The organism is Microvirga sp. BSC39 (genome assembly GCF_000739015.1).
Lineage (GTDB): Bacteria > Pseudomonadota > Alphaproteobacteria > Rhizobiales > Beijerinckiaceae > Microvirga.
In genome coordinates this window covers 50,812-162,099 of sequence record NZ_JPUG01000064.1, presented here as the reverse complement: position 1 = coordinate 162,099, position 111,288 = coordinate 50,812, and the positions used below count along the sequence as shown (strand labels likewise).

Below are 111,288 nucleotides of genomic sequence, written 5' to 3'. Positions count from 1 at the left end.
GCGCATCGGGCCGCGGGCGCACCGTGCCCCTCAAGCCTTCGGGCAGAGGCGGCGGCAACTGGCGCGGCTCCCGCCACTCGTCCGGGTCGAGAGCCGGCGACAGCACCTGCGCGGCAAGCGGAGCGGACGCCGGTCCCACCGAGAGGAGCGCGGCCACCATGAGCCACGCTCCGAATGTCCGCTCGAGCCGCATTACTTCGCGTCGGCAGCGAGCTGCATCTTCACGATCTTGTCGGGGTTCGACACCATGCCGTTGGCAGCGGAGTCTCCCTTCTTGATCTTGTCGACCACGTCCATGCCGGACACGACCTCGCCGAAGAGCGTATATTGCCCGGTGAGCGGACCGCAGCCCTCGTAGCAGATGAAGAACTGGCTATTGGCGGAGTTCGGGCTCTGGGAGCGGGCCATGCCGACGGACCCGCGCTTGTACTGGGTCTGGGTGAACTCGGCCGGAATGTTCGGCAGGTCGGACTTGCCGGTGCCGGTGCCGGTCGGGTCGCCCGTCTGGGCCATGAAGCCGTCGATCACCCGGTGGAAGACGACCCCGTTATAGAAGCCGCGATTCGTCAGGGCCTTGATCTGCTCCACATGCTTGGGAGCAAGGTCGGGGCGCAGGCGGATGGTGATGCGGCCGTCCTTCGTATCGAGAAAGACCGTGTTCTGCGGGTCGGCGGCCTGCTGGGCGGCGGCGGGAACGAGGCCGGCGAACACGAGCGCTCCGACTGCGAGCAAACGCTTCATGGGTGGATGTCTCCCTGTGGATGAAAAACTTATGGCCGCCTGAATTTGGCGGCCAAGTGCTCGGCGACAAGCCCTGGCACGAAGGCCGAGACATCGCCGCCCATCCCGGCGATCTGCCGCACAAGCGTGGCGGTGATGGGGCGGACAGTGGCCGAGGCCGGGAAGAAGAGGGTCTGGACCTCTGGCGCCATCGCGGCGTTCATGGAGGCCATCTGGATCTCGTAGTCGAAGTCCGTTCCGTCGCGCAGGCCGCGTACGATGAGCGTCGCCCCATGCCGGCGGGCAGCCTCGACGGCCAGATCGTTGAAGGTCACAACCTCAAGCGCGACGCCCCTCGCCTGCAGAATCGGCCCACAGACGGCTTTAAGCATCTCGGCCCGCTCCTCGGCCGGAAAGACCGGCGCCTTGGAGGAATGGACCCCGATGGCGACCACGATCCTGTCCGCCACGCTGCAGGCCTGGCGCAGGACGTCCAAGTGCCCGTTGGTGACGGGGTCGAAGCTGCCGGTATAGAGGGCGGTGCGTGTCATGAGGCCAAGGCGTAGCCGGATTGAAGCCGCCCGGCAAGCCGTGCGTTGGCACACGGCGGCCCGAACGGGTGCGTGGAATATTCCACCTAACCTAAAGTCAAGATTTCAGGAGAGCCCTATGATCTTCCGCCTTTGCATTGTCTTCGCTACCGCCGTTGCCGTGCTGAGCCCGGCTGCTCTGGCGAGCTTGGCCGTCTGAAGCTTCTAAGGAGAGTCTCAGCGAGACTCGCCAGCGCGCTCTATCCCCTATAACTTAGTTACAAACAGGGGAGCTGCAATGCTGAAGTCTCTGCGTATGTCTGTCGTCCTCGGCGGATGCATTATCACTGCTTTGCTTGTAGCAGCGGTTCTTCCGGCCCAAGCGCAACCCGTCCGTAGCGCAATCGCCCCTGCCATTTCAGTGGCGGAGATCGAGGGCTTCCCCTTTCCCAAGACTCTCGGCAACTTCACCCACCAGTCGAAGGTGGACTACAACACGCCAGGCCTAGGCTTCAGCGTGACCTATCTGGCCCCCAGTGGCGCCTGGGCCGACATCTATGTTTATGACAAGCAGCTCAAGCTGCCGACCGGGCCCGCGCTGCCACAGGCTAAACGAGAATTGGATATCGCGATCAGCGATGTCGGCAGCGCCTTGAAAAGCGGCGCCTACCAGAATGCCGAGCTTCTCGATAGCTCCACATCGGGCTCCTTCGCCATGGCGTACATGAAAATCACGCAACGCGGGACGGAGCGTGACTCCTACATCTTTGTCACCCTCCACAAAGGCATGTTCGTTAAAATCCGGGTTACGGCGGATCCCGGCGCAGGTGCGCGCCGGATGGCACAGGACTTAGCGGCGGACTACGAGCGCGTTCTCGAAAAGCGATAAAAAGAAAGGGCGCCAAATAGCGCCCTCTCCGTTTGATACGTTGGATAAATCCCTTACTCCTCGCCGCCCTCAGTCGCGGCATCGTCGATGCCCTCGACATCCTCGGCGTCTTCGCCCTCGATGTGCTCCACCGAGACCACCTTCTCCTTGTCGCGGGTGGAGAAGACGGTGACGCCCTGGGAGTTGCGGCCGACGACGCGGATGCCTTCCACCGGCACGCGGATCAGCTGGCCGCCATCGGTGACGAGCATGATCTGGTCCGAAGCCTCGACGGGGAACGAGGCCACCAGCTTGCCGTTGCGGCTGTTCACCGCCATGGCCGTGATGCCTTTGCCGCCGCGTCCGGTGATCCGGTACTCGTAGGAGAGCGTGCGCTTGCCGTAGCCTTTTTCGGACAGGGTCAGGATGCACTGCTCCTGCGCGCTCATCTCGGCATAACGCTCCTGCGAGAGCGAGACGTTCTCGGCTGAAGCCTCCTCCGCCTCGTCAGAGGCATCGGCATCCGAGCCCATCTGCTCGCCGGTGACCGCGCGGCGCATCTTGAGATAGGCCGCCCGCTCCTCGCCGGTCGCTTCCACGTGGCGCAGGATCGCCATGGAGATGATGTCGTCTCCCTCGGCAAGGTTGATGCCGCGAACGCCCATGGAATCGCGGCCCTTGAACACGCGCACATCCGTCACGGGGAAGCGGATGCATTGGCCCTTGGCCGTGGTGAGCAGCACGTCGTCGTTCTCCGAGCAGATCTGCACGTCGACGATATGCTCGCCCTCGCCCAGCTTCATGGCGATCTTGCCGCCGCGATTGACCTGGACGAAGTCGGACAGCTTGTTGCGGCGAACGGTGCCGCGGGAGGTGGCGAACATCACGTCCAGCTTGTCCCAGGACGCTTCCTCCTCCGGCAGCGGCATGATGGTGGTGATGCGCTCGCCCTGCTTGATGGGCAGCATGTTCACCAGGGCCTTGCCCTTGGCGTTGGGAGCCGCCAGCGGCAGGCGCCACACCTTCTCCTTGTAGGCCTGTCCTTCGGAGGAGAAGAAGATGACAGGCGTGTGGGTGTTGGCCACGAACAGGCGGGTGACGAAATCCTCGTCGCGCGTGGTCATGGCGGAGCGGCCCTTGCCGCCGCGGCGCTGCGCCCGGTAGGTCGAGAGCGGCACGCGCTTGATGTAGCCGGCATGGGACACGGTCACGACCATGTCCTCGCGGGCGATCAGGTCCTCGTCGTCGAGGTCCGATTCCCAATCCACGATCTGCGTCTTGCGCGGATTCGCGAAGGTGTTGCGGACATCCGTGAGCTCGCCCTTGATGATGCCCATGATGCGCTCGCGCGAGCGCAGGATGTCGAGGTAGTCCGAGATCTCGGCCGCGAGCTTCGACAGCTCGTCGCCGATCTCGTCCCGGCCCAGAGCCGTGAGGCGCTGCAGGCGCAGGTCGAGAATGGCGCGGGCCTGCGTCTCCGACAGGCGGTACGTGCCGTCCTCGTTGATCTTGTGGCGCGGGTCGTCCACGAGCGCGATCAGCGGCGCGATATCGTGCGCCGGCCAGTCGCGGCCCATGAGGGACTCGCGGGCGGCGTTCGGATCCGGCGCGGTGCGGATGAGGCGGATCACCTCGTCGATATTGGCCACCGCGATAGCCAGGCCGCACAGCACGTGGGCGCGCTCGCGGGCCTTGTTGAGCAGGAACTTGGTCCGGCGCGACACGACCTCCTCGCGGAAGTCGACGAAGGCCTGGATCAGGTCCTTGAGCGTCATCAGCTCGGGACGGCCGCCGTTGAGCGCGACCATGTTGCAGCCGAAGCTCGTCTGCAGCGGGGTGTAGCGGTAGAGCTGGTTGAGCACCACGTCGGCCATCGCGTCGCGCTTGATCTCGACCACGATGCGCATGCCGTCGCGGTCGGATTCGTCGCGAAGATCCGCAATACCCTCGATCTTCTTCTCGCGCACGAGCTCGGCGATCTTCTCGATCAGCGAGGCCTTGTTCACCTGATACGGGATCTCGGTGAAGATGATCGCCTCACGGTCCTTCCGGACCTCCTCGATCTCGGACTTGGCCCGCATGATCACGGAACCGCGGCCCGTGGTGTAGGCCGAGCGCGCGCCGGAGCGGCCGAGGATCAGGGCGCCGGTCGGGAAGTCCGGCCCGGGAATGATCTCGATCAGCTCCTCGGCGGAGATGCCGGGATTGTCGATGAAAGCCAGGCAGCCGTCGATGACCTCGCCCAGATTGTGGGGAGGCATGTTGGTGGCCATGCCGACCGCGATGCCGCCGGCGCCGTTGACGAGCAGGTTCGGGAAGCGCGCCGGCAGCACCGACGGCTCGTCCTTGGACTCGTCGTAGTTGGGCGTGAAGTCGACCGTGTCCTTGTCGATGTCGTCGAGGAGCGGCATCGCCGCCTTGGCGAGGCGGGACTCGGTGTAGCGCATGGCTGCCGGCGGATCGCCGTCCACGGAGCCGAAGTTGCCCTGCCCGTCCACGAGCATGAGGCGCAGCGAGAAGTCCTGCGCCATGCGCACCAAGGCGTCATAGATCGCACTGTCGCCGTGCGGGTGGTACTGACCCATCACGTCGCCGACGATACGGGCGGACTTCACGTATTTCTTGTCGGGCGTGTAGCCGTTCTCGTGCATCGAGTAGAGGATGCGCCGGTGCACGGGCTTGAGGCCGTCGCGCGCATCGGGCAGAGCGCGGCTCACGATCACGCTCATGGCGTAATCGAGATAGGAGCGCTTCATCTCGTCGACGATGGAAATCATCTTGATGTCGCTGGCCGGCTGGTCCCCGCCGGGGCCGCCGGAGCGGATATCGTTCGGATCGGTCAAGGTTGGTCTTTCTTAAAACGGTCTGCCCTTTCGCGAGAGGCGGCTTATCGGTGCCGCTTCGTCAAGCCATCCGGCAGGCCCGCGAATCCAATTGAAATCAGGCTCTTACATGGGGGAGAACGCGGCGTTTTTCAAGCTTTTTGACGGGTTTTCCAGAGGCAAGGCGAGAGGCAAAATCCGTTTACGTTTCAGCAACTTATTGTCAGGCCGACCAGGGTCGGGATGGGTTGCCGCCTGTGGCACATTCGCAAGAGGGAACGGAAGATGATGCGCTGGCTCAAGGAGGCTTCGCAAGTAGCTGACGTTGCTCAGTTTTTGCCCGCTCGCTCCGCCGATGCCTTTTAGCCCGGACCCTATAGGCGATACGGGAACGTCACCCGATGGAGCGCCAGAGAAGAAGAGGAGACCGGGATAGGTCCCAGTGCGTGGTGTAGCTCGACGGGAGCCCAGCGGTTGGCCCGCGCGCCCTCAGTCGCGCCGTAGCGGGCCGGGCGCTGGGCGGGTGGTCATCGGCGATTTCCGGTTAGGGTTGGGTTGCGACATCCACCTGCAACCGAGAGAACCCCCGATGACCAACCCCATGATGGACCTCAAGAGCCTCGTCGAGAAGACCCCGGACGCCGACCTGCTGCGCGAGATGATCAGCTTCGCGGCCGAACGCCTGATGGAGCTGGAGGTCGGCGCCCTCGCGGGCGCCGCCTATGGCGAGAAGAGCCCGGAGCGCCTGGCCCAGCGCAACGGCTACCGCGAACGCGATTGGCACACCCGCGCCGGCACGGTCGAACTGCGCATCCCAAAGCTGCGCACCGGCTCCTACTTTCCGGGCTTTCTCGAGCCGCGCCGCATGGCCGAGAAGGCGCTGACCGCCGTGATCCAGGAGGCCGACATCCAGGGCATCTCCACCCGCTCGGTCGATGATCTCGTCAAGGCTTTGGGCATGACCGGCATCTCCAAGAGCCAGGTGAGCCGCTTGTGCGAGGAGATCGACGAGCGGGTCAACGCCTTCCTGGAGCGGCCGATCGAGGGCGAGTGGCCCTACCTGTGGGTCGACGCCACCTACGTGAAGGTGCGCCAGAACGGGCGCATCGTCTCGGTGGCGGTGATTGTGGCGGTGGGCGTCAACAGCGACGGCCGGCGCGAGGTGCTGGGCCTGGACATCGGCCCATCGGAGGCCGAGCCGTTCTGGACCGCGTTTCTGCGCCAGCTCACCCGGCGGGGCTTGCGCGGCGTGAAGCTGGTGATCTCGGACGCGCATGAGGGGATCAAGGCCGCCGTGTCCAAGGGGCTGAGCGCGACCTGGCAGAGGTGTCGGGTGCACTTCATGAGGAATGCCCTGGCGCACGCCGGCAAGAATGGCCGGCGGGTGGTGTCGGCCTTCATGGCCACGGCCTTTGCCCAGAATACGCCGGAAGCCGCCCGGCAGCAGTGGCGGCAAGTCGCCGACCAACTCCGTCCCAAGCTGCCGAAGCTGTCAGCCCTGATGGATGAGGCCGAGACAGATGTGCTGGCCTATATGAGCTTTCCGGCTCCGCACCGGACCAAGCTGCATTCGACCAACCCGCTCGAGCGGCTCAACGGCGAGATCAAGCGCCGGACGGATGTGGTGGGCATCTTCCCGAACGAGGCGGCGATCCGGCGGCTGGTCGGCGCGATCCTGCTGGAGCAGAACGATGAGTGGGCGGTGCAGCGCGCTCGCTATCTGACACTGGAAACCATGGCGCCGATGAGCGATGATCTCTTGGTCAGCTTGCCTGCCGTGGCAATCTGATCATCCCGGCTCTGGCCGGTGATCGTGGTGACCCGCCGTCAGTTACACCACCCCAAGGGACACGATCCCAGACCGTCCCTGGTGTCATCCCCGCGCAGGCGGGGATCTATAAACACAACGCTTTGAGAAAGGTGGGCAGCGTTACGCTTCGTTCTGCCTCGTCAGCGGTTATGGATCCCGGGCTCCGCTCACGCGACCCCGGGATGACGGTGCTTTACTCGTCTTACGATCCCGGATCGGCTGCGCCGTCCGGAATGACGCTGGTGGGTTGTCAAAGAGCCAGCGCCTTGTGGCCCGCAGCGTGAGCTGCGAGCCTGAAGGTCAGTCGAGGGTGGCGCGTTGTGCAGCCCGGCTCGATGTATGGTGTGGAAGGTGAGAGCCAGACTGCTCGTCACGCGCGGTTTGTTTCAGCGGACCTGGATCGTGCCAGGATCGGCCACCTGCGATCACAGGCTTGCGAGGCCTGCGGCAGGACCGCTCCTCACCCCGCATCTGCGACGCCTCGCGAGCGCGCCCCTCGTCGGGCGAGGATGTCCATAGCTATAGCCCAGCTTAGGACCAAAGTCAAGAACAAAATGAGAACAAACCCTCACTCTCTCCGTGATGGCCGGGCTCGTCCCGGCCATCCACGTCTTGAAAACCGCAGCGCATCAAAGACGTAGATCCCCGGAACAAGTTCGGGGATGACGGAGAGGTTGTCAAAATTGGAGGGTGTTATTCCCGGCGAGCGCAGCGGAGGGGACGGGAATCCACTCAGACGCTTAGCGCTATGGATCCCCTTCCCGGCCTCACGGCCGCCGGGGATGACACCCGCTCGTCATGGGGCGCCAATTGCGCGGGGGATTGAGCTACGCCCTCAGCAACATCGCCGTCGTGTCGTCGCTCAGCTTGAAGCGCGGATAGAGCCTCCCGTCCGGGTCGCGCTCGGTCTCGATCTCCCTCGCGAGTCTTGCCAAGGGCTCCAGGCCGGTGGCCAGGGCTGCTTCCATCAGCGCGGCGGCATCCATGGCCCGGTAGAGGTCGACCAGGGCCGAGAAGCCGTCGGAGGCCAGCAGGATTGTCGTGCCGTCCGCGCAGGGCGCCGTCTCGTGCCGCAGCCTTTCGGCGGCGTCCGGGTTGAGGCTCAGGAGGGCGGCCGGAATGCCGCTTTTGCGCTGGCGCTCGCGGCGCTCCCCGAGCCAAGCGAGGAACACGGGCTCGTCGAGAATGGCGGTAGGCCGGGAGCCTGCCTGCCGCATCAGCTCGGCGGCCTTGGCGGATTCGAAGTCCCGCAGGCCGGGCGCATCCCCGAGAACCTGGACCGCCCCATCGAGCTGGTGGAGATAGGCCGTGGTGTCGCCGAAGGTCCAGGCATCGAGCACCCTGCCCCGGCGGCACACCAGGGTCATGGCCCCGAGCGGCCAGGCGACGAAATCCTCATGCCGATCCACAGGCGCGACGGCCCGGTAGGCGATCCGGGCCTCCTCCATGACATGGCGCAGGAGGGCGGCGCCGTCCTGCGCCTGCGGCGCAAGGTTCGAGAGCCGCTCGTCCGCGAAGGCCGCGAGCCACGCGGCATCGCTGGCCTCGTGCACGACCGGCGTCGTGCCGGGGAAGATCGAGGTGTCGATCACCCACGCCCAATCTCCGCAAGCGCCGCAGATGTCCTCGTTGGGCTTGTCCGGATGCCCCGGCCAGCTGATCCGATCCAAAATCGTGAACATCGTTGCCCCGCCCCTCGCCAAACGCCGCCGGGGACGCCATAACGCAAAGCTTGCGATAAGGTCCAGCCGATGCTCTTCGACTATATCTCCGCCGCCCTCGTCACGCTGCTCGTCACCCTCGACCCGCCGGCGCTTGCCCCGATCTTCGTGTCGCTGACCCGGGGCATGAACGCGTCGGAGCGGCGCCGGGTGGCGTTGAGGGCGAGCCTGATCGCCTTCGGCATCCTGGCCTTCTTCGGCCTCGGCGGCGAGGTGCTGCTGCGCCTCCTCGGCGTCGGCATTCCGGCCTTCCGCATCTCGGGCGGCCTGCTGCTGTTCTGGATCGCCTTCGAGATGGTGTTCGAGCGCCGCAACGAGCGCAAGCAGCACACGGCCGACATCGCCATCACCGAGGACCATATCCGCAACGTGGCGGCCTTCCCGCTCGCCATTCCGCTCATGGCGGGCCCCGGGGCGATCACCGCGACGATCCTTCTTGCGGGCCGGGCGGACGGCAACCCGGTCTATCTCGGCTTCCTCATCGCCCTCATCGCCCTCGGGGTCGCCAGCTGCTTTGCCGTGTTCATGGCGGCCGATCGCGTCTCGCGCTGGCTCGGCGTGACCGGCAACATCGTGCTGAGCCGTCTATTGGGCGTGATCCTGGCGGGACTTGCCGTGCAGTTCATCATCAACGGCATCCTGGCGCTGCTGCAGCCGGCGCCGCTGTAGGCGTCTTCAGACGTCAGCGAACGCCCGGAATTCCCGCGCGACGTGCTCGTAGACAGCGCGCTTGAAAGGCACCACGAGGACGGCAAGGCGGTCCAGCGCCTCCCAGCGCCATTCGCTGAACTCGGGTTCCATGCCGCCGCGGGACTGCGTCACCTCGATCTCGGCCTCGCTGCCCTCGAAGCGGAACGCGACCCATCGTTGCCGCTGCCCGCGAAAGGGCGACAGCCGGTGCGGCGGCCCGTCATAGGGCGGGAAGTCATAGGCCACCCAGACGGCAGTCTCCGCGAGATAGGACGCACTCGTGACGTTCGTCTCCTCCCAGAGCTCCCGCCGCGCGGCTGCCACCAGATCCTCGCCTTGATCCACCCCGCCCTGGGGCATCTGCCATTCATGCCCCGGAAGAACGATCTCGGGTCCGTCGTCGCGCAGGCGCCGCGCGATCAGCACCCGCCCCTCGCGGTTGAAGAGGGCGATGCCGACATTCGGCCGGTAGAGAGGCTCAGTCATGGTTGTCCTTGGACAGAATGAACATCCCGTCCTCGGTCTGCTCGATGACGGACCACCCGAGCCCTGCGTAATAGGAGCGCCGGTGGGAGCCCGCGAGCAGGTAGACGCGCTTCGCGCCCGTTCCGAAGGCGAACTCGACAGCCTTGTCGACGAGCGCCGCGCCGATCCGCTGTCGCCGGTGTTCCGGCTCTACCCAAAGCGCCGCAACCCAGGGCGTGTAATGCGGCCTCGTCTCCTCGTCACAGGCGATGATCGAGACGGTGCCGATGAACCAGTCGCCCTCATGGGCCACGAGAGCGGTTGGAATGGGACCCGGTCCGAAATTCTCCTGCACGAGCCCCGTCAGCAGACTCAAAGGATGCCCCTTGTCCTTCCAGAAGGCGCGCCAGACGCGATCCGCGGCCGTGTCGGTAAAGTCCGGCCGGTCGCGCAGGTCGCTGATCGTGACGCTGCTCAGCGCAGGGTCTCCAGCAGGCGCGTCATGAGCTTCCGGCGCGGTGCGATGGAGGAGACGAGGCCGTATTCCTGGAGCGTATGGGCGCCGTCGCCGTCGATGCCGAGGCCGTCGAGGGTGGGGATGCCGAGCGCTGCCGTGAAGTTGCCGTCCGAGCCGCCGCCGACACGGGGCGCGGAGACAAGATCGAAGCCGATCTCGGCCGCAAGCGACTTGGCGTGGTCGAAGAGTTTTGACGTCGGCTCGGTCCGCTCATAAGGCGGCCGGTTCATGCCGCCGGTCACGGTGACCTTGAAGTCCGGGTCGGCAGGCTTCAGCCCAAGGATCGCCCGCGTCACGGCCTCTCCGTCCGCCACGGTCTCGACCCGCAGGTCCACCGGAAAGCGGCAATGCTGCGGAATGGTGTTCATCGCTGTGCCGCCGGACACCATGCCCACCGTCGTGGTGATGCCGCGCGCATAGTCCGTCATGGCCTCGATGGCGAGGATGTGGCGCGCCGCCTCATAGATGGCATTGCGGCCGTCCTTGTGGCGCGAGCCCGCATGGGCGGGCCGGCCCTCCACATGCACGTCGAAGCGCCCCACCCCTTTGCGGGCGGTGACGATCTGGCCGCCGTCGCGGGCGGGCTCCGTCACGAGGGCATAGGCCGAGCGGCGGCCGAGCGCCTCGATGATGGGGCGCGTGATCGGCGAGCCGATTTCCTCGTCGGGCGTGACCAGGAAGGTGATGGGCCGCGCCGCCGTGCCCCGGCGCGCCACATCCTTGAAGGCCTCCAGGCAGAACCAGGCGCCGCCCTTCATGTCGTAGATGCCCGGCCCATAGAGCCGGTCGCCCTCGACCCGCATGGGCAGGTCGCGCTCGATGGTGCCGATGGGGTGGACCGTGTCGAGATGCGACATGACCAGGATGCCGGGTTCGCCCGTCTGGGGACCGGCCCGCAGCACCAGCACGTCGCCCAGGCCGTCCGTGCCCGGAATGCGCTCGACCGCCACCGGCGCGTCCTGCATCTGCGCGACCACGAGATCCATCATCAGGTTGACGCCGGCCCGGTCGGAGGTCGGGCTCTCGGTGCGGATCCAGGTGAAAAGCGTGTCGAGGGATGCGGCTGTCATGACAGTTCAGGGCTCTCCAAACTCACGAAAAAGGCGGCCTTGCGCCGCCCTCACCCCTCATAACCCTCCTCCAACCCGGTGTCACCCGTTCAAAGCATAGACCTCGGGAGGGCCTTTTGCAGCACAGCCAACGGCGGGCGGCATGGAGGCTTGTTGCGCATCAATGCTGCGCCGAATCCAAAGGGATCGACAGCAGAACTCTGCCCGAGGCGTCGGTGACCTCCAAGTGCCATCCGCGCCAGTCGACCTCGTCAGGCTCGCCTTCATCGCGGAGTTCCTGGATCGCCTTGATGGCCTGATAATGGGCTGCTTCCAGATCCGAGACTTCAATGCCCGTCTCATCGAGGATCCGTTCATGCCTGTGCACGAGATGAAAGAAGCAATGCACTCAAAAGCAGCCTTGGGAAAACGCGTCAATCACCGGACTTATGCCACTCCGGAGCCTACCTCTAAATGAGCAGCTTCCGTGCATTGACGCAAGGTAAGTTTTCCAATTTGCCTTAACATTTACGGGCCGTGAAAGGCCGCCCTGTGGCGGCCTCTCCGGATGCTCGGTCGCAGGCGCCTCGAACGGCGAGGTCCTAGAAGGGAATGTCGTCGTCGAGGTCATTGTAGCGGGAGCCCCCGCCTCCACCGCTGCTGCCCCCGCCCATGGAGGGTGCCGGGCGCCGCTCCTGGGAGGACGAGCGTCCTCCGAAGTCACCGCCGCGGGAGACCTGTCCGGGCTCCTCGTCGCTGCCGAACTCGGACCCGCCGCCGCCGCGGCTGTCCAGGATCGTCAGCTCACCGCGGAAGCGCTGCAGCACCACCTCGGTGGAGTACTTCTCCACCCCCTGCTGGTCGGTCCACTTGCGGGTCTGCAGCTGACCCTCCAGGTACACCTTCGAGCCCTTCTTCAGGTACTGCTCGGCCACCCGCGCCAGGTTCTCGTTGAAGATCACCACCGAGTGCCACTCGGTCTTCTCCTTGCGCTCGCCAGAAGCCTTGTCCTTCCAGGTCTCGGAGGTCGCAATCCGCAGGTTCACCACCGGATCGCCGCTGCCCAGACGGCGGACCTCAGGGTCGCGCCCCAGATTGCCCACCAGAATTACCTTGTTCACGCTGCCCGCCATCGGAGCCACTCCTCATTCCCAAGTGGTTGTTCTGGGGCCGGCGGGAGCCTGGGGCAAGCTGAGGGGCCACTTCTGCACAGGCCTGTCCCCAGTTATCGGCCGCTGCGACCATGCTACCTAATGGCAGGGCGCGCCCCGCCTGGACTGGAAGAACCTTTCACCTACGCAAGCACCGGTTGTTTTATACGTGATAACGTGTCAATATTCCAAAGGCTCAGGAGGAAGAAATGACAACTTATCGCATCACGACGAAGAGGAAGGCACTGAAGGGAAGCACGTCGGACGACTTCTTCTTCGGATCGAAGTTCAAGGACATTTTCGACGGCCGCGCCGGCGACGACTATATCTCCGGGGCCGACGGTACGGACAGCCTGACCGGAGGCGACGGCAACGACAGCATCTATGGCGGCCTCGGATCGGACAAAGCCCTCGGTGGCTTGGGCAGAGACTTCCTTGATGGTGGCCTCGGTAACGACAAGCTCAATGGCGGCGAGGGCAGAGACTCTCTTTATGGTGACGGAGGCAACGACAGCCTCTATGGCGACGCAGGTCGGGACGACCTCTCCGGCGGCGATGGCAACGACAAGCTCTACGGGGGCGAGGACGACGATTCTCTGTATGGAGGCGAGGGCAATGACCGACTCGACGGCGGCAGGGGCGACGACCACCTGTTGGGCGGGGCCGGCAAGGACATTCTGTCAGGCGGAGCCGGCGACGACTACATCGACGGTCGCGATCCCACCCCCAGCACGGATCCTACAACACCGCCCGTACCGAGCGGGGATAAACTGCTGGGAGGCGACGGCAACGACACGGTCGCGGTCGATGCCGGAGACAACGCCCTGGGTGGCAAAGGCGTGGATACGCTCGAGATCTCGATCAGGAGTAGCTCGTCCAGCAACGTCGTGTACGCGATCAACTTCTCCAAGGTGACCGGAAAGAGCGCCGCCGATATCGGTCACCTTGGCATCAAGGCCGGACAGTTCGAGAAGGTCTCGGCCACAATCGAAAACATGGATGTTGGGAGCGTTATCACAGGCTCGAAAGGCAACGATACACTCCGTTGCTCCGGCAAGTCGGGCATCGTCAACGGCGGTTCGGGCAACGACAAACTTTCCGCATACGGAAGCAACTTCAACAATCCGGCCAATGGGATCGTCGTCAACGGCGGCGCAGGCGATGACAGGCTCGTGGGCTTCGGAGACGTGACACTTGTTGGAGGCAAGGGTGATGACCGATTTCTCCTGCGAGAGGGTTCAGAAAGCACGATTGCGGACTTTTCGGGCAAGGACTTCTTCATCATCGATGCCGACAGCTTCGATGAGCAGTACGATCCGATTCTGAAGAAAGACGTGCCTCTCGCCTTCGATCAGGCCAATCTTCTCGTCGTAGGAGCCGACCCGAAAGCCACCTCGACCCTGGCGCAATTTCTCTACGACACCGACGACGGTAAGCTTTACTACGACCGCAATGGAATTGGGACTGAATACGATCTTAGTCTCGTCACGACCCTCGCCAACAAGGCTGCCATCAAAGCGTCCGACTTCATCTTTGTGATTTAGGGTGTATCGCGAACCGAAGGCCCGCCACCGGCGGGCCTTTCTCTTTACTGAAACTCCTCAAGGCTCCGCTTGCCCTTCGTACCCTCTTTGTTCTAGGATCCTGCTCCTGGAATCATCCGCCGCATTGCGCCGGCTGGTGAGGCATCACATATGCGGGAGCCGGCCTGACGAGGCCGAACCTCCCTATTCAAGGCTTAGCGGGCAATGGCTAAACTCGACGACCTGTTCAACCGCGCCAAGGCGGGCGATCCGAATGCGCGCGTGATCTCCGTGCGCGGGGCGCGGGAGCACAACCTCAAGAACGTCGACCTTATGGTCCCGCGGGACCAGCTCGTGGTGTTCACCGGGTTGTCCGGCTCCGGCAAGTCGTCGCTGGCCTTCGACACGATCTATGCCGAGGGGCAGCGCCGCTACGTCGAGTCCCTGTCGGCCTATGCCCGCCAGTTCCTGGAGATGATGCAGAAGCCGGACGTGGACCAGATCGACGGCCTCTCGCCCGCCATTTCCATCGAGCAGAAGACCACGTCCAAGAACCCGCGCTCGACGGTGGGCACCGTCACGGAGATCTACGACTACATGCGCCTGCTCTGGGCGCGCGTCGGCATTCCCTATTCCCCCGCCACCGGCCTGCCCATCGAAAGCCAGACCGTTTCCCAGATGGTTGACCGGGTGCTGGAGCTGCCGGAGAAGACCCGCCTGTTCCTGCTGGCCCCCGTGGTGCGCGGCCGCAAGGGCGAGTACCGCAAGGAGATCGCCGAGTTCCAGAAGAAGGGCTTTCAGCGCCTGAAGATCGACGGCGAATACTACGCCATCGACGAGGCCCCTGCCCTCGACAAGAAGTTCAAGCACGACATCGACGTGGTGGTGGACCGCATCGTGGTGCGGGCCGACATCGCCGCGCGCCTGGCGGATTCCTTCGAGACCGCGCTCGAACTCACCGACGGCATCGCCGTGATCGAGTATGCCGACGAGAAGGACGAGAAGGGGCAGGCCAAGCGCATCGTCTTCTCGTCCAAGTTTGCCTGCCCGGTGTCCGGCTTCACGATCCCCGAGATCGAGCCGCGCCTGTTCTCATTCAACAACCCCTTCGGCGCCTGCCCCACCTGCGGCGGCATCGGCCACGAGATGCGCATCGACGAGGCCCTGGTCGTCGACGAGACCCTGTCGCTCAAGCGCGGCGCCATCATGCCCTGGGCCAAATCCACCTCGCCCTATTACGGCCAGACGCTCGAGGCGATCACCCGGCATTTCAAGGCCTCCATGACGAAGCCGTGGAGCGAGCTGCCGGAGAACGTGCGCGACACGATCCTTTACGGCTCGGATGGCGAGAACATCCGCATGGCCTATGACGATGGCCTGCGCGCCTACGAGGTGAAGAAGCCGTTCGAGGGCGTGATCCCCAATCTCGAGCGCCGCTACAAGGAAACCGAGAGCGACTGGGCGCGCGAGGAAATCGGCCGCTTCATGAGCGAGACGCCCTGCGAGGCCTGCGGCGGCAAGCGTTTGAAGCCCGAAGCCTTGGCGGTGAAGATCGCCGGCTCCGACATCGGCGATGCCACGGCGCTGTCCGTCAAGGACGCGCAGATCTGGTTCGCGGAGCTCTCGGAGAAGCTCACCAAGAAGCAGAACGAGATCGCCGGCCGCATCCTCAAGGAGATCCGCGAGCGCCTCACCTTCCTGGTCGATGTGGGCCTGGAATACCTGACGCTGGCCCGCGCCTCGGGCACCCTGTCGGGCGGCGAGAGCCAGCGCATCCGCCTCGCGTCCCAGATCGGCTCCGGCCTCACGGGCGTTCTCTACGTGCTCGACGAGCCCTCCATCGGTCTGCACCAGCGCGACAACGAGCGCCTGCTCGGCACGCTCAAGCGCCTGCGCGATCTCGGCAACACCGTGATCGTGGTGGAGCACGACGAGGACGCCATCCTCCAGGCCGATTACGTGTTCGACATCGGCCCGGGTGCAGGCATCCACGGCGGCCAGATCGTGGCGGAAGGCACGCCCGACGAGGTCATGAAGAACCCGAAGTCGCTCACGGGCAAGTACCTGACGGGCGAGATGTCCGTGAAGGTACCGGAGAAGCGCCGCAAGCGCGATCCCAAGCGCATGCTGAAGGTGGTGGGCGCCAAGGGCAACAACCTGAAGAACGTGACGGCGGACATCCCGCTCGGCACCTTCACCTGCATCACCGGCGTGTCCGGCGGCGGCAAGTCCACTCTGGTTATCGACACGCTCTACAAGGCCGTGGCGCGCAAGCTCAACAACGCCCTGGAGCACCCTGCCCCGCACGAGCGCATCGACGGGCTGGAGAACCTCGACAAGGTCATCGACATCGACCAGTCGCCCATCGGCCGCACCCCGCGCTCGAACCCGGCCACCTATGTGGGCGCCTTCACGCCCATCCGTGAATGGTTCGCAGGCCTTCCGGAGGCCAAGGCACGCGGCTACCAGCCGGGCCGCTTCTCCTTCAACGTGAAGGGCGGCCGCTGCGAAGCCTGCACCGGCGACGGTGTCATCAAGATCGAGATGCACTTCCTGCCCGACGTCTACGTCACCTGCGACGTGTGCAAGGGCAAGCGCTACGACCGCGAGACCCTGGAAGTGAAGTACCGCGAGAACTCCATCGCCGACGTGCTCGACATGACGGTGGAGGAGGCCCGCGAGCTGTTCAAGGCCGTGCCGTCGATCCGCGAGAAGATGCAGACGCTGGCCCGCGTCGGCCTCGACTACGTGCATGTGGGCCAGCAGGCCACCACGCTCTCCGGCGGCGAGGCGCAGCGCGTGAAGCTCTCCAAGGAGCTCTCCAAGCGCGCCACCGGCCGCACCCTCTACATCCTTGACGAGCCCACCACCGGCCTCCACTTCCACGACGTGGCGAAGCTGCTGGAGGTGCTGCACGAGCTCGTGGACCAGGGCAACAGCGTGGTGGTGATCGAACACAACCTCGAGGTCATCAAGACCGCCGACTGGGTGATCGACATGGGCCCCGAAGGCGGCAGCGGCGGCGGCCGCATCGTCGCCCAGGGCACGCCCGAGGACATCGCCGCATCCGAGGAGAGCCACACCGGGCGCTTCCTCAAGGAGGTTCTGGAGCGCAGGCCGTTGAAGAAGGTGGCGGCTCCGAAGAAGGAGACGGCGAAGAAAGAGGCGCCCAAGAAGGACAAGAAGGTGACGCGTCAGGCGGCGGAATAAAGTTCGATCCGGGTCGAGCGATGCCTTCACGAAATGGGACGACCTCTCCATGACAGCCAGCAACCGCGTCGTCCTCTCCAGCGACCGCGCAGCCATTCAGCTCCGACAGGCCATTGCCGCACATATCGCGGCGCATGGCTGGGAGCCGGTGGACATCGGACCGTCCATGGCGGAGAGCACACCCTATCCTCATCACGGCGAAGCGGCGGCGCGGCTCGTCGCCTCCGGCGATTGCCAGTTCGGCATCATCCTATGCGGCACCGGCCAGGGCATTATGATGGCGGCGAACAAGGTCAAGGGCATTCGCTGCGGCGTCTGCAGCGACACATTCTCGGCCCGCATGATCCGCCAGCACAACGATGCCAACATGCTGTCGTTGGGTGCGCGCGTGGTGGGCGAAGGGCTGGCGCTGGATATCGTCGATGCTTTCCTGACCGCCCGGTTCGAGGGCGGCAGGCATGCGACACGGGTGGAGATGATCGACGCGCTGGAGGGGTAGCGCCGTTCGTTCCTCAACAGTCGAACCGACGATCGCCGGAAACGCCCTTGAGCAGGCTCGTCGCCAGCGGGCTCATATCCGCAGTTCACAATGGAGTTCCGCCACTCCGCGGACCAAGGCGCCTTTCCACCAGCACGCATGATAGGTAAACCATTCTGCTAGGCCCGGACCACGATTCGGTCGAATGCCACCATCCCGTACGCCGCCGGATCACACCCACACATGCAATCAGAACCGCCCTGCTCCCGATTGACGCCGCTCGCCCCACCTGTTAGAAAAATCTTACATATGTAAATCTGCTATTTGCGAGGGCAGTTTGAAGAGCCAGGGAGACCGGTTGCTGGACATGCTGGCCGCCTTGGCCAATCCGCATCGTTTGCGGATCATCCAGGCGCTCCACGGCAGTGGCCGGACCTATGTAAGCCAGCTCGCCCGCGAGATCGGCATCAGCCGCCCGCTTCTCCACCTTCATCTGCGGAAGCTCGAGGAGGCCGGGCTCGTCACGAGTCAGCTTGAGCTGTCCAGCGACGGGAAGGCGCTCAATTACTTCCAAGTCGCGCCCTTCGAGTTCGTGCTCACGCCCTCAGGCATCGCGGATGCGGCGCGTTCGTTGAGCCCAGCCTCCAAATCATCAGACCCCTGAAAGGACCCGCCATGGCCGATCGCGCCTTCATGTTTCCGCTCGTCACGATCCTCGTGCTCCTCGTCGTCCTGCTGATCTTCGCGATGAAATATTTCACCGGCGCGCGCACGGCCCGACTGAGGATGACGAGCGAAGATGCCTATCGCGATCTGGCGGCACGTGCGGTGAAATCCCAGGAGGAGAGTGCCGCTGCGCTCTCCAGCCTGCGGGGCAGCGTTTCGGAGATCGAAGCCCGTCTCGCACGGGTCGAAAAGGTCCTCAAGGAGGTCGAGTGATGATCTCGGCTCTCCATCGCGAAGAGCTTTCCCAACTGCGCAGGATGCGCGCCGTGTCGCTCCTGGAAGGGGTCACCCTCCTGCTGCTCGTCTGCGTCGCCGTACCGTTGAAGCATCTCGCGGGCTTTCCGATCGCGACCTCCATCATGGGGCCGATTCACGGCATGGCGTTCGTTCTCTACGTCTGGATGCTCGTTCAGACCGTCTCAATGGGCGGATGGACGAAGGGTCAGGCGGCCGGGATGGCTCTTGCAGCCTTCATCCCCTTCGGGGCCTTCGTGAACGAGCGGGTGCTGGCGCGCCGGCAGGCATCGCTCGCGAAGCCCGTCTGAGGGAACACGGGATGGATTATCTCTGGCTGAAAGCCCTGCACATCGTCGCCGTCATCACCTGGGTCGGCGGCCTGCTGGTCGTCGCTGTGGCGATCGCCGCCGTCTCCGATGCCCGAGACCAACATGCGATTGCGAGCCGCGGGGCGTTTCTCACGCGCGTGCGTCGATGGGATCGGCGCGTCACAACACCCGCAATGCTCCTCGTCTGGCTCATGGGTCTCGCGCTGGCGTCGATCGGCCAATGGTTCCCGCAGGCCTGGCTGGGCGCGAAGCTCGCCGTGGTCCTGCTGCTGTCGGCGGCGCATGGGCTCCTCTCCGGAAACCTCCGCAGGCTGTCGCTCAGCCAGGAACCGGGATCACCCGCTGGCCTCCCTCACGCCGCGGCAGCGGTCGTGGTCGCGGTCCTCATCATCGTCATCCTCGTCGTCGTCAAACCATTCTAGCGCCGACATCGCGATAGCCCGGGCGTCAGGTCTCCCGATTCCGCTCAGGTGCAGTGATGATCTTGCGCCTGCCCGACCTATCTAGACGGAGGAGAGCCGTGGGCAGAGCCCTTCCGGCAAGAAAGCCGCACAGATGCCGAGCGAAGACGTCACCTACCCTCCCCTCGACGTGCTCAAGCCCGTCGCCGAGAACCTCTGGATCGTCGACAGCGGACCGCAAGAAGCGATGGGATTGAGCCTGCCGGTGCGGATGACGGTGATCCGCCTCGGCAACGGCGATGTCTGGCTCCATTCCCCGACGCGCTACAACGCGGAGCTGCGGCGCGAGATCGAGACGCTCGGGTCCATCCGCCATCTGGTTGCACCCAACATCGCGCACTGGACCCACCTCAAGGGCTGGCAGGGCGGCTGCCCGGCCGCCAAGACATCGGCCGCGACCAACCTTCGGCAGCGGCCGCAGGTGCGCAAGGCAGGTATCCGGCTCGATCGCGACCTGACGGATTCACCGCCCGATGACTGGGGCGGCGAGATCGAGCAAGCTGTCATTCCGGGCGGCGCGGGCTTTCGCGAGGTCGCATTCCTGCACCGGCCCACGCGCACCGTGATCCTGACGGACCTGATCCAGAACCTGGAGCCGGAGAAGCTGCCGCTGGGAACGCGCCTCTTCGCCCGGCTCACCGGTGTCGATGCCCCCGACGGCAAGGCCCCGGCTTACTTACGCTTCGTCGTCCGCCTTCGCCGCAAGGAGGCGCAGGAGGCCGTCTCGCGGATCATCGCGTGGAACCCGGAGCGGGTCATCTTCAGCCACGGCCGCTGGTTCGACCAGGACGGCGCGGCAAGCCTGACGCGGGCCTTCGCTTGGCTGCTGGAATAGCCCTCTGCCCCTTCTGCGCCATTGCCCCTCCGTCTCCCAGGGACGATCATCCCGGCTTTCCAGGGGAGGAGGCGATGAGCGCCACCGATGCAGCCTTCAAAGGCGCCATTCCGACCGTATACGAACAATATCTCGGTCCGCTGCTCTTCGAGCCCTTCGGCCAGGACCTGGCGGAGCGGCTGACGGATATCACCCAGGGTCGCATTCTCGAGACGGCGGCTGGAACGGGGATCGTCACCCGTGCCATGACGAAGGCCCTGCCGCGGCAGGTGGAGATCACCGCGACCGACCTCAACCAGGCCATGCTCGACCATGCGCAATCCAGGCTGCAGGCTCCGAACGTGCGGTGGCTCCAGGCCGATGCTCAAGCCTTGCCCTTCGAGAACGGCAGCTTCGACGCGGTCGTGTGCCAGTTCGGCGTGATGTTCTTCCCTGAAAAGCTCTCAGGCTACCGGGAGGCCCTGCGCGTACTGAAGCCGGGCGGGCGCTTCCTGTTCAATGTCTGGAACGCCCTCGACCTCAATCCCGTCAGCCGCATCGTGTCCGAAACCGTCGCGAAAGCCTTCCCCGACGACCCGCCCCGTTTCATCGAGCGGGTGCCCTTCGGCTACTTCGACCCCGATCGTATCCGCGGCGAGGTTCAGCAGGCGGGTTTCGAGAATGTCGACATCGAGGTGGTCGACAAGACCAAGCAGGCGCCCTCCCCGCGCGAGCCTGCCGTGGGGCTCTGCCAGGGCACTCCCCTGCGGGCCGAGATCGAAGCCCGGGCCCCTGACCGGCTTGAGGAAATCACCACCAGGGCTACGGAAGCGCTCGCCGGCCATTTCGGCGCGTCATCCGTCGAGAACCGCATGAGCGCCCTGGTCGTGATGGCCTGGAGATAAGCCGACCGCATCCAACTCCCGGGTTTGACGTCGATCGCCGCCCTTGACACTCCTTTGCACTACTATATCTGCCCAGCCAGGCTTCCTGTGCAGCGGCAGGGAAACCCGAGATTTGACTTCCCAAGCCAGACGGACGCTCAAGTTCGAGAGACTCTCGCAAAGCCATGCAAGGAAGGTCTTCGTTTGTGGGTCGCGTAACGCCGAAGAGCCGCACCGTTCTATGGCCCTTGCAGCTGCTGGTGTTCGCAAGCCTGCTCGGCCCTGCCCTGTTCTTCGCCTATACCGCCTGGGACGATTACCGCCGCATCCGTGAACACGCAGATGAGCGGATCGAGCGCGCTCTGGACGTGGTTCAGGAGCACAGCCTCAAGGCGTTTCAGACCATCGAGCGCACGATGGCTGAGACGAACGAGGTGCTGCGGGGCCTCACGCCGGAGCAGATCCTGGCCGAGGAGGTCCGCCTCCAGAGCCGACTGCGGCGCACCCAGGATGCCCTCCCGCAGATCGAGTCGATCTGGGTCTTCGACCGGGCCGGGCACCCGCTCGTATCGAGCACCGTCCAGCCCGTGCCCCGCGATCTCGACAACTCCGATCGCGACTACTTCGCCGCGCAGGCCGAGCAGGATGCCGGCACCTATATCGGCAAAACGATCACGTCGAAGATCGGCGACATCCGGTTCTTCGTGGTCAGTCAGCGGCGCCCGAGCCCGGACGGGGCCTTCGACGGCATTGTGGCCGTCTCCGTTCGGCCCGGGCATTTCCGGGAATTCTATGGCCGGATAGCGAGGGGCATCGCCGACTCCGTCGGCTTGATCCGGGCCGACGGCGAGTTCCTGGCGCGTTTCCCATCCCGCGGGAACGAGCCGATGCGCCTCAGCCCCCAGAGCGGCTTTGTCAGGGCGATCCAGCAGAATCCGGAAACCGGGCGCTTCATCGCGGTCTCCCAGATCGACGGGATTGAACGGCGGATCGGATATCGCAAAGTCCCCGGCTACCCCATCTACGTGCAGGTCGGGATGGAAACGGCCGCGGCCTGGCGGGAGCTCTGGTCACAGATGAGCTGGCTCCTGGCTTTTGGCCTGCCGGCGACCCTGGGCCTGTTCGCCATCAGCCTCCTCGCCCTGAGGCGCACCCGCAGCTTTCATGCGGAGGTGGAACGGCGCGAGATGGCGGAGGCCGCCCTCAAGCAGGCGCAAAGGCTCGAGGCGGTGGGCCATCTCACCGGAGGCGTTGCCCATGACTTCAACAATCTGCTGATGGTCGTCAAAGGCAGTGTAGACCGGCTGCGGCGCTACCCCATGGAGGAGCGGCAGAAGCGGTCCCTCGATGCCATCGACACGGCGGCCGGACGCGGAGCAAGTCTCGTGCGTCAACTCCTGTCCTTCTCCCGGCAGCAGACGCATGAGCCTGAGGTCGTCAACCTGTCGCAATACCTGCTCGACCTGCAGGACATGCTTCGCTCGTCCCTGCGCGGCGACATCGCCATCGACATGCGGCTGCCGCCCGGCCTGTGGAACACCAAGGTCGACCTGAACGAACTCGAACTCGCCATCCTCAACATCGCCGTCAATGCCCGCGATGCCATGCCCGGTGGCGGACGGCTGCTGATCGAAGCCTGGAACCTGAACCTGCGCGACCCGGATGTCGTAGGTCTTCAGGGCGATTTCGTCGCGTTCAGCCTCACGGATACAGGCTGCGGCATCCCCGAGGACGTGCTGCCTCACGTGTTCGAGCCGTTCTACACCACCAAGGATATCGGCAAGGGAACCGGCCTAGGGCTGAGCCAGGTCTATGGTTTCGCCAAACAATCGGGAGGCACGGCAACCGTCCTTGCCGAGGCTGGACGCGGCACCACGATCACGCTCTACCTGCCGCGCACCAACGAGGCTGCGACCGACGCAAGCGCACCGGCGCCCGAACTTCCGGTTCGCAACGGCCATGGCCATATCCTCCTAGTGGAGGACAACCCCGACATTGCGGAGGTTACCCGCGCCAGCCTCGAGGAGATCGGATTTCAGGTCACGTATGCGGCCGATGCCCGTGCGGCCCTCACGGTCCTCCGGTCGGGCACGCGTATCGACCTTGTGTTCAGCGACATCGTGATGCCCGGCGAACTCAACGGCGTCGATCTGGCGCGCATTGTCCGCAGCGAGCAGCCTTCCCTGCCGGTCCTGCTCGCCACCGGCTACAGCAATGTCGCTCAAGCGGCCATGGATGACGGGTTCACGATCCTTCGCAAGCCTTATGACTCGGCGGAACTGAGCGCCTGCATCGATCGAATACTTGGATTCGTTCCGCTCAAAGTGAGTGCATAGGGGGTCACTGGCCCCGGGAGACCGTCAGCGGTCAATGCACCGTTGGGATGAGCTGCATGGAGTGGAGAAGGGTCCCAACAGGGCAGACGATATCAAGCCGCCACCCTGACCAATCATCCGCCTCGATGCCGATTTCCGCCCTCAGCTCCTCGATGGCAAGGAGTGCCTGTGCCTTCGCGCTCTCAAGGTCCTGAACCTCGATGCCGGCGTTATCGACTATCTCGTCATGAATGCTTACGAGGTGGAAGAAGCAACGCATGTCAGACCATCCACCCACTCGGAAAGGATGGAAACTGCTAGCGGGTTTTGCCGGCGAAGTGAAGAGACCTTGCGGTCCTTCCCCTTATTTGCCTTCCGCAGCAGCTTCCGCTCCGATGGGTTGAAGGTTGTCCAGCGACACCCATCCGATATCCGGCCGGGGCACAGGCACCAGATAGGCGCGGTCCGCCTCGATGCGTTCGACCCGGCAGGTGATGGCCCTCTGGTCGCCAGGGGGGCGGTAAACCACGGTGCCTCCGACCTGAACCTGGTCCGGATGATGCGAAGCAGCCGAGGCCTGGGTCGGCGGCGCCTCTGCGGTTGAATCGTGTCCGGCCCTGACCCGGTCGAGCGCTGCAATCGCCAGCTTCGCCCGATCCCGGTACCGTTCGCTGACTGGCCTCAGGAGCGCGCCGCGTGTCCGTCCGGGATACCACGAGACGCCGCCCGCCTTGGCCAGTTCCTCTGCAACGGCTTCAATTTCTTCGTCTGTCACACGTCCCCCCGTGATGGTTAGCCCAACAAACCGTCTCACAGTTTGATCGAAAAGACCTTAACGCAGGGTAATAAACAAGTTCTATTTCTCCACCTAAGATTTTCTTCAATCACATCTTCGCTCGTGAAGAAGCGCAGCCTCCGATTACCTCGGCAGCACACCAGCCGCAGGCCGAATCGACAAACGCATCTCTCGAGAGAAAAGAGCAGTGTGTGGTCGGGTCAGACCGTACCGCTGTCGTGCCGGTGGGCAACGCCAAGCGAAGTGAGGCCGGTGGCAAGGAATGCGACAGTAGTTCCGTGATCATACACGCTGCGGGATCCGGCAACACAATCCTAGTGTCGCCTCGTCTCGGTCAATGCACCTGATGGGTACCCCTAAATCTATCGCATGCTCAAAAATATCCTCTCTCAACTGTGCCAAACGCATTTAAGCATGCCGGCTCCTGTTTCTGATTAAGGATGTTCAGCATGGCTCCTGTCATCAACGCCTCGAATTTCGGCGCCAACGGCAACGATAGCATTGATGATACCGCCGCAATCAATGCAGCCGTGAAAGCTGCGCATGCGGAATATCTCAAGAACCCGTCCGCAGGCCGGGTTACCGTCATCCTGCCCACTGGGACTCTGCTCGTCAAAGGAAGCGGCGATAAGAGCGATGGCGCCGTCTCCATGCTCAGCGGCACGGCGCTTCAGGGCGCCGGCATGGGCCGGACGATCCTCAAGGTGGCCGACGGATGGGCCGGCGACATCACCGGCGTGGTGCGCACTCCCTTCAACAAAGTCACCTACGACGTCGGGATCTTCGATCTCTCGATCGACGGCAATCGCGATGCCACGACCGGCAAGATCGACGGCTTCTATACGGGCGTGAGGCCCGGAAGCACCGAGCAGGACAGGGACATCCATGTGTCCCGCGTGGAGATCCTGGATTGCTCGGGCTATGGCTTCGACCCCCATGAGCAGACCCTGCGCCTGATCATCGAGAACAGCGTGTCCCATGGCAACGGGCTGGACGGTTTCGTGGCTGACTACATCGTCAACGGCATCTACCGGAACAACATCGCCTACAACAACGACCGACACGGCTTCAACGTCACGACGACGACCACCGGGCTGCTGCTCCAGAACAACATCGCCTATGGCAACGGCTCCACCGGCGTGGTGGTGCAGCGGGGATCGGAGAACATACCGTGGCCCAGCGACATCCAAATCGTCGGCGGCCAATACTACGGCAATCAGAAGGAAGGCATCCTTCTCAACATGGCCGATAACGTCACCATCAACGGCGCCACGATCTATGGGAACTTGAGCAACGGCGTGCGGATCGAGGGCTCCACCGACAGCGTCGTGCAGAACAGCCGCATCTTCAACAACGCCCAGGGCGGCGACAACCAGTTCGACGAGGTCAGCATCCGCATGCGGGTGGATGCGACCACGGGGCAAACCTATTACTCGGTGAACACCCAGATCCTCAACAACACGATCTATTCCGACGGCGCCATCGATGCCCGCTACGGCATCCGGGAGGAGCGGACGAACACTGCCGGCGGCCCGACTTATATCTCTCTTTTCGGCAACACCATCTCCGGAATGGACTCGGGAGCGATCTTCACCCTGGTCCAGAAATGGATCGGCACGGCCGGACCCAATGTATTCCGCGGCACCTCATTTGACGAAGACCTGAGCGGGCGGTCCGGCAACGACACGATCCGGGGAATGGGCGGGAACGATTACGTCTTGGGTGATGGAGGCCACGACCGGCTCTATGGCGACGATGGACGAGACTGGATCTTCGGCGGCAACGGAAACGATCGCCTGTATGGCGGGCGCGGGAACGACACCCTGTTCGGCGATGCAGGACGCGACGTTTTCGTGTTCAACACCCGGCTCGGAACATCGACCACTGATCGAAAGGTCAATTTCGACACCGTAGCCCAATATAGAGCGAAGGACGACTCGATCTGGCTCGACAACGCCATCTTCCGAAAGCTCGGCCCCGGCAGCGCCAGCAAGCCGCAGAAGCTCGACGTCGACTTCTTCAACGCAGGCAACAGGCCCAAGGACGCGGACGACTACATCAACTACAACAAGAAGACCGGCATCCTGTCTTACGACTCAGACGGCTCCGGATCTGCAAAGCCCGTGGAGTTCGCCAAATTCAAGAAGGGACTCGCTCTGACCCACAACGAGTTCTTCATCGTCTGACCGACAGGCGGCGGTCTTTCGAAGGAACCGCAGGAGGAGATAGCCCCTCTCCTTCATGCTCAAGCTGAAACCCTCAGGTCCCCCTCCCGTTGAGCCTTCTTGGAAATATGGAGCGCTCAAATGGGTCTACTTGATCAGGTACTCGGCAATGTTCTTGGGGGACGCGGCGGCAGCCTCGGCGGCGGGATCGGCGGCCAGTCGAGCCGCGGTGGCATGTCGCCCATCATGATGGCCGTCATGGCCCTGCTGGCGCAGAGGGCCATGGGCGGCCGCGGCTCGTCCGGTGGCGGTCTTGGTGATCTCCTTGGCGGCGGCGGGCTCGGAGGGATGCTGGGCGGCGGATCGGGCGGCGGCCTGGGAGGGCTGCTCGGGGGCTCCGGCGGCGGCCTCAATGGCGGTATGCTGGCTGGGGGACTCGGGGGGCTTCTCGACAGCTTCAACCGCTCCGGCCACGGTGACATCGCCGACTCCTGGGTCGGCACCGGCGAGAATCGATCGATTGCCCCCAACCAGCTCGCGGACGCACTCGGACCGGATACCGTCGACGAGCTGTCTCAGCACACCGGCATGCCCCAGCAGGATCTCCTCTCGGAACTGTCCCATGTGTTGCCGGGCGTCGTCGACCAGCTGACGCCGCACGGACGTCTGCCGCAGGAGCATGAGCTGGACCGCTATTAACGGGGCTCAGGCGGCCACGACGATGTTGCGGCCGCTTTCCTTCGCGCGGTAGAGGGCATGATCGGCCCGTCGGAGCAGATCCTCGGTCCTCGCCTGGGGAATGGTCGCGCACCCGATGCTCACGGTGACGTCCTCATCGCCCCCCAGAGCCGCCTTGCCCGTGACGGAAAAGGCATGCCGGATCGTCTCGGCGACCGCAGCGGCGTCACGAGCATCGACCGGAAGAATGGCGGCGAACTCCTCTCCGCCCAGCCTGCCGAAGCTCCCCTTCGGCAGTTTTTCGGTCAGGATGCGCCCGAAAATGCTCAGGATGTGGTCACCGGCAGCATGTCCAAAACGGTCGTTGATCGCCTTGAAGTTGTCGAGGTCGAACAAGAGGCAGCTAGCTGGGCGACCATTCAGCCGATCCAAAAGTTTGGACGCGGCCTGAAGGAAGGCACGGCGGTTGGGAATTCCCGTCAGATCGTCGACGAGAGCCGCCTGCTTGTACTCGAACTTCAGGCGCTCCTTGGCCATGGACAGGAACATGAATGCGAGCGTCGGACCGATCACCACCAGGAACAGCGCCATCTCCGGCGACCAGCGCCGGCCGAAGCTGTCGATCCAGGGTACGGAGGTCAGTGAGATGCCGAGCGACCCACGCAGGAGGTTGAAGACGGCAAGACCTGACAGGAGCACCACCGCCACGCGCTGAGACGCGAGCGCCTGCACGGCGTGGCGCCACAACTCCCAGGCGGACAATGCCGCGTAACCTCCCGTCAGGAGGGAGGCCAGGATCAGCCTGTAGCCCTGCGAGTCGTAGATGAAGGGAAAGGCTGCCGCCCATATGGCAACCCCAAGTCCACCCGGAAGGATGATGCCAGGGCGGTCGTTGAAGATGCGGCAACCGACATAAAGAGCCCCGTAGGACAGTATCCCAGAGCCGTTCGCCAGCAGAAGAACCGTATAACTTGGGGGAGCCTTGCCGAGGTTGGCCGCTCCGATCCCGATCCCGATCAGCCAGAAGGCACTTCCCCACCATGCCATGGCATTGAGTCGACGGTTCAGGGTCCACGAGAATATCAGCAACGTCCCAAGCACGGCCGACAGGAGAACAAATGCGACGGTGAGGGTGGCAGGATCAAGAACCATCGGGATTGTCGTCATCCGTTCGATCAGACCGCCGCAGGTATGACCTCCGCAGGTCATTCCCCTGCGGAACGCGGGCACGCTATCTCCCATCGCCACCCGGATGTCCAGCGCCATCTCGTGCGGCGGATCGGCTTGAGATCGGAACGAAGGCTTGGCCGGAGCATTTTTACCTCAAGCTAAGCATGAGGAGCAGTGTCATGGGTCGGTATCATCGTCATGGGGTGCAGAGCACGGCGGCTATTGCCGGACATCCGCTTCACCACATGCTCATCGTTTTTCCGGTCGCCTTCCTGATTGGCGCCCTGGGAACGGACATCGTCTTCCTGGCAACGCAGGACCTGTTCTGGGCTCAGGCTTCCTATTGGCTGCTCATTGCCGGCATCGTCACCGCCCTCGTGGCTGCGGTTCCCGGCATGATCGATTTCGTCACCATCGACCGGGTCCGCAATGTGTGGGTCTCATGGGCCCACATGGTCGCCAATCTGGTCGTCGTTGCCATTGCCCTCATCAATGTGGGCGTGCGCCTGGACGATCCGGCGGCCGGAGTTCAGGGCTGGGGCGTGTGGCTGTCCGGCATTCAGACCGCCCTGCTGCTGTTCAGCGGCTGGCTCGGCGGTGAGATGGCCTACCGCTATGGCATCGGCGCCATTCAGGATTACAGCCCCAAGGCCGAGCAGTTCCACGTGGAGGTCGACCGCCCTGACGTGGCGGAGCAGTACGGCCGCCGGAGCGGGTCGGGCGGGCTCTGAGGAATACCCGTACTGATCGCTTGCCTCGCGAGGCGGAGCCGCTAAGCTCCGCTTCATGAAGCACTCTTCGACCACTCTTGCGCTGATTGGACTGGCACTCGCGAGCCAAGCGCAGGCTGCTTCCCCCTGCCCTCCCGGCTTTGCCATGCTTCAGGCCTCGGATACCTGCGTCCGGATCAGCGGCACTGTCCGGGCCGATGCCGTTGCCGGTTCAGGGCGTCTGCGCGCATCGGACTCGTTCAGGACCCAGTCTGGCGGGCGCGTGCAGATCGATGTGAGGAAACAGACGGAATACGGCCCCTTCCGGGCCGTTATCGCCGTTGGAAACCTGCGCCGCGACAGCGGCAAAGAATAAGGGCGCCCGAGGGCGCCCTTATGTCGACGGGTCAGTAGTCGTAGCTGTCGTAGTATTCTTCACGATAGTATGTCCGCCTCGGGGCCTCGTAAGTCCTGTAGGCGGGCCGCTCATAGGTCCGATAGGCCGGGCGGGCCGTCGCAGCAAGGGCGCCGCCGAGGATGGCACCCGTCACGCCGGCTGCAATGGCAGCGTTGTTATTGTTGCGCCGCTGCACGACATAACGCTGAGCCTTGTGGTTCTTCTGGTGCCCATAAGCATGGCCCTTACCCTTTCCAGGGCGGGCATCGGCGGCACTGGCGAAAGACGTCGCGGCCAGAAGGGCTGCGCTGATGACAACAAGAACTTTCTTCATAGATCTACTCCAGAACAGTTTCGTATATAAATTTTGTCTGGGAGAACGGTTCCAAAAATCGTAATTCGGCAGAAGACTGGATTAGCTCAATCATCAAGATTGCAGCATTTATCTTCTCATTTGCCACATATGCTCTTAATCTCTTCTTTCGAAATCACGGAGGAACAGCAAAAGAGGGCCGTCAGTTCGGCCCTCTTTCTCAAACCCTGGCGACCAACTTACTCGCTGGTGCTGGTGCTGCTCCCCGACGAGGAACCGCCCTGCTGCGGACGGATGGTCGTGGAGTTGGTGCTCGAACCAGACGTATTGCTGCCCGAGTTGCTGTTCACGTCGGTGCGGCTGCGGGTCGAGACGGTGCCGGTCGTCTCCGGAGCGCTCGAACGGGTCCGGCTGGTAGAAACGTTCACGTCATTGGAACGACGCTGCTCCACGGACACGCCGACGCTCGGCGAGGTGTCCTGAGTCCGGCGGATCGTCGTGCGGCGGTTGACGGAAACGCTGGGCTCGTTGACTTCCTCGTAGCGGCGCACGGTCCGGCGACGGACCTCCACCGGCTCGTCCACGACCTGATAGCGGCGCTTCTTCATAACGACCTTGTTGGACTTCTTCGTCTTCTTTACCGCGACCTTCTTGGTGGGCTTCTTCTTGACCACCGTGCGGCGCACCTCGGTATCCGGCTCCTCGATGGTGGTCACGCTGCGGCGGCGAGTGACGGAGACGCTCGGCTCCTCGACTTCGCGCACCGTGCGGGAGCGAACGGATACACCGGACCGCTCGCGGGTCTCGATGCCGACGCCGACACGGGTGCTGCCCTCCTCGCGGGTGCGGACGCTGGTCTGCCCCGAGGTTTCGCTGCGGGTCGCGCCGGTGGTCTCGGTGCGGTTGCTGGTCCCGGACTGGTTACGCAGGAGATTGTTCGAGTCCGAAGATTGCGACTGGGAGGTCGTGCTCGTGCTCGTGTTGGTCTGGGTCGATGTCTGGGCATAGGCCGCGCTGCTCAACAAGAGAAGGGCGGCTCCAAGGGCGATTTTCTTCACGGAACCATCTCCATTACTGTAAAGGTGCGGGGTGAACGCAGACCTTTGGAGACTGTTCCAACGACCCGGAAGTAACTCCGGATATCCGTGAAGTCATGCAGCAACATGAACATTTGTTCAAAATGCCACAGAGGCGCATCTATGCTTATGGAAGCATCGGATCCTGAGTTTAGAGGGCAACCACTCCCGAAGAGCGCAGAGGGCCAGGCGCGCGGCCTTTGCTTGTCGGTCGTCAACACGGCCATGTTTCGGGTTGCCGCGGGAAAACACGCCGGGCACACGGCCTGACCGGAAGGAGCCATGTCTGATGAGCGCTCCGGTTAACCTGTCGTTAGCTCGTTATGCTACTAAAGCATAACAGCCCTACATTATTACCGCTCCTCTTCGGCACTGCACACACTTATATCCCCACTGCACACGCAAGAACAAAAGCCACCGGCCACAGGGGTCGGTCACTGATGAGGAGTTTTCCATGTTCGTGTCTTACATTCTTTCTAAAGTCCGCTCTTATATGCGTTATCGCGAAACGGTCCGCGAGCTTTCGCTCCTCTCCGACCGCGAGCTCGACGATCTCGGCATCTCCCGCTTCCAGATCGAGAACATCGCTCGCGAGCACGCTGCCGCGTAAATTTCTGCTGCATTGCAGCATAAGGCCCTCGCCCGCCCTTTTGGCGGGCGTTCGCTTGTCTGGAGACCTTCAGCGGCCGCCGGAAACCGGCACGTTGGCGCCCGTGATGTAGGCCGCGGCATCCGACATTAGAAACAGCACCGCTTCGGCAACCTCCTCCGGCTCGCCGATCCGGCCGAGCGGAATATTCGGCCTCAGCCGCTCCAGGCGCCCGGCATCCTGGGTGCTGCGCTCATGGATCTCCGTTTTGGTCATGCCGGGGGAAACCGCATTGACCCGGATGCCTTCCGGGGCCAGCTCCTTGGCCATCCCGATCGTCAGCGAGTCGATGGCACCCTTCGAGGCTGCATACCAAACATACTCGTTCGGACTGCCGAGGGAGGCTGCGACCGACGAGATGTTGACGATGGTCCTTGCACCGTCATCGGGGCTCGTCGGCAGCCGGCGAGCGGCCTCGCGGGCCACCCACAGGGCACCCAGGACATTGATGTCGATGCAGGCCCGGATCGTTTCGGCGGAGCTCTGTGCCAGCTTGCTGGACTTGCCGGTAATCCCTGCGTTGTTGACCACATGCGAGATCGGCCCCAGAGCCGCCTCGGTCTCTTCGAACAGGCGGACCACGTCGGCTTCGACGGAGACGTCGCCCTGGCAGGCCACAGCTTTCGCGCCGGCATTGTGGCAGGCGGCAAGAACCTGCTCGGCAGCCTCGCGTTCCGAGCGGAAGGTGATGGCGACATCATAGCCGCGCTCGGCCGCGAGCCGCGCCACCGCAGCCCCTATGCCGCGGCTTCCGCCGGTAACAAGAACGACCGGGCGCTGAACTGGCATATTGGATGTCCTCCTGAAGAACCGGAGCTGACTGCCCTCCCGGATCGTCAGCTGGGCCGTTATGTAACATTTCGCACAGCCTAAACCACCGGCCTGTGCATGGCCAAGCTTTGCCCGACCCAGTCCATTGAAGCGTCTATTTGCAACGTTATTTCGCTGCGATCCTCGCGGTTAAAAGGATGTTCCACGGCGAGGGCAACAACAGCAATATTCAATGGAGACGACAATGGCTTACAAGAAAATCAGCACCAAGGGCTATTCACCGTTCGGACTGAAGTTCGTTGGTGACGGGTTGATCTTCAAGGCCGATTCCGCCGACGACAGGATCTTGGGAACCAGGGCCGATGATCATCTGGGCGGCGGCGGCGGCGATGACACTCTGAACGGCGGCGCCGGAAACGATCTTATCAGCGGCGGCGCTGGGAACGACGTTCTAACGGGCGGATCCGGCGTGGATACGTTCGGGCTCGGTGGAGACCTGGGCAAGAGCATCGACCGGGTGACCGACTTCAGGAGCAAGATCGGCGAGAAGATCATCCTGAACGCCTATGTGTTCGAGGACCTTGAGGTTTCACCGAAGCAACCCGTCGACCCAGACGCCAGGGACAGCGGCCCGCTTGCCGCCTCGAATTTCTGGATCGGCAAGAGCGCTAAGGATGCGGACGATCGCCTCGTCTACGACAAAGCGACAGGCGCCCTGTATTACGACGCGGACGGCAACGGCGCCGGCGCCGCAATCCAGTTCGCGCAGTTCAAGGCGGGCACGGCTCTGTCGGCCGATTGCTTCCTGATCTTGTAAGGCGAACACTCTGACCCTCGCATGAGAGGATTGTCGGGAGGGCATGATCGCCGGGCGGTCGTGCCCTCTCGTGGCATTCGGCCTCAGAGTCAGGGCCTTTTTCCCTTTGAGATTATGGTTGATTGCCCCATCGCCGCTCGCTACTTCAGGCGCATGAGCAAACTCGACCCCATCCACGTCATCGGCGGCGGCCTCGCCGGTTCGGAAGCGGCCTGGCAGATCGCCCAGGCCGGCGTTCCGGTCGTGCTACATGAGATGCGCCCCGTTCGCGGCACCGATGCGCACAAGACCGACGGCCTCGCCGAGCTCGTCTGCTCGAACTCGTTCCGCTCGGACGACCCCGAGACGAATGCGGTCGGCCTGCTGCATCAGGAGATGCGCTCCCTCGGCTCTCTCATCATGGCCAAGGGCGACGCCAACCAGGTGCCCGCCGGCGGTGCGCTGGCTGTCGACCGCGACGGCTTCTCGGCGGCCGTGACGGCAGCCCTGGAGGCTCATCCCCTCATCACCATCGAGCGGGGCGAGATCGCAGGCCTGCCGCCGGAGGATTGGTCCTCGGTGATCGTTGCCACCGGCCCCCTCACCTCGCCGGCCTTGGCGCAGGCAATCCTCGATCTCACGGGCGAGACGTCGCTGGCCTTCTTCGACGCCATCGCGCCCATCGTCTACCGCGAGTCCATCAACATGGACATCGCCTGGTTCCAGTCGCGCTACGACAAGGTCGGGCCCGGCGGCACGGGCAAGGACTACATCAACTGCCCCATGACCCGGGAGCAGTACGAGGCCTTCATCGATGCGCTGATTGCCGGCGACAAGACCGAGTTCAAGGAATGGGAGGCCAACACCCCCTATTTCGACGGCTGCCTGCCCATCGAGGTGATGGCCGAGCGCGGCCGGGAGACCCTGCGCCATGGACCGATGAAGCCGGTCGGCCTTACCGATCCGGGCAATCCCGACAAGAAACCCTACGCCATCGTGCAGCTGCGTCAGGACAATGCGCTCGGCACCCTGTTCAACATGGTGGGTTTCCAGACCAAGCTGAAATACGGCGCCCAGAGCGCGATCCTGCGCATGATCCCGGGCCTTGAGAATGCCGAGTTCGCCCGCCTCGGCGGCATTCACCGCAACACCTATCTCAACTCGCCCAAGCTCCTCGACCCGACGCTTCGCCTGAAGGCGATGCCGCGCCTGCGCTTTGCCGGCCAGATCACCGGCTGCGAGGGCTATGTGGAGAGCGCGGCGGTGGGCCTGATGACCGGCCGCTTTGCCGCGGCCGAGCGCCTGGGCCGCCCGATCGAGCCTCTGCCCCACACCACGGCGCTGGGCGCGCTCATCAACCACATCACCGGCGGGCATATCGAGACCATCGACGAGGGGCCGCGTTCCTTCCAGCCGATGAACGTCAACTTCGGCCTCTTCCCGCCGCTGGCCCAGGCTCCGAAGGCCGAAGACGGCAAGCGCCTGCGCGGGCCGGCCAAGGCGGTTGCCCGGAAGAAGGCACTGACCGACCGGGCGCGGGCTGATCTGGCGGTATGGCTATCGGGCGGTGCGCTGCCTCAGGCTGCGGAGTAGTCACACACCGTCATCGCGGACGGTGGAGCCGATCCGGGATCGCGAGCAGGACCTGGAGCGGGAAGCTCAACGCTGTCATCCCCGCGAAGGGGGGGATCCATAAGCACGGGGTCTGAAGAAGAGGCGGTCAGCGTCGCACTCTTTCTGCATCGTCAGTGGTTATGGATTTCCACGCCTTCGGCGCGGCCCTTCGGGTCGGGCTCCGCTGCGCGGCCCCGGAATGACATTGCTACAATGGTCCAACGATCCCGGATCTTCGCTGCGCTTCGTCCGGGATGACAATGGAGAGTGGCGACTTCTAAAACGGCCCACGCCAGAGCGACCAGATCCGCCGCCATTGCGGCACTTCCACCACCGTATGGAACGGATCGTAGTCCCGCCGATCCATGGCCCTGAGATAAGGCTCCACCAGCGCAACCGGCTGGAAGGCCGGCTTGGCGGCGTTCGGGATCGTGGTGCGCAGCGCCCGCGCCTGCTCGAGATGCCTGCGGGCGACGGCGCGCAGATCGGCGAGCGCACCCTTGAGCCCAGGTCCGCCGCGCCCCGTGACGATGTCCTCCCGCACGACGCCGTGCTTCGTCAGGATATCCGCCGGCACGTACACCTGGCCTTGGCGCGCATGGATCGGGAAGGCGCGCAGCAAGCCTGCGATGGCATAGGCCACGCCGGCATGTCCGGCCGCATCGGCGGTGCCGGGATTCGTGCCGTCGGAGAGGATGAGGCTCGAGAGCTGGATCAGGCTGGAGGAGGTCTCGCCGCAATAGCCTTCCAGGTCGTTGAGGCTCGGCATCGGATCCTCGTAGAGATCGAAGATCCTCGCATCGATCAGGTCGACCAGCGACTGGCGCGGCAGGCGGAACTGGACGATGGTGTCGTCGAGCGCAGCCGCCACGGGATTGGACCGCACATCGCCCCGCGCTTCGCCCTGCAGGGCATCGCGCCACCATTGCAGGCGGATCTCGCCGACGAGCGCCTCGCGCACCGCCTCGCGGACACGGGCGATCTCGAAATTGAAGGCATAGAGCGCGTAGAGATGCGGGCGCTTCTCGGCGGGCGCGAAGAGGCTCGCCCAGTAGCGATCCGGATCGGCCTCGCGCACGAGCGCCTCGCAATGGGCGAAGTTGGAGATCGCTCCCGCCATCTCAAGCGACGGCGATCAGCGCGGCGCCAACCTTGCGGTTCTCGGCGAGCAGGACATTGTAGGTGCGCGCCGCAGCGCCGGTCTGCATCACGTCGATCCCGATCCCCGCTTCGCGAAACCGCGCCCGGAACGCAGTGGGAAGTGCTGCGATGTCGAGGCCTGTGCCGAACAGCAGGAGGTCGAGCGCATCGCCCTCGGCGAAGATCGGATCGAGCACCTCGTCGGTCAGGTCGGCCATGGAGGCGACCGGCCAAGCCCTGACTCCTGACGGCAGCGCGAGCAGAGAGCCGCGATGGGACATGTCCGCGAAGCGGAAGCCGCCATTGCCATAGGCATCGAACTGATAGCGGCCCGGCAGAAAACCATCGTAAACGCGGCCAGAGCTCATGATCCTACTCCGCGGCGGCGGCCCTGCCCTCCGGAACCTTCACGGTCTCCGATCCGCGCAGACCGATATAGATCAGCATGGGAGACGAGATGCAGATGGCCGAATACGTACAGATGACGACGCCGTAGAGCATGACCTGGGCGAAGCCCTGGATCGCCTGGCCGCCGAACAGCACCAGCGCCAGCAGCGAAAGGGCGGTCGTGGTCGCCGTCATGATCGTGCGGGACATGGTGTTGTTGATCGACAGGTTCAGCAGTTCCTCGGCGGGCATCGTCTTGTAGCGGCGCATCAGCTCGCGGGTTCGGTCGAACACCACCACGGTTTCGTTGAGCGAGTAGCCCACGATGGTCAGGATCGCGGCGATCGAGGTCATGTTGAACTCGTGGCCGGTGATCACGAAGAACCCGATGGTGAGCACGATGTCGTGGAGCGTGCCGAGAATGGACGCCATCGCCAGCTCCCGCTCGAAGCGGAACCAGAGATAGAACAGCACCGCGATGACCGAGAGCACGACGCCGATGGTGCCGGATTGCACGAGTTCGCCCGAGACGCGCGGGCCCACGGTCTCGACGCGGCGGAAGTCGTACTCGGCGCTGAACGTGTCGCGCGCCTTCTGCACCACGGCGGCCTGCGCGGCTTCGCCGCCCTCCTGGATGGGGAAGCGCAGCGAGACTTCGCCGGCCGTGCCGAACTCCTGCACCTCGACGTCGCCGAAGCCGAAGCTTTGGGCGGTCTGCCGGATCTGGCCCACATCGGCCCGGCCGGACCTGGCCTGAATTTCCATGAGCGTGCCGCCCTGGAAGTCGATGCCGAAGTTGAGGCCGCCGGCCAGGAGCATCACCGCCGTCAGGATGGAGATGACGGCCGACAGCGGGAACGAGTAGCGCCTGAAGCGCATGAAGTCGAAATGGGAGTTTTCGGGCCAGAGGCGAACGAGGCGCACGATACGCACTCCTTAAAACGGAAGAGCTTTGGGACGCATCCAGTGATACCAGAGCGCGATCATCATGCGCGTCAGGGTCACGGCGGTGAGAACCGTCGTCAGGATGCCGAGGATGAACACGACAGCGAAGCCGCGCACGGGGCCGGAGCCGAGGAAGAACAGGATCACCGCCGCGATGGCCATGGTGCTGTTGGAGTCCACGATGGTGGCAAAAGCCCGGTCGAAACCCGCCTGAATGCCCGAAACAATGGACCGGCCGGCTCGCACCTCCTCGCGGATGCGCTCGTAGATCAGCACGTTGGAATCGACCGCCGTGCCGATGGTGAGCACGATGCCGGCGATGCCCGGCAGGGTCAGCGTGGCTTCGAGCACGGACATGAGGCCGAAGATGAGGCCCACATGGACGAGAAGCGCGATGTTGGCGAAGAGACCGAAGAGGCCATAGGTGGCGAACATGAAGATGACCACGAAGATGGCCGCCACATAGGTGGCCATCTTGCCGGCCTCGATGGAGTCGCGTCCGAGGCCCGGGCCGACGGTGCGCTCCTCGACGATGGTCAGCTTCGCCGGCAGCGCGCCGGAGCGGAGCAGCACGGCAAGATTGTTCACCTGCTCGACCGTGAAGCTGCCGGAGATCTGGCCCGAACCTCCGGTGATGGGCGACTGGATCGTCGGTGCCGAGATCACTCGATTGTCGAGAACGATGGCGAGCTGACGCCCGAGGTTCTCCGTCGTCGCCTGTCCGAAACGCTGCGCGCCGCGGATGTTGAAGCGGAAATTGACGATGGGCTGGTTGGTCTGCGTATCGAAGGCCGGCTGGGCATCGGTCAGATCGCCGCCCTCGGCAATAATCCGGCGCTCGACCGGAACGCGCTGGCCGCCGGCATCCTCCATCGGCAGCATATCCACATCGGTCGCGCCCTGCTGAGCAAGCAGGCGGAACTCGAGGTTGCCGGTCTCGCCGAGCAGCGCCTTCAGCTGCTGCGGATCCTGAAGACCTGGAACCTGGACGAGCACGCGGTCGGCGCCCTGGCGCTGGATGCTGGGCTCGGTAGTGCCGGTGGAATCCACGCGGCGGCGGATGACCTCGATGGACTGGTCGACGGCGCGGCGCACGCGCTCGTTGGTGCCGACCTCCGTATAGGTCAGCGTGATCACGCCGTCCGGAGTCGTGTTGATCTCGATGGAATTGCCGCCTGTCTGGCCCAGCATGGCATTGCCGGTCGGCTGCGACAGCTCGCGCAGGCGCGGCAGGAGACGGTCGCGGTCGGCGGCCTCCGGCACGCGGATCTGCACGCCGCGCTGAACCGTCTGAATGCCGTTCTGGGACGAGACGCGGGTGTCGCGCAGGATGCGGCGGACGTCGTCGCGCAGGGTCGTGACCTGCGTGCGCATCAGGTCCTGGGCATCGACCTCGAGCAGAACGTGGGATCCGCCCTGCAGGTCGAGGCCCAGCACGATGGCGCGGGTCGGAACGAGCCAGGACGGCACCCAGCTCGGAATGGCATTCAGGTAGGCCTGACGCTGCTCGCGGGACATCATGCTCGGAATCGCCAGGAGCAGGCCGATCAGGATGATCCCCACCGTGGCGATGATCTTCGGTCTTGAGAAGCGCAGCATCGTCAGCTCAACCTTTCACACTCTTTTGCCGCAGCGCGCTGCGGCGAACCGGCCCATCCGCTCGCGGAGGGCCGGCTTCGTCCCATCAGGCCTTGACCGGCTCGCTCTTGGAGCGGACGTCGGAAATCATGGCACGGGCCACCTTCACCTTCACCCCGTCGGCAATCTCGACCTCGATGTCGGCCGCGTCCTCGGTCACCTTGGTCACCTTGCCGATGATGCCGCCGGAGGTGACGACGGTGTCGCCGCGGCGCACGTTCTTGATCATCTCCTGGTGAGCCTTCACCCGGCGCTGCTGGGGCCGGATGATCAGGAACCACATGATGACGAAAATGAGGATGAACGGGACGAATTGAAGGATCATCTCCATTCCGCCCCCCGCGGGGGCCCCTTGTGCGTAGGCAGGTGAAATGAACAAGCGGCTCTCCATGGATAAAGGCGCGTGGCAGGCACTTTTCGAGCCTACCCGCGCCGGACGGGATACAAAGCGTGGCGGACTATACCCATCGACTCCACGAAATCAATGAAGTTGGAGGCCTTTCCCAAGGCTCCTTCCATGGACGCTTTGACGCTTTCTGCGCTAAGCAATCCCCTCACCCACTCTGGATGGTCCTGTTCCCGATGCCCGCAGACCTCAATTCTCCCGAGACCCTGGCGCTTCTGACGCGCATCGCCGACACCCTGGAGCGCCTGGCTCCCGCCAGCACGGCTCACGCCGATGTGACGGCTGCGGACGCTTTCGTCTGGCACGCAGCCGGACGCAGGCTCTCCCCGGTGCCGAAGGTGAACCGGGTCGAGATGAGCCTCCTGCGGGGCATCGACCGGGTGCGCGACCAGCTGGCGGAGAACACCGGGCGCTTCGCCAAGGGGCTGCCGGCCAACAACGCCCTGCTCTGGGGTGCCCGGGGCATGGGCAAGTCGTCCCTGGTCAAAGCGGTCCATGCGGAGATCAACCACACCCGGCCCGGCGATGCCCGCCCCCTGAAGCTCATCGAAATCCACCGGGAGGACATCGAGACCCTCCCGGACCTCATGGGCCTGCTGCGGGCCGACGCGCACCGCTTCATCGTGTTCTGCGACGACCTCTCCTTCGACGCGGACGACACCTCCTACAAGTCGCTCAAGGCGGTGCTGGAGGGCGGGATCGAGGGGCGTCCCGACAACGTGATCTTCTACGCCACGTCCAACCGCCGCCATCTCCTGCCCCGCGACATGATGGAGAACGAACGCTCGACCGCCATCAATCCGGGAGAAGCCATCGAGGAGAAGGTCTCGCTCTCCGACCGTTTCGGCCTCTGGCTCGGCTTTCACAAGTGCAGCCAGGACGAATATCTCGACATGGTCTTCGGCTATGTCGACCATCTCGGGCTGCAGGCCGACCGCGATGCGATCCGCGCGGAGGCGCTTGAATGGGCGACGACCCGCGGCGCCCGCTCCGGCCGCACCGCCTGGCAGTTCATTCAGGACTTGGCAGGACGCCTGGGGCAAGCGATCTGAAAAAGATCTATCTGGACCATTTTCCTACGTGTCATTCCCGGCCGAAGCGCAGCGGAGGGGAAGGGAATCCATAGCACTGAGCGTGTGAGTGGATCCCCTTCCCTCGCTGACGCTCGCCGGGGATGACACTGGAGTCACCACGCATGAAAAAGGGACGGTGGCTGAGCCCACCGTCCCCTCATTCGACCGACCTCGAAGATGAGATCCGGCCTAAACTCTTCTCGCGATCAGCCGCCGAGATACTTCATCGGATCGACGGGCTGCGCACCCTTGCGGATCTCGAAGTGCAGCTGCGGCGAGGTCACGTTGCCGGTCTGGCCGGAGGTCGCGATCACCTGTCCGCGCTTCACCTGCTCGCCGCGCTTCACATTGAGCGAACCGTTATGGGCGTAGGCCGAGACGTAGCCGTTCTCGTGCTTGATCAGGACGAGGTTGCCATAGCCCTTCACCTCGCTGCCCGCATAGGTCACGGTGCCGGCTTCCGTTGCCTTCACCGGCGTTCCCTCGGGGACTGCGATGTTGATGCCCTCGTTGCCGCCGTTGGCGCCGAACCCGGCGATGACGCGGCCGCGGGCGGGCCAACGGAAGTCACCCGACACGCTGGCGGTTGCCTCAGGCTCCGGCGCGGGAGCCTTAGCGACCTCCGGCTGCGGGGCCGGTGCGGGAGCCGCAGGTGCAACGGTTTTCACAGGCTCGGGCTGGGTGAGAGCCGCCACCTTGGGCTGCTCCACGACCGGCTTCGGCGCGGAGACGAGCGGCTTGGGAGCCGAGACCAGAGACTCATCGACGGCCGATGCGACCTGCATCGGAGCCGACTTGGCAGGCGCCGGAGCGGCGGGGACTGGGGCCTGCGCCGTCGCAGTCATGCCGGGGCGAACACGCCTGGCGGGCTCGGCGACAGCGACGGGAGTCGTGGCGGCCGGCACCTTGGACGTGTCGACGAGGCGGAACTTGGGCTGGGAAGGCGCTTGAGCTGAAGCGGTCTGAACGGCCGGCATGGGGCGCGGCTGAGCGGACGCAGGAGCCGAGGCGATGCGGGTGGGCTGCGACAGGGGCTGGGCCTGCACCGGCGGCAGGGACTGAGCCTGGACCGAAGCGGTCGGCATCGGGGCGGCCGCGTAGGACGGGGAAGCCTGAGGCTGCGACGGAGCCGAGGCGCCGGAGTCCATGCGCTCGCTGGCCGCGAAAGGATTGGAGAAGGGGTTCTCCGCGAACCGCGCACTGTCGGTACTGCATGCCGCAGCGGCACTCCCGATCAAAGCCACCAGAGCGATCCGAGACACCGCAGCCCAATGTCCAGAACTCACACGCAAACGCATCACTCAACCCCAACCGAACGCAACTCGATGGAGCGATTAAAAGCCTGTTCAGGTTAAGCAACGGTTGATGGTGCGCGCTTTCTCGTAACCTTGTCGAAAAAATTTCGATTTGGCCGAGCATCGGACCAAAAAGTGGACTTGCACTTTTGGGATCGATCCGATGCTCATTTCTAGGCTGGCGCATCGTTGAGCGCGGAAAACCGGTCCCCACTTTTCCGCACGATGCGCTAGAGAGTCGCCGCAATGCCGGTGACGAGAGGGGAAATTCGCAAGGACGCGCCAAGGCTCTGCGTCAGTTCTCCGTCGATGCCGCGCTCGACCTTCACGAGGCGGGGCATGCCCTCAACGGTCAGCGCGCCCACGAGGCGACCTCCGGCCCCTAAAAGCGACATCAGCGCCTCGGGAAGCTCGGGACGCGCGCCGTTCAGCAGAATGCGGTCGAACCTGTCCCGCACCCGTGCGGCAAGCCCGTCGCCCACCTCAAGACGGACCTTGCCGGCCTCGACGATCTTGAGATGCTGCGCCGCCGCCGCGGCAAGGGTGTTGAAGCGTTCGACAGAGGTCACCTCCGCCCCCAAACGCGCCAGGAGCGCCGTCACATAGCCGCTGCCCGTGCCGACCTCCAGCACCCGCTGGCCGGGCTGCACGCCCAGCGCCAGCAGCATGGCGGCCACCGTCGCGGGGCCGGTCATGGTCTGGCCGCAGGGCAGCGGGAGGGCGACGTCGGTGCGGGCGAGATCGGTGAAGCGGCGCGGGGCGAAGACCTCGCGTGGCACGAGCTCCATGGCCCGCAGGAGAGCCGTGTCGCGGATGCCCTTGGCCCGTAGGGACAGGATGAAGGACGCCGCCCCGATTGCCGCCTGCTCCCCGCGGGCATCGTCCGCCTCGGGCCAGTATGGCAGATCCTGGTTCATGGCGCCCCGCTTCCTCAGCCGAAGGCCTGCGCGTAGCGGGTCAGGGTCGGCTCGTCGGTCATGTCGATGCGCAGCGGCGTGACGGCGATGCGACGGTTGGCGATGGCCCAGAGATCCGTGCCGTTGCCGGGCGTGAAGGGACGCCGCTCGAAGGCGATCCAGAAGTAGGGGTTGCCGCGCCCGTCCCGCCGCTCGTCGAGGCGCAGAAGCTCCTGCGTGCGCTGGCCCTGGTTGACGAGAGACGTGCCCTCGACTTCCTCCGGCTCGCAATCCGGGAAGTTCACGTTGACGAGGATGCCCTTGTCGATGCCGGCCTCAAGAATTCTGCGCACCACCCTGGGGCCGTGATGCTCGGCGCATTTCCAGCGCGGCGCATCGCGCGTCGTTGGTCCGTAGGCTTGGGAGAGCGCGATGGACGGAACGCCGAGGATCGTGCCCTCGATGGCGCCCGCAACCGTGCCGGAATAGGTCACGTCCTCGGCCACGTTCTGCCCGCGATTGACGCCGGAGAGCACGAGGTCGGGCTTGGCGTCCCGCATGAGGTGGCGCACGCCCATGATCACGCAATCCGTCGGCGTGCCCCTGACGGCGAAGTGCCGGCTGGAGATCTCGCGCAGGCGCAGGGGATCGTTGAGGGAGAGCGAGTGGGCGACGCCGCTCTGATCCGTCTCGGGCGCGACGACCCAGACATCGTCCGACAGTTCGCGAGCAATGGCCTCCAGGGTCTTGAGCCCCGGAGCGTGAATGCCGTCGTCGTTGGTGCAGAGAATACGCATGCTCTAGCCCTGACGCTCGATGCGGGTGAGACCGCCCATATAGGGCTGCAGAACTGAGGGGATCGTGACGCTGCCGTCCTCGTTCTGGTAGTTCTCCAGCACCGCCACCAGCGTGCGGCCGACCGCCAGCCCTGAGCCGTTGAGGGTGTGCACGAAGCGCGGCTGCTTCTCGCCAGCGGCGCGATAGCGGGCGTTCATGCGCCGCGCTTGAAAGTCGGAGCACACCGAGCAGCTCGAAATCTCGCGGTAGGCCCCCTGCCCCGGCAGCCAGACCTCGATGTCGTAGGTCTTGGTCGAGGAGAAGCCCATGTCGCCCGTGCAGAGCGTCATGGTGCGGAACGGCAGCTCCAGTTTCTTCAGCACGTTCTCGGCGCTGGTGAGCATGCGCTCGTGCTCGTCAGCGGAGGTCTCCGGCGTGGTGATCGACACGAGTTCGCACTTCACGAACTGGTGCTGGCGGATCATGCCGCGCGTGTCGCGACCGGCCGATCCCGCCTCGGCGCGGAAGCTCGGGGTGAGCGCGGTAAAGCGCAGCGGCAGCTCCTCTTCGGAGAGGATCTGCTCGCGCACCAGATTGGTGAGCGTCACCTCGGCGGTCGGGATCATGCCGTAGCGGGTATCCTTGATCATCTTGGCGACCGCGTCCTGCGGCTGACCCTCGAGGGCAGCGGCGACGACCTGCTCGAGCGAATTGCCCGGGAAGGCCCAGAACTGATCGTCCTCGAACTTCGGCAGCTGCGCGGTGCCGAACATGGCCTCGTCGCGCACCAGCAGCGGCGGGTTCACTTCGGTGTAGCCGTGCTCGGTGGTGTGAAGGTCGATCATGAACTGGCCGAGCGCCCGCTCCAGGCGCGCCAAGCCGGCTTTGAGTACGACGAAGCGCGAACCGGAGAGTTTCGCCGCCGTCTCGAAATCCATCAGGCCAAGGGCCTCGCCGATCTCGAAATGCTGCTTGGCGGCGGCTAGGTTCCTTGGGTTGCCGGAGCGGTGACGCTCCACGTTTCCATGCTCGTCGGCGCCGACCGGAACGTCAGGCTTGGGAATGTTCGGAATGGCGGCCAGGGCCTCGAACAGGGCCTTCTCGGCCACCCGCTCGGCTTCCTCCAATTCCGGCATCGTCTCCTTGATGCGGGCGACCTCGGCCATCAGTTCCTGGGCGCGCGCTTCGTCCTTCTTCGCCTTGGCCTGGCCGATCTCCTTGGACATGGCGTTGCGGCGCTCGGTGGCGGCCTGGAGGGCCGAGATGGCGCTCTTGCGCTGGTCGTCGAGGGTGATCAGGCGCGAGGACAAGGGCTCCATGCCCCGGTTCCGGAGGCCTCGGTCGAAAGCCGCGGGATTCTCGCGGATGGAACGGATGTCGTGCATGGGATGAGGACCTGCTTCATCAGGCAGCCTCGCCCCGATGACAAGACCGCCCCTTCAACGTGCGCCGAGGATGGCGGCCGGTGGGAGGACCCGCTGGCCCTACTCCTCTGCCGCGCGCGCGGCCTCGGCTTCCGCACGCTTCTTCTCGACCATGATGACGGAGAAGATGGACGCCTCGTAAAGAAGCAGGGTGGGGATCGCAAGGGCGAACTGGCTGATCACGTCAGGCGGGGTGAGAACAGCCGCAATGACGAAGACGATGACGATGGCGTAGCGCCGCTTGTCCTTCAGGAATTGCGAATCGATGATCCCGGCCCGGGCGAGCAGGGTCAGGATCACCGGCAGCTGGAAGCAGATTCCGAAGGCGAAGATCAGGGTCATGATCAGCGACAGGTACTCGCTGACCTTCGGCAGGAACTCGATGGTGGGGCCGCTCTCTGTCGCCAGCTGCTGCATGCCCACGGAGAAGCGCATGAGGAGCGGCATGGCGATGAAATAGACGCAGGCCGCCCCGATGGCGAAGAGAACGGGGGTCGCGACCAGATAGGGCACGAAGGCCCGGCGCTCGTTCTTGTAGAGGCCCGGCGCCACGAACTTGTACACCTGCATGGCGATGACCGGGAAAGCCAGGAAGCCTGCCCCGAAGGCCGCCACCTGGATCTGGGTGAACAGGTATTCGAGGCCGTGGGTGTAGACGAGATGCGCCTTCTCGGGTGAGCCGACCGCCAGGACGTAGGGCCATACCAGGGCGTTGTAGATGTACTTCGCCACGGCGAAGCAGATGAAGAACATGGCCACGAACGCGACCAGCGCCTTGATCAGGCGCGAGCGCAGCTCGGTGAGATGCTCGATCAGAGGCGCGCGCGACGACTCGACCTCGTCCTGTTCAACGGCAGTGGTCATCCGACTTTCGCGTCCGGTTTCTCTGACAATTGTGCAGCAAGAGCAGCCTGCTGCGCCTCGTATTCGGTTTCCCGCCGCAGGGACTCGGCAATCTCCGTCGCCGGGTCGACACTCGGCGGTAGCGGCAGGTCGACGAGCGGATCGGCAGGCTCCGGCGCCCGTCCCTCGACCACGGCCTGCACCGAAGCATCGGAAGGTGCCTGAACAGACGCCTGGGTTGCCTCTTGGGCAGCCTCCGGAGTGCTCTCCGGCTCGGGCGCCTTCTCGGGGGTTGCGGCAGGCGCCTCGATGGAGGTCTTCAGCTCGTCCCGGATCGTCTGGATCGGGTTGAAGCTCGTGTTGAGCGACGGAACGGCCTCGTTCACGCTCTGGAGCTGCTTCTTGACCTCGTCGAGGTCGGCTTCCCGCATGGCCTCGTTGAACTGGCCCTGGAACTCCGACGCCATGCGGCGGAGCTTGCCGGTCATCTGCCCCACGGTCCGCAGAGCCTTCGGCAGATCCTTCGGGCCGATCACGATCAGCGCAACGGCGCCGATCACCATGATCTCACCCCAGCTCATGTCCAACATGACGTGGCCTCGAACCTGCCCTTAGATACTCACGCGTACTGATACACCACACGAAGCGGCGGCTGGCGAAAGCTTAGCCGACCTTGTGGTCCGTCGTGACGGTGGTCGTGGTGGTCGTCCCGTTCTGGTGATCGATGGTCCGGACGGGCTCGGACGGCTGCACCGGCTTTGCCGGGGTGTCGTCCTCGGACATGCCCTTCTTGAAGGCCTTGATGCCCTTTGCGACGTCGCCCATCATGTCGGAGATCTTGCCGCGTCCGAACAGCAGGACGACGATCAGACCCACGACGATCCAGTGCCAAATACTCGTGCCACCCATGGCAATCCTCCTGCGCCTCGAGAGGCGCGGCGTTTCAGATTAGGAACTCGCCGCCAACCTATGCGTCGGACGCGGCGAAAACAAGGACATCCTTCGTATCGACATCGATGCCCACATCCTGTCCCTCCTTCACGTCAACGGGATCGTGAACGCGGGCCTGGAGCGGGCGGTCGACGCCCTGCACGTCGATATGGACCAGATCGACCTCCCCGAGGAACCGGCGCGAGACCACCCGCCCCGGCAGGCAGAAGCCCGCCGGCCTCAGCCTCACCCCTTGCGGGCGCACGCAGACGATGGCGGGGCCATCGGCCAAGTGCGGCGCCGGGAAAACGCCGACCGGGCAGCTCACCTGGCCATTGCGCACTGTGCCCTCAAGCTCGTTGAAGTCGCAGAAGAACCGGGCTGCAAAGAGGTTCTCCGGCCTCTGGTAGATCGCCTCGGCCTGGCCCTGCTGGATGATCCGGCCGGCTCGCATCAGCACGATCCGGTCGGCGATCCGCATGGCCTCCTCCGGGTCGTGGGTCACCACGATGGTCGTAGCGCCGGTTTCTCTCAAGATCGCGACGGTCTCGTCGCGGATCGCATCGCGCATGCGCCGGTCGAGGTTGGAGAACGGCTCGTCCATGAGCAGCACCCCGGGGCGGGGCGCGATGGAGCGCGCCAGGGCCACCCGCTGCTGCTCGCCGCCCGACAGGGTGTGGGGGTACTCGTTGGCGTAGTGCTCCAGGCCGACGCGGGACAGTGCCCGGCGGGCCGCGACGCCGGCCTCGGACGCCGAGAGATCCTTCAGGCCGAACATGATGTTCTGCAGGATCGTCATGTGCGGGAACAGGGCATAATCCTGAAACATCAACCCGATGCCGCGCTTCTCCGGCTCCACGAAGGCACGCGGTCCGCTCGCCTCCAGGCCATCCATGAGCACCCGGCCGGAGGTGGGAGCCTCCACGCCGGCCGCGATGCGCAGCAGGGTCGTCTTTCCGCAGCCGGAATGGCCGAGCAGGCAGACGATCTCGCCCGGCTCGATGGTGAGCGAGACCCCGTCGAGGGCGCGCTGGCTGCCATAGGCCTGGACGATGGTCTCGAAGGTGAGCTGGGCGGGAATCGAGGCGCCCGCCGTGCCGCGCTGGCCCCATCGGGGCAAGCGGAACCGGTCGAGGGCGAAGCCCGCTGGCCTGTCGGTCATTCCTCGCCTGCCTCGGTCTGGTGCATGTCCAGAGGCTGCAGGAGATCGTCGTCGAGGGGATCCTCATCCTCGCGCAGGGCATCGGCATCGGACGGGATCGGCACCGAGAAGTCGGAGGGAACGCGGCCTTCGATGAAGCCTGCGCCCTTCAGCTCCTCGAGGCCCGGCAGGTCCTCGATGGCGTCGAGGCCGAAATGCTCCAGGAAGGCCGGTGTGGTGCCGTAGGTGACCGGACGCCCCGGCGCCTTCCGGCGGCCGCGCAGGCGGATCCAGCCCGTCTCCAGGAGCAGGTCGATGGTGCCCTTCGACGTGGCGACGCCGCGGATCTCCTCGATCTCGGCCCGGGTCACCGGCTGGTGGTAGGCGATGATCGCCAGGGTCTCCATGGCGGCGCGGGAGAGCTTGCGCTGCTCGACCACGTCGCGGGCGAGCACGAAGGACAGGTCGCTCGCCGTGCGGAAGGTCCATTTTCCCGCAACCTTGACGAGATTGACGCCACGGAGCGCATAAAGCTCGGCCAGATCCTGCAGGATCTTCTCCACGTCGGCGCCTTCCGGCAGGCGGCCGGCCAATTCTTCGGCGCTCAGGGGCGCGGCCGAGGCGAACAGCAGCGCCTCGGCGATGCGCATGGCTTCGCCGTGGTCGGGCACATGGATGGCCTCGGGAGCCTCGTCTTCCATGGTCTCGGGGACTTCGTCCTGCATGTCGGGCAGCATCCTAAACTCCTGCCTCGGCCTGGTCCGCCACGGGCTTGACCCAGACCGGGGCGAAGGCCTCGTCCTGGCGGACCGTGAGCTTGCCTTCCCGCACCATTTCCAGGGTGGCAGAGAGGGCGGAGGCCAGAACGGTCGGGCGCATGGCGGGCTCGACCATGTATTCCACGAGATAAGTATCGAGGGTCACCCAGTCGCTCAGGTGTCCGACCAGGCGCTCCAGGGCCTCGCGGGCGTCGACCAGGGACCAGACGTTGCGCTTGTGCAGGGACACCCGGGCGTTGAACTGGATCTGCCGCTGCTGGGCATAGGCCTTGAGCAGGTCGTAGAGGCTGGCCTCGTAATGGGAATCCCGGGTGATGATCACCGGCTCCGGCGCGCCGCGGGCGAACACGTCGCGGCCGAGCCAGGAACGCTCGCCCATCCTCTTCGCCGCCTCGCGGATCGCCTCCAGGCGGCGCAGGCGCAGGGCGAGCGCAGAGGCCAGATCCTCGGCGCTCGGCTCCTCGCCTTTCGGCGGCTCGGGCAGCAGGAGGCGGGACTTGAGGTAGGCGAGCCACGCCGCCATCACGAGGTAGTCGGCCGCCAGCTCCAAGCGCATGCGCCGCGCCGCCTCGATGAAGGCGATGTACTGCTCGGCGAGCGCCAGGATCGAGATGCGGTGGAGGTCCACCTTCTGGCGGCGGGCGAGTTCGAGCAGCAGGTCGAGCGGCCCTTCGAACCCGTCCACATCGACGAGCAGAGCCGGCTCGCCCTCGGCGCGCTCGTTCAGCTCGACTTCGTCAAAAGGTAAGGGCTTTGCCATGGATGGTACTCAACTCACTCCGCGAAGCTTCACGGGCTTTAGGCGATCATCGCAAGAGCGGAATCGAGCCGGGCCCGGGCATCCACAGGATCCAGAGGCTCCGGATCGTGGGTGATGCGCGCTAACGCTGCGTTAGCGCGACGCAGGGCATCGCCCGCCAGCACGGGTGCGGCCTCGGCCACCGCGCTCATCTCCTCCATGCTGCCGTTGCAGTGGAGGCCCATGTCGCAGCCCGCCGCAAAGGCGGCCTCGGTGCGGCTCCGGAAGGATCCTGAGAGGGCATGCATGGACAGGTCGTCGGTCATCACCAGCCCGTCATACCCGATATGGCCGCGGATGATCTCCTCCATGACGATGCGGGAGGTGGTGGCGGGATGGTCGGGGTCGAGGGCCGTGTAGACCACGTGGGCCGTCATCGCGAGCGGCATGTCGGTGAGCATGCGGAAGGGCGCGAAATCGTGCCGCTCCAGCTCCTCGCGGGAGGCTTCGACCACAGGCAGCGCCAGGTGGCTGTCGGCCCCGGCCCGGCCGTGGCCCGGCATGTGCTTGACCACCGGCAGGACGCCGCCGGCCATCAGGCCCTCGGCGGCAGCCCGGCCGAGCACGGCCACCTGGGCGGGCGTCTTGCCGTAGGCCCGGTCGCCGATGATGTCGTGGGAGCCCGGCGACGGCACGTCGAGGACGGGCAGGCAATCCACCGTGATCCCGACGGACCGCAGATCGTAGGCAATCAGCCGCGCACCGAGGCGGGTGATCTCCCGCTGGACGAGCGGATCGTTGGCGTGGAGCTGTCCATAGGTGCGCCCGGCCGGGTATTTCGGCCAGTGCGGCGGTCCCATCCGCTGAACCCTGCCGCCTTCCTGATCGATGAGGATCGGGGCGTCGGCACGTCCGACCGTGTCCCTCAAGGAGGCGCAGAGCGCCCTCACCTGCTCAGGGGTGTCCACGTTGCGGCGGAACAGGATGAAGCCCCAAGGCTGCGCTTCCCGGAAGAAAGCAGCCTCGTCGGGGGTGAGCTCAAAGCCGGAGCATCCAGCAATAAAGGCGCGGGTGTTCATACCCGCGCCTTACGTCCCCTGCTCGGCAGGGTCAAGAAATCTAGAGCATCGGACCCAAAAGTGGGCACCACTTTTGGGATCAAATCGATGCTCATGTTTCGTTTTGCGCATCGTTGATGCGGAAAACCGGGACCACTTTTCCGCACGATGCGCAATCGGCCAAGCTTGTTCAGTAACAAGCTAAGTCAGTTCTTGGCCACGAAGCATTGGCCGCCCTGCCCCTGGAGCTTGGAGCAGAGGGAGGATGCCTCCTCCTTCGACATCGGCCCGACGCGCACGCGGTAGACGGTATTGCCGTTCACCTCGGCCTTGCGGATCATCGAGGGCTGGCCTTCCAGGTCCGAATACTTGCGCTGGAACGAAGCGAAGACGGACTGGGCCGCCGTCTCGGAGGTGGCAACGCCCAGCTGCACGGCAAAGCCCCCGGTCGGGGTCGTCTCCGCAGCCGCGGGAGCCGCCGGCTGAACCGAGGCCACCTGTTGCGGTGCCGGGGTGCTGGAGGGTGTCGCCGCGGCCGGCGTGGGCTTCGGGGTCGGAGCCGGGGTGGCCGGAGCCGCCACGGGTGTGCTCGCAACCGACTTGGGCTGCGCGACCGGTACGTGAGCGGAAGCCGTCTGAACCGGAGCGTGCTGGGCCTGGGGAGGCAGGGTCATGGCAGCAGGAGCGGCAGGCTGGGGAGCCGGTGCCTCGCCGGCCATGGTTCCATCCGGACGGATCGTGACCGTGCGGACCTTCTTCGGCTCGCCGAGGTTCAGGCTGGCAGTCTGCTGCGGCTTGCCCGACGCGCCGACGGTGCCGCCGGTGGCGTCCGCCACGGCGTTGCCGTTCATGCGCACGGTCTGCTGCACATCGACGGGCTGCTCCTCGCGGTTCACCACCTTGGTGGCGCCGTTCTGGTTGGCACGCTCGTAGATCTGCTTGTTCTGGTTCGGGATCTCGACCCCGCCCGGGTTCTGCGGCTGCACCTTGGTCGGCTCGTTGTCAGCCTTGATCAACGGCGGCTCGCCGCCCGTGATGGAGGAGGAACCCGACGCCATGTAGGCGCCGCCGCCGCCGAGCACGAGAGCGCCGATCACGGCCGCGATGGCAACCGGCCCCTTGCGGGAGCGGGCCTTCTCCACCGGAGGATAATCGGCGCGGTCGGCATCGTCGTAGCCCTGATCGGGGTACTGGGCGGCCTGATCCGAGTAGTAATCCTGCGCATAGGCCTCGTTGCCGTAGGAGTCCTGCTGGTCATAACCCTGGTCCTGACGGGCAGGCTGATGGCCATAAGCCGGCTCGGGGGCGCGGGCATGAGGATAGGCGTCCTGATCGTAGGACTGATGAGCCTGGCCTGCGTGAGGCGCCCGGACCGGGACCTCGCGGGCAGCAGGCGTCATAGTGTCGCGGACGGCGAAAAGGTCGTCGACCGACGCGCTCTGCTGGCGCGGGCGGGACGAGCCATCATTGGCCAAAATCTGTTGAAAAGGATCGTCTTGCCCAACAATACGGGCCAATTCCGCCAGCGGATCGTTCCGCGTGGCAGAGGCCTGATGGTTCTGCGGGGCGCCCGCCTGGGCGAGTTGCCGCTCGATCTCGTTGAGGTCGATGGCAAAACGGGGCTTCGGTGATTCGCTCATGCGCCGGATCTCCAGTTACGCGACAGGAGCACCCGTTGCTCCGCCGGCACGACGTGACAGGACCCAAGGCGAGCAACCCCTAAGCGCTTGATCCGCTTTAGGAAACACTATCGCATTTCGTCAGGTGCCGTAACGCCCAGGATTGCGAGACCAGATGCGAGCACACCCTTCAGGGCATGCACGAGAGCGAGCCTCGCTTGTGTTGACTCTTTATCAGTTAGATTAACAAAGCGTAATTGCGGCAAGTCTTTGCCCTTATTCCATAAGCTATGGAAGGCGCTGGCGAGATCGTAGAGGTAAAACGCGACCCGGTGCGGCTCGTGTGCTTCCGCCGCCGCCTCGATGACCCTCGGGAACTGGGCGATGCGGTGGATGATGTCCATTTCCGCTTCGTCACTCAGAATCGACAGATTGGCCCGTTCAAGCTGAGCGGCCGAGAAGTCCGCGCCCGGGTACGCCTCCCCGGCCTGCCGGAACACGGAGGCGCAGCGGGCATGGGCGTATTGGACGTAGAAGACCGGGTTGTCCTTGGACTGCTCGACCACCTTGGCGAGGTCGAAATCCAGGGTCGCGTCGTTCTTGCGGAAGATCATCATGAAGCGGGTGGCGTCCCGGCCCACCTCGTCGACCACCTCGCGCAGGGTCACGAAGTCGCCCGAGCGCTTGGACATCTTCACCGGCTCGCCGCCGCGCAGCAGCTTCACGAGCTGGCAGAGCTTCACGTCGAGATCGGCCCGGTTGTCGGACACCGCCTTCACGGCCGCCTGCATGCGCTTCACGTAGCCGCCGTGATCGGCCCCCCACACGTCGATCATGGAGGCGAAGCCGCGCTCGAACTTGGAGCGGTGATAGGCGATGTCGGAGGCGAAATAGGTGTAGGAGCCGTCCGACTTGAGCAGCGGACGGTCGACCTCGTCGCCGAACGCGGTGGCGCGGAACAGGAGCTGCTCGCGATCCTCCCAGTCCTCGTCCTTCTGCCCCTTGGGAGGCGGCAGGCGGCCCATATAGACGAGGTCGCGCGAACGCAGCCCCTCGATCAGTGCCTTCACCTGATCCTCGGCGCCGAGCTGCAGGGAGCGCTCGGAGAAGAACACGTCGTGGTGGATGTTGAGCACCGCGAGATCGCTGCGGATCATGTCCATCATGGCGTTGATGGAGGCCTCGCGCACGAGCGGAAGCCACTCGGCCTCCGGCCTGTCGAGCAGGCTCCGGCCATGCTCCTTGGCGAGCAGCTCGCCGACGGGCTTGAGGTAGTCGCCCGGATAGAGCCCTTCCGGGATCTCGCCGATTTCCTGGCCCAGGGCCTCCCTGTAGCGGAGATAGGCCGAGCGGGCGAGGACATCGACCTGCGCACCGGCATCGTTGATGTAGTATTCGCGGGTGACCTTGTAGCCGGCGAAGTCGAGAAGCCCGGAGAGCGCATCCCCGAACACTGCGCCACGGCAATGGCCCACATGCATCGGGCCGGTGGGGTTGGCCGAGACATATTCCACGTTCACGGGAGCGCCCGCCCCCTGATCGCTGCGGCCGAAGCCGTTGGCATCGACGACGGCAGCCCTCAGCACCTCGTGCAGCACCGCTGCGTTCAGGCGGATGTTGATGAAACCGGGACCGGCGATCTCGACCTTGGTGACGCGCGGATCGTCCTGAAGGTCTGTGACGAGCAACTCGGCCAGAGCGCGCGGATTCATGCGCGCTTCCTTGGCCAGCACCATGGCGGCATTCGTGGCGAGATCCCCGTGGGATGGATCGCGCGGCGGCTCGACCACCACGCGGCTGACGTCCAGCCCCGAGGGAATCTTGGCCCCTTCGGCCAACCGGCCAAGCGCATCCGCAACCCGCTTCTCGAACAGCCCGAAAATGTTCATGGTACTCTGTCTCTAGAGGGGCCCCTTGGCCCCGAATGATCCGGTGCGCCTAACGCAGGTCCGGCGTCACGTCAAACAGGCGCCGGTGCTCGAGGATCGCATATCGGTCCGTCATGCCGGCGATGTAATCCGCCACCCGGCGGGCGAGACGCGGCTCGTCGTCTCTCGGCAAGTCGGCCTGCCACTCTTCCGGCATGAGTTCCGGCTCGGCCTTGAAGCGGCGAAAGAGATCGCGCAGCACGTCGTCGGCCTGGGCCCGGACCCGCATCACGTCAGGATGGCGGTACATGCGGGCATAGAGGAAGCGCTTGATCGAGGCGTCGGCTTCCGTCATGGCCTTCGAGAAGCAGACCATCGTGCGCCCCGCCTGCCGGATGTCGCCGGCGTTTTTTGGCGCCAGAGCCTCGATCCTCTGCTCCCCCTCCCTCACCACGTCCTCGACGAAGCGGGTGATCACGCGCCGGGTGAGTTCGTGGATGCGCCGGGAGAGATCGAGGTTGGGATAGCGGACATCGATCTCGGCCAGGAGTTCCGCGATGAACGGCACCTCGCGCAGGTCTTCGATCCTGAACAGCCCGGCCCTGAGGCCGTCGTCGATGTCGTGGGCGTCATAGGCGATGTCGTCGGCAATGGCCGCGGCCTGCGCCTCGCCGCCGGCATGGGTGGCGAGCTCCAGGTCCTGCTGGGCATTGTATTCGAGGATCGCCAGGGGCACGCCCCGGGCAGCATAGCGCAGGGTCGGCTTGCCATCCGCATCGAGGAGCGGGCCGTTGTGCTTGACGAGCCCCTCCAGGGTCTCCCAGGTGAGGTTCAGCCCGTCATATTCCGCATAACGGCGCTCCAGGCGGGTCACGACGCGCAAGGCCTGGGCATTGTGGTCGAAGCCGCCGAAGCCCGCCATGCACTCGTCCAGCGTATCCTCGCCCGTATGGCCGAAGGGCGTGTGGCCGAGGTCGTGGGAGAGCGCCAGGGCTTCGGCCAGATCCTCATCGAGACCGAGGGAGCGGGCCAGGGCCCTGGCGATCTGGCTTACCTCGATGGTGTGGGTCAGCCGGGTCCGGAAATGGTCGCCCTCGTGATAGACGAACACCTGGGTCTTGTGCTTGAGCCGGCGGAAGGCGGAGGAATGGATGATCCGGTCCCGGTCGCGCTGGAAGTCGCTGCGGGTCGGGGAGATCGCCTCAGGGAAGAGCCGCCCACGGCTCCCATAAGGGTCGCAGGCATAGGGGGCTCGCCATCTCTCGCCAAAGGGCCGCACACACATCCCCGGGTTGAAGCCTTGTCAGGGCGCACTTACCTTGGTCATAGCATCTAGTGCAAGATTTGCGTCCTTCGATGGACTGGAAGTGCCCATGACCGGTATCACCCTGACAGAGCGCGCGGCCCGCCGCATCAACGAGATCATGGCCTCCGAGCCGGACGGTTCCCATCTGAGGATCAGCGTCAACGGCGGCGGCTGCTCGGGCTTCCAGTACGCCTTCGACGTGGACCGCACCCGGCAGGACGACGATCTCGTGATCGAGAAGGACGGCGCCACCGTGGTGGTGGACGAGGTGTCGGTCCAGTACATGGACGGCTCGGTGATCGACTTCGTGGACGACCTGATCGGCCAGTCTTTCAAGATCGAGAACCCCCACGCCACCGCCTCCTGCGGCTGCGGCACCTCGTTCTCGTTGTAAAACCGTTACGTAACCGCCTATTCTCCCATCCTGAGCGCCTTTCGGCTAAAGGATGACGGCGTCCGATTCGCCGGCTTTGGGAGAAACCATGAGACTTCGTTACCGCGCCGGCGTTGCCGCCCTCGCCCTGCTCGCGGGCTCGGCCGCCCTGTCGTTCGAGCCTGCCGTTCTGCGCGGCCTCGTGATCGAGACAGGCGGACAGCGCATTTCTGTCGGGGCCGTCAAGGTCCCGCTCTGGAGCGCCGCTTTGGCCCAATCGGCCGACAGCTTCAGCCTCGAGAACGTGACCTTCACCTTCGGGACGACGACTTACGAGACGAAGCGGATCGAGTTCTCCGGCGTGACGACACCCCGGGCCGAGATCGAGGCCCTGTTCTCGTCCGCCTCCTCTGAACTGATGGAAAATCGCCTCAGGCGGATCAACGCGAAGCAGGTCACGATCCCCGAGGCTCGCGTGAAGCAGACGTTGGGCAAGGAGACCCAGACCACAACCTACCGGAACACCGTTCTCAGCGACATCTCCCAAGGGCGGATCGCCTCGGCTGTGATCGAGACAATGGCCATGGAGTCGTCGGGCGCCAAGAGCAAGGCTGTGATCACCGGCGGCCGGACCACCATGGACGAGGTCGACCTGCCGGCCATGGCTCGGCTCTACGAGGCCAAGGCCGAGGGCCCCTCCACGCCCATGGCCAAGATCTACGGAGCGTTCTCGCTGGAGAACGTGCAACTGGTGGACAGCCAGGAAGGCATCACCTTCAAGATCGCCCGCATCGGCGGCCGCGACTTTCTTGGGCGTCCGACGAAGGATTCCTGGACTGGCACCGTCGCCCTGATGACCGAAATGTCGGATCGTACGGATCTCTCATCCGAGGATCAGGCCCGCCTCCTTCCTGCCGTCGCCGACATGATGGATGCCTTCCAGATCGGCTTCATGGAGGCTTCGGGAATCGAGATGGCCTCCAAGGCCAAGGACTCGGCGGGTCAGGCCCGCATTGCCCGCGTCGCCTATACGGGCGGCACGGATGCCCAGCCGGCGGACATGCGGTGGGAGGGCTTCGAGTTTTCCGACAAGGACAACCGTGTGAAGCTCGATTCGTTGAGCCTCACGGGCTTCTCGATGCGGCAGACGCTCGATGGCCTCAGGAACCTTCAGGGCAAGTCCTTTGACGATCTCGATGCCGCGACGGCGCGCAGCCTCGTTCCGACGTTCGGCACCCTGCACGTGTCGGGCTTCTCCATTGACGGAACGACCGAGGACGAGGGCAAGAAGGTCAAGGTTCAGGCGGCGCTGAAAGGCTTCGAGCTGACGGCCGACAAGCCGGTGAACGCGGTCCCGACAAATCTCCGGATCGGGCTGCAGAACCTGACGATGGCCCTGCCGACGAAGAGCACCGACGAAGGCATCAAGGAGCTTGTGGCGCTGGGCTACAAGAACATCGATCTCTCGCTCCTGGCCGCTGCGAGCTGGAACGAGGCAGCCAAGGAGATCACGCTCAGCGAGGTCTCCGCGCATGGGCAGGACATGGGCTCCATCGTGATCAAGGGTCTGATCGGCAATGCAGGCAAGGACCTGTTCGATGCCGACACGGCCGTTGCCACCGTGGCTTTGGCGGGGACGAAGGCCAAGGCGCTCGATATCGTGGTCGACAACAAGGGCCTGTTCGAGCGCTACATGGCCAAGGCCGCCAAAGAGCAGAAGACGACGCCGGAGGCTCTTCGGCGCACCTATGGGGCCGCAGCAGCCTTCGTCGTGCCCGCCATGATTGGAGACTCGGAGCAGGCTCAGGTTCTGAGCCAGGCCATCGCCCGTTTCATCGCCAAGCCGGGCAAGCTCACGGTCAACGCCACATCCAAAGATCCGTCCGGGTTTGGCATTGCCGAAGCGGTGGTGATGTCCGAACCCAAGGACGTGCTGAACAAGCTGAACATCAGCGCGAAGGCGGAGTAGCACTCCGCCGACGGGAGAAGCCCTCGGTGTCATCCCCGCGAAGGCGCGGATCCATAAACTCAACATCTGTAAGAAGAGCGCAGCTCTATCCGCTGCGCTTTTTTCTGCGCCGTTAGCGGTTATGGATTCCGGGCTCCGCTGCGCGGCCCCGGAATGACGGTGATGCGTTCTTAATCCCTCAAATCAGCATCGGCTGATCCTGCTCGGCCGCCTGCGCCTCGACGACCGCGATGGCCGTGAGGTTGACGATGCCGCGAGCCGTCACGGACGGCGTCAGGATATGGGCGGGCTTGGCCGGGCCGATGAGGATCGGGCCGACGGGAAGCGAATCCGCCAGGATCTTGGTGAACTGGAACGCGATGTTGGCGGCGTCCAGGTTCGGCATGATCAGCACGTTCGCCTCGCCGGTCAGGCGCGAATGCGGGTTCACCCGCTCGCGCAGCATCTCGGACAACGCCGAATCCGCCTGCATCTCGCCATCGACCTCGAGGTCCGGCGCACGCTCGGTGATGCAGGCCAGCGCCTCGCGCATCTTCACCGCCGAGCGGCTGTCGGCGGCGCCGAAATCCGAATGCGACAGCAGCGCGATCTTGGGCTCCATGCCGAAGCGGCGCACGTGGCTCGCGCAGGCGATCGTCATGTCGGCGATCTGCTCGGCGGTCGGGTCGAACTGCACATGGGTGTCGGCCAGGAAGTAGGCGCCCTTCGAGGTGATGACCAGCGACAGGGCCGCCAGTTCGTTGACGCCGGGAGCCAGGCCGATGATGTCCTTGATGTGCTTGACGCGGGACTGGAAACGGCCTTCGAGGCCGCAAATCAGCGCATCCGCATCCCCTCGCCTTACAGCCAGCGCGCCGATGACCGTGGAGTTGGTGCGCACCAGCGTCCTTGCCGCATCCGGCGTGATGCCCTTGCGGCCCGCAGCTTCCACGTAGGTGGCGACGTAGTCGCGGTAGCGAGGATCGTCCTCAGGGTTCACCAGCTCGAAATGACGGCCGATCTCCATGGAGAGGCCGAAGCGCTTCATGCGCGTCTCAATCACGCTGGGGCGTCCGATCAGGATCGGCTTGGCGATGCCCTCCTCGACGATCACCTGCACGGCGCGCAGAACGCGCTCGTCCTCGCCCTCGGCATAGATCACGCGCTTCGGCGAAGCCTTCGCCTGCGAGAACAAGGGCTTCATGATGAAGCCGGAGCGGAACACGAAGCGGCCGAGCGATTCCGCATAAGCCTCAAGGTCCGCCAGCGGCCGCGTGGCGACGCCGGAATCCATCGCGGCTTGCGCCACGGCCGGCGCGATGCGCAGGATGAGGCGCGGATCGAACGGGCTCGGGATCAGGGACTTGCGCCCGAAGGGATGCGCCTCGCCGCCATAGGCGCGCGCCACCACCTCGGACGGCGCCTCGCGGGCAAGACCCGCGATGGCCTTCACGGCCGCGGCCTTCATCTCCTCATTGATCGTGGTTGCGCCCACATCGAGGGCACCGCGGAAGATGTAGGGAAAGCACAGGACGTTGTTGACCTGGTTCGGATAGTCCGAGCGCCCGGTGCAGATCATCGCGTCGGGTCGCGCGGCCTCCGCCTCCTCGGGCATGATCTCAGGATAGGGATTGGCCAGCGCCATGATGAGCGGGCGCGGAGCCATCTGGGCGAGCAGCTCAGGCTTGAGCACGCCACCGGCCGAGAGACCGAGGAACACGTCCGCATCCGGGATCACGTCGGCCAGCGTGCGCGCATCGGTGTCCTGCGCATAGACCGACTTCCAGCGGTCCATGAGCTCGTTGCGGCCCTCGTGGACCACGCCCTTGATGTCCGTGACCCAGATGTTCTCGCGCTTTGCGCCGAGCGAGACCAGCAGGTTGAGGCAGGCGAGCGCGGCGGCGCCCGCCCCGGAGGTGACGATCTTCACCTCCTCGATACGCTTGCCGGCCAATTCCAGAGCGTTCATCACGGCGGCGCCGACGATGATGGCGGTGCCGTGCTGGTCGTCGTGAAAGACCGGGATGCCCATGCGGGCCTTCAAGCGCTCCTCGACCTCGAAGCATTCCGGGGCCTTGATGTCCTCGAGGTTGATGCCGCCGAAGGTGGGCTCCAACGCGGCGATCACCTCGACGAGCTTGTCGACGTTGTTCTCGGCCACCTCGATGTCGAACACGTCGATGCCGGAGAACTTCTTGAACAGGACCGCCTTGCCCTCCATGACTGGCTTGGAGGCGAGCGGCCCAATATCGCCGAGGCCGAGCACGGCCGTGCCGTTGGAGATCACGGCCACGAGGTTCTGGCGGGATGTCAGGTTCGCGGCCTGGGCCGGATCGGCTGCGATGGCCTCGCAGGGGGCGGCGACGCCGGGGGAATAGGCCAAGGCCAGGTCGCGCTGGTTGCCGAGGGGCTTGGTGGGCTGGATCTCGAGCTTACCGGGGCGCGGGTACTGATGGTAGAACATCGCCCCCGATTTCAGATCCTGCGAGATGTTGTCTCCCATCCCCAACGCTCCTTGCACCAACCGTGTCACTCAGGACCTTGTGAGCGCCCTGTCCCCCGGCGTCAATGTTCTTCTCTATCGGTTCGGAAAGTCGAGGGGCGCACGAGAGGATCGTTCCACCACGTCATCCCCGGACTTGTTCCGGGGATCCACGTTTTGCCTTTCCACCTCTCCAGCCTCATCCTGAGGAGCAGACGCAGTCTGCGTCTCGAAGGATTGTCCAGTGCCCTCTGGAGCCTCCTTCGAGACGGCGCTGACGCGCCTCCTCAGGATGAGGGTTGAGGGAGACGAAACGGTCTGAAGACGTGGATGGCCGGCACAAGGCCGGCCATGACGTAAAAGGGTTCACCCGGTCGAGCCACCCGGCCGGTTTCTCCGGACGGGTCTTACTTCTCCGGCAGGTTCAGCCGGATGTGCAGCTCGCGCAGCTGCTTGGGCGTCACGTCGGAGGGCGCGCCGAGCAGCAGGTCTTCCGCCTTCTGGTTCATGGGGAAGATGGTGATTTCGCGCAGGTTCTGGGCGCCGCAGAGCAGCATGACGATACGGTCCACGCCCGCCGCCATGCCGCCGTGGGGCGGGGCGCCGTACTGGAACGCGCGGTACATGCCGCCGAACTGCTCCATGACCTCCTTCTCGCCGTAGCCGGCGATCTCGAAAGCCTTCACCATCCGGTCGGGACGGTGGTTGCGGATCGAGCCCGAGGCCATCTCGTAGCCGTTGCAGACCAGGTCGTACTGGAAGGCCGTGATCTTGAGGATCGTGTCCTTGTCCGACGGGTCCAGCGCCATGAAGGCATCGTGGTCGTAGTTCGCCATGGAGAACGGGTTGTGGGAGAAGTCGATCTTCTTCTCGTCCTCGTTCCACTCGTATTGCGGGAAGTCGACGATCCAGCAGAACGCGAAGCGATCCTTGTCGGTGAGCCCGAGCTCGTCGCCGATGCGGGTACGCGCCTTGCCGGCAAGCGACGCCGCCTTGTCCTCGGCGCCGGCGGAGAAGAACACCGCGTCGCCTGCCTTGATGCCGGCCTTCTCGCGGATGACGGCCTGGGCCGCCTCCGGGATGAACTTGGCGATGGGGCCCTTGGCGACGATCTGGCCGCCCTCTTCCTCGAACACGATGTAGCCGAGGCCGGGCGCGCCTTCCGTGCGGGCCCAGTCGTTGAGCTTGTCGAAGAAGGAACGCGGCTGCGAGGCGGCGCCCGTCGCCGGAATGGCCCGCACCACGCCGCCGGACTTGATCACGTTCTTGAACGCGTTGAAGGTCACGTCCTCACGCTCGAACACCTCCGACACGTCGGCGATGATGAGCGGGTTGCGCAGATCCGGCTTGTCGTTGCCGTATTTCAGCATGGACTCGAAGTACGGGATGCGCGGGAACACGTCCGTGACGGGCTTGCCGTCCGCGAACTCCTTGAAGGTGTCGCGGATCACCGGCTCCATGGTCTGGAAGATGTCCTCCTGGGTGACGAAGCTCATCTCCACGTCGAGCTGGTAGAACTCGCCCGGCAGGCGGTCGGCGCGCGGGTCCTCGTCGCGGAAGCAGGGGGCGAGCTGGAAGTACCGGTCGAAGCCGGAGATCATGATCAGCTGCTTGAACTGCTGCGGGGCCTGCGGCAGCGCGTAGAACTTGCCGGGATGGATGCGCGACGGCACCAGGAAGTCGCGCGCGCCCTCCGGGCTCGAGGCCGTGAGAATCGGCGTCGTGAACTCGAAGAAGCCGCTCTGCTGCATGCGGGTGCGGAGGCTGTTGATGATCGCGCCGCGCTTCATGATGTTGTTGTGCAGCTTCTCGCGGCGCAGATCGAGATACCGGTAGGTGAGACGGGTCTCCTCCGGGTATTCCTGGTCGCCGAAGACCGGCATCGGCAGCTCGGCCGCAGGACCAAGCACTTCCATGTCGGTGATGTAGACCTCGATCAGGCCGGTGGGCAGCTCCGGGTTCTCGGTGCCGGCCGGTCGCTTGCGCACCTTGCCGTCCACGCGGATCACCCACTCCGACCGGGCCGTCTCGGCCATCTTGAAGGCCGGGGAATCCGGGTCGATCACGCACTGGGTCATGCCGTAATGGTCGCGCAGGTCGATGAACAGCACGCCGCCATGGTCGCGGATGCGGTGGCACCAGCCGGACAGGCGGGCGACCCCGCCGACATCGGATTCGCGGAGCGCGCCGCAGGTGTGGGAACGGTAACGGTGCATGGAGGCGGACATGGACAAAAGCCTGCTGGTTCGGTTTGAGGCGCAACATCCATGGGAGGCCGGGGAAGTCAAGGCGGAAGGCTGAAATCGAGCCTGCGCGGGAGCGTTCCCTCCCCTGGTCGGGGTGGCGGCTGCGGGCTTTGTCGTGGCTTGTCTCGTGCACTTGAAGGGAAGCGCGGGAGGCAAGGCGGCTTCGCTGCACTCCGGTGGAGCGGGCGAAGATCGGGTCGGGACGGGAGTTCCGCCCGGACGGGAAGCACCTTGGCCTCCCGCGCACGGCTTTTCGACCCTGAGCCTCGCACTCCGGCGGGATCAGGGACGAACCCTCAGACCCGCTTCACGGCGCATCGTGTGCGCAGCCCTTGATGAAGATCCTCGGGCTGGCGAGGCTTGGAAGGCCGGCCCATGGCCCTGCCCGAACAGCAGCCATGCGCCTCATCCTCCACGCAGAGCCCTGGCATGAGGGACCAGCGTCTTGTCCCGCAGCGGCCAGAACCGCATCCCGCCTCCACAACCGACGCCTCGGGCGCGTCCCTCGCGAGGCAGGACGGCACCAGTTATAGCCAAGGTTAGGACGATTGTCAAGAACAAATGAAGAACAAAAATTTACAGCTGCTGACCGGAGTTCAAGCGCAGAATTCCGCGAGACCTCTACTCTGAGTTCGGCGCCGTGCTCTCTCTGTCTTGCTTTGAGATCGGGAGGACGAGGCATTCGGTGTTCTATAACGTGCTGCCAACGACCACTTTCGTCATGCTATAACCGCTGATAACTAGCGTTCAGCGCTGAAGTCGATCCAGGATCTCACCAATGAAGTGCCCACACTGCACGATCGCTTTCTATGATAACTGGGTCGTTGGGGCCATGAACCGAGGCGCCGTGCGATTAGGATGGGTGTACCGTTCAGCCCTCTGCCCCGAGTGCACGGATCTCGTGATCGAGGTATCACCGAGCGCTAAGGATGCTCCTTGGCAGATGCTTTACCCAGCTGGGGCAAATCGTGGGCCAGTCCCCAGCCAAGTACCAGCAAATATTGTTGGCGATTATGTTGAAACATGCAATGTGCTGCCAGTCAGCGCCAAAGCATCAGCCGCTCTCTCTCGGCGTTGCCTACAAGCTATGCTCCGAGCTCACGGCTATAGGGGGCGTGACTTGGCCGCCGAAATCCAGCTTCTTCTCGATGAGTCAGACCCAGCTAAAGCCATTCCTTCGACGCTTCGGATGACGATAGATGGCATCAGGAACTTCGGGAACTTCTCCGCACATCCCATCACAGATGTGACGACTTTACAGATTATAGATGTCGAAGATCACGAGGCTGAATGGTGCCTTGAGATTTTGGAGGAAATGTTTCAGCACTTCTATGTCCGTCCGGCAGAAGCAGCCGCTCGCAAGTTGGCACTTGACGCAAAGCTGGCGGCGGCAGGCAAGCCTCCGTCGAAGGGCTAATCTCACCTCAACAGCCCTAGCCTCTCGGCGATGCTCTCTTCAACGTAGAGGTTGGGTGAGAGCCTGACATGCAGGCCTGGCGAAGGCACGTCACCCTCGCCAGGCCATTCGATCACTGAGAGCGGCAGCGGCCGGTCTTGGTTGTCTCGCGGTCGCCGTCGTCATAGTTGATGCCGATGGTCTCGCCGCCCAGTGACGCGATCTTCCCGGGATACCACTTTCCGGCGCCCTTGAAGTTGCACTCCACTCGACCGCCGATAACCCAATTGTACGGCCTTACGGCACTGACCGAGAGGGTCTCCCGATCACCGTCGTCGTAAGCCACGGTGATGTTCTCACCGGATACTGCTTGGATGACGCCAGGATACCAGTAGCCACCGCCCTTGTACTTGGCGAGAACCCAGTCGCCCTTGGATTGAGCGTGAGCCGAGCCCATGCCGGCGATCAGGCCCAGCGCGATGAGCCCGAGCTTATAAGAAGTCTTCATTGTATACTGCCCCCAGCAAGGCCGCAGGAACGCGGCCAAGCCCTGGGGTATATCTACCTAACCTGAATATCAATGACGTTAAGGAAGATAAGCGGCTTATCCTGTCTGATACTTAACGTATCAAGTACAGTTCAGCGTTCGCCTTACTCTGATCTGACGTTCATCCAGAAGCCTTTGAGACTAGGCATGGCACCCGATAGACTTGCCCTCCGAGGAAGCAACGCCCTCTCGAACGGCAGGCGCAAGGCGAGGCCTGCCAGGATGGAGGCGCGGAACCCTACCCCACCAGCTTCCGGTACAGATGCCATGTGGTATGCCCGAGCACCGGCAGGATCACGACGAGGCCGAGGAAGGCCGGCAGCGTCGCCGTGAACAGCATGAGCACGACGCAGAGCGCCCAGCCCAGCATGGCGGCCGGGTTGCTCACCACGGCCCGCACGCTCGTGATCATGGCGGTGATGAAATCCACCTCCCGGTCGAGCAGCAGCGGGAAGGACACGACCGTGAGCGAGAACGTGACGGCGGCCAGCACCGCCCCGACCACATGGCCGACCGCCAGGAAGGCCAAGCCCTCGGGCGTGGTGAAGAGAACGCCCGGGAAGGCTCCTGCGGGCATCCCGTGGAGCCCGAAGAACAGGGCGACCAGCAGCCTGACCTGATACATCCAGATGATGAACAGGAAGATGGTCACGAAGGCCATCCAGGAGATCTCCTTGCCCCCTTGCGTCCAGATCGCCCCGAACACGCCGGACAGGGTCGGAACCTGCCCCCGCTCCCGCAGCCGGCTGACCTCGTAGAGCCCGACCGCCACGAAGGGCCCGATCAGCACGAAGCCGGCGGCGAGCGGATAGACCAGATAGAGCAGATCCCACAGGAACGCGCAGCCCAGGATGACCACCCCGCCGAGGGCATAGACGCTGCCGAAGAACAGCCCGAAGGCCGGGTAGGCCTGGAAATCCCGCAGGCCCGCCGACAGGGCATCGACGATGTCCGAGCGCCCGATCCGGCGGATCGCCGGCTCCTTGCGAGCCAGGGGTGCGGTGGTGCGGATGTCCTCGCTCATGCGGCGTCCCTTCCTGATCCGGCCTTCGGCGCCCCTGGGCTATGCCCGACCCGGCCAAATCGGCATTCCGGCATCATAGTTTCAGCGGGCGTCGGCCGTCGACTCAGGAAGAGCCCCTAGAACGTCCGGCACTCAGCTCCACCGCTTGGCCATCCAGATCCGGTCGTGGCCAGGCGGGCGGTCCTTCAGGCGCCCGATCTCCACATAGCCCTGCTTTTCATAGAACCCCTCCGCCTGGAAGGTCGACGTGGTCAGCTGCGCGCCGATGGCCCCATGCATCCGGGCGGCCTCCTCGGCCATGTCCAGCAGGCGTGAGCCGTAGCCCTGCCCGCGCAGGGCCTCGTCGACCCAGAAATGGTCGACCTGCAGCCAGCACAGGGCAATGACGCCCCGAATGCCGCCGCGCACCCGGTTGTCACCGTCCCGCAGGAGCAGGGTCAGGGGGATCAGGGGCAGTGGGCCGGTCTTCTCGATGACATGAGCCCGCAGGCCAGCCGTCACGTCATCCGCGCCGGGCGGATTGGCTTCTTCGAGAACCTCGATGTGCATGGAGTTGCCTCGAATTTGACGCCACCAGTGCAGTGCCGTCTCATGAGCATTATGCAATAATGATGCCTAAACCAAGGGCGCTCAAGGGCTCACCCAACCGGACAGTGAGGTTGAATGTCATCCAGGAGAGACCTGTTGGAGCAAGTCGCCCGCGAGATCGCCTCTCTCGGGAAGCGTGCGACCATCGCGGTGGATGGGGTGGACGGGTCGGGCAAGACCAGCTTTGCGGATGAACTTGCACCAATGATCGAGCGGCATGGACGACCTGTCATCCGAGCAAGCGTCGATGGTTTTCATAACCCGAGGGAAATCCGCTACCGGCGCGGCAAAGATGATCCTGAAGGCTTCTTCCGCGATTCCTACGACTACGACAGCTTGCGGCGGCATCTCCTCGATCCATTCGGTCGAGGTGCAGCGTGGGTGGACGTCGCACGCTTCGACCACAGGGCCGACCGTGAAGCTGTTTCGACCCGCAAGGCAGAGCCTTCGGCAGTGCTGCTGCTGGATGGTATCTCTCTTCATCGGGACGAGCTGCGCGATCACTGGGATTACAGCATTTTCCTCGCCGTGCCGTTCGCGGTGTCCTATGCGCGAATGGCTCAGAGAGACGGCTCCAATCCCGATCCGTCGGCACCGGAAAACCGCCGCTACTATGAAGGCCAGATCATCTACTTTCAGACCTGCCAGCCGCAAAAGCGGGCAACGGTAATCATCGACAATTCCTGCCTGGAAGCGCCCCGTCTCGTGAACGTCCTATAAGGGCAGTGCTGGTTTATTCTCCTTGTGGTTCCAAGCTCTTTCTGGCTTTCGGCAGCCCCAAAATGCCTGCTGCACAAAGCGTGAGTTCCCATACTCTGCCTACAGCTACGACCCCTGCAACACCCCTATTGGGGCTGGCCGGCAACCGATCCTAGTCCTGCAGGGGATATCCTCATGTTCCGAAGCGCGAAAAGACTGCAACCGTTGCAGGCCTTTCCCGGCGTTGATAAGCCAGCCGAATGCGTGCGCCCATCTTCCAAGTCGATGCTTTCACCAGCCGCCGGTTCAGCGGGAATCCGGCTGCGGTCATCGTGTTGGACCGGTTCCCGCCCGAGGACGTGCTGCAGGCTGTTGCGGCGGAAAACAACCTTCCCGAGACCGCCTTTGTGGTTGCCGACAATGGCGACTACAGAATTCGCTGGTTTACGCCGACGGTCGAGGTTCCGCTCTGCGGCCACGCAACGCTTGCGAGCGCGGCGGTCGTCATGGAGAGGGTTGAGCACGCGCGCGAGGTGGTCGTATTCCATTCCGCGAGCGGCCCGCTCACGGTCCGCCGGTCGGCGACTGGTTATGTCATGGATTTTCCGAGACGAACCCTGGAGCCCGTGGCGATGCCGCCGGAGCTGCCGTCGGCCCTCGGCGCCACGCCGGTCGAGGTGGTCTGGGACGGCTCCAACTTCCTGGCGCGGCTTGCCACGGCCGAGATCGTTCGCAGCCTCAATCCCGATCTGGCGGCGATTGAGAGGCTGGCCCGCTCGGGCGTGATCGTGACGGCGCCGGGAGACGCGGGCTTCGATTTCGTGAGCCGCTACTTCGCGCCCGCCAAGGGCATTCCCGAAGATCCCGTGACAGGCGGGGCCCATTGCGGCCTGACGCCGTTCTGGGCGGAGAGGCTGGACCAGACCGCTTTCAGAGCCTTTCAGGCCTCGCGGCGCGGCGGAGAAATCGTCTGCCGCCTCGTCGGGGATCGGGTTGAGCTCGAGGGGGCCTGCGTCTTCTACCTGGAAGGAACAGTGGATTTCTGAGCCTGCGTTTGGCTTATCGCGCTGTGGCCGAGAGCTCGGTTGAAGTCCGACGCGGAATCCGCCAGCTGCAACGACCGGCACAGCATCGTTGAGCCATATTTTTCCTTGAATTTTCAAAGGATTTTTCCGCCTCTTCGAGCCCCGGCTTCCTTGCAGAACAAAGAGTGAAATCCCATATTCTTCCTATGGTTACCACCCTTGCAACATCCCTGTTGAAGCCGGCCCGGAACGCTCCTGTCGAGGAGCGGATCGAGGGCAACTGGCACGTCTATCCTCTGGAGGCGGCGCTGGAGCTCGACTATGTGGACCAGGCCGGCAATGCCACCCGGCGCTGGGTGCTGGCGCGCGAGCTGAAGGTCGGTCCGGGCAAGATGCTGCTCGGCGGCATCGACATCCTCACCGAGGACGGTTATCGCGGCTTCCGGGTCGACCGGATCCGGCGTCTGGAGGATGCGGAGACCGGCCTTGAGGTCGAGCACAATATCCTCGACTGGCTGATGAAGCTCGCCGAGCGGCAGGCCCGTGCCCGGCGCAAGGCCGCCAAGCGCTTCCCCATGCCGAGCTCCGGAACGTCCGCCGAGGACATCATCCGCTAAACCAGGACGGCGCCCGTTAGGGCGCCGTTTGCTTAAACCTAGGATCGTAGCTCCTGAAACATCCCTGTGATGGGATGTCACATAATCTCACGCAATTAGGCACACTGGGACCGCTTGTCGGTCACGCGTGGTCAATGTAACAATATTTTGTTTATCACTAGACCTCAGTGTTGCGTTGACCCAATCCCTGTTCAGACCGCAAGCGCTTGAAGCGGCCACCTCCACGGCGGCTGCCGGGTCTCCGCCGATTACCCCTTTCTCATGGCATCTGCTCGGCGGCTTCATCACCGCCATCGTGGGGCTCGTCCTCGCGTTCGTCGCCACCGCCGAATATGCCCGCAAGGAAACGGCGGTCGGGTCCCTCGTCGCCAGCGGCGGGGCCGTGCGCGTGGCCGCCATGCGCGGCGGCGTGGTGGCCGACCTGAAGGTGGCGGAAGGCGACCGGGTCGTCGCCGGACAGGCCCTCTTCACGGTCTCGTCGCAGCAGCAGCTGGAGGCCGGCGGCACCCTCGACCGGGCGGTGCTCGCGTCTCTCGAAACACAGGTCGCCGTCCTGAAGGAGCAGATCGCCTCCGATCCCGACCGGGTCGCCATGGAGCGCCACCGGCTGGACACCGCCATCGCGTCGGTGCGGGCCGAGCGCGAGGCGCTGCTGGCGCAGCGCGAGATCATGGCGGCGCGCGTGCAGGCGGCCGCCGAGCGGCAGCGCACCTTCGCGGGTCTCGTGGAGCGGGGAAGCGTCACCCGGGCGGCCCTGCAGGAACATGAGGAAGCGCTCCTGTCCCGGCGCCAGTCCCTGGCGGATCTCGACCGGCAGGTCGCCGCCATCGAGAAGGAGCTGGGCCAGGTCCAGCTCCAGCGCGAGCAGCTGCCGGTCCAGCAGGCGGAGCGCCTGGCCGGGTGGCGGCTCAGCCTCGCCGACCGGGAGCGCCAGCAGGCCGAGGTCCAGGCGCAGGGCGCCCAGGTGATCACGGCCCCGGTCTCCGGCAAGGTGACGGCCCTGCAGATCAGGGCCGGCCAGGTGGTCGATCCCAACCGCCCTCTCCTCACCCTCCTGCCCGACGGGCCGGGCCTGAAGGCCGAGGTCTACGTGCCGAGCCGGGCCATCGGCTTCGTGGCCCCCGGACAGGCCGTGCGCCTGATGGTGGACGCCTTCCCGTTCCAGCGCTTCGGCACCGTGAGCGGCACGGTCGAGACCGTGTCCCAGGCGGTTCTCGCCCCCGGCGACGTGCTCGGGCGCGTGGTGCTCGCCGAGCCGGCCTACCGGGTGACGGTGCGGCTGGAGCGGCAGAGCATCGACGCCTTCGGCCAGCCGGTCGATCTCCAGCCCGACATGACCCTCAGGGCCGACATCATCCTGGAGGGCCGTTCCCTGCTCGCGTGGCTGTTCGAGCCGATCCTCAGCGTCAGGGGGCGGATGTGAAGCTCTCGGGCAGCCTCGACCTTTTCGGCGAGCCGCGCCTGCCTGCCATCATGCAGTCGGAAGCCGCCGAATGCGGCCTCGCGTGCCTGGCCATGGTCGCGACCTATCATGGGCGCGAGGTGGACCTGGTGGCCCTGCGCCGCCTGTTCTCCATCTCGCTCAAGGGCGTCACCCTCAAGGACGTGCTGGTCATGGGCCAGCGCCTCGGCATGACCGGACGGGGCCTGCGGCTGGAGCCCGAGCAGCTGGGCGAGATCAAGCTGCCCTGCATCCTGCACTGGGACATGAACCACTTCGTGGTGCTCAAAGATGTCGGGGCCCGCAGGATCACCATTCACGATCCCGCATCGGGCGTGCGCACCCTCACCCTGGAGGAGGCCGGACGCCATTTCACCGGCATCGCCCTGGAGCTGACCCCGACCAGCTCCTTCGAGCGCAAGAAGGAAACCTCGCGCCTGAGCCTCACGGCCCTCTGGGGCCGCATGCCGGGGATCAAGCGGGCGCTGGCCCAGGCGCTGGTGCTGTCGGGGGTTCTGCAGCTGGTGGTGCTCGCCGCTCCCTTCTACATGCAGCTCGCCGTCGACGAGGCGGTGATGAAGGGCGACGGGGGCCTTCTGACCGCGTTGGCGCTCGGGTTCGGCCTGCTCACCCTCATCCATATCGGGGCGGACTGGCTGCGCTCCCACGTGCTGCTGTTTTTGAGCGGCGCACTCAATTTCCAGATGGGCGCCAACCTCTTCCACCATCTCGTGCGGCTGCCGCTCGCCTGGTTCGAGAAGAGGCATATCGGCGATCTCGTCTCGCGCTTCCGCTCGGCGGAGCCGATCCAGCGTCTCGTCTCCGAAGGACTGGTGGCGGCCCTCGTCGACGGGGTGATGGCGACGCTGACCCTGGTGATGATCCTGATCTACAGCCCCAAGCTGGCGGGCATCGTGGTCGCGGCGCTCGTTCTCTACGGGCTCCTGCGCTTTGCCCTCTACCGTTCCCTGCGCCAGCGCCAGGAGGAGATGATCGAGGCCTCGGCCAAGGAGCAGACCACCTTCATCGAGACGGCCCGCGCCATCCAGAGCATCAAGATCTTCGGGCGCGAGGCCGACCGGGAGGCCCTGTGGCAGAACCGCCATGCGGACGAGATCGGCCGGGGCATCCGGCACGGACGCTTCACCATCGGGTTCAAGACGGCCAACGACCTGATCTACGGCCTCGAGAACGTGCTCGTGGTCTATCTCGGCGCCCGGGCCATCATGGGCAACGAGCTCACCATCGGCATGCTCTATGCCTTCATGGCCTACAAGGAGCAGTTCCTCTCCAAGGCCACCAACCTGATCGAGACCGGCATCCAGTACCGCATGCTCGACCTGCACCTGGACCGGCTGTCCGACATCGCGCTCGCCGAGCGGGAGCAGGACCGGCACGGGGAGAGCCTGATCGCCCGCGCGGTGAAAGGCGCCGTGGAGCTGAAAGGGGTCAGCTTCCGCTATGCCGACACGGAGCCGGAGGTTCTGTCCGGCGTGGACCTGAAGGTCGAAGCCGGCGAGTTCGTGGCCGTCACGGGCCCGTCGGGCGGCGGCAAGACCACGCTGCTCAAGATCATGCTGGGCCTGTTCAAGCCGCTCGAGGGCACGGTGCTGATCGACGGCACGCCCATCGCCCATGTGGGCACCCAGGCCTTCCGCTCGCAGGTGGGCGTGGTGATGCAGGACGACCAGCTTCTCTCAGGGAGCATCGCGGAGAACATCTGCTTCTTCGATGCGTCCCTCGATCTCGACTGGATGCGCGCCTGCGCGGACGTGGCCGGCATCGACGGCGAGATCATGGCCATGCCCATGAACTACAACACGCTGATCGGCGACATGGGCACCACCCTGTCGGGCGGGCAGCGGCAGCGGGTGCTGCTCGCCCGCGCGCTCTACCGCCGCCCCCGCATCCTGTTCATGGACGAGGGCACGTCGAGCCTCGATCTCGACAAGGAGCGCGAGGTGAACCGGGCACTGGCGGAGCTGAAGATCACCCGCATCGTCATCGCCCACCGGCCGGAGACGATCCGCGCCGCGGACCGGATCGTAGTTCTGAGGGAGGGCCGGGTCTCCCCGCCCATGGACGGCGACGCCCTGGCCTTCACGGAAGCGGCCCGGCACAATCTGGGCACGCGGGCCTGAGCGGCGCGAAACGAAAAAGGCGCGGCTCCCAGAAAGCCGCGCCCTTCAAGTCGAAAACCGACCGGAGAGAAGCATCAGGTTGAGACGGCAGCCTCAACCCTGCCTTCTCCATGCCGATCAGAAAGTGGTTTGATAGACGATAATCCGGCGACCGCCTGCAGCCGAAGAGAGTTCCTTCTCGCTCAGCTCGACGATGACCTTCTTGTTCTTCCCGTCCGTCTTGGTCTGTGTCTTCTTCATGAAGACCTCCCCAGTTCCAGGTGCCTTTTGCGCACCGATCCTGACCATCAAGCCAGTGATACAACATAACAATAAACGGGGCCTTCATGTCAATTGGTTAGGTTTTACCAAGGCTTAACCAAGGGTCAGCTCTGTGGACGACGGACTCGCGGGCTCCTTGCAGATGGGTTATGAACGCTCCATGGACCTGATCACCTCCACCGACGCCCTGGCCGCCGCCTGCGACCGCCTCAGCCAGCATCCGTTCGTCACCGTCGACACGGAATTCCTGCGCGAGACCACCTATTACCCCAAGCTCTGCCTGATCCAGATGGCCGGCCCCGATCCCGCGGACGCGGTCCTGATCGACCCGCTCGCCGAGGGCATGAGCCTGGACCCGTTCATGGCCCTGATGGCGAACCGGAACGTGGTGAAGGTCTTCCACTCCGCCCGGCAGGACCTGGAGATCATCTGGAATCTCGGCGGCATCGTGCCCGAGCCCCTGTTCGACACCCAGGTGGCCGCCATGGTGTGCGGCTACGGGGATTCGGTCTCCTACGAGCAGCTGAGCAACGATCTCGCCAAGGCGAAGATCGACAAGTCGTCCCGCTTCACCGACTGGTCGCGCCGCCCCTTGAGCGATGCCCAGCTCACCTATGCCCTCTCGGACGTCACCCATCTGGTGAAGGTCTACGAGGCGCTTGTCAGCCAGCTGCAGGCGAACGGCCGCCTCGAATGGCTCGGCGAGGAGATGTCGATCCTCACGTCGCCCGAGACCTATCAGGCCGATCCGGACAATGCCTGGCGCCGCCTCGCCGGCCGCCTGCGGAAGTCGAAGGAGGTCGCGATCCTCATGGAGATCGCCGCCTGGCGCGAGCGCGAGGCGCAAAGCCGGGACGTGCCGCGCGGGCGCATCCTGAAGGACGACGCGGTGATCGACATCGCCACCTCGGCGCCGCGGAGCGTGGAAGCCCTCGGGCGCCTGCGGACGATTCCCAACGGATTCGAACGCTCCCGCACCGGCGGCGAGATTCTGGAAGCCGTGGAGCGGGCGCTGGCACGCGACCCGGCCACGATCCCCATGCCTGAGCGCAGCCGCGGCCGCAACAACACCGGCTCCGTGGTCGACCTGCTCAAGGTCCTGCTCAAGGCCGTGGCCGAGCAGGAAGGCGTCGCGCCGAAGATCATCGCCACCGTCGAGGAGCTGGAGGCCATCGCGGAAAGCGACGACGCCGACGTGCCCTCGCTGCACGGCTGGCGCCGGAAGCTCTTCGGCGACAAGGCGCTGGCGCTCAAGAATGGCCAGCTCGGCATGGTGCTGGAGCGCGGCCGGGTGAAGCTGCGGGAGATTGCTCCAGCTTGACGCCACGGCGGGCTTACATCTCTCGGAAACAAGAACCCCGCGGCTTCCCGCAGGGTTCTTTCGTTTGATCGTGCTTGAGATCAGATGAAGAAGAGATCGGTGTACTTCAGCGTGGTCTTGTTGCTGAGCTTCGCGATCTCGGTCATGCTGGCAGAACCCGAGCCGTCCTTGTCATAAGACAGTACGCCCGTCTTCGTGTTGTAGACGAAGAAGTCGTTGCCGTCCTTGGCTTTGTCGCCCATCGTGAAGAACGCCTTCTTCAGCTTGAGCGGCTTGTTTTCTGTGCCCTTCTTGATGCTGGCGTAGAGCAGCTTATTGGACTTGAACAGGGAGTTCTCCAGCCACAGATCGTCAGCCGAGCTCTTGAAGTCCTTGATCGTGTCCGTGTTCGACTTCGCGAACTTGGTGTCGAAGATGAACTTGTCGCTGCCCGATCCGCCGATCACCAGATCCTTGCCACCCTTGCCGTAGATCTTGTCGTGACCGGCACCGCCGTTGAGGGTGTTCTTCGCGCCCGTGCCGAGCAGGATATTATCGTGGCTATTGCCGGTGAGAGAGGCGGCGCTTCCGGTCAGGTAGACGAAATCGATATCCGAATCCGGGCTCAGGGTGAAAGTGGTCGAAGCATAGACGACATCGTAGCCGCTGCTGTCGATCACCTGATCGCCGACGTTGTCCACATAGTAGACATCGTTGCCGCCGCCGCCTTCCATGCGGGTGGCTCCGCCCTTGCCATGAAGGATGTTGCTGCCCTCGTTACCAATGATAACGCGCGTGTACTCATTACCGGTCAGGTTAATTGGGTTGGTGCCAGCCGCAGCCTGCAGCACTTCGACCTCGGCGTACTGAAGGCTGTAAGAGGTGCTGGCGATGGCAGTGTCCCAACCGTTTCCGGACGCCTCACGGATATAGTCGCCTGCGTTGTCGATGATGTAGGTATCGTTGCCGCTCATCCCTTGCATATCCTCGGCTCCTTCGCCTCCATCGAGCGTGTCGTTTCCGCCGTAGCCGATCAGAGCATCATCACCCTTTCCGCCTTTGATGTAGTTGTCGGCGGCATTGCCGGAGAGGGAATCCTTGTAGTCCGTACCGATGACGTTCTCGAAGTTGACCCAGGTATCGTTCAGGGAGTCGTTGCTGCCGCCACCTCCGGCATTGAGGCTGACGGAAACGCCTTTGTCCGAGAACTGGTACGACACTGTGTCGATGCCATCACCACCGTCCATCACTTCATAGGCCGATCCGCCGATCACCGTATCGTTGCCCGCACCGGTCGAGAAGAAGTGCTTTCTGCCATCGGGATTTCCGGCATTGCCGACGATAAGGTCGTTGAAGTTCGTGCCGATGTAGCCTTCGATATCCACATACTGATCGCCAAAGGCATCGCCGGTATTTGCAGCAATGTTCTTGAGGTTGATCACGACACCGGTCGTGGCCGTCGCATACGAGACATAGTCTCTGTAGGTGACGCCTGTGCCGCCGTCCAGTCTGTCGGCACCCGCGCCGCCGATGAGAGTGTCGTCGTTGTTGTCGCCGCCAAGGAGGGTGTCGTTGCCGATGCCGCCATGCAGAACATCCCTTCCCTCACCTCCGACGAGAGAGTCGTTCCCGTCATACCCGTAAATCGTGTCGTCTCCGGCAAGACCATCAATCGTATCGGCATCATCCGATCCGTTGATCACGTCGTTGCCTGTCGTGGGCGTCGGTGTTGCTGCGAGAGCGCCCGCTGCATTCAGGCGTGAAAGTTCATCGAAGTTGGCCTGGCCGGATGTCATGCTGATCCTCACTCAATGCGAAATGACAATTGGTGTTTGCATTTTTGAAAATGCGGATCAGCGTTAATGCATACAAAATCGCAGCGACAAGTATTCCTAATTCATGAACACCCCTATGAATCTGATGATGTCACCACTTTACGTAGAGTTGTCATAAGCTTAGCTGTATGCAGTGATATAAAATATTGTTTGCGACTTGTGCGCCAGCACACAAAATTTCTCATATAACGATGTATAGTTATATGACCTTAGTATATCTTTACGTAAGAATCACCTGCGCAAACGCAGACGTAAGAAAGTGATTTTCCGAGCCAAGGGTGAACGCTTTGCGCGCCCTTCGTTGAATTCAGCCGCATTGACTAACGCCTCAAGCGAAATCGTTTGGTCGAAGGCCTTCGAAGTTGCGCTAGAGCAGCCCCTTCAGCCGCAGCATCCCAACCGCCGCGACCGTCGTCGCGTCCTTGATGACGCCGTCGCCGATCATCGCCAGCACCTCCTCCACCGGGAACGCGCGGCTCACCGTGTCCTGCTCGGTGGGCTCGCGCTGCGCTTCACCAGCCTTAAGCCCTTGGGCGAGATAGATGTTGTAGCCTTGGGTCGAGTAGCCGTAGCATTCGAACAGATGGCCTACATGGATCATGGTGGCGGCCGTCAGCCCGGTCTCCTCGCGCAGCTCGGCCCGGGCGAGGTCGAGCGGGTCGGTGCCGGGCGCATCTTCCCATGAGCCCTGCGGCAGCTCCCAGTAGCGGCCCTGCACCGGATAGCGATACTGCTCCACCAGATGGATCAGGCCGTGGTCGAGGGGGACGATGACGGCAAAATCGGCCTTCTCGACGACGCCATAGATGCCGGGCGAGCCGTCCCGTCGCTCGATGGCATCCTCCCGGACGCGCAGCCAGCGGTTCTCGTAGACGACACGGCTGGAAAGCGTCTTGATGTCAGGCGGCATGGTCGGCGTTCCCTCATCGGCATTGCCTCCCAGAGAACACTGTAGCTCCTCTCACGACAATGGCCGGGCTTGAACCAGGCCATGCCTCATGCACAGGAGCGGCCGGACTTACCGCCCGAAGATGCCTTTGAAGAACTGGGCCAGCTTGTTGTGCTTCTTCTTGCGGTCCACGTCGGCCTGGCTCTTCACCCAGGCGATCTGGACCACCCGGCGCTCGCCGGAGAAGGGTAGATGGCCGTGCCAGGAGTTGTCGGAGCGCAGGAAGGCGAACATGGTGCCCATGGTGGGCGGCACCTCGAGCTTGTACTTATCGTAGTTCTTCTCGTCGTAGAGCACGCGCAGGCGCCCGCCCTCGTCCTGCTGCCACTCGTCGTTCATGTAGACCAGCATGGTCATGACCTTGGATGGGCCGTCCGTGTGGATCGAGCCGTATTTCGGCTGCGACTTCCTCATGATCGTGGTCAGGCGCGGATATTGATGGAGATCCAGGCCGAACTTCCTGGACAGCTCCTCGGTCAGCTCAGGGCCTTCGAGTTCCTCGATTAACTGCTTGAAGCGGCCGTGAAGCTTGACCTCGTCGACCGTCAGGTAGCCCGGTTTGGTGATGTCCGGAAAGTCACGGCGCAGGTCGTCGATGACGTCCGGCTTCAGGAGCTTGGAAGCGAGGAGGTAGTCGTAAGGCTCCGACGAACGTTCTGCATTGCGGACAGCCGCCAGGTCGATCATCTGCATGGGCATTCCTCGGCTTTGAGACCTTATGCTCGCAAGGTAGCGGAGCGGAAGCTCCCTAAAACTAACATGAGTTAGTCCCGGTCGGGATAGCCATTGTCTTCAGCATCTCAGCCGCTCCGTCAGAGGATTTCGATCAGCGGCTCCATGTTCAGAAGCTTGCCCAGGCCCCGCATGCGGCCCGTCAGGCGTTCGTTGGCCAGCGGCTCGAGATGGGCCGGCAGCTGCAGCACCACCTGACTGCCCCGGGCCAGCAGCGACACCTGGGGCAGGACGCCCTCCATGGCGACGGAGACCGGGTAGGCGACGCGCATCAGCGCCGCGAGCAGGCGGGCGCGCTCCATGAGGCGCGGGCCGGCCAAGGACTTGATGCGCGAGCTCACCTTGTCGGGCGAGAGCCCCTCGTGCCGGAAGAAGATCGACAGGGCCAGATAGGCGCGGCCCGGATGATCGAGCCCGGCGAAGGCCCCATAGGCAATGAGATTCAGGCTCTGCTCGCCCCGGTAGTCGGGATGGGCACGCCAGCCGATATCGGCGAGCAGGCAGGCCGCGCGGCGCAGGCGGATGTCGTAATCGGTCTCCGGCAGGCCCAGGCTGCGGATGAAGGCCTCCGTCCACGCGCACAGCTCCTCGCCGTGACGCGGCGAGCGGGAGCGCAGGAGGTTGAGGTCGCTGGCTGCGGCAATGAGCGGATCGCGCTCGCGCGTTGCGGAATCGAGCTTGTCGAACAGCACGCCCTCGCGGACGCCGAAGGCGGAAATGGCCACCTCCTTCGGCTCGCCGAGGCGGATGATCTCCTCCAGCACCATGGCCCCGTAGGCGAGAAGCGGACGGCGGGCTTCCGAGATGGTTTCGATGTCCTTGAGGGTCTTGGAGTCGGCCTCCTCCACGAGACGCAGGAAGTCCAGCCCGTCCTCGGGATCGAGGATGTAGCCGTGCATCACGTGGAGCGGATAATCGTGCGCCGCCTGATGCAGCTTGGCGAGGGCGCGCCATGTGCCGCCCACCGCGTAGAAGGTGCGGCCATGCAGGTTTTCGAGATATTCCGGTGCGCGTTCAAGAGCTTCGCGCACGATCCTCTGGGCTTTTCTCAACGAGCCGCCGCTGACGTCCTGCAGGGCGAGGCCGCCCAGCGGCATAGTGATGCCCTGCCCCACCTGCGAGCCGCGCACGTCCACCAGTTCCAGGCTGCCGCCGCCCATGTCGCCGACGATACCGTCCGGCTCGTGGAAGCCCGCGATGACCCCGAGGGCCGAGGCCCGCGCTTCCTCGGCGCCCGACAGCAGGCTGATCGGCTGGCCGCAGGCCTTCGCCGCGGCCTCCAGGAAGGCAGGGCCGTTGGAGGCATCGCGCGCGGCCGCGGTTGCGAGCACGAAGATGTCCGAAACGTTCATCGTGTCGCAGAGAACGCGGAAGCGGGCGAGTGCCCGCAGCGCCCGGTCGACGGCTTCCTCGTCGAGGCGGCCGGTGGTCGCCACATGACGGCCGAGGCCGCAGAGAACCTTCTCGTTGTAGATCGGCGTGACGGCCCGGGAGAGGCCCTCATAGGCCACGAGACGCACGGAGTTCGACCCGATGTCGATGATCGCGACAGGACGTCCAAGCTTGAGCCGCCCCGGAGCCTCATGGCTGAGCGCCGGCATGCTAGCGCTGCCCGCGCTTGGCGAGCGCTTTGGGGCTGGAGGTCTTGAGGGATTTGCCACGGCCTGAGAGACTCGGGTTCGTCATGAAATACTTGTGGGCGTTGAATGGTTCCTCGCCCTTGGCGGGCACCATCCTGTGACTCGTTCCGTCGGGTAATACCGTCCAGCTCTGCTCATTGTCGAGCAGGTTGGCCAGCATGATCTGATCGAGCACCTGCTGGTGCACCGTGGTGTTGACGATCGGCATCAGGGCCTCGACGCGGCGGTCGAGGTTGCGCGACATGAGGTCCGCGGACGAGATGTACACGTGGGCCTTAGGGTTGGGCATGCCATGGCCGTTGCCGAAGGCGTAGATGCGGGTGTGCTCCAGGAAGCGCCCGACGATGGACTTGACCCGGATGTTCTCCGACAGGCCCTTGATGCCGGGACGCAGGCAGCAGATGCCGCGCACGATGAGGTCGATCTGCACGCCGGCGGCGGACGCATCGTAGAGCGCATCGATGATGTCGGGATCGACCAGCGAGTTGCACTTGCCCCAGATGGCGCCGGGCCGTCCCGCCTTGGCGTGGGCCACCTCCTCCTCGATATGCTGGAGCAGGCGCTTCTTGAGGGTGAGCGGCGAGACCGCCATGCGCTCCAATTCCGCCGGCTCCGCATAACCGGTGACGAAGTTGAAGATGCGCGACACGTCGCGCCCGATCACCGGATCGGCGGTGAAGTAGGACAGGTCCGTGTAGATGCGCGCCGTGATCGGGTGGTAGTTGCCCGTGCCCACGTGGCAATAGGTGATGAGCTGGCTGCCCTCGCGGCGAACCACCATGGACAGCTTCGCGTGGGTCTTCAGCTCGATGAAGCCGAACACCACCTGAGCGCCGGCGCGCTCCAGGTCGCGCGCCCAGCGGATATTGGCCTCCTCGTCGAAGCGCGCCTTGAGCTCCACGAGCGCGGTGACGGACTTTCCGGCTTCCGCCGCCTCGGCGAGCGCCGCCACGATGGGCGAGTCCGAGGAGGTGCGGTAGAGCGTCTGCTTGATCGCCACCACGTTGGGATCCCGCGCGGCCTGGCGCAGGAACTGCACCACGGCGTCGAAGGATTCGTAGGGATGGTGGACGATGATGTCCTTCTCGCGGATCGCAGCAAAACAATCGCCGCTGTGCTCGCGGATGCGCTCGGGAAAGCGCGCATTGTACGGCTTGAACTTGAGGTCGGGACGCTCCAAAGCCACCAGCTGCGACAGGTCGCGCAGGCCCATCATGCCCTCGACCACGAAGACCTCGTCTGCGGAGACCTCCGATTCCTCGGCCACGAAGAGGCGCAGGTCCTCGGGCATGGCCGCCTCGACCTCCAGGCGGATCACGCTGCCGCGGCGGCGCTGCTTGAGCGCCGTCTCGAACAGGCGCACCAGATCCTCGGCCTCTTCCTCGACCTCGAGATCGGAGTCGCGGATCACCCGGAAAGCGCCCTGCCCCTGCACGTCGTAGCCGGGAAAGAGCCTGCTCGTGAACAGCACGATCATCTGCTCGAGGGCAATGAAGCGGGTGGCGCCGGTCTCGGCGAAATCCGGCAGGCGGATGAAGCGCTCGCCCCGCGACGGCAGGCGGATCAGGGCGTTCAGCACCTTGGCGTCGCTCTGGCGCACCAGCTTCAGGGCGATGGAGGCGCCGAGATTCGGGATGAACGGGAACGGATGCGCCGGATCGACGGCGAGCGGGGTGAGCACCGGGAAGACGTGGTTGAGGAAGTAATCCTCAAGCCAGGAAGCCTCGGCCTTCGTCAGTCCCGCCCCCTCGACGAGAATGATGCCCTCCTCCAGGAGAATGTCGCGCAATTCGCGCCAGCGCCGCTGCTGGTCGGAGGCGAGGTGCGAGACCGCGGCGGAAATCTTTGCGAGCTGCTCCTGCGGCGAGAGCCCGTCCTGGGACATGGTCGCCACCCCGGAGCGGACCTGGCCGCGCAAGCCGGCGACGCGGACCATGAAGAACTCGTCCAGGTTCTCGGCCGAGATCGACAGAAAGCGCAACTGCTCCAGGAGCGGATGATGGCTGTTGGAGGCCTCCTCCAGCACCCGCCGGTTGAACTGCAGCCAGGAGAGTTCCCGGTTGATGAAGCGCTGGGGAAACTTCCGCAGGGCCGCACCGTCGAACTCGATATCCGGCGGAGCCTTCGGCAGCGGAGCTTCGCTGACCGTCTCCACCTCTTTCAGGGCAATCGCGCTGCGCACCTCGTTCTCCGCCGTTTCCTTCTTCGGCGCTCGTTTTGCTTTGGGTTTCGTGACGGTTTCACGACGGTTGGACAACAAGGCGTCAGTGTCTGGCTTCACTCGTTCTCATCCGTTTCCTGCGCGGCGCCTAGGATCTCGGCCGCGATCGCCCGCGAGACGCGCCGGCCCCGGCTCAGGGCCTCCCGGTCGAGGAGAGCCACGATCTCGGAGGCCTTGGCGAGCGAGCGTTCAATCCGCAGAGCAATATAGTCGACAACGGAGGTATCGACCACGAGTTGCCTGTCGACGAACAGCTTCACCAGCACCGCCTTGAGGAGGGCATCGTCCGGCGCGTCCAGGGCGACGCTCGGCGCCAGCCGCAGGCGCGACAAGAGGTCGGGGGTCTTCAGGGACCAGCGGTCGGGCGGCGTCTCGCAGGTGATGAGCAGCGAGGCCTTCTTCTCCCTGGCCAGGTTCAGCAGGTGGAACAGGGCCGCCTCGTCGCGCTCGCCCCGGTCCATGTCCTCGATGGCGAGCGCCCCGTTCGAGACGAGATGCGGGACCTTGTCGTGGGTGATCGCCACGGAATCCACGGTCCAGGCATGGGCCCTCGTGGCCCAGATGGAGGCCAGATGGCTCTTGCCGCTCCCGCGGGGGCCGACGAGCAGGAGGATCGTGTCCGGCCAGTCGGGCCAGACTTCGATGAGGCCATAGGCCTGCTCGTTGGAGGGGCTGACGAGGAAGTCCTCGGCGCCGAAGCGGGGATCCAGCGGAAGGTCGAAGGCCAGCTGCTTGGGGGCCTCACGCATCGAGATCGGCCTTGTGGTCGATCTCGATGCGGGGCTTGAGGATCACCGGATCCGTGCCGCGGTAGAGGGGGCTGGCCAGGTACTGGCGCAGGGCAAAGCGCGCAATGACCCCAATGGCGGCCGCGAGCGGCACGGCGAGCAGCAGGCCGACGAAGCCGAAGAGCGCGCCGAAGGCCACGAGCGCGAACATGAGCCAGACCGGATGCAGGCCCACGGATTCGCCCACCAGCTTCGGCGACAGGATATTGCCCTCCACGAACTGCCCGAAGATGAAGATGCCCAAGGTCGCTGCGATCATGGTCCAGTCCGGCCAGAACTGCACGATGGCGACGCCCACCGACAGGATGAGGCCGGTGAGCGAGCCCACATAGGGAATGAAGCTCAAGACACCCGCCGTCATGCCGATCAGGGCCCCGAAATTGAGCCCGATGAGGGCGAGGCTGACCGCATAGAAGGTGCCGAGGATGAGGCAGACCAGGGCCTGCCCGCGCACGAAGCCGGCGATGGCCCGGTCGATATCGCGGGAAATGTCCCGGATCGTGTCCCGGTGGCGGGTCGGCATCCAGGAATCCACGGTTCTCACCATGCGGTCCCAGTCGACCAGCATGTAGAACGCCACCACGGGCGTCACCACCAGCAGGGAGAAGATGCCGATGAGCGCCTGCCCGCCGGACCACAGCCCCTGGAGGAAGGTGGTCATCCAGGCGATGCCCTGGCTGATCAGGTTGCCCACGGACGGGGGAGCCGCCGGCAGCACCTCCTCGATGCCGAGCTTTCGGATGAGCGGACCGAGCTGCTCCGCCCCGAGTTCCTGAAGCCGCGCCACATAGCCGGGCAGCCTCTCCACGAAGGCCCCCACCTGCTGGGCCGCGAAGGGCACTAGGATCATCAGGGCGATGATGAAGATCAGCACGAACAGGACGAGGATGAGCAGGCTGGCGCCCAGGCGCCCGATGCCCAGCTTCTGCATCCGGTCGGCCAGGGGGTCGAGCAGATAGGCGAGCGCGAAGCCCGCCACGAAGGGCAGCAGGATGCCGCGCAGCACGAACAGCAGCAGCACCGCGACGACCAGCGCCGCAATCCAGAACCCGATCTGCCGTTGGACCGTCATCCGTTCCCCATACCTTATCTTTTTGGCTTTCAGGTGGTCATATGCCTCAGCCACCCTCCGAGATAGGCCCCAGCCGAGGCTATGGTCAAGGTCGCGACGATCAGCATGGCGACATCCTCGAGCCCCGCAAGCTCGGCCCCGAAGGCATTGGCGGCCAGCGCAAAAGCCGCGAACGCAATTTGCGCGCCCGTATTGAGCTTGCTGACGAGGAGCGGCTTGATCTCCACCGGGCGGCTCATGACCCAGGACAGGAGCACCGCCGCCACGATCATCACGTCCCGGGACACCACGACGATGGCCAGCCAGCTCGGGATGGCGCCCACGATGGCGAGCGTCACGTAGATCGAGACCAGGAGCGCCTTGTCGGCAATGGGGTCGATATAGGCCCCGAACTCGCTCCGCATGTCGAACCGACGGGCAATGAAGCCGTCGACCCCGTCCGAGATCCCCGCCACCACGAACAGGACAAAGGCCGCAACCCACCGCTGCTGCATGATCATGACGATCACGATGGGCACGATGATGAGGCGGCCGATGGTGATGATGTTCGGAATGGTCATCGGGGCCGATGATGGACGCTGGGCGGGCGGAGTTCAATCGGGCGGATGAGGGGTGGGGATAAAGGTCTTCTCCTTCTCCGACGTCGTGGCCGGGCCTGTCCCGGCCATCCCGATGCTGAAAAGCGCCGCGCCTCACCGCATCGGGATCACCGGCACAAGGCCGGTGATGACGTGGAGGGTGTCATTCCCGGCCGGAGCGCAGCGGAGGGGAAGGGAATCCACCCGCACCCACTGGCGCTGTGGATCCCCTTCCCTCGCTCCGCTCCCCCGGGATGACACCGCTCCAATCCCCTGCAATTGCTCAAATCCCCTTGCCTCCCGGTCCCTCCCGTCTTACTGCCCACCCCAACACGGGGTGAGCCATGACGACCGAGAAGCAGACGAACGGCCTGACCTACGCCCAAGCGGGCGTCGACATCGATGCGGGCAACGCCATGGTCGACCAGATCAAGCCCCTGGTGCGGTCCACGCGCCGGCCGGGCGCGGATGCTGAGATCGGCGGGTTCGGCGGGCTGTTCGACCTCAAGGCCGCGGGCTTCAAGGACCCGATCCTGGTGGCGGCCAACGACGGGGTCGGCACCAAGGTGAAGATCGCCATCGACACGGGCATTCACCACACTATCGGCATCGACCTCGTGGCCATGTGCGTGAACGACATCATCGTGCAGGGCGCCGAGCCCCTGTTCTTTCTCGACTACTTCGCCACCGGAAAGCTCTCGCCGGAAGTGGGCGTTCATATCGTCAAGGGCATCGCCGAGGGCTGCCTCCAGGCGGGCTGCGCGCTGATCGGTGGCGAGACCGCCGAGATGCCGGGGCTTTATTCCAAGGGCGACTATGACCTCGCGGGCTTTGCCGTGGGGGCCGCCGAGCGCGGCACGCTGCTGCCGAAGGATGTGAGCGTCGGCGATGTACTCATCGGCCTGCCCTCCTCCGGGGTTCATTCCAACGGCTTCTCCCTGGTGCGCCGGATCGTGGAGCATTCCGGCCTCGCCTGGGATGCGCCCGCTCCCTTCGCGTCCGGCGAGACTCTCGCGCAAGCCCTGCTGGAGCCGACACGGATCTACGTGAAGGCCCTGCTGGAGGTCTTGCGAGGCGGCGACTGCATCAACGCCCTCTGCCACATCACCGGCGGCGGCTTTCCGGACAACATTCCGCGCGTGCTGCCCGACGGCGTCGGCGTGCGCCTCGATCTCGATGCGATTGCCGTGCCGCCCGTGTTCGGCTGGCTTGCCAAGGCCGGTGGCGTGGCTGAGGCTGAGATGCTGCGCACCTTCAACTGCGGCATCGGCATGATCGTGGTGGCAGGCGCGACCCAAGCGGACGCGGTGATGGAGCGCCTGCGCCAAGCCGGCGAGAACCCGGTGCGCATCGGCGAGACCATTGCTCACACGGGCGGCGAGCGCGTGCAGACTACGGGCTCGCTGAAGCTTCAATGACCCGCCGCGTCGCCATCCTGATCTCGGGCCGGGGCTCGAACATGGCCTCGCTGATCGAGGCCGCTCAGGCTGCAGGCTTCCCGGCCGAGATCGCCCTCGTGCTCTCGAACCGCCCCGACGCGGAAGGGCTGAAGCGGGCGAAGGAGGCCGGGATCGCGACGCTCGCTGTCGACCACAAGGCTTTCCCAGATCGCGAAAGCTTCGACCGTGCGCTGGATGCGGCGTTGAACGAGCACGACATCGCCTTCATCTGCCTCGCAGGCTTCATGCGGGTGCTCTCCGACTGGTTCGTGGAGCGCTGGTCCGGGCGCATGATCAACATCCACCCGTCCCTCCTGCCCCTGTATCGCGGCACACAGACCCACCGGCGGGCGCTGGCCGACGGCGTTCTGGTGCATGGCTGCACGGTGCATTTCGTGGTGCCGGAGCTCGATGCCGGCCCCATCATCGCCCAGGCCGTGGTGCCGGTGGTGCCCGCCGACACGCAGGAGAGCCTCGCCGCGCGGGTGATCGTGCAGGAGCACCGGCTCTATCCGCAGGCGCTGCGGATGATCTGCGATGGGACGGCCCGGCTAGAGAACGGGCGGGTGGTGTTTTCGCGCGGGTGGGATGCAAGTGGAGCGCTGCATTCGCCGGCCGATGCAGCGCGCACCGGCTCGCAATGATCGATTGACACATGCCCGGAACGGGCGTGGAATCTGACGTGCTGGGGTGGCCTCTTTGACGGGAGGAAGCCATGGAATCGCTTAACCGTCGCCAGACCTTGCTCAATATTGCCGTAGCGTCTGTTGTTCTCCCCTTTGCGCCTGCTGCTGCCCAAAGCTCCGGCTCATCAGAGGGCCGGGAAGTCGCTCCGGGTGTGCGGCGCGTCGAATACTCGAAGCGCGAGACGATGATCCCGAACTACAAAGTCGTATCGATGCGGGACAACATTTATCAGCCAGGCGCCAGCACCAGCGGTGCGAGCATGGGCAACGACATGGTCTGCCACATGCTTGAAGGCGAACTGACTGTGGACACGGGAGCGGGCGACACCCTCTACAAAAAGGGCGATGTGTGGTCCTGCGCCAAAGGCATGCCGGAGCGCAGCAAGAACACCGGCACCACGGTGGCGATCATGCGCGTGATCGACCTGCTGCCTGGATAACCCTGGGCGCACTGTTCCTGAAAGGCTGAAACGAAGAAGGCCGGGCAAGCCCGGCCTTTTGCGTCGTATGACCGATCATGATCAAATCTGCGGACGCGGCAGCTTGCAGGCGTCCAGCGCCGTGAGCGCCTTGGCGCGGGCGGTATCGTTGAACACGCCGGTGTCGCGATAGGCCTGGACCTCCTCGGCGCTGAGCGAGCGCATGGTGCGGCCGGCATAGCAGTCGCAGGCCCGGTTGAGGGAGGACTCGCTGGCCTCGCTCTGGAGCTTTGCCTGAGTGATGGCGCAGGCCTGGCTCACGCGGGCGCGCAGCTGACCGATGCTTTCGGTCTTGAGGGCCGGATCGGGCTGGTACTGGGTCGGCATGTTGGAGGCGGCAGCATAGGCGCCGGTCGCGCTCAAGGAAACGGCGGCTGCAACCAGCAGCGCACGGGCGGTCGAGATCATGGATGGCTCCCCAGAGATGAAATCACGTTCGGGGTTAAGAATAGGCTTGGCCGTTCAGGATCAAGGGGAAGCGGCAAACAGGCTTAAGAAGGTCTGACCGAACCGCTCAATAGGCCTTCAAACACAGGTTCATCGTGAGAGCCCGTTCGGAAAGCCACCTGCCCCCGTCATCACCGGCCTTGTGCCGGTGATCCCGATCATGTTGAGCGCCGCGCTCTTCTGATCGGGATGGCCGGGACAAGCCCGGCCATGACGGAGAGGTAGCTCTTCGATTCAACCAACGAGCGCCTCCGGCCGATGCTGCTTGCGCGCCACCGGCGGCTCCAGGGATGGGTCGAGATCCGCCTTTTCCAGCGCCACCCGGTTATCGTGGAAGGCGGCACCGCCATAGGGCGCCACCTGATCGCCGCCCGTGAGCGTATTGATGCCGCGCCCGAAGGGGTGGGCCGCGTTGGGCCAGATGCCCTCGGCAATGAGCACGCCGCGCCGCACGCCTTCGAAGAGCTTGGTGCGAAGATAAACCTCGCCGCGATGGTTCTTCAGCTTCACCCAATCGCCTTCGACGATACTCTGGGACTGCGCATCAACCGGGTGGATCATCACCTCGGGCCAGCGCTCCTTGTCCAGCGACGTCGGCGTCTCGGTGAAGCTGGAATTGAGGAAGTTGCGGGCCGGGCTCGTGGCGAGGCGGAACGGGTGCTCCTCGGTCGCCGCTTCGATCACGCCCCAATGGTCGGGCAAGGCCGGCATGCTGGCCCAGGGGCCCATCGCGCCGTTGTTGTAGGACGGCACCTTGGTCCAGTCGGGCTTGAAACGGAACTTGCCGTCCGGATAGCCGAAGCCCTTGAGAAAATGCGCCTCCTCGAAAGGCGGCTGCGCATCGAAATGAACCTGCGCCTCCAGGTTCTCGAGCGTCCCCCAGCCGGAGTTCTGAAGCGTCCAGTCGATGATCTCGCGCGGCTCCATGGCAAAGCCGCGATGCTCGGCGCCGAGGCGCTGGGCGAGCCCACGAAAGACCTCGTGGTTCGAGCGGCACTCGCCCGGCGGATCGATGAGCTTGGGACCCACCTGGAAATGCTGGTGCCCGCCGCCGGAATAGAGATCGTCATGCTCCATGAACATGGTCGCGGGCAGCACGATGTCGGCCATGAGCGCCGTCTCGGTCATGAACTGCTCGTGGACGCAGACGAACAGATCCTCGCGGGCAAAACCCTGCTTCACCAATTCCTGCTCGGGCGCGACGGAAACCGGGTTGGTGTTCTGTATCAGCATCGCCTTCACGGGCGGTCCGTTGTAGAGCGCCTCGGCGTCTCCGGTGAGGACACGGCCGATCTGCGACTGGTCGAGAACGCGAATGCTTTTGTCGATGGCGTCATGGCCCTCGATTAGGGCCTTGTTCCAGTGGAAGATGCCGCTGTTCGAATGAAGCGCCCCGCCGCCCTCGTACTGCCAGGCGCCGGTCACGGCCGGGATCGACAGGGCGGCGTGCATGTTGACCACGCCGTTGCGCTGGCGCGCGAAGCCGAAGCCGAGGCGGAAATAGGTGCGCTTGGTGGTGCCCACGAGCCTGGCGAAGGCTTCGATCTCCTCCACGGAAAGACCGGTGATGGTGGACGCCCAGGCAGGGTCGCGGGTCTTGAGGTGCTCCTCAAGCTCGTGCGGATGGTCGGTGTAGCGCTCCAGATAATCCCAGTCGGCATAGCCGTCGCGGAACAGCACGTGCATGACCGCGCAGGCGAGCGCCCCGTCGGTGCCGGGGCGCAGGACCAGCGCCATGTCGGCCTGCTTCAGGGTGGCGTTGTTGTAGATGTCGATGGCGACGATCTTGGCGCCGCGTTCCTTGCGGGCCTTCATCGCGTGGGTCATCACGTTGACCTGGGTGTGGACCGCATTGGTGCCCCAGATCACGATGCAGTCGGAGACCGCCATCTCGCGCGGATCGGCGCCTCGCAGATGCCCGGTGCCGGCCACGTAGCCGGTCCAGCTCATGGCCGTGCAGATGGTGGAATACTGGCCGGAATACTTCTTCACGTGGCGCAGGCGGTTGATGCCGTCGCGCATCACGTAGCCCATGGTGCCGGCATAGTAATAAGGCCAGACGGATTCCGACCCGAACTCCCGCTCGGCTTCCAGGAACTTCTTCGCCACGATGTCCAGCGCCTCGTCCCAGGAGATGCGCTCGAACCGGCCTGCGCCTTTCGGGCCGATGCGCCGCAGGGGATGGAGCAGCCGGTCCGGGTTGTGGATGCGCTCCGCATAGCGCGCCACCTTGGCGCAGATCACGCCCGCCGTGTAGGTGTTGGACTTCGCTCCATGCACGCGCCCGATGGTGCGCCCGTCGATCACCTCCACCTCGAGCGAGCAGACGGAGGGGCAGTCATGCGGGCAGACCGAGGCGCGGCGTTCGATGCGGGGAGCTTGGTTCATGGCGGGCGCATGATAAGGGAAAGGGCCAAAAATGAAAAGGCCGCCCGGAGGCGGCCTGACCATGAAGGCTATGCAGCCGAGGCTTAGCCGACGATCTCGTTGCCCGAGAAGAACTGGGCGATCTCGATCTTGGCATTGTCCTGGCTGTCGGAGCCGTGGACCGAGTTCTCGCCGATGGACTTGGCGTAGAGCTTGCGGATGGTGCCCTCGGCGGCGCTCTCCGGGTTGGTGGCGCCCATGATCTCGCGGTAGCGGAGCACGGCGTTCTCGCCTTCCAGAACCTGCACGACGACCGGAGCGGAGATCATGAAGTCCACGAGTTCGCCGAAGAAGGGGCGCTCCTTGTGGACCGCGTAGAAGGTCTCGGCCTCGCGGCGGCTCATGAGGATGCGCTTCTGGGCGACGATCCGCAGGCCGGCCTGCTCGATGACGGCATTGACGGCGCCGGTGAGGTTCCGCTGGGTCGCGTCGGGCTTGATGATGGAGAAAGTACGCTCGATGGCCATGACAGCTCGCTTCTCTTTATGAGGGAAATGGTGAAGTGGGGCGCTTATAGCGGCCAGCCCCCTGTGCCTCAAGGGCCTTTTGCCCCGGCCCGCTTGGAAAGCTTAACCGCCTCCCCTAGTCTCTTCCCGGAGCGGTCCGCTGAAGACCGACCCAAAGGGAATGACCCATGAAACAAACCATCCTCGCCCTCGGCCTCGTCATGCTGGCTCTTCCGGCCTCCGCCCAGCAGGCGGACCCGAGCGGCACTTACTTAAGCGAAACGGGCGAGACCCGGGTGCGCATCGCCCGCTGCGGCGGCGCCTATTGCGGCACGATCATCTCCGTCCAGGGCGAGGCCAAGGACGTGAACAACCCGGACCCCAAGCTGAAGGGCCGCAACCTCGTCGGGGTCCAGATGATCTCCAACATCCAGCCCGCAGCCGACGGCTTCACCGGCCAGCTCTACAACTACAAAGACGGAAAGACCTATAACGGCAAGATGAGCTTTGCCGGCGGCAAGGCCATGCAGCTCTCCGGCTGCGTGCTGGGCGGCCTGATCTGCCGCTCGCAGACCTGGGCGAAGGTGAATTGAACGATTGCGATATTAGTATTCCTGCGGCGCCCTGATGGATGGGGCGCCGCGAATAGGTTCTTTTTGGCTCGACCGGAGGGCGCAACTAAGTTACCTTAAGCCTGCATTGGCTTCGGAGCATTTTGTGTTGCGCCTATTATTAACAATTCTCTTTTCATGCCTCATACCGGGCCCATCTCTCGCGGCAGAGTGTTCGATCTCTTTGAGAGAGGACTGGTCTGCAGCTGCAGGTGAATTGATTGAGTTCAATCGGCAGGTTTCAAAAGCCCGCAACATGGGTGAAGCCTATGACCGGAAGCTGCTATGCGCGAGTGCCAAGAAGATCCCAGGCGTCACCAAGCTTGCCAAAGAATACTTTTATGCCTGCGACCCGCTCAATGCGCCGCGAGAGGTTGCTAGTTTCGAGCAATTGAACGAGATCGCAGATCGCTTCAATCGAACACGGTGCCTGCCACAAGAACAGAACACTAGCGGGAGAGGAAATCGGCCGTCCCGCCAATGACAGGTAAACCGCTGAAGCCCCTAAGCCATCCGTGAGTACGGAAGCTTGGGCTCAGTCATTTTCAATGCCATTGAAAAGACTCCGAAGCCTCACCGCGCCTTCTGGCCGAACAGCACGGCCTGGACGGCCGGGTCGGTCAGGTCGGTCTTGTTGCGGTCCTCGGAGCTGACCGCGATGCCGCGCTGGACCGCCGGGCGCGCGCGCATCGTCTCCAGCCAGCGCTTCACGTGCGGGAAATCCTCGATGTTCTGGCCCTGACGCTCCCAGAGCTTCGCCCACGGCGCGATGGCCATGTCGGCGATAGAATACTCGCCGGCCACGAACTCCCGGTCCGCGAGGCGCTTGTTCAGCACGCCGTAGAGGCGGTTGGTCTCGTTGGTGTAGCGGTCGATGGCATAGGGTACCTTTTCCGGCGCGTAGATGCGGAAATGATGCACCTGCCCGAGCATCGGGCCGAAGCCGCCCATCTGCCAGAACAGCCATTGATCGACCTCGACGCGCGCCCTCTCGTCCTGCGGATAGAACTGCCCGGTCTTGCGGCCGAGATATTGCAGGATGGCGCCGGATTCGAACACGGAGATCGGCTCGCCCCCGGGCCCGTCGTGATCGACGATGGCCGGCATCTTGTTGTTGGGTGAGATGCTCAGGAACTCCGGCGTGAACTGATCGCCCTTGCCGATGTTCACCGGGTGGAGCGTGTAGGGCAGCCCGCATTCCTCGAGCATGATGGTGATCTTCCAGCCGTTCGGGGTCGGCCAGTAATAGAGATCGATCGGGTGCTGCGCGGAAGCCGCCATGAAACGCCTCTCATCAGGTTGCGATACGAATTCGCACTGGAACGTTAAGCCATAAGATCGGAACTGGCACCCTCGCCTGCAACCAAAATCCACGAAATCGACGCATGGCAGCTCAACGGGGCTTGCATGTTGCCGCGCATCGATTCAGAAAGTTTATAACATAAAGCAATCGCTGTGGGGGTGATTCGATGATGAACCGACTTGTGAGCGCGGCTCTTGCGGCCGCCATGACTGTCTTGAGCGCCGGTGCCGCGCAGGCCGTCGAGACCAAGCCGAAGAAGGAGCCGAGCGCCGCCCAGATGGCCGCCCGCGAGCGCATGAGCAAGTGCAGCCTTGAGTGGAAGGAAGCCAAGGCCGGCGGCAAGGTCGCCAAGGACATGAAATGGCCGGGCTTCTGGAGCGCCTGCAACAAGCGCCTGAAGGAAGGCACGAAGGCCTGAGGCATCGGGCTCGAAGGTGACGGCCACCTTCGGGCTTCAATCGATGCTCATCCTTCGACCAACGCGTCGATTGGACAGGAGCTCTCCATGAACTGGCTATCCCGCATCATCGGCAAGCAACCCGCTTCCGGCGGCAATTACATTCTGCCCCAGCAGGCGCTTTTCATCCGCCTCGACAGCCATTCCCTTCCCGCCGCCATCTACGAGGAATACACCCTCTCCGGCCTCGAGAGCCAGCTCGAGGTTGCCCTCGGCGCCCTCGGCGAAATCGACGGGCATGCGCGCGGCGCGGAGGACACGATCATCTATCTCTACGGCCGCGACGCAGAGGCGATGTACCGCGCCGTCGAACGGATCCTGAAGACCCACCCGCTGGCCCAGGACGCGAGCGTGACGATCCGCAAGGGACCTCCCGGCACAGCCCGGTACGAGATCTACACGCTCAACTGACGGGCCTTAGAGCTTCTTCTTGAAGCCCTCGTGGCTGCGGGAGAAGCCGAGGCGCTCGTAGAAGCGGTGGGCGTTCCCCCGGGTTTTGTTGGAGGTCAGCTCCATGGCGCGGGCGCCGTTCTCACGGGCGTGGTCTTCGGCGAACGCCATCATCCTGGCGCCGATGCCGCTGGAGCGTCGGGCGGCCTTGACCTTCACGCTCTCGACCTTCACGCGCGTGGCTCCCCGACCGGTGAGATTGGGAATGAAGGTGAGCTGGAACGTGCCGACGACCTCATCGCCGTCGACCGCCACGAACAACCGGTTCTCAGGGCTGCGCTCGATGGCGGCGAAAGCCGCCTCGTAGGCGGCCTCCGTCTCCGGCAACCACGCATCGCCGTGAGAGCCCAGCTCGTCCTCCTCGTGCAGGCGGATGATCGCTTCGAGATCGCCGGCCCGCGCTTCGCGGATCAGGAGATTGCTCATGCGGCCGCGCGGGACTCCGTTGGAAGGAGATCCTTGCGGCCCTTGAACCCGGGCAGAGCCTCGAACCGCTCAGCCCAGGCCTGAATGTTGGGATAGGCGGCAAGGTCGAAGCCGCCCTCGTCGGCAAAAGCCGTCACGCCGTAAATGTCGATGTCGGCGATGGTGGCGCCCTCGCCGACAATCCAGGTGCGGCCGGCGAGATGCTCGTCGAGCACCTTCAGGGCGGCATTGCCCCCGGCCATGCTGAACTCCAGCACTTCCGGTCCGGCCGGGCGGATGCCGAGCCTGATCGTCCTGGCGCGGTAGACATTCGAGGCGAGCCGGTCGAAATCCCAGTACATCCATTCGCGCGCCTGCAGGCGCTCGTCGAGATTGGCGCCGCCGAACTTGCCGGTCATGTCGGCGAGATATTCCATGATGGCGGCAGACTGGCACAGATGCCGGCCGTTGTTGCGGTCGATGAGCAGGGGAACCTGCCCATAGCGCTGCTTCGACAGGTGCGGCGGCTGCTTGTGCTCGCCCTGCATCATGTTGACATGGACGTAATCGAACGGCTCGCCCGCCAGGGTCAGCAGCAGGCCGACCTTGTAGGTCGGGCCGGAAAAGGCAATTCCGTGGAGTTCGAACCGTGCCGGCATGAAAGCCCCCTGAAGCGATGCAGTGGCCCGCACCCTAGACGGCTCTCCGCCAACAGAAAAGAACCTCTCCGGAAAGAGCTGTGATCTGGCGCCGGCTACGGACAGATTATATGACAGGATGTTGCATGAGACGGCCGCACCGGGTCGATCGCGGGGAATGCCAGTGCGCGCCAGGGATATCAGCTTCTTCGTCTCTCTCTTCTTCGCTCGCCTGGCGGACCAGATGCTGCTGTTCCTGGTGCCTCTGGTGGTGTTCCAGACGACGCAGAGCGCGGCCCTGGCGGGGCTGGCCTTCTTCATCGAAACCCTGCCGCGCTACCTGCTATTCGCCGTCTGCGGCATCCTCTGCGATCGCTATTCGCCGGTGTCCCTGCTGGTCATCAGCCAGCGCTTCCGCCTGATCACCTGCGCGGTGGGCGTTGCGGGCCACGAGCTTCTTGGCGGCATCGGCTGGCTGATCGCGCTCTCGGCGGTCTGCGGGATCCTCTCGACGCAAGGGTTTCTCGCCCGGGAGGTGATGCTGCCGCAGATTTTCAGGCAGCAGCGGTTCGAGAAGGTCCTGTCCTACTCGCAGCTGGGCGACCAGCTCGGGATGGTGATCGGCCCGATCCTCGCGGCCGCCCTGCTGGGCCTGTGGCCGTGGCAGGTCGTGGTCGGCATCACGGCGTTCCTGTTCCTGCTGGCGGATCTCGGGCTCACCCTGTGGCATCGCTCGAGCCGGATCGAACTCGCCCCGCCGGAGGCGGCCCATAAGAGCTGGATCGATCCTTTCCGCATCGCCCTCAAGCACATCTGGCATCTGCCCGGACTGCGAAGAGCCGCCATGCTGTCGGCCGGGCTGAACTTCGTCTTCGGCGCGACGCTGGCCACATCGGCCGCAATGGTGACGGGCATCCACGGCCAGTCCGAGCAGAGCTACGCGCTTTTGCAGACCGCCAGTGCCGTCGCGGCCATCGCGATCCTCACCTTCCTGGCCCATGTCATCATCCCCTTGAGGGCGATGGGAGCGATTGGCTACACGGCCATCTTCATCGGCGGCCTGCTGACGGCAATCAGCCCCAATTACGGGGTCTATGCCGCAGGCTACATTCTCGTCCTCGGCTTCGACAGGATGTTCACCATCTATCTCAGGAGCCTGCGCCAGAAGATCATTCCGCAGAAGGATTTCGGCAAGACGACCGGTGCGATGATCACCGTCAACAACCTGTCCCAGCCTCTGGCCGGGTTGCTGGTGGGCGTGTTCTCGGGCCCGGAAGGCCCTAGCCTCGTGATCGGCGGCATCGCGCTGGTGATGGGATCGATCGGCGTCATCGTCGCCGTCGGTGCAGCCCCTGCTCTCAGGCAGGCAAACAGATAGGAGACGGCATGCCCAGCATGGAACGTGAGCGAAGGCTCCTGCAGCAGAGCGTGGCGATTATCGCCACCATCCCGGTCGCAACGGGGCTCTATGGCGTTCTGTTCGGGCAGGCGCTCACGGGCGACGCGGTGAGCATCTCGGCGGAGAGCCACTTCCGTTATCTGTCCGGCCTGCTGCTGGGCATCGGATTGTGCTTCTGGAGCACCCTGCCCTCCATCGAGATCCATACCGGCCGCATTCGGCTGCTGACATTGCTCGTCGTCATAGGGGGCTTGAGCCGCCTCATCGGCCTTGCCCTCACGGGCCTGCCCTCGCTGTTCATGCTCGGCGGGCTGTTCGTCGAGCTGATCGTCGCGCCGGTGCTGTGCCTGTGGCAGACGCGGGTGGCCAATCGGTACGCGGAGGAATACGGGGTGGCAGAGGTTTAGAGCCGGCCTGTCGCGGCAAGCTCCGCGCCGTTGCGGGCTCTTCGTTGCGCCATGAAGAGCAGGAGGATGCGCGTGACGCATCCTCCATTCGGTTGTCACTCATGGTCAGTCGCGCCCGCTGTTGTCTTCTCCGATGTCCTTGAGCAAGTGCGTGCTGAGCCTCGCGCGTAGCGAAGCCGGCAGCTCGGAAGGTGGAAGGGACTTCAGGGGCTTGTGGCCGCGCTCCCGCACGGCGGGAATGAGATCAATGCGGATTGTGAGCCACACAAGGGAAAGCGTGATCTGCTTCATAGAAACCTGCAGCGAATTGAGAAGGAAGGATTGCGGCGATTGCGCATGGAGCAAAGTTCATGACCATGTGACGCCTCCTTCGGCTGCAGGTGAAAAAAGCGGCTGAGTCGTTCAGCCGCGGGAAGACACTACTTTATCGGCGCTGGTTTTACCAGCCTCAAGCCTTCAACTCGCGCACGCCGTCGACGAAGACCTTGACGCCGATGGCGCCGAAGACCGCGCCGAAGCTGCCTTCGATGATGCGGAAGAACCGGGCATAGGCCCGCATGGCGATCCCGGTCGAGAAGATCAGCGCGTAGGTGCCGTAGATGATCATGGCCGACGCGGAAGCCCCGAGGCCGATGGCCAGGAACTGGAGCTTGGAGAAACTCAAGGATGCCAGATACATGGGGATCGCCACCCACATCAGGGCCGCTTTCGGATTGGTCATGACGACGAACAAGCCGCGACGGTAGGCTTCGCCTGCCGGCATGTGGGCGCGCTCCGGGTCGGGCTTTCTGGTCGATGGCGTGAAAGCCGTCCGCAGGGCGCGCAAGCCCAGATAGATCAGGTAGCCTCCACCCAGGAGACGCATGGCGGTGATCGCCTGCGGAAAGGCCTTGAGCAGCGCGCCGATCCCGAGCGCGAACAGAATGGACCAGATGAACACGCCCGTGGCGACTCCCGCCGCCGCGATGGCGCCGGGCACGCGCCCGCCTCCGAGGGCGATGGAGGACACGGCCATGAGGTTCGGGCCGGGCGAAATCTGGGCGAGCACGATTCCGGCAAAGACGCCCGCCACCTCAAACATCATGAACGCTGCTCCCGCCCTGCGATCCGCACCCGGTCAGGCTGCACTCTGGATGCTTTCAAGGCTCTTTTCAAACCGGTATTCCGCCGATTGCGAGATATCCGCCAGTTGCCGCTGTCCTTCGGCCCGCCCATAACCCAGCCTCGTGTAGAGGCGGTGAGCCGTGGTGAAGCGCGTGTCGGACCACAGGACGATGCGCGATGCGCCTTTGCTGCGCGCATGCATTTCGGCCCGATGCACCAGGCGCGAGCCCAGGCCCCGCCCGCGCTGGTCCGGGCGCACGTAGAGCCGGTGCAGTTCCGCCGTTCCGCTTTCCGGAAAGTCCACCGCCACGCAGGCGCAGACGCGCCCGCGCTCGTCCTCGACGGCCAAGAAGGCGCCGCCGGTCCGGTCGTAGGACGTGCTTGGGTCGCGCAGATCCGGCAGGTCGTCATGAGGATCGACGAAGCAGCCGGGATAATCCGCGTAGCAGATCGCGATCAGACCGAAGAGATCCTGCCTGTCGCCGTCGCGGACGGGACGGATGACGGGCAGGTCTTCAATGTTCCGCGCTGGGTTGGTCATCGCCCCTCCTCGCCGTCACAGCGGCGATTGTTCTTTCGAGCATGTCATGCAGCCGGCGATAGGCCTCTGCCGACAGGTGAATGCCATCCGTCGTGACGCCTGCTTTCGCGGCGCCGCTGCCATCGGCAAAAGCACGCTGCAGATCGACAATGGCGACGGCCCGCTCTTTCGCCGCCTGCACCATGCGTCGGCTCAAGGATGCCATGGCATCCTTGGCGTAAAAGCCCGTCAGGCGCTTGCCCGTCTCGATGGGCGGCGGGGTCATCACGACGAGCGGCACGGCCGCCTCCTCGAAGTGCCGGACGATGGCCTCGAAGTGCCGCATCACACCAATGAGCGCCCCTTCCGTGCAGTCCTTCTTGGCATCGTTCGTGCCGACGAGGAGCACGGCGAGACTGGGCTCTGCCGATTGCAGGAGAAGCGGCACCCGCGGCTCGAGGGCTTCGGTCCAGATGCCGGAATAGCCGGCATTCAGCACCGGCCGCGAACCGATGCGGTTCCAATAAAAGCCTTCGACCAAGGAATCCCCCACGAAGAGCAGGCCGCCCGGCCCGACGGCGGCGCGGTGCGAGGCGATCACGATGTCGCGGATCAGCCAGTGCGGTGCGAAGGGGTTGGGTTGCGAGGTCACGGGAGCGGTGCCTGCATGAGCCCCGGCGGGCGCGGGTGCGCTCCGCCGGGATGGCCGAACGGCCTTACTCGATCCCGAGCTTGCGCTTGAGGATCTCGTTCAGGGCCTGCGGGTTGGCCTTGCCGCCCGTGGCCTTCATGGTCTGTCCCACGAACCAGCCGAGCAGCGTGGGCTTCGCCTTCGCCTGCTCCACCTTGTCGGGGTTTGCCGCGATGATCTCGTCCACGGCCTTCTCGATGGCGCCCGTGTCGGTCACCTGCTTCATGCCGCGTGTTTCCACGAGTTCGCGCGGGTCGCCGCCTTCCGTGAACACGATCTCGAACAGGTCCTTGGCGATCTTGCCGGAGATCACGTTCTCGCCGATGAGCTCGATGATGGCGCCGAGCTGGGCGGCCGAGACCGGGGTCTCCGAGATGTCCTTGCCTTCCTTGTTCAGGCGGCCGAAGAGCTCGTTGATGATCCAGTTCGCCGCGGCCTTGCCGTCGCGGCCCTTCGCCACCTCCTCGAAGAAGTCGGCGGAGGCGCGCTCGGCCACCAGCACGCTCGCGTCGTAGGGCGAGAGGCCGTAATCGGCCATGAACCGCGCCTTCTTCTCGTCGGGCAGCTCCGGCAGGCCCTTCGCGAGATCGTCCACATAGGCCTGGTCGAACTCGAGCGGCAGCAGGTCCGGATCGGGGAAGTAGCGGTAATCATGCGCCTCTTCCTTGGAGCGCATGGAGCGGGTCTCGCCCTTGCCCGGATCGTAGAGGCGGGTCTCCTGGTCGATGGTGCCGCCATCCTCCAGGATCGCGATCTGGCGCCGCGCCTCGTATTCGATGGCCTGGCCGATGAAGCGGATGGAGTTGACGTTCTTGATCTCGCAGCGGGTACCGAGCTCGTCGCCCGGACGGCGCACGGACACGTTCACGTCGGCGCGCAGGTTGCCCTTGTCCATGTCGCCGTCGCAGGTGCCGAGATAGCGCAGGATCGTGCGCAGCTTGGTCACGTAGGCGCGCGCCTCGTCCGCCGAGCGCAGGTCCGGCTTCGAAACGATCTCCATGAGGGCAACGCCGGAGCGGTTGAGGTCGACGAAGCTCATGGTGGGGTGCAGGTCGTGGATCGACTTGCCGGCATCCTGCTCCAGATGCAGGCGCTCGATGCGCACCATGATGGTCTCGCCGGTCTCCGGCACGTCCACGATCACCTCGCCCTCGCCCACGATGGGGCTCTTGTACTGGCTGATCTGGTAGCCCTGCGGCAGGTCCGGGTAGAAATAGTTCTTGCGGTCGAAGGTGCTGCGCAGGTTGATCTCGGCCTTGAGGCCGAGGCCCGTGCGGATGGCCTGGCGCACGCATTCCTCGTTGATGACGGGCAGCATGCCGGGCATGGCCGCGTCCACCAGGGAAACGTTGCTGTTGGGATCGTTGCCGAAGGCCGTGGAGGCGCCGGAGAACAGCTTGGCCTGGCTCGTCACCTGGGCATGGATCTCCATGCCGATGACGATTTCCCAATCGCCTGTCGCGCCTTTGATGAGCTTCTTAGGGTTGACGGGAGCGTTCATGAGCCTTGCGCCTTCAATCTCTTATATTTCCTGCCCGGAGTAAGAGCGGCGCTTGAACCGGTCAACCCCCTTCGAGATGAACGGGCGTTCAGACAGGTAACCCGTTCGTTAAGATCAGAAACAATTTATGCACAGCTTTCGAAAATAATTGCCACGCTGCGATGAAACCGCATCTCCCATTCGGCGTTGTTCGGGAGGTAAAACGGTCAAGGAGTTTCAAAATGGCTATGGATCCGATGGATCGCGAACCCAACGTCTACAATCGTGAGACCAACGTCTACGATAACACCGGTCGCGGTTCGAACACACTTGCTTACGTGATCGGCGGTCTTGTTATCGCCCTGGGCCTGCTCGCCTTCCTGTTCTATGATGGCGGCAGCAACGAGCCGAGCACGACCGGCAGCACCGGCACTCAGACGGAAAGCACTGCACCGCGCACGGGTTCCGGCGCCACCGGCGGTTCCTCGACCGCTCCGGCGACCCCGACCACCCCGGCTCCGGCAGCCCCCGCGGCTCCCGCTCCGCAGCAGTAATCTAGCGTCTCGCGTTTCACTGCGCAGGATGGGCCCGACCTCACGGTCGGGCCCATTCCTTTTGGGCCGGGCAGCACCGGGCCTGCCGAGGAACGAAGGGCAAGCTTGAGCGGTTGCGTTTGGGAGTTTCCAATCCGCTGCATATCCGGAGGCCCACCATGGCGAACAAGTCGAGCTTCACCCCCGAGGAATGGTCCCGCCTCGTGGCGAGCCCCGTGGTGGCCAGCATGGCGATCACCGCGGCGGATCCGGGCGGGCTCTGGAGCCTGTTGCAGGAATCCATGTCCAGCGGCTGGGCCCTGCTCGAAGCCAAGCAGGACACCCAGGCGACGCCGCTCGTGAAGGCCGTGGCCGACGATATCGCCAACACCGAGACGCGCAATGCCGTGCGCGAATCCTTTCAAAGCCAGTTCAAGGGCAGCCAGTTCGCCGACGTGAAGCGCAAGGCCATCGAGGAGCTTCACGCCGTATCGGGCCTGCTTGATACCAAGGCGCCGGACGAGGCGGCAGCCTTCAAGTCCTGGCTGTGGAGCGTGGCCCGGAAATCGGCCGAGGCCGGTAAGGAAGGCGGGTTCTTAGGATTCGGCGGCGTGGCGGTCAGCGATGCCGAGAAGGCGACGCTGTCTGAAATCGCGACCGCACTCGGCAATCCGGCCGGCTCCGGCGCGGGACTCGCCGAAGCCTAACCTTTTGCCAACCGGCGGGCAGCATAGGCGCCGCTCGCCCAGAGCATGGCGGCCACGAAGCGCACGGGAAACAGGGTCAGCCCGTCGGACCGCACCGGCGCGATCCAGGGCAGGCCCATGCTGCTGATCGCCCAGGAGACGAGCACGGAGACGGCCAGGGCCACCATGCCGACGATCAGCACCTTGCCGAACTGGTCGGCCTTCCAGCCGAGCCAGACCGCAATCAGGATCAGCACCGGATCGAAGGCCGCAGGCAGCCAGTCCCAGAGGGTGACGACGGGAACGGTCGGACCCACTGGGCTCAAGCCCACCAGGCCTGGGGCAGCTTGATGCGGCCGGCGGAATCCTCGATCACCTGACCGGCGGCGAAGAGGGTCTCCTCGTCGAAGGCGCGGCCGATGAGCTGCAGGCCGAGGGGCAGCCCCTGAGCATCGAGCCCGGCCGGCACGGCGATGCCTGGCAGGCCCGCCATGTTCACCGTCACGGTGAAGATGTCGTTGAGGTACATCTCGACCGGGTCGCCAGAGCCCTTCTCGCCGATGCCGAAGGCCGAGGACGGGGTCGCCGGGGTCAGGATGGCGTGCACGCCCTGGGCGTAGACCTCCTCGAAGTCGCGCTTGATCAGGGTGCGCAGCTTCTGGGCCCGGACGTAATAGGCATCGTAATAGCCCGCAGAGAGCACATAGGTGCCGATCATGATGCGGCGCTTGACCTCGCGGCCGAAGCCGGCGGCACGGGACTTCTCGTAGAGATCGACGATGTCCCGGCCGTTCTCGCGCAGGCCGTAGCGCACGCCGTCATAGCGGGCGAGGTTCGAGGACGCCTCGGCCGGGGCCACGATGTAATAGGCGGGCAGCGCGTACTTGGTGTGCGGCAGAGAGACCTCGACGATCTCGGCGCCGGCCGCGCGCAGCCATTCCGCACCCTGGTGCCAGAGCTGCTCGATCTCGGGCGACATGCCGTCGATCCGGTATTCCTTCGGAATGCCGATCTTGAGACCCTTCACGCCGCGGGAGATGGCCGCCTCGAAATCCGGCACCGGCAGATCCACGCAGGTGGTGTCCTTCGGGTCGGGGCTCGCCATGGAGGCCAGCATGATGGCCGAGTCGCGCACCGTGCGGGTGATCGGGCCGGCCTGATCCAGCGACGAGGCGAAGGCCACGGTGCCCCAGCGGGAGACCCGCCCGTAGGTCGGCTTGATGCCGACCGTGCCGGTGAAGGCCGCCGGCTGGCGGATCGAGCCGCCGGTGTCGGTGGCAGTGGCGCCGAGGCACAGATGCGCCGCGACAGCCGCGGCCGAGCCGCCCGAGGAGCCGCCGGGGACCAGATGGGTGCCCTCGATGGCGCCGGAAGCGCCCGCGCTCACGTTCGAGCCCTCACGCCGCCAGGGCGACACCACGGGACCGAACGCGCTGGTCTCGTTGGAGGAGCCCATGGCGAACTCGTCCATGTTGAGCTTGCCGAGCATCACGGCGCCGTCGTTCCAGAGGTTCCGGGTGACGGTGGATTCGTAAGGCGGGGTGAAGTTGCCGAGGATCTTGGAGCCGGCCGTGGAGACCACGCCCTCGGTGCAGAACAGGTCCTTGATGCCGAGCGGGATGCCTTCGAGCGCGCGGCCCTCGCCCCTGGCGATCTTCTCGTCGGAGGCCTTGGCCATGGCGAGCGCCTTCTCGGGCGTCTCGAGCACATAGGCATTGAGCGCCCTCGCCTTCGCGATGGCATCCACATGGGCCTGCGTGAGCTCGGTGGCGGAGAAGGTCTTGGCCTTCAGGCCGTCGCGGGCCTCGGCGATCGTGAGATGGGTCAGTTCGGTCACGGGACTGGATCTCTTGTCTCGACGTCATGACCGGGCTTGTCCCGGTCATCCACGTCTCAATTCATCAGGGACGATGGGCGGGCTTACGCCTTACTCGACCACCTTGGGCACCAGGAAGAAGTTGTCTTCCGTGGCAGGGGCATTCTGGACGATCTTCTCCGGATAGCCGCCGTCGGTCACGCCATCCTGGCGCTTCTTCATCACCATGGGCGTCACGGAGGTCATGGGCTCGACGCCCTCCACGTTCACCTCGTTGAGCTGCTCGACGAAGGACAGGATGGCGTTGAGCTCGCCCTGGAGATGAGGCACCTCCTCATCCGTCACGGCAATGCGCGCCAGATGGGCGATGCGGCGGACCGTTTTCTCATCGACCGACATAGATGGTCATAACCCCTTGGATATCTGCTGGGCGGCCTATAGCACCCGCCCGCGCCGGGGGGCAACGGCGGATGTGGGGCTCCGTGTCATTCCCGGCCGGAGATGGCGCAGCCATCGGAGGGGAAGGGAATCCATAGCATTGCGCCTGATCGTGGATCCCCTTCCCGGCCTGCGGCCGCCGGGGATGACACCCTCACCGTCATGGCCGTCCCCGGACTTGATCCGGGGATCAGTCCCGGGCATCCACGTCTTCACCGGCGGCAAAGACGTGGATGCCCGCAACAAGTGCGGGCATGACGACAGAGGATTTCTCTTAAACCGTCACGCCCACCGTCTTGTGCGGCACCACCACCTGAACGCCCTTGCCGTCCATGGCGGCCACGAAGCGGTCGGCGTTGGGGAGGATCATGGGAAACGAGCCGTAGTGGCAGGGGATCACCGCCTTGGCGCTCTTGAAATAGCGCTCGATGGCCAGCGCCGCGACCTCGGGGCCCATGGTGAAGCGGTCGCCGATGGGCACGATCACCACATCCGGTTTGTGGATCTCGGCGATCAGCGCCATGTCGCCGAAGATGTCCGTGTCGCCCATGTGGTAGACTGTCGGCTCGTTCAGTGCCTTGACGATGATGCCGTTGGCGCTGCCGAGGGGGAAGTTCACGTCCATCTCCACGAGGCCGGATGAGTGGTCCGCCCGTACCAGGGTCACGGTAAAGCCGCCCTGCCCGGTCGTGCCGCCGGTGTTCATCTGATCGAGGTGCTCCAGGCCCTGCTTGGCGAGGTACATGCACAGCTCGAAATTCGTCACCACCTTGGCGCCGGTCGCCTTCGCGATCTCCACGGTGTCGCCCACGTGATCGCCATGGCCGTGGGTGAGGAGGATGTGGGACACGCCCTCGATGATCTTGGCCCTGTCGCCCTCGAAGGCGGGGTTGCCGGTGAAGAACGGATCGATGAGCACGGCCTTGCCGGCGAAGTCGAGCCGGAAGGCGGAATGTCCGAACCACGTAATTTTCATGGAAAGTCCCTCGATTTTGGCCAGATGAAATGGAGCGGCTTCAGCGCCCGACCATGTTCCAAAGGAACAAAACCATCGGTCAGGTTTTAAGAAGCTAAGCAATAAGCATCAAGCCTGCAGGAGGATAGCCATGTCACGCCTGATCGCCAGCCTCGGATTTGCCGCCGGAATTCTCGCCTCGACGAGCGTCTGGGCCGTCGAAATCTCCATTTCGTGCAGTGCGCTGGGCAAGGAACACGAGATCTGCAAGCAGGGTGTCGATGCCTGGGCGAAGAAGACCGGCAACACGGTCAAGATCGTCTCGACGCCGAACTCCGCCACGGAGCGGCTCGCCCTCTATCAGCAGCTTCTGGCCGCAGGAGCCTCCGACATCGACGTGTTCCAGATCGACGTGGTCTGGACCGGCATCCTGGCCGACCACCTCATGGACCTCTCCGCCAAGGGTCAGGCGGACATCGACGATCACCTGCCCGCCATGGTCGAGACGAGCCGCGTCAACGGCAAGCTCATGGCCATGCCCTGGTTCGCCGATGCAGGCCTGCTCTATTACCGCCAGGATCTCCTCGACAAGTACAAGCGCCCCGTGCCGCAGATCTGGGCCGACCTCACGGAGACGGCCCGCCTCATCCAGGAGGGCGAGCGCAAGGACGGGCGCGGCGACTTCTGGGGCTATGTCTGGCAGGGCCGCGCCTATGAGGGCCTGACCACCAACGCGCTGGAATGGGTCGCCTCCTTCGGCGGTGGCACCATCGTGGACGACAAGGGCGAGGTCACCATCGAGAACCCGAAGGCGGCGGAAGCCCTGAAGACCGCCGCCGGCTGGGTCGGCACCGTCACGCCGGAAGGCGTGCTCAACTACACGGAAGAGGAATCCCGCGGCGTCTTCCAGTCCGGCAACGCCGCCTTCATGCGCAACTGGCCCTATGCCTGGGCGCTGGCCCAAGGAGCGGACAGCACCATCAAGGGCAAGGTCGGCATCGCGCCTCTGCCGAAGGGCGGCGCGGACGGACGCCATGCCGGCACCCTCGGCGGCCAGCTTCTCGCCGTCTCCAAATACTCCAAGAATGCGGACGCAGCGACCGACCTCGTCCTGTACCTGACCGGGCAGCAGGAGCAGAAGCGCCGGGCGGTCGAAGGCTCCTTCAACCCGACCATCGTGTCGCTCTACAGCGATGCGGACATCGCCAAGGCCAACCCGTTCATCGGCGATCTCGTGGACGTGTTCACCAACGCGGTGGCACGCCCCGCCACCGCGACCGGCCAGAACTACAACAAGGTCTCGACCGATTTCTTCAACGCCGTGCATCAGGTGCTGTCCAAGCGCGCCGAGCCTGCCCAGGCGCTCAACCGTCTCGACCGTGACCTGAAGCGGATCAAGCGCGACGGCTGGAAGTAACAGGCATGACCAGCGCGGTCGCTCAAGGAAACGTCCCCGTGCCGACGCAGGCGCGGGGACGCCCCTCGTCGCTGACACGCTCGCGCACCCGGTCCGCCTGGGCTTTCATTGCGCCGAGCCTGATCATCCTCGCGCTCATCGCCGGATGGCCCCTGGCGCGGACGATCTGGTTCAGCTTCACCGACGCGAACCTCAACAACTTGAGCGACTACACGTTCATCGGATTCGAGAATTACCTTGCCAATTACGACGGCGAATGGCTCGGGCTACTGACCGATTCCGACTGGTGGCATTCCGTCTGGAACACCGTGTGGTTCACCCTCGTCTCGGTCTCCATCGAGACCGTGCTCGGGATCATCGTGGCGCTGATCCTCAACGCCGCGTTCCCCGGCCGTGGCCTCATGCGCGCCATCATCCTCATTCCCTGGGCCATCCCGACCGTGGTCTCGGCCCGCATGTGGAACTGGATGCTGCACGACCAGTTCGGCGTCATCAACGACATGCTCCTGCGCGTCGGCCTGATCGCCGCGCCCATCACCTGGACGGCCAATCCGGACACGGCGCTCTGGACGGTCGTCATGGTCGACGTGTGGAAGACGACGCCGTTCATGGCGCTCCTCATCCTCGCGGCGCTCCAGATGCTTCCCGGCGACATCTACGAAGCCGCCCGGGTCGATGGCGTTCATCCCGTGCGCGTGTTCTTCCGCGTGACGCTGCCGCTCATCAAGCCGGCGCTTCTGGTCGCGATCATCTTCCGTGCGCTCGATTCCCTGCGCGTCTTCGACCTGATCTACGTACTCACCGCCAATTCCCGCGACACCATGTCGATGTCGGTCTATGCGCGCCAGCAGCTCGTGGATTTCCAGGAGGTGGGCGTAGGCTCGGCCGCCTCGACGCTGATCTTCCTCATCATCGCCCTTCTTGTGGTCATCACCCTGGCGGCGGGACGGGTCCGGCTCGGGGAGGACCCGCGATGAAACTGCTCTCCCGCATCGGCTTCTGGCTGCTCGTGATCGCCATCGGCCTCTTTGCCCTCTTCCCGTTCTACTACGCGATCATCTCGTCCTTCCGCTCGGGCGCCGAGCTGTTCTCCGTGGCCTACCTGCCGGAACGCTTCGACCTCTCGAACTACGCCGCCGTGTTCGACCGCCAGCCCTTCGGCCAGAACATCCTCAACTCGATCATCGTCGCCGCCTCCGTGGTGGCCGTCTCGCTGGGCTTAGGGATCACGGCGGCCTACGCCTTCGGGCGCATCGCGTTCCGCGGCCGCGCGCTCCTGCTCATGACTATCCTGGCCGTTTCCATGTTCCCGCAGGTGGCCGTGCTGTCGGGCATGTTCGAGCTGATCCGCAGCCTCGGGCTCTACAACACCCTGCCGGGCCTGATCCTCGCCAATCTCATGCTCACCCTGCCCTTCACGATCTGGGTGCTCACCACCTTCATGCGCGAGCTGCCCAAGGAGATCGAGGAAGCGGCGTTCGTGGACGGCGCGACGCCCTGGATCGTGGTCAGGCGCGTGTTCCTGCCGCTCATGGCGCCGGCGGCGGTGACGACGGGGCTTCTCGCCTTCATCGTGTCGTGGAACGAGTTCCTCTTCGCCCTCACCTTCACCCTCACCAACGAGCGGCGGACCGTGCCGCCCGCCATCGCGCTCATGACAGGCTCCACGGCCTATGAGCTGCCCTGGGGCACGATCATGGCGGCATCCGTCATCGTGACCCTGCCGATCATCGCGCTCGTACTCGTGTTCCAGCGCAAGATCGTGGCGGGCCTCACGGCCGGCGCGGTGAAGGGTTAGTCAAGGATGTTGCACAATGGCTGATGTGGTTCTCAAGAACGTCCAAAAATCCTTCGGCCGGGCGAAGGTCATCCACGGGGTCGATCTCGATATCCGCGACGGTGAATTCGTGGTCTTCGTCGGCCCGTCCGGCTGCGGAAAGTCGACCCTGCTGCGGCTCATCGCGGGTCTCGAGGACATTTCGGGAGGCGACCTCTTCATCGGCGGCGAGCGGGTGAACGACCTCGCGCCGGCCAAGCGCGGCATCGCCATGGTGTTCCAGTCCTACGCGCTCTACCCGCACATGAACGTCTACGACAACATGGCCTTCGGGCTGGAGCTGGCGAAATCCTCCAGGGCCGACATCGATGCCAAGGTGCGGGAGGCCGCGCGCCTGCTGCAGATCGAGGCGCTGCTCGACCGCAAGCCGCGCCAACTCTCCGGCGGCCAGCGCCAGCGCGTCGCCATCGGCCGCGCCATCGTGCGCGACCCGAAGGTGTTCCTCTTCGACGAGCCGCTCTCCAATCTCGACGCCGCGCTCCGCGTGCAGACCCGCATCGAGATCGCCAAGCTCCACAACGACACCCGTGCGACGATGATCTACGTGACCCACGACCAGGTGGAAGCGATGACGTTGGCCGACCGGATCGCGGTGCTCAACGCGGGCCGTATCGAGCAGGTGGGCACGCCTCTCGAACTCTATCACCGCCCGGCCAACCTGTTCGTCGCGGGCTTCATCGGCTCGCCGCAGATGAACTTCATCGAATGCCAGGTCGCCGGCATCGGGCCGAGCGAAGTGCTGGTGAGCCTGCCCGGAGGCGGCACCCTTCCGGTTCCGGTCCAGCCGGATGGTGTCCGGACAGGTGAAGCCGTCACCCTCGGCATCAGGCCGGATCATGTCCGTGTGAGCCCCCAAGGCTCCCTCACCGGCCGTGTCGAGCTGGTGGAGGAGTTGGGCGAGAATCATCTGCTCTATGTCGATGCAGGCCAGGGCCGCCGCCTCACCGTCCGCGAGCCCGGCGATGCGCGGCACGAGGCGGGCAGCACCGTGTCCCTCGATCTTGCCCGCGAATTCTGCCACCTGTTCCGGCGCACGGGCGAAGCGCTGCCGCGACCGATAGGCGCCACGAGCCCGGCTCCCGCCTCCCCGGACCTGACCAGCAGCGCCGCCTGATCTCGACGCCGGGCGACTTCCTCTATACTGCGGGGGTTCCGGCAGGCTCGATGAGGAGGCACCCATGATTTCCAAGGACGACGAACTGGTCGCCTTCATCGATGGCCTGTCTCCGCGCGCACGTCTCATGGGGCTGGACCTCGGCACCAAGACCATCGGCCTTGCCCTCTCCGACGTGGAGCGCCGGATCGCTACCCCGCTGGAGACGATCAAGCGGGTGAAGTTCACCCCGGATGTGGGCCGCATCAAGGAACTCGCCGCCCGCTACGATGTCGGCGGACTTGTTTTCGGGCTCCCGCTCAACATGGACGGCACGGAGGGCCCCCGCTCCCAGGCGACCCGCGCGTTCATCCGGAACATGAAGCCTCTGCTGCCCCTGCCGGTCCTGTTCTGGGACGAGCGCATGTCCACCATGGTTGTGACCCGCACCCTTCTCGACGCGGACACCTCCCGGGCGAAGCGCGCCGACGCGGTGGACAAGATGGCCGCGGCCTACATCCTGCAGGGGGCGCTCGACCGCTACGAGCGGATCGCCGCCGATGCAGCCGACGCGGAGGACGAGGCGGCTGCGAGAGCGGGCCTCGACATGGAAACGCCGCCCGGAGGCGGCGCCATGGATTGAGCAGGAGCAACCGGAACGGCCGACTGGCCGGCACCGGGCGACTTGCTCAGCTCTCCCTGGTATGGTCGCTGCCGGATCGATCAGAAGACGAAGAAATCCTTGTGGGTCATCTTCAGATTCTTATCGAGCGTCGCGATCTGCTGCGCTGCCTTCGCGCCCGTTCCATCGGGATCATAGGAAAGAGCGCCCGTGTTCTTGTCGTAGATGATGCGGTCGCTCCGATCGTGAGCTTTCGACCCGGTCCAGAAGGCGGTTGACGAGATCAGCCCATTCGACGAGGCCGCGACCTTGAAGATGCCCTTCCAGAGCATGATCGTGTCGTACTTCACGCTGAAATCCGTAATGGTGTCGATCGCAGATTTCGACAGCCTGGATTCGAAGGCGAAGAAGTCATAGCCGGCGCCGCCGGTCATGGTGTCACGGCCGAGACCGCCGCTCAAAAGATCGTTGCCGCCATCACCATAGATCCTGTCGTTCCCCGCACCGGCATCGATGATGTCGGCTCCGCCCATTCCCCTGAGGGTATCGTTGCCTGCAAGACCGCCCAGGATGTTGGACTTGTTGTTGCCAGAGATCAGATCGGCCCGGGACGTTCCTACGGCATTGCCATTCTGATCGAGTTTAATTCCAGCCATGAAATATTTCCTCTCGCGCCATTCAAATCGAAATCAACTCAATAGACTCCGCAATAATATCCGCATGCCTCTAAGGCAACCTTATATTAGCTCAGCGGTATAATCATCCTAGAGTGCGAATATTTGCATCAGGATCGACGATCCTTCTGTGCGAATAATGCGCTTTTAGATCTTGCCTCAACGGCAAGCTGTGCGGTTTCACACGCGGCTCCCCGCTGTGTCACAGCGGAAGGTGCGTCTCTGGGGGAGTTCACGACGGCAATGCGGCGCGCTTCAAATGCGGGGAGCCCTGGCATGAACCGGTCGGGTCAAAGTGCCGGACACACGGCGATTTCGAGGCTTGACGCCGCGAGAAAAGCCCCCTATCTCAGCGCCACCACGGACGCTGATGAGCGCTACTGGCACCGCCTAAGGGTATAGTCCAGAAAGAGCTTACAGATCAGCAGGTTCGGTGGGGGATAGTTTAATGGTAGAACAGCGGACTCTGACTCCGCTAGTCAAGGTTCGAGTCCTTGTCCCCCAGCCACTTTATTTTCTAAGGGCTTAGCCCTCTTTCCCGACATTCAGTATCGAAGCTTTAGACAACCGTTTTACGGCTGTTTAGACAAATCGGTTCGCGCTTCGACCCCTTCCCACCTTGAGAGGGTGGCATGCGTATGTGGCTAAGTGTTGCCTCAGAGCACTTGTAGGTGAGCCGCCCCCAGGCTTAGAACGGGCTGTAGGGAGAATGCCCATGGTTGAGTGGGACATCATCACGATTACCGTTTTGGCGCTCTATTTCCTGCCAGCGGCCATTTATGGTCTGCGCTCTGGTGAAAGCGCCGGCGCGAAGATGACCTTTGCACTCCTCAATGGCGCCCTCAACTGGACGGTCATCGGCTGGCTCTTGCTCATGAACGTCTCCCTCGACAACGAGAGTTGATCCCCTTCCTCCTGCTTCTCTTCCAGAGGAGTGATGAGGTGCCCTCCGCTGCGCTCGGGAAAGTAGTGTTCTAGGGCCAGCTTCACGGCTATGCTGTGCCAGGAGGGTCTGGGCTATGAGCAGTCACCAAGAGCGCCTGATTGGCCTCTACAAGGCTATAACAGCGGACGATATGCTCGGCGGGTTTATTCGCGTCCATCTATACATCGAATACGAATTGAATTTGTTTATAGAGGCGCGGTTGCCACCAGGCGTAATTGAAACGCTGAAACCTGACTACGACCGAAAGATTAGCCTCGCCATTGCACTCGGACTGCTCCCCGACTTGAAGTCTCCATTGCGTAAAATCGGAGAATATCGGAACCGTTTTGCCCATAACCTCGACCACAAATTATTGCTTTCCGACGTTGACGGGCTCTTTAAGAGCTTCAGTCCGGCAATGAAAGAGATCACTCAGAGGTGGTTCGCTCGTGTGAGGAAACTGCCTAGCGGGGCCGACTATCCTTCTACACACCTCGAAATGAATGGGGCATCTAGACTGCAATTCTATGTCATGCAGATTTGGATGTTCCTCGCTCACGCGAATGACCCAAGCTTTGAGCCTGCAGAGACCCTGCCCCACTACATGGCCGAGTGAACCACCTCTTCACCCCTGCCCGCTATACCCTCTCCATGACCTAGCTAAGAGGCTGTTCGTCAACGCTGCCCTCCTCCACCACAAGAGAGAGGGACATCCTCATAACGACGGTACCCACCTCGTCTCGCACGGTCACCACGAAGGTTCGATGATTCCCGTCCGGGAGCACTTCCCTCGCCATCTCTGGCAAGGCTCTTTGCCCCTCCGACTTGGCCTCCTCCAAGGTCTCGCACTCCAGCCCTACGTCATCTCGAACAAACCGTTCACCGTCAAAAGTGTCGAAGAAATAGCGCGCCATTGGTCCCTCAGCAGTTCAGGGCGTCAATGACGAGCAATGCTCATTGTTCGCAGCGTACGACCAAAGCAGAACGGAACGCCCCCCGCCCTTCGAGGTTTAAAAGCTACGCTGTTGGGAGAGCTGGGGGGCGTATGCAGGACATAGCCACAGAGGACTGGCAAGGCGGTGACCTAGTCATGGTTCCTCTCGCCTGGAGAGACTACGAACTCTGGTCACAAATTCAGGCAACCACCCAAGACCACATCGGCATAACGCTACGAGCGATGTACGGCGATTTTCTCCAGCAGCCTCTGTCGCCTGCTCTGAGGGACGCAGCTTCCAGAGTTGAACGGCGACAGGACACGTTCTGAGAAGCAGAAAAAGAAAGAGCGCCCACGAGGGGCGCTCCGAGTACCTGATCCGTAGGGGCAAAACATTTGGATCAGAGGCCTGCTAACGTCAGCTGAGCCGTCCAGTTCCACAGAATGATCAAATAATCCCCGAACCATGGCCGCATTCCAGCCAAGGTTAACTTTAGGTTTACCACCACCCGTAGGGGCAAATACGGGCCGGGGGCCGCGCTCAGACTCCGCGAGGATCGGGCGCGGCCTTTTCTTCGTTCAACTCTATGTTCATGGATCCATGCAAAACCGATGGCATGACCTACTCCCGTGACACCACCGCCATCTCCGAGCTCACTGGGGCTGATGTGGCTTGCAGGCCAAGATCTCCAAGCGTTTGATCTCAAAATCATCAACGAAGAGATCAGGCGCTCGCTGGCTCAAAGCCACAGCGACCTTGCCGGCAAGGTGAGCATTCCTAGCCTCTTCATCCGGGAAGGCGTCGAAAATCGCAAAGGTATTGTGATCGAACCGCACAGCATACCAAGTTGTTGTACCGGGCTCCTCCTCAACGAGCGGCAGGGCCGAACGGAGAAACTCCGCAGCTTCTTCCTCTTTCCCTGATTTGGCTTCTAAGGGCACATACAGAGCGAGCTTGGTCATAGAGGGGTCCTTCTCGTTGCAAGGTACAAAGCGCTGGATGGGATATGGAGCTATGAGTAGCGATACCTAGTCCAATCAATGTCCTGCCGCTGCAACACCCGCCCCAATCCTCTCTTCACGCCTCCCCGCTATCCCCTCCCATGACCTGGCCGACGAGGCTGAAAGCCTATGCGCCCCCGAGGAATTCACTCTCTTTCAATAGGAACGGTGGTAAATCCCATCCAAACGAAGGGGCGGACGTGAAACAGGCAATCAACAAAGATCGTGAATGGAGCTTCCTGCTTTTCATCATTGTTCTGGGCATCCTTGTCGGCTCCGCTATGGGGGTCGCAGCCAAAGCGATCGGGCCTGTGCTGGTCTGGCTGAAGCCCGCGCCGATCGAGA

General features: G+C 64.3%; 115 protein-coding genes and 1 tRNA gene (2 of these 116 cut by a window edge). 49 read left to right on the top strand and 67 right to left on the bottom strand.

Annotation, left to right across the window (positions count from 1 at the left end; genetic code table 11):
* The 3 genes in view from MA07_RS14575 to coaD are tightly spaced (at most 32 nt apart) and all read right to left on the bottom strand, a layout consistent with a single transcriptional unit that may run on beyond the window.
* Positions 1-160 carry the 5' end (the start) of a hypothetical protein gene (locus MA07_RS14575; protein WP_152568874.1) on the bottom strand. Its footprint begins 317 nt before the window's first position, so the window shows 160 of its 477 coding nt (coding positions 1-160); it begins with the start codon at positions 158-160; its stop codon lies off the left edge, out of view.
* A gap of 32 nt (positions 161-192) precedes the next feature.
* Complete coding sequence (locus MA07_RS14570) at positions 193-741, bottom strand: peptidylprolyl isomerase (protein ID WP_036352056.1); 549 nt, start codon at positions 739-741, stop codon at positions 193-195.
* A 29-nt stretch (positions 742-770) separates the two neighbouring features.
* Entirely contained in the window at positions 771-1,271 is a 501-nt protein-coding gene (gene coaD, locus MA07_RS14565; protein WP_036352051.1) for a pantetheine-phosphate adenylyltransferase, read from the bottom strand.
* Between the two features lie 277 nt (positions 1,272-1,548).
* Between coaD and MA07_RS27845 the strand changes: the two genes are divergently transcribed.
* On the top strand, positions 1,549-2,139 hold the full coding sequence (locus MA07_RS27845; protein WP_052003176.1) for a hypothetical protein: 591 nt from the start codon (positions 1,549-1,551) through the stop codon (positions 2,137-2,139).
* A gap of 53 nt (positions 2,140-2,192) precedes the next feature.
* On the opposite strand, the gene gyrA is transcribed toward MA07_RS27845, so the two are convergent.
* A complete protein-coding gene (gene gyrA, locus MA07_RS14555; protein ID WP_052003186.1) occupies positions 2,193-4,895 on the bottom strand; it encodes a DNA gyrase subunit A in 2,703 nt (900 codons plus the stop codon).
* A 634-nt stretch (positions 4,896-5,529) separates the two neighbouring features.
* On the opposite strand from gyrA, the gene MA07_RS14550 reads away from it, so the two are divergent.
* Positions 5,530-6,729 carry an IS256 family transposase gene (locus MA07_RS14550; RefSeq protein ID WP_036352048.1) on the top strand — a complete coding sequence of 400 codons (1,200 nt, stop codon included), beginning with the start codon at positions 5,530-5,532 and terminating at the stop codon, positions 6,727-6,729.
* Positions 6,730-7,577: 848 nt separating this feature from the next.
* Here MA07_RS14550 and MA07_RS14545 read toward each other — a convergent pair.
* Positions 7,578-8,432 carry a protein phosphatase 2C domain-containing protein gene (locus tag MA07_RS14545; protein ID WP_036352046.1) on the bottom strand — a complete coding sequence of 285 codons (855 nt, stop codon included), beginning with the start codon at positions 8,430-8,432 and terminating at the stop codon, positions 7,578-7,580.
* Between the two features lie 69 nt (positions 8,433-8,501).
* Here MA07_RS14545 and MA07_RS14540 point away from each other — a divergent pair, with 69 nt between their 5' ends.
* A complete protein-coding gene (locus MA07_RS14540) occupies positions 8,502-9,140 on the top strand; it encodes a MarC family protein (RefSeq protein WP_036352043.1) in 639 nt (212 codons plus the stop codon).
* A gap of 6 nt (positions 9,141-9,146) precedes the next feature.
* Here the strand turns inward: MA07_RS14540 and MA07_RS14535 are convergent, their stop codons facing one another.
* From MA07_RS14535 to ssb, 5 genes are all read right to left on the bottom strand, one after another.
* Positions 9,147-9,647 (bottom strand): RNA pyrophosphohydrolase, encoded by a 501-nt coding sequence (locus tag MA07_RS14535; RefSeq protein WP_036352040.1) that lies wholly within the window; start codon positions 9,645-9,647, stop codon positions 9,147-9,149.
* A complete protein-coding gene (locus MA07_RS14530) occupies positions 9,640-10,002 on the bottom strand; it encodes a GNAT family N-acetyltransferase (RefSeq protein ID WP_244445255.1) in 363 nt (120 codons plus the stop codon). Before MA07_RS14530 ends, MA07_RS14535 begins: the two co-directional genes overlap by 8 nt.
* A gap of 98 nt (positions 10,003-10,100) precedes the next feature.
* Positions 10,101-11,213, bottom strand: coding sequence for a M20 family metallopeptidase (locus MA07_RS14525; RefSeq protein WP_036352034.1), 1,113 nt, complete (start codon positions 11,211-11,213; stop codon positions 10,101-10,103).
* Between the two features lie 160 nt (positions 11,214-11,373).
* Positions 11,374-11,601, bottom strand: coding sequence for a hypothetical protein (locus MA07_RS14520; RefSeq protein ID WP_036352031.1), 228 nt, complete (start codon positions 11,599-11,601; stop codon positions 11,374-11,376).
* Between the two features lie 193 nt (positions 11,602-11,794).
* A complete protein-coding gene (gene ssb, locus MA07_RS14515) occupies positions 11,795-12,325 on the bottom strand; it encodes a single-stranded DNA-binding protein (protein WP_036352029.1) in 531 nt (176 codons plus the stop codon).
* Between the two features lie 227 nt (positions 12,326-12,552).
* On the opposite strand from ssb, the gene MA07_RS14510 reads away from it, so the two are divergent.
* The 10 genes from MA07_RS14510 to MA07_RS14465 all read left to right on the top strand — a co-directional run bounded on the left by MA07_RS14510 (position 12,553) and on the right by MA07_RS14465 (position 23,341).
* Positions 12,553-13,887, top strand: coding sequence for a calcium-binding protein (locus MA07_RS14510; protein WP_052003175.1), 1,335 nt, complete (start codon positions 12,553-12,555; stop codon positions 13,885-13,887).
* Between the two features lie 204 nt (positions 13,888-14,091).
* The gene (gene uvrA / locus MA07_RS14505; protein WP_036352025.1) at positions 14,092-17,076 is read left to right on the top strand and encodes an excinuclease ABC subunit UvrA; all 2,985 of its coding nucleotides are present in this window, start codon (positions 14,092-14,094) and stop codon (positions 17,074-17,076) included.
* 49 nt (positions 17,077-17,125) lie between these two features.
* Positions 17,126-17,575: a ribose 5-phosphate isomerase B gene (gene rpiB / locus MA07_RS14500; RefSeq protein WP_036352022.1), complete on the top strand. Its 450-nt coding sequence runs from the start codon at positions 17,126-17,128 to the stop codon at positions 17,573-17,575.
* Between the two features lie 346 nt (positions 17,576-17,921).
* Positions 17,922-18,218 carry a winged helix-turn-helix domain-containing protein gene (locus MA07_RS14495; RefSeq protein ID WP_244445254.1) on the top strand — a complete coding sequence of 99 codons (297 nt, stop codon included), beginning with the start codon at positions 17,922-17,924 and terminating at the stop codon, positions 18,216-18,218.
* 11 nt (positions 18,219-18,229) lie between these two features.
* Positions 18,230-18,493 (top strand): hypothetical protein, encoded by a 264-nt coding sequence (locus tag MA07_RS14490; RefSeq protein ID WP_036352019.1) that lies wholly within the window; start codon positions 18,230-18,232, stop codon positions 18,491-18,493.
* On the top strand, positions 18,493-18,825 hold the full coding sequence (locus tag MA07_RS14485) for a DUF3817 domain-containing protein (RefSeq protein WP_036352017.1): 333 nt from the start codon (positions 18,493-18,495) through the stop codon (positions 18,823-18,825). Before MA07_RS14490 ends, MA07_RS14485 begins: the two co-directional genes overlap by 1 nt.
* Positions 18,826-18,836: 11 nt before the next feature.
* On the top strand, positions 18,837-19,268 hold the full coding sequence (locus tag MA07_RS14480; RefSeq protein WP_036352015.1) for a CopD family protein: 432 nt from the start codon (positions 18,837-18,839) through the stop codon (positions 19,266-19,268).
* A 133-nt stretch (positions 19,269-19,401) separates the two neighbouring features.
* Positions 19,402-20,142, top strand: a complete 741-nt coding sequence (locus MA07_RS14475) for a DUF4336 domain-containing protein (RefSeq protein WP_036352012.1) — start codon at positions 19,402-19,404, stop codon at positions 20,140-20,142.
* A gap of 74 nt (positions 20,143-20,216) precedes the next feature.
* Positions 20,217-21,026, top strand: a complete 810-nt coding sequence (locus MA07_RS14470; protein ID WP_036352009.1) for a methyltransferase domain-containing protein — start codon at positions 20,217-20,219, stop codon at positions 21,024-21,026.
* 185 nt (positions 21,027-21,211) lie between these two features.
* Positions 21,212-23,341 (top strand): hybrid sensor histidine kinase/response regulator, encoded by a 2,130-nt coding sequence (locus MA07_RS14465; RefSeq protein WP_052003174.1) that lies wholly within the window; start codon positions 21,212-21,214, stop codon positions 23,339-23,341.
* A gap of 31 nt (positions 23,342-23,372) precedes the next feature.
* Here MA07_RS14465 and MA07_RS14460 read toward each other — a convergent pair whose 3' ends face one another.
* Positions 23,373-23,600: a hypothetical protein gene (locus MA07_RS14460; protein WP_036352006.1), complete on the bottom strand. Its 228-nt coding sequence runs from the start codon at positions 23,598-23,600 to the stop codon at positions 23,373-23,375.
* Positions 23,601-23,684: 84 nt separating this feature from the next.
* Positions 23,685-24,095: a hypothetical protein gene (locus tag MA07_RS14455; protein ID WP_036352004.1), complete on the bottom strand. Its 411-nt coding sequence runs from the start codon at positions 24,093-24,095 to the stop codon at positions 23,685-23,687.
* A 470-nt stretch (positions 24,096-24,565) separates the two neighbouring features.
* On the opposite strand from MA07_RS14455, the gene MA07_RS31205 reads away from it, so the two are divergent.
* Together MA07_RS31205 and MA07_RS14445 are read left to right on the top strand one after the other, a co-directional pair.
* Positions 24,566-26,302 carry a glycosyl hydrolase family 28-related protein gene (locus tag MA07_RS31205; RefSeq protein WP_052003173.1) on the top strand — a complete coding sequence of 579 codons (1,737 nt, stop codon included), beginning with the start codon at positions 24,566-24,568 and terminating at the stop codon, positions 26,300-26,302.
* 120 nt (positions 26,303-26,422) lie between these two features.
* Positions 26,423-26,980, top strand: a complete 558-nt coding sequence (locus MA07_RS14445) for a YidB family protein (RefSeq protein WP_036352003.1) — start codon at positions 26,423-26,425, stop codon at positions 26,978-26,980.
* A 6-nt stretch (positions 26,981-26,986) separates the two neighbouring features.
* Here the strand turns inward: MA07_RS14445 and MA07_RS14440 are convergent, their stop codons facing one another.
* Positions 26,987-28,126 (bottom strand): GGDEF domain-containing protein, encoded by a 1,140-nt coding sequence (locus MA07_RS14440; RefSeq protein WP_160195439.1) that lies wholly within the window; start codon positions 28,124-28,126, stop codon positions 26,987-26,989.
* A gap of 182 nt (positions 28,127-28,308) precedes the next feature.
* On the opposite strand from MA07_RS14440, the gene MA07_RS14435 reads away from it, so the two are divergent.
* Together MA07_RS14435 and MA07_RS14430 are read left to right on the top strand one after the other, a co-directional pair.
* Positions 28,309-28,860 (top strand): DUF2231 domain-containing protein, encoded by a 552-nt coding sequence (locus MA07_RS14435; protein ID WP_036351993.1) that lies wholly within the window; start codon positions 28,309-28,311, stop codon positions 28,858-28,860.
* Between the two features lie 55 nt (positions 28,861-28,915).
* A complete protein-coding gene (locus MA07_RS14430) occupies positions 28,916-29,215 on the top strand; it encodes a porin (protein ID WP_036351989.1) in 300 nt (99 codons plus the stop codon).
* A gap of 31 nt (positions 29,216-29,246) precedes the next feature.
* Here the strand turns inward: MA07_RS14430 and MA07_RS14425 are convergent, their stop codons facing one another.
* Positions 29,247-29,570 carry a hypothetical protein gene (locus MA07_RS14425; protein WP_036351986.1) on the bottom strand — a complete coding sequence of 108 codons (324 nt, stop codon included), beginning with the start codon at positions 29,568-29,570 and terminating at the stop codon, positions 29,247-29,249.
* 218 nt (positions 29,571-29,788) lie between these two features.
* A complete protein-coding gene (locus tag MA07_RS14420; RefSeq protein WP_036351982.1) occupies positions 29,789-30,607 on the bottom strand; it encodes a hypothetical protein in 819 nt (272 codons plus the stop codon).
* A 472-nt stretch (positions 30,608-31,079) separates the two neighbouring features.
* Here MA07_RS14420 and MA07_RS28990 point away from each other — a divergent pair, with 472 nt between their 5' ends.
* Complete coding sequence (locus MA07_RS28990) at positions 31,080-31,235, top strand: DUF1127 domain-containing protein (protein ID WP_081928967.1); 156 nt, start codon at positions 31,080-31,082, stop codon at positions 31,233-31,235.
* A gap of 69 nt (positions 31,236-31,304) precedes the next feature.
* Here the strand turns inward: MA07_RS28990 and MA07_RS14415 are convergent, their stop codons facing one another.
* Positions 31,305-32,063 carry a glucose 1-dehydrogenase gene (locus MA07_RS14415; protein ID WP_036351980.1) on the bottom strand — a complete coding sequence of 253 codons (759 nt, stop codon included), beginning with the start codon at positions 32,061-32,063 and terminating at the stop codon, positions 31,305-31,307.
* 226 nt (positions 32,064-32,289) lie between these two features.
* Here MA07_RS14415 and MA07_RS14410 point away from each other — a divergent pair, with 226 nt between their 5' ends.
* Together MA07_RS14410 and trmFO are read left to right on the top strand one after the other, a co-directional pair.
* Complete coding sequence (locus MA07_RS14410; RefSeq protein WP_052003172.1) at positions 32,290-32,862, top strand: calcium-binding protein; 573 nt, start codon at positions 32,290-32,292, stop codon at positions 32,860-32,862.
* A 153-nt stretch (positions 32,863-33,015) separates the two neighbouring features.
* Positions 33,016-34,434, top strand: coding sequence for a methylenetetrahydrofolate--tRNA-(uracil(54)-C(5))-methyltransferase (FADH(2)-oxidizing) TrmFO (gene trmFO / locus MA07_RS14405; RefSeq protein WP_036352175.1), 1,419 nt, complete (start codon positions 33,016-33,018; stop codon positions 34,432-34,434).
* Positions 34,435-34,732: 298 nt separating this feature from the next.
* On the opposite strand, the gene MA07_RS14400 is transcribed toward trmFO, so the two are convergent.
* From MA07_RS14400 to yajC, 5 genes are all read right to left on the bottom strand, one after another.
* Positions 34,733-35,575 (bottom strand): phytoene/squalene synthase family protein, encoded by an 843-nt coding sequence (locus MA07_RS14400; RefSeq protein ID WP_036351977.1) that lies wholly within the window; start codon positions 35,573-35,575, stop codon positions 34,733-34,735.
* Between the two features lies 1 nt (position 35,576).
* Positions 35,577-35,963 (bottom strand): MTH938/NDUFAF3 family protein, encoded by a 387-nt coding sequence (locus MA07_RS14395; protein WP_036351975.1) that lies wholly within the window; start codon positions 35,961-35,963, stop codon positions 35,577-35,579.
* A 4-nt stretch (positions 35,964-35,967) separates the two neighbouring features.
* Positions 35,968-36,906, bottom strand: coding sequence for a protein translocase subunit SecF (secF, locus tag MA07_RS14390; RefSeq protein ID WP_036352172.1), 939 nt, complete (start codon positions 36,904-36,906; stop codon positions 35,968-35,970).
* A 12-nt stretch (positions 36,907-36,918) separates the two neighbouring features.
* Positions 36,919-38,526, bottom strand: a complete 1,608-nt coding sequence (gene secD / locus MA07_RS14385; RefSeq protein WP_036351971.1) for a protein translocase subunit SecD — start codon at positions 38,524-38,526, stop codon at positions 36,919-36,921.
* 85 nt (positions 38,527-38,611) lie between these two features.
* Positions 38,612-38,890, bottom strand: coding sequence for a preprotein translocase subunit YajC (gene yajC / locus MA07_RS14380; RefSeq protein ID WP_200879373.1), 279 nt, complete (start codon positions 38,888-38,890; stop codon positions 38,612-38,614).
* Between the two features lie 242 nt (positions 38,891-39,132).
* Between yajC and MA07_RS14375 the strand changes: the two genes are divergently transcribed.
* On the top strand, positions 39,133-40,023 hold the full coding sequence (locus tag MA07_RS14375) for an ATP-binding protein (RefSeq protein ID WP_036351967.1): 891 nt from the start codon (positions 39,133-39,135) through the stop codon (positions 40,021-40,023).
* 227 nt (positions 40,024-40,250) lie between these two features.
* On the opposite strand, the gene MA07_RS14370 is transcribed toward MA07_RS14375, so the two are convergent.
* From MA07_RS14370 to MA07_RS14305, 14 genes are all read right to left on the bottom strand, one after another.
* A complete protein-coding gene (locus MA07_RS14370; protein WP_244445253.1) occupies positions 40,251-41,288 on the bottom strand; it encodes a M23 family metallopeptidase in 1,038 nt (345 codons plus the stop codon).
* 281 nt (positions 41,289-41,569) lie between these two features.
* Positions 41,570-42,256, bottom strand: a complete 687-nt coding sequence (locus MA07_RS14365; protein ID WP_052003170.1) for a methyltransferase domain-containing protein — start codon at positions 42,254-42,256, stop codon at positions 41,570-41,572.
* 14 nt (positions 42,257-42,270) lie between these two features.
* Entirely contained in the window at positions 42,271-43,032 is a 762-nt protein-coding gene (gene surE / locus MA07_RS14360; RefSeq protein WP_036351964.1) for a 5'/3'-nucleotidase SurE, read from the bottom strand.
* A gap of 3 nt (positions 43,033-43,035) precedes the next feature.
* Positions 43,036-44,397 (bottom strand): serine--tRNA ligase, encoded by a 1,362-nt coding sequence (gene serS, locus MA07_RS14355; RefSeq protein ID WP_036351961.1) that lies wholly within the window; start codon positions 44,395-44,397, stop codon positions 43,036-43,038.
* A gap of 99 nt (positions 44,398-44,496) precedes the next feature.
* On the bottom strand, positions 44,497-45,300 hold the full coding sequence (gene tatC, locus MA07_RS14350; RefSeq protein WP_036351959.1) for a twin-arginine translocase subunit TatC: 804 nt from the start codon (positions 45,298-45,300) through the stop codon (positions 44,497-44,499).
* Complete coding sequence (tatB, locus tag MA07_RS14345; protein ID WP_036351956.1) at positions 45,297-45,869, bottom strand: Sec-independent protein translocase protein TatB; 573 nt, start codon at positions 45,867-45,869, stop codon at positions 45,297-45,299. Before tatB ends, tatC begins: the two co-directional genes overlap by 4 nt.
* A gap of 73 nt (positions 45,870-45,942) precedes the next feature.
* Positions 45,943-46,188 carry a twin-arginine translocase TatA/TatE family subunit gene (locus MA07_RS14340; protein ID WP_036351954.1) on the bottom strand — a complete coding sequence of 82 codons (246 nt, stop codon included), beginning with the start codon at positions 46,186-46,188 and terminating at the stop codon, positions 45,943-45,945.
* Between the two features lie 58 nt (positions 46,189-46,246).
* Positions 46,247-47,371, bottom strand: a complete 1,125-nt coding sequence (locus MA07_RS14335; RefSeq protein WP_036351951.1) for an ABC transporter ATP-binding protein — start codon at positions 47,369-47,371, stop codon at positions 46,247-46,249.
* The gene (gene scpB, locus MA07_RS14330) at positions 47,368-48,051 is read right to left on the bottom strand and encodes an SMC-Scp complex subunit ScpB (RefSeq protein WP_052003185.1); all 684 of its coding nucleotides are present in this window, start codon (positions 48,049-48,051) and stop codon (positions 47,368-47,370) included. The genes MA07_RS14335 and scpB overlap by 4 nt, the downstream gene beginning before the upstream one ends.
* Before the next feature lie 37 nt (positions 48,052-48,088).
* Positions 48,089-48,889: a ScpA family protein gene (locus tag MA07_RS14325; RefSeq protein ID WP_036351946.1), complete on the bottom strand. Its 801-nt coding sequence runs from the start codon at positions 48,887-48,889 to the stop codon at positions 48,089-48,091.
* 38 nt (positions 48,890-48,927) lie between these two features.
* Complete coding sequence (nagZ, locus tag MA07_RS14320) at positions 48,928-49,947, bottom strand: beta-N-acetylhexosaminidase (RefSeq protein WP_036351943.1); 1,020 nt, start codon at positions 49,945-49,947, stop codon at positions 48,928-48,930.
* Positions 49,948-50,132: 185 nt separating this feature from the next.
* Positions 50,133-51,566: an SPOR domain-containing protein gene (locus tag MA07_RS14315; RefSeq protein ID WP_036351940.1), complete on the bottom strand. Its 1,434-nt coding sequence runs from the start codon at positions 51,564-51,566 to the stop codon at positions 50,133-50,135.
* A gap of 107 nt (positions 51,567-51,673) precedes the next feature.
* Positions 51,674-53,434, bottom strand: coding sequence for an arginine--tRNA ligase (gene argS / locus MA07_RS14310; protein ID WP_036351938.1), 1,761 nt, complete (start codon positions 53,432-53,434; stop codon positions 51,674-51,676).
* A 49-nt stretch (positions 53,435-53,483) separates the two neighbouring features.
* Positions 53,484-54,698 (bottom strand): deoxyguanosinetriphosphate triphosphohydrolase, encoded by a 1,215-nt coding sequence (locus tag MA07_RS14305; protein ID WP_036351936.1) that lies wholly within the window; start codon positions 54,696-54,698, stop codon positions 53,484-53,486.
* A gap of 88 nt (positions 54,699-54,786) precedes the next feature.
* On the opposite strand from MA07_RS14305, the gene erpA reads away from it, so the two are divergent.
* Positions 54,787-55,113: an iron-sulfur cluster insertion protein ErpA gene (erpA, locus tag MA07_RS14300; RefSeq protein ID WP_036351932.1), complete on the top strand. Its 327-nt coding sequence runs from the start codon at positions 54,787-54,789 to the stop codon at positions 55,111-55,113.
* Positions 55,114-55,201: 88 nt separating this feature from the next.
* A complete protein-coding gene (locus tag MA07_RS14295; protein WP_036351930.1) occupies positions 55,202-57,061 on the top strand; it encodes a hypothetical protein in 1,860 nt (619 codons plus the stop codon).
* A gap of 178 nt (positions 57,062-57,239) precedes the next feature.
* On the opposite strand, the gene MA07_RS14290 is transcribed toward MA07_RS14295, so the two are convergent.
* Positions 57,240-59,543 (bottom strand): NADP-dependent malic enzyme, encoded by a 2,304-nt coding sequence (locus MA07_RS14290; RefSeq protein ID WP_036351928.1) that lies wholly within the window; start codon positions 59,541-59,543, stop codon positions 57,240-57,242.
* A 386-nt stretch (positions 59,544-59,929) separates the two neighbouring features.
* Entirely contained in the window at positions 59,930-61,738 is a 1,809-nt protein-coding gene (gene aspS / locus MA07_RS14285; protein ID WP_036352162.1) for an aspartate--tRNA ligase, read from the bottom strand.
* A gap of 808 nt (positions 61,739-62,546) precedes the next feature.
* Between aspS and MA07_RS14280 the strand changes: the two genes are divergently transcribed.
* Complete coding sequence (locus tag MA07_RS14280) at positions 62,547-63,185, top strand: DUF4145 domain-containing protein (protein WP_348270406.1); 639 nt, start codon at positions 62,547-62,549, stop codon at positions 63,183-63,185.
* 112 nt (positions 63,186-63,297) lie between these two features.
* Here MA07_RS14280 and MA07_RS14275 read toward each other — a convergent pair whose 3' ends face one another.
* The 3 genes from MA07_RS14275 to MA07_RS14265 all read right to left on the bottom strand — a co-directional run bounded on the left by MA07_RS14275 (position 63,298) and on the right by MA07_RS14265 (position 65,284).
* Positions 63,298-63,672, bottom strand: a complete 375-nt coding sequence (locus tag MA07_RS14275) for a tudor domain-containing protein (protein ID WP_036351920.1) — start codon at positions 63,670-63,672, stop codon at positions 63,298-63,300.
* A gap of 277 nt (positions 63,673-63,949) precedes the next feature.
* Entirely contained in the window at positions 63,950-64,735 is a 786-nt protein-coding gene (locus MA07_RS14270; RefSeq protein ID WP_052003169.1) for a DUF2189 domain-containing protein, read from the bottom strand.
* 132 nt (positions 64,736-64,867) lie between these two features.
* Entirely contained in the window at positions 64,868-65,284 is a 417-nt protein-coding gene (locus MA07_RS14265; RefSeq protein ID WP_036351916.1) for a GNAT family N-acetyltransferase, read from the bottom strand.
* Positions 65,285-65,419: 135 nt separating this feature from the next.
* On the opposite strand from MA07_RS14265, the gene MA07_RS14260 reads away from it, so the two are divergent.
* The 5 genes from MA07_RS14260 to MA07_RS14240 all read left to right on the top strand — a co-directional run bounded on the left by MA07_RS14260 (position 65,420) and on the right by MA07_RS14240 (position 71,246).
* A complete protein-coding gene (locus MA07_RS14260; protein ID WP_244445252.1) occupies positions 65,420-66,043 on the top strand; it encodes a uridine kinase in 624 nt (207 codons plus the stop codon).
* Between the two features lie 239 nt (positions 66,044-66,282).
* Complete coding sequence (locus MA07_RS14255) at positions 66,283-67,068, top strand: PhzF family phenazine biosynthesis protein (protein ID WP_036351913.1); 786 nt, start codon at positions 66,283-66,285, stop codon at positions 67,066-67,068.
* Between the two features lie 185 nt (positions 67,069-67,253).
* A complete protein-coding gene (locus MA07_RS14250) occupies positions 67,254-67,664 on the top strand; it encodes a hypothetical protein (RefSeq protein WP_052003168.1) in 411 nt (136 codons plus the stop codon).
* A gap of 175 nt (positions 67,665-67,839) precedes the next feature.
* On the top strand, positions 67,840-69,087 hold the full coding sequence (locus MA07_RS14245; protein WP_036351911.1) for an HlyD family efflux transporter periplasmic adaptor subunit: 1,248 nt from the start codon (positions 67,840-67,842) through the stop codon (positions 69,085-69,087).
* Positions 69,084-71,246, top strand: a complete 2,163-nt coding sequence (locus tag MA07_RS14240) for a peptidase domain-containing ABC transporter (RefSeq protein WP_036351909.1) — start codon at positions 69,084-69,086, stop codon at positions 71,244-71,246. The genes MA07_RS14245 and MA07_RS14240 overlap by 4 nt, the downstream gene beginning before the upstream one ends.
* Before the next feature lie 117 nt (positions 71,247-71,363).
* On the opposite strand, the gene MA07_RS31200 is transcribed toward MA07_RS14240, so the two are convergent.
* Positions 71,364-71,486, bottom strand: coding sequence for a hypothetical protein (locus tag MA07_RS31200; RefSeq protein ID WP_280114243.1), 123 nt, complete (start codon positions 71,484-71,486; stop codon positions 71,364-71,366).
* Between the two features lie 181 nt (positions 71,487-71,667).
* On the opposite strand from MA07_RS31200, the gene rnd reads away from it, so the two are divergent.
* On the top strand, positions 71,668-72,828 hold the full coding sequence (gene rnd / locus MA07_RS14235; RefSeq protein ID WP_036351908.1) for a ribonuclease D: 1,161 nt from the start codon (positions 71,668-71,670) through the stop codon (positions 72,826-72,828).
* A gap of 80 nt (positions 72,829-72,908) precedes the next feature.
* Here rnd and MA07_RS14230 read toward each other — a convergent pair whose 3' ends face one another.
* The 8 genes from MA07_RS14230 to MA07_RS14195 all read right to left on the bottom strand — a co-directional run bounded on the left by MA07_RS14230 (position 72,909) and on the right by MA07_RS14195 (position 82,604).
* The gene (locus tag MA07_RS14230) at positions 72,909-74,603 is read right to left on the bottom strand and encodes a calcium-binding protein (RefSeq protein ID WP_036351906.1); all 1,695 of its coding nucleotides are present in this window, start codon (positions 74,601-74,603) and stop codon (positions 72,909-72,911) included.
* Positions 74,604-75,009: 406 nt separating this feature from the next.
* On the bottom strand, positions 75,010-75,552 hold the full coding sequence (locus MA07_RS14225) for an NUDIX hydrolase (RefSeq protein WP_036351904.1): 543 nt from the start codon (positions 75,550-75,552) through the stop codon (positions 75,010-75,012).
* A 108-nt stretch (positions 75,553-75,660) separates the two neighbouring features.
* Positions 75,661-76,284 (bottom strand): 2OG-Fe(II) oxygenase, encoded by a 624-nt coding sequence (locus MA07_RS14220; protein ID WP_200879371.1) that lies wholly within the window; start codon positions 76,282-76,284, stop codon positions 75,661-75,663.
* 119 nt (positions 76,285-76,403) lie between these two features.
* Complete coding sequence (gene ppx / locus MA07_RS14215; protein WP_036351900.1) at positions 76,404-77,924, bottom strand: exopolyphosphatase; 1,521 nt, start codon at positions 77,922-77,924, stop codon at positions 76,404-76,406.
* A gap of 1 nt (position 77,925) precedes the next feature.
* The gene (locus MA07_RS14210) at positions 77,926-80,094 is read right to left on the bottom strand and encodes an RNA degradosome polyphosphate kinase (protein WP_244445256.1); all 2,169 of its coding nucleotides are present in this window, start codon (positions 80,092-80,094) and stop codon (positions 77,926-77,928) included.
* Positions 80,095-80,240: 146 nt separating this feature from the next.
* Positions 80,241-80,933 carry a DnaA/Hda family protein gene (locus tag MA07_RS14205; RefSeq protein WP_036351896.1) on the bottom strand — a complete coding sequence of 231 codons (693 nt, stop codon included), beginning with the start codon at positions 80,931-80,933 and terminating at the stop codon, positions 80,241-80,243.
* Positions 80,926-82,044: an AI-2E family transporter gene (locus MA07_RS14200; protein ID WP_036351893.1), complete on the bottom strand. Its 1,119-nt coding sequence runs from the start codon at positions 82,042-82,044 to the stop codon at positions 80,926-80,928. Before MA07_RS14200 ends, MA07_RS14205 begins: the two co-directional genes overlap by 8 nt.
* A 29-nt stretch (positions 82,045-82,073) precedes the next feature.
* Positions 82,074-82,604: a CDP-alcohol phosphatidyltransferase family protein gene (locus MA07_RS14195; RefSeq protein WP_036351890.1), complete on the bottom strand. Its 531-nt coding sequence runs from the start codon at positions 82,602-82,604 to the stop codon at positions 82,074-82,076.
* Between the two features lie 362 nt (positions 82,605-82,966).
* Here MA07_RS14195 and purM point away from each other — a divergent pair, with 362 nt between their 5' ends.
* From purM to MA07_RS14180, 3 genes are all read left to right on the top strand, one after another.
* A complete protein-coding gene (gene purM, locus MA07_RS14190; RefSeq protein WP_036351886.1) occupies positions 82,967-84,040 on the top strand; it encodes a phosphoribosylformylglycinamidine cyclo-ligase in 1,074 nt (357 codons plus the stop codon).
* Positions 84,037-84,705, top strand: a complete 669-nt coding sequence (gene purN, locus MA07_RS14185) for a phosphoribosylglycinamide formyltransferase (protein ID WP_036351883.1) — start codon at positions 84,037-84,039, stop codon at positions 84,703-84,705. The genes purM and purN overlap by 4 nt, the downstream gene beginning before the upstream one ends.
* Positions 84,706-84,776: 71 nt before the next feature.
* A complete protein-coding gene (locus MA07_RS14180; RefSeq protein ID WP_036351882.1) occupies positions 84,777-85,187 on the top strand; it encodes a hypothetical protein in 411 nt (136 codons plus the stop codon).
* 81 nt (positions 85,188-85,268) lie between these two features.
* Here MA07_RS14180 and MA07_RS14175 read toward each other — a convergent pair whose 3' ends face one another.
* The 3 genes from MA07_RS14175 to ndk form a co-directional block, all read right to left on the bottom strand.
* Positions 85,269-85,634, bottom strand: a complete 366-nt coding sequence (locus MA07_RS14175; protein WP_036351879.1) for a hypothetical protein — start codon at positions 85,632-85,634, stop codon at positions 85,269-85,271.
* 273 nt (positions 85,635-85,907) lie between these two features.
* Positions 85,908-88,061, bottom strand: a complete 2,154-nt coding sequence (locus MA07_RS14170) for a molybdopterin oxidoreductase family protein (protein WP_036352151.1) — start codon at positions 88,059-88,061, stop codon at positions 85,908-85,910.
* Between the two features lie 83 nt (positions 88,062-88,144).
* Positions 88,145-88,567: a nucleoside-diphosphate kinase gene (ndk, locus tag MA07_RS14165; protein ID WP_036351877.1), complete on the bottom strand. Its 423-nt coding sequence runs from the start codon at positions 88,565-88,567 to the stop codon at positions 88,145-88,147.
* A gap of 167 nt (positions 88,568-88,734) precedes the next feature.
* On the opposite strand from ndk, the gene MA07_RS14160 reads away from it, so the two are divergent.
* The gene (locus tag MA07_RS14160) at positions 88,735-89,139 is read left to right on the top strand and encodes a DUF2147 domain-containing protein (RefSeq protein ID WP_036351875.1); all 405 of its coding nucleotides are present in this window, start codon (positions 88,735-88,737) and stop codon (positions 89,137-89,139) included.
* A 591-nt stretch (positions 89,140-89,730) separates the two neighbouring features.
* Here MA07_RS14160 and MA07_RS14155 read toward each other — a convergent pair.
* On the bottom strand, positions 89,731-90,438 hold the full coding sequence (locus tag MA07_RS14155) for a glutathione S-transferase N-terminal domain-containing protein (RefSeq protein ID WP_036351872.1): 708 nt from the start codon (positions 90,436-90,438) through the stop codon (positions 89,731-89,733).
* Positions 90,439-90,626: 188 nt separating this feature from the next.
* On the opposite strand from MA07_RS14155, the gene MA07_RS14150 reads away from it, so the two are divergent.
* Both MA07_RS14150 and MA07_RS14145 read left to right on the top strand, forming a co-directional pair.
* Entirely contained in the window at positions 90,627-90,878 is a 252-nt protein-coding gene (locus MA07_RS14150; protein WP_036351870.1) for a hypothetical protein, read from the top strand.
* An 87-nt stretch (positions 90,879-90,965) separates the two neighbouring features.
* Positions 90,966-91,328, top strand: coding sequence for a hypothetical protein (locus tag MA07_RS14145; RefSeq protein ID WP_036351868.1), 363 nt, complete (start codon positions 90,966-90,968; stop codon positions 91,326-91,328).
* 6 nt (positions 91,329-91,334) lie between these two features.
* On the opposite strand, the gene MA07_RS14140 is transcribed toward MA07_RS14145, so the two are convergent.
* Both MA07_RS14140 and MA07_RS14135 read right to left on the bottom strand, forming a co-directional pair.
* Positions 91,335-91,793 (bottom strand): GNAT family N-acetyltransferase, encoded by a 459-nt coding sequence (locus MA07_RS14140; RefSeq protein WP_036351866.1) that lies wholly within the window; start codon positions 91,791-91,793, stop codon positions 91,335-91,337.
* Positions 91,790-92,431 carry a glutathione S-transferase family protein gene (locus MA07_RS14135; RefSeq protein ID WP_036351863.1) on the bottom strand — a complete coding sequence of 214 codons (642 nt, stop codon included), beginning with the start codon at positions 92,429-92,431 and terminating at the stop codon, positions 91,790-91,792. Before MA07_RS14135 ends, MA07_RS14140 begins: the two co-directional genes overlap by 4 nt.
* A 157-nt stretch (positions 92,432-92,588) precedes the next feature.
* Here MA07_RS14135 and MA07_RS14130 point away from each other — a divergent pair, with 157 nt between their 5' ends.
* Complete coding sequence (locus MA07_RS14130) at positions 92,589-93,788, top strand: MFS transporter (RefSeq protein WP_036351860.1); 1,200 nt, start codon at positions 92,589-92,591, stop codon at positions 93,786-93,788.
* A 17-nt stretch (positions 93,789-93,805) separates the two neighbouring features.
* On the top strand, positions 93,806-94,216 hold the full coding sequence (locus MA07_RS14125; RefSeq protein WP_036352148.1) for a DUF4345 domain-containing protein: 411 nt from the start codon (positions 93,806-93,808) through the stop codon (positions 94,214-94,216).
* Positions 94,217-94,321: 105 nt separating this feature from the next.
* Here MA07_RS14125 and MA07_RS14120 read toward each other — a convergent pair whose 3' ends face one another.
* The 5 genes from MA07_RS14120 to gatB all read right to left on the bottom strand — a co-directional run bounded on the left by MA07_RS14120 (position 94,322) and on the right by gatB (position 98,032).
* Positions 94,322-94,507 carry a hypothetical protein gene (locus tag MA07_RS14120; protein WP_152568873.1) on the bottom strand — a complete coding sequence of 62 codons (186 nt, stop codon included), beginning with the start codon at positions 94,505-94,507 and terminating at the stop codon, positions 94,322-94,324.
* A 157-nt stretch (positions 94,508-94,664) separates the two neighbouring features.
* Entirely contained in the window at positions 94,665-95,300 is a 636-nt protein-coding gene (locus MA07_RS14115) for a LysE family translocator (protein ID WP_052003166.1), read from the bottom strand.
* Between the two features lie 33 nt (positions 95,301-95,333).
* Positions 95,334-95,861, bottom strand: coding sequence for a GNAT family N-acetyltransferase (locus MA07_RS14110; protein WP_052003165.1), 528 nt, complete (start codon positions 95,859-95,861; stop codon positions 95,334-95,336).
* Positions 95,836-96,492 carry a GDSL-type esterase/lipase family protein gene (locus tag MA07_RS27840; RefSeq protein ID WP_052003164.1) on the bottom strand — a complete coding sequence of 219 codons (657 nt, stop codon included), beginning with the start codon at positions 96,490-96,492 and terminating at the stop codon, positions 95,836-95,838. The genes MA07_RS14110 and MA07_RS27840 overlap by 26 nt, the downstream gene beginning before the upstream one ends.
* A gap of 64 nt (positions 96,493-96,556) precedes the next feature.
* Positions 96,557-98,032 (bottom strand): Asp-tRNA(Asn)/Glu-tRNA(Gln) amidotransferase subunit GatB, encoded by a 1,476-nt coding sequence (gene gatB / locus MA07_RS14100; RefSeq protein WP_036351855.1) that lies wholly within the window; start codon positions 98,030-98,032, stop codon positions 96,557-96,559.
* A 221-nt stretch (positions 98,033-98,253) separates the two neighbouring features.
* Here gatB and MA07_RS14095 point away from each other — a divergent pair, with 221 nt between their 5' ends.
* Together MA07_RS14095 and MA07_RS14090 are read left to right on the top strand one after the other, a co-directional pair.
* Positions 98,254-98,565: an LPXTG cell wall anchor domain-containing protein gene (locus tag MA07_RS14095; protein WP_152568872.1), complete on the top strand. Its 312-nt coding sequence runs from the start codon at positions 98,254-98,256 to the stop codon at positions 98,563-98,565.
* Positions 98,566-98,723: 158 nt separating this feature from the next.
* Positions 98,724-99,251 carry a hypothetical protein gene (locus tag MA07_RS14090; RefSeq protein ID WP_036351850.1) on the top strand — a complete coding sequence of 176 codons (528 nt, stop codon included), beginning with the start codon at positions 98,724-98,726 and terminating at the stop codon, positions 99,249-99,251.
* Here MA07_RS14090 and MA07_RS14085 read toward each other — a convergent pair.
* The 4 genes from MA07_RS14085 to MA07_RS14070 all read right to left on the bottom strand — a co-directional run bounded on the left by MA07_RS14085 (position 99,248) and on the right by MA07_RS14070 (position 102,460).
* Positions 99,248-99,556, bottom strand: a complete 309-nt coding sequence (locus MA07_RS14085) for a hypothetical protein (protein ID WP_081928975.1) — start codon at positions 99,554-99,556, stop codon at positions 99,248-99,250. The genes MA07_RS14090 and MA07_RS14085 overlap by 4 nt on opposite strands.
* Positions 99,553-101,067 carry an Asp-tRNA(Asn)/Glu-tRNA(Gln) amidotransferase subunit GatA gene (gene gatA / locus MA07_RS14080; protein WP_036351848.1) on the bottom strand — a complete coding sequence of 505 codons (1,515 nt, stop codon included), beginning with the start codon at positions 101,065-101,067 and terminating at the stop codon, positions 99,553-99,555. Before gatA ends, MA07_RS14085 begins: the two co-directional genes overlap by 4 nt.
* A gap of 90 nt (positions 101,068-101,157) precedes the next feature.
* Entirely contained in the window at positions 101,158-101,445 is a 288-nt protein-coding gene (gatC, locus tag MA07_RS14075; RefSeq protein WP_036351845.1) for an Asp-tRNA(Asn)/Glu-tRNA(Gln) amidotransferase subunit GatC, read from the bottom strand.
* Between the two features lie 313 nt (positions 101,446-101,758).
* The gene (locus MA07_RS14070; RefSeq protein ID WP_036351842.1) at positions 101,759-102,460 is read right to left on the bottom strand and encodes a metal-dependent hydrolase; all 702 of its coding nucleotides are present in this window, start codon (positions 102,458-102,460) and stop codon (positions 101,759-101,761) included.
* A gap of 130 nt (positions 102,461-102,590) precedes the next feature.
* Here MA07_RS14070 and MA07_RS14065 point away from each other — a divergent pair, with 130 nt between their 5' ends.
* The 5 genes from MA07_RS14065 to ruvX all read left to right on the top strand — a co-directional run bounded on the left by MA07_RS14065 (position 102,591) and on the right by ruvX (position 107,429).
* Positions 102,591-103,856 (top strand): ABC transporter substrate-binding protein, encoded by a 1,266-nt coding sequence (locus MA07_RS14065; RefSeq protein WP_036351840.1) that lies wholly within the window; start codon positions 102,591-102,593, stop codon positions 103,854-103,856.
* Between the two features lie 5 nt (positions 103,857-103,861).
* A complete protein-coding gene (locus tag MA07_RS14060) occupies positions 103,862-104,833 on the top strand; it encodes a sugar ABC transporter permease (RefSeq protein WP_036351838.1) in 972 nt (323 codons plus the stop codon).
* Complete coding sequence (locus MA07_RS14055; RefSeq protein ID WP_036351835.1) at positions 104,830-105,654, top strand: carbohydrate ABC transporter permease; 825 nt, start codon at positions 104,830-104,832, stop codon at positions 105,652-105,654. Before MA07_RS14060 ends, MA07_RS14055 begins: the two co-directional genes overlap by 4 nt.
* Before the next feature lie 16 nt (positions 105,655-105,670).
* Positions 105,671-106,807 carry a sn-glycerol-3-phosphate ABC transporter ATP-binding protein UgpC gene (ugpC, locus tag MA07_RS14050; RefSeq protein WP_036351833.1) on the top strand — a complete coding sequence of 379 codons (1,137 nt, stop codon included), beginning with the start codon at positions 105,671-105,673 and terminating at the stop codon, positions 106,805-106,807.
* 64 nt (positions 106,808-106,871) lie between these two features.
* Positions 106,872-107,429 (top strand): Holliday junction resolvase RuvX, encoded by a 558-nt coding sequence (gene ruvX, locus MA07_RS14045; protein ID WP_036351830.1) that lies wholly within the window; start codon positions 106,872-106,874, stop codon positions 107,427-107,429.
* 80 nt (positions 107,430-107,509) lie between these two features.
* Here ruvX and MA07_RS14040 read toward each other — a convergent pair whose 3' ends face one another.
* Positions 107,510-108,064 carry a calcium-binding protein gene (locus MA07_RS14040; protein WP_052003162.1) on the bottom strand — a complete coding sequence of 185 codons (555 nt, stop codon included), beginning with the start codon at positions 108,062-108,064 and terminating at the stop codon, positions 107,510-107,512.
* Between the two features lie 452 nt (positions 108,065-108,516).
* Between MA07_RS14040 and MA07_RS14035 the strand changes: the two genes are divergently transcribed.
* From MA07_RS14035 to MA07_RS14025, 3 genes are all read left to right on the top strand, one after another.
* Positions 108,517-108,590 (top strand) — tRNA-Gln (locus MA07_RS14035).
* 207 nt (positions 108,591-108,797) lie between these two features.
* Positions 108,798-108,986, top strand: a complete 189-nt coding sequence (locus tag MA07_RS14030) for a hypothetical protein (protein ID WP_036351822.1) — start codon at positions 108,798-108,800, stop codon at positions 108,984-108,986.
* 115 nt (positions 108,987-109,101) lie between these two features.
* Positions 109,102-109,623 (top strand): hypothetical protein, encoded by a 522-nt coding sequence (locus MA07_RS14025; RefSeq protein ID WP_036351818.1) that lies wholly within the window; start codon positions 109,102-109,104, stop codon positions 109,621-109,623.
* Positions 109,624-109,663: 40 nt separating this feature from the next.
* Here the strand turns inward: MA07_RS14025 and MA07_RS14020 are convergent, their stop codons facing one another.
* Together MA07_RS14020 and MA07_RS14010 are read right to left on the bottom strand one after the other, a co-directional pair.
* A complete protein-coding gene (locus MA07_RS14020; RefSeq protein WP_036351815.1) occupies positions 109,664-109,921 on the bottom strand; it encodes a hypothetical protein in 258 nt (85 codons plus the stop codon).
* Positions 109,922-110,595: 674 nt separating this feature from the next.
* The gene (locus MA07_RS14010; protein WP_036351809.1) at positions 110,596-110,904 is read right to left on the bottom strand and encodes an antibiotic biosynthesis monooxygenase; all 309 of its coding nucleotides are present in this window, start codon (positions 110,902-110,904) and stop codon (positions 110,596-110,598) included.
* Between the two features lie 239 nt (positions 110,905-111,143).
* Here MA07_RS14010 and MA07_RS29650 point away from each other — a divergent pair, with 239 nt between their 5' ends.
* Positions 111,144-111,288 carry the 5' portion of a hypothetical protein gene (locus MA07_RS29650; RefSeq protein WP_152568871.1) on the top strand. Its footprint extends 68 nt past the window's final position, so the window shows 145 of its 213 coding nt (coding positions 1-145); the start codon lies at positions 111,144-111,146; its stop codon lies off the right edge, out of view.

Bases quoted from the DNA above. Each gene is read 5' to 3' on its own strand.
- gatC (WP_036351845.1), bottom strand. From the start codon at position 101,445: ATGTCGGTCGATGAGAAAACGGTCCGCCGCATCGCCCATCTGGCGCGC.
- MA07_RS14535 (WP_036352040.1), bottom strand. From the start codon at position 9,647: ATGACTGAGCCTCTCTACCGGCCGAATGTCGGCATCGCCCTCTTCAAC.
- purM (WP_036351886.1), top strand. From the start codon at position 82,967: ATGACGACCGAGAAGCAGACGAACGGCCTGACCTACGCCCAAGCGGGC.
- MA07_RS14470 (WP_036352009.1), top strand. From the start codon at position 20,217: ATGAGCGCCACCGATGCAGCCTTCAAAGGCGCCATTCCGACCGTATAC.
- MA07_RS14435 (WP_036351993.1), top strand. From the start codon at position 28,309: ATGGGTCGGTATCATCGTCATGGGGTGCAGAGCACGGCGGCTATTGCC.
- MA07_RS14425 (WP_036351986.1), bottom strand. From the start codon at position 29,570: ATGAAGAAAGTTCTTGTTGTCATCAGCGCAGCCCTTCTGGCCGCGACG.
- MA07_RS14340 (WP_036351954.1), bottom strand. From the start codon at position 46,188: ATGGGTGGCACGAGTATTTGGCACTGGATCGTCGTGGGTCTGATCGTC.
- MA07_RS14255 (WP_036351913.1), top strand. From the start codon at position 66,283: ATGCGTGCGCCCATCTTCCAAGTCGATGCTTTCACCAGCCGCCGGTTC.
- MA07_RS14525 (WP_036352034.1), bottom strand. From the start codon at position 11,213: ATGACAGCCGCATCCCTCGACACGCTTTTCACCTGGATCCGCACCGAG.
- MA07_RS14280 (WP_348270406.1), top strand. From the start codon at position 62,547: ATGAAGTGCCCACACTGCACGATCGCTTTCTATGATAACTGGGTCGTT.
- MA07_RS14480 (WP_036352015.1), top strand. From the start codon at position 18,837: ATGGATTATCTCTGGCTGAAAGCCCTGCACATCGTCGCCGTCATCACC.
- MA07_RS14250 (WP_052003168.1), top strand. From the start codon at position 67,254: ATGGTTACCACCCTTGCAACATCCCTGTTGAAGCCGGCCCGGAACGCT.
- gyrA (WP_052003186.1), bottom strand. From the start codon at position 4,895: ATGATTTCCATCGTCGACGAGATGAAGCGCTCCTATCTCGATTACGCC.
- MA07_RS14495 (WP_244445254.1), top strand. From the start codon at position 17,922: ATGCTGGCCGCCTTGGCCAATCCGCATCGTTTGCGGATCATCCAGGCG.
- MA07_RS14490 (WP_036352019.1), top strand. From the start codon at position 18,230: ATGGCCGATCGCGCCTTCATGTTTCCGCTCGTCACGATCCTCGTGCTC.
- purN (WP_036351883.1), top strand. From the start codon at position 84,037: ATGACCCGCCGCGTCGCCATCCTGATCTCGGGCCGGGGCTCGAACATG.
- yajC (WP_200879373.1), bottom strand. From the start codon at position 38,890: ATGATCCTTCAATTCGTCCCGTTCATCCTCATTTTCGTCATCATGTGG.
- MA07_RS14205 (WP_036351896.1), bottom strand. From the start codon at position 80,933: ATGCGTGAGGCCCCCAAGCAGCTGGCCTTCGACCTTCCGCTGGATCCC.
- ssb (WP_036352029.1), bottom strand. From the start codon at position 12,325: ATGGCGGGCAGCGTGAACAAGGTAATTCTGGTGGGCAATCTGGGGCGC.
- MA07_RS14025 (WP_036351818.1), top strand. From the start codon at position 109,102: ATGAGCAGTCACCAAGAGCGCCTGATTGGCCTCTACAAGGCTATAACA.
- rnd (WP_036351908.1), top strand. From the start codon at position 71,668: ATGGACCTGATCACCTCCACCGACGCCCTGGCCGCCGCCTGCGACCGC.
- ndk (WP_036351877.1), bottom strand. From the start codon at position 88,567: ATGGCCATCGAGCGTACTTTCTCCATCATCAAGCCCGACGCGACCCAG.
- MA07_RS14060 (WP_036351838.1), top strand. From the start codon at position 103,862: ATGACCAGCGCGGTCGCTCAAGGAAACGTCCCCGTGCCGACGCAGGCG.
- MA07_RS14145 (WP_036351868.1), top strand. From the start codon at position 90,966: ATGAACTGGCTATCCCGCATCATCGGCAAGCAACCCGCTTCCGGCGGC.
- MA07_RS14510 (WP_052003175.1), top strand. From the start codon at position 12,553: ATGACAACTTATCGCATCACGACGAAGAGGAAGGCACTGAAGGGAAGC.
- MA07_RS14410 (WP_052003172.1), top strand. From the start codon at position 32,290: ATGGCTTACAAGAAAATCAGCACCAAGGGCTATTCACCGTTCGGACTG.
- MA07_RS14065 (WP_036351840.1), top strand. From the start codon at position 102,591: ATGTCACGCCTGATCGCCAGCCTCGGATTTGCCGCCGGAATTCTCGCC.
- MA07_RS14020 (WP_036351815.1), bottom strand. From the start codon at position 109,921: ATGGCGCGCTATTTCTTCGACACTTTTGACGGTGAACGGTTTGTTCGA.
- uvrA (WP_036352025.1), top strand. From the start codon at position 14,092: ATGGCTAAACTCGACGACCTGTTCAACCGCGCCAAGGCGGGCGATCCG.
- MA07_RS14160 (WP_036351875.1), top strand. From the start codon at position 88,735: ATGAAACAAACCATCCTCGCCCTCGGCCTCGTCATGCTGGCTCTTCCG.
- MA07_RS14570 (WP_036352056.1), bottom strand. From the start codon at position 741: ATGAAGCGTTTGCTCGCAGTCGGAGCGCTCGTGTTCGCCGGCCTCGTT.
- MA07_RS14545 (WP_036352046.1), bottom strand. From the start codon at position 8,432: ATGTTCACGATTTTGGATCGGATCAGCTGGCCGGGGCATCCGGACAAG.
- MA07_RS14375 (WP_036351967.1), top strand. From the start codon at position 39,133: ATGGTCCTGTTCCCGATGCCCGCAGACCTCAATTCTCCCGAGACCCTG.
- tatC (WP_036351959.1), bottom strand. From the start codon at position 45,300: ATGACCACTGCCGTTGAACAGGACGAGGTCGAGTCGTCGCGCGCGCCT.
- MA07_RS31200 (WP_280114243.1), bottom strand. From the start codon at position 71,486: ATGAAGAAGACACAGACCAAGACGGACGGGAAGAACAAGAAGGTCATC.
- erpA (WP_036351932.1), top strand. From the start codon at position 54,787: ATGACCGGTATCACCCTGACAGAGCGCGCGGCCCGCCGCATCAACGAG.
- MA07_RS14445 (WP_036352003.1), top strand. From the start codon at position 26,423: ATGGGTCTACTTGATCAGGTACTCGGCAATGTTCTTGGGGGACGCGGC.
- MA07_RS14220 (WP_200879371.1), bottom strand. From the start codon at position 76,284: ATGCAGATGATCGACCTGGCGGCTGTCCGCAATGCAGAACGTTCGTCG.
- MA07_RS14170 (WP_036352151.1), bottom strand. From the start codon at position 88,061: ATGAACCAAGCTCCCCGCATCGAACGCCGCGCCTCGGTCTGCCCGCAT.
- MA07_RS14055 (WP_036351835.1), top strand. From the start codon at position 104,830: ATGAAACTGCTCTCCCGCATCGGCTTCTGGCTGCTCGTGATCGCCATC.
- MA07_RS14365 (WP_052003170.1), bottom strand. From the start codon at position 42,256: ATGAACCAGGATCTGCCATACTGGCCCGAGGCGGACGATGCCCGCGGG.
- MA07_RS14090 (WP_036351850.1), top strand. From the start codon at position 98,724: ATGGCGAACAAGTCGAGCTTCACCCCCGAGGAATGGTCCCGCCTCGTG.
- MA07_RS14325 (WP_036351946.1), bottom strand. From the start codon at position 48,889: ATGGCAAAGCCCTTACCTTTTGACGAAGTCGAGCTGAACGAGCGCGCC.
- MA07_RS14200 (WP_036351893.1), bottom strand. From the start codon at position 82,044: ATGACGGTCCAACGGCAGATCGGGTTCTGGATTGCGGCGCTGGTCGTC.
- MA07_RS14010 (WP_036351809.1), bottom strand. From the start codon at position 110,904: ATGACCAAGCTCGCTCTGTATGTGCCCTTAGAAGCCAAATCAGGGAAA.
- coaD (WP_036352051.1), bottom strand. From the start codon at position 1,271: ATGACACGCACCGCCCTCTATACCGGCAGCTTCGACCCCGTCACCAAC.
- MA07_RS14290 (WP_036351928.1), bottom strand. From the start codon at position 59,543: ATGGGAGACAACATCTCGCAGGATCTGAAATCGGGGGCGATGTTCTAC.
- MA07_RS14475 (WP_036352012.1), top strand. From the start codon at position 19,402: ATGCCGAGCGAAGACGTCACCTACCCTCCCCTCGACGTGCTCAAGCCC.
- MA07_RS14550 (WP_036352048.1), top strand. From the start codon at position 5,530: ATGACCAACCCCATGATGGACCTCAAGAGCCTCGTCGAGAAGACCCCG.
- MA07_RS14180 (WP_036351882.1), top strand. From the start codon at position 84,777: ATGGAATCGCTTAACCGTCGCCAGACCTTGCTCAATATTGCCGTAGCG.
- MA07_RS14225 (WP_036351904.1), bottom strand. From the start codon at position 75,552: ATGCCGCCTGACATCAAGACGCTTTCCAGCCGTGTCGTCTACGAGAAC.
- MA07_RS14125 (WP_036352148.1), top strand. From the start codon at position 93,806: ATGGAACGTGAGCGAAGGCTCCTGCAGCAGAGCGTGGCGATTATCGCC.
- scpB (WP_052003185.1), bottom strand. From the start codon at position 48,051: ATGGAAGACGAGGCTCCCGAGGCCATCCATGTGCCCGACCACGGCGAA.
- MA07_RS14270 (WP_052003169.1), bottom strand. From the start codon at position 64,735: ATGAGCGAGGACATCCGCACCACCGCACCCCTGGCTCGCAAGGAGCCG.
- MA07_RS14110 (WP_052003165.1), bottom strand. From the start codon at position 95,861: ATGACCAACCCAGCGCGGAACATTGAAGACCTGCCCGTCATCCGTCCC.
- MA07_RS28990 (WP_081928967.1), top strand. From the start codon at position 31,080: ATGTTCGTGTCTTACATTCTTTCTAAAGTCCGCTCTTATATGCGTTAT.
- MA07_RS14275 (WP_036351920.1), bottom strand. From the start codon at position 63,672: ATGAAGACTTCTTATAAGCTCGGGCTCATCGCGCTGGGCCTGATCGCC.
- MA07_RS27845 (WP_052003176.1), top strand. From the start codon at position 1,549: ATGCTGAAGTCTCTGCGTATGTCTGTCGTCCTCGGCGGATGCATTATC.
- MA07_RS14120 (WP_152568873.1), bottom strand. From the start codon at position 94,507: ATGAAGCAGATCACGCTTTCCCTTGTGTGGCTCACAATCCGCATTGAT.
- MA07_RS14150 (WP_036351870.1), top strand. From the start codon at position 90,627: ATGATGAACCGACTTGTGAGCGCGGCTCTTGCGGCCGCCATGACTGTC.
- MA07_RS14140 (WP_036351866.1), bottom strand. From the start codon at position 91,793: ATGAGCAATCTCCTGATCCGCGAAGCGCGGGCCGGCGATCTCGAAGCG.
- MA07_RS14155 (WP_036351872.1), bottom strand. From the start codon at position 90,438: ATGGCGGCTTCCGCGCAGCACCCGATCGATCTCTATTACTGGCCGACC.
- MA07_RS14460 (WP_036352006.1), bottom strand. From the start codon at position 23,600: ATGCGTTGCTTCTTCCACCTCGTAAGCATTCATGACGAGATAGTCGAT.
- MA07_RS14135 (WP_036351863.1), bottom strand. From the start codon at position 92,431: ATGCCGGCACGGTTCGAACTCCACGGAATTGCCTTTTCCGGCCCGACC.
- serS (WP_036351961.1), bottom strand. From the start codon at position 44,397: ATGCACGACATCCGTTCCATCCGCGAGAATCCCGCGGCTTTCGACCGA.
- MA07_RS14265 (WP_036351916.1), bottom strand. From the start codon at position 65,284: ATGCACATCGAGGTTCTCGAAGAAGCCAATCCGCCCGGCGCGGATGAC.
- ugpC (WP_036351833.1), top strand. From the start codon at position 105,671: ATGGCTGATGTGGTTCTCAAGAACGTCCAAAAATCCTTCGGCCGGGCG.
- MA07_RS14095 (WP_152568872.1), top strand. From the start codon at position 98,254: ATGGCTATGGATCCGATGGATCGCGAACCCAACGTCTACAATCGTGAG.
- rpiB (WP_036352022.1), top strand. From the start codon at position 17,126: ATGACAGCCAGCAACCGCGTCGTCCTCTCCAGCGACCGCGCAGCCATT.
- MA07_RS14175 (WP_036351879.1), bottom strand. From the start codon at position 85,634: ATGATCTCGACCGCCCGTGCGCTGCTGGTTGCAGCCGCCGTTTCCTTG.
- surE (WP_036351964.1), bottom strand. From the start codon at position 43,032: ATGCGTATTCTCTGCACCAACGACGACGGCATTCACGCTCCGGGGCTC.
- ruvX (WP_036351830.1), top strand. From the start codon at position 106,872: ATGATTTCCAAGGACGACGAACTGGTCGCCTTCATCGATGGCCTGTCT.
- MA07_RS14430 (WP_036351989.1), top strand. From the start codon at position 28,916: ATGAAGCACTCTTCGACCACTCTTGCGCTGATTGGACTGGCACTCGCG.
- MA07_RS14115 (WP_052003166.1), bottom strand. From the start codon at position 95,300: ATGATGTTTGAGGTGGCGGGCGTCTTTGCCGGAATCGTGCTCGCCCAG.
- MA07_RS14040 (WP_052003162.1), bottom strand. From the start codon at position 108,064: ATGGCTGGAATTAAACTCGATCAGAATGGCAATGCCGTAGGAACGTCC.
- tatB (WP_036351956.1), bottom strand. From the start codon at position 45,869: ATGTTGGACATGAGCTGGGGTGAGATCATGGTGATCGGCGCCGTTGCG.
- MA07_RS14230 (WP_036351906.1), bottom strand. From the start codon at position 74,603: ATGACATCCGGCCAGGCCAACTTCGATGAACTTTCACGCCTGAATGCA.
- MA07_RS14070 (WP_036351842.1), bottom strand. From the start codon at position 102,460: ATGAAAATTACGTGGTTCGGACATTCCGCCTTCCGGCTCGACTTCGCC.
- ppx (WP_036351900.1), bottom strand. From the start codon at position 77,924: ATGCCGGCGCTCAGCCATGAGGCTCCGGGGCGGCTCAAGCTTGGACGT.
- MA07_RS31205 (WP_052003173.1), top strand. From the start codon at position 24,566: ATGGCTCCTGTCATCAACGCCTCGAATTTCGGCGCCAACGGCAACGAT.
- argS (WP_036351938.1), bottom strand. From the start codon at position 53,434: ATGAACATTTTCGGGCTGTTCGAGAAGCGGGTTGCGGATGCGCTTGGC.
- nagZ (WP_036351943.1), bottom strand. From the start codon at position 49,947: ATGAACACCCGCGCCTTTATTGCTGGATGCTCCGGCTTTGAGCTCACC.
- MA07_RS14440 (WP_160195439.1), bottom strand. From the start codon at position 28,126: ATGACGACAATCCCGATGGTTCTTGATCCTGCCACCCTCACCGTCGCA.
- MA07_RS14315 (WP_036351940.1), bottom strand. From the start codon at position 51,566: ATGAGCGAATCACCGAAGCCCCGTTTTGCCATCGACCTCAACGAGATC.
- gatB (WP_036351855.1), bottom strand. From the start codon at position 98,032: ATGAACGCTCCCGTCAACCCTAAGAAGCTCATCAAAGGCGCGACAGGC.
- MA07_RS14030 (WP_036351822.1), top strand. From the start codon at position 108,798: ATGGTTGAGTGGGACATCATCACGATTACCGTTTTGGCGCTCTATTTC.
- trmFO (WP_036352175.1), top strand. From the start codon at position 33,016: ATGAGCAAACTCGACCCCATCCACGTCATCGGCGGCGGCCTCGCCGGT.
- MA07_RS14395 (WP_036351975.1), bottom strand. From the start codon at position 35,963: ATGAGCTCTGGCCGCGTTTACGATGGTTTTCTGCCGGGCCGCTATCAG.
- MA07_RS14195 (WP_036351890.1), bottom strand. From the start codon at position 82,604: ATGACCATTCCGAACATCATCACCATCGGCCGCCTCATCATCGTGCCC.
- MA07_RS14130 (WP_036351860.1), top strand. From the start codon at position 92,589: ATGCCAGTGCGCGCCAGGGATATCAGCTTCTTCGTCTCTCTCTTCTTC.
- secD (WP_036351971.1), bottom strand. From the start codon at position 38,526: ATGCTGCGCTTCTCAAGACCGAAGATCATCGCCACGGTGGGGATCATC.
- MA07_RS14415 (WP_036351980.1), bottom strand. From the start codon at position 32,063: ATGCCAGTTCAGCGCCCGGTCGTTCTTGTTACCGGCGGAAGCCGCGGC.
- MA07_RS14335 (WP_036351951.1), bottom strand. From the start codon at position 47,371: ATGACCGACAGGCCAGCGGGCTTCGCCCTCGACCGGTTCCGCTTGCCC.
- aspS (WP_036352162.1), bottom strand. From the start codon at position 61,738: ATGCACCGTTACCGTTCCCACACCTGCGGCGCGCTCCGCGAATCCGAT.
- MA07_RS14400 (WP_036351977.1), bottom strand. From the start codon at position 35,575: ATGGCGGGAGCGATCTCCAACTTCGCCCATTGCGAGGCGCTCGTGCGC.
- MA07_RS14485 (WP_036352017.1), top strand. From the start codon at position 18,493: ATGATCTCGGCTCTCCATCGCGAAGAGCTTTCCCAACTGCGCAGGATG.
- MA07_RS14540 (WP_036352043.1), top strand. From the start codon at position 8,502: ATGCTCTTCGACTATATCTCCGCCGCCCTCGTCACGCTGCTCGTCACC.
- MA07_RS14305 (WP_036351936.1), bottom strand. From the start codon at position 54,698: ATGTGTGTGCGGCCCTTTGGCGAGAGATGGCGAGCCCCCTATGCCTGC.
- MA07_RS14295 (WP_036351930.1), top strand. From the start codon at position 55,202: ATGAGACTTCGTTACCGCGCCGGCGTTGCCGCCCTCGCCCTGCTCGCG.